The sequence below is a fragment of the Nostoc sp. DedQUE04 genome, from assembly GCF_034530995.1.
In the GTDB taxonomy this organism is placed as follows: domain Bacteria; phylum Cyanobacteriota; class Cyanobacteriia; order Cyanobacteriales; family Nostocaceae; genus Nostoc.
Window position 1 is genome coordinate 57672 of record NZ_JAVRCA010000013.1, and the last position, 115343, is coordinate 173014.

The following is a 115343-nucleotide window of genomic DNA, read 5'->3' on the forward strand; positions in this document are numbered from 1 at the left end:
GCTCAAACCAAAGAACGCAGGTCTTATACTCGGCTGGTATCTCCGATCGCTGGCGTAGTCACAGAAAAGGTGACAGAACCAGGCAACCTGCTGCAAGCAGGCAACGAAGTCTTGAAAATTGGAGACTTTAGCCGTGTCAAAGTCGTCGTCCAAGTTTCGGAATTAGAACTAGCACAAATTCAGGTTGGACAGTCTGTACAAGTGCGCTTAGATGCCTTCCCCAAAGAAGTATTAATTGGCAGAGTTACGCGCATTTCCCCTGCTGCCGATGCCACAGCTCGCTTGATACCTATAGAAGTAGTGATTCCCAACACTCAAGGTAAGATTGGCAGCGGACTACTGGCGCGAGTCAACTTTCAAAACCAGACTCAACAACGGGTAGTAGTGCCGCAAACAGCTATTCAAAAACAAGCAGGGGCAGCAAAGGCAGCACAGAAAGAGCAAGAAAACTCATCGGCAACACTATTTGTAGTGAAAGACACAGATGGTAAGACGAAAGTAGCGACGCGTGCTGTCACCTTAGGACAAAAAGCTGATGGCAAAGTGGAAATTTTATCCGGCTTACAAGCAGGAGAGCGCTATGTTGTTCGTAGTGGTAAGCCGTTAAAAGAAGGTGACACTGTGAGTCTTTCAATTCTTTCAGAAAAGCAATAGTAGGGTGAGCAATAACCACCATCCCAAAGAAAAAAGTACTCAGTAGTCAGCACTTATCACTTATCACTTAGGATCATGCAGCAGGCAAATAATAATAATGGCAATGGCGGATTTAGCCTTAGTGCGATCGCTATCCGCCAACACATTGGCACACTCATGCTCACCGTGGCAGTAATTGTCATTGGGGTATTTTTTCTCACAACGATCCAAGTCGATCTCCTACCGTCAATTACCTATCCACGAATTGGTGTGCGGCTAGAAGCCCCCGGTATTTCACCAGAAGTAGCAGTAGATGAAATCACCAGACCCTTAGAAGAAGCTTTACGGGCAACTGAGAATGTAGTGCAAGTTTTTTCCCGCACCCGTGAAGGACAAGTCAGCCTCGATTTATACTTCCAACCAGGGGGCGATATTGACCAAGCCCTAAACGATGCTACTGCTGCTTTTAACCGAAATCGAGGACAACTACCAGATACGATAGAGGAGCCGCGCTTATTCAAAGTCGATCCTTCTCAATTGCCGGTTTATGAATTGGCGCTGACATCTGCCTCATTACCAGGGAAAGATTTACGCGTATTTGCTGATGAAGAGTTAACGCGTGAACTCAGTGTAGTACCAGGAGTCGCTTCTGTTGACGTATCCGGCGGTGCAGAAGAAGAAGTACGAGTGCTGGTTGACTTAAAGCGATTGCAAGCTTTGGGTGTCGGGTTAAATGATGTCTTAAACGAATTAACAGCCCGTAACCAAGACACTTCTGGAGGCCGGATTCTGGGGCAAAATTCCGAGCCATTGACTCGGACTGTCGGACGCTTTCAAAATGCTAAGGAAATTGAAAACCTTTCCTTGGAAGTTTTTTCCCCTGCTTCCCCTGCTTCCCCTGCCTCCCCTACCTCCCCTGCTTCCACTACTTCCCCTGCACCTTCCCGCCGCGTCTACTTGCGAGACTTTGCAGAGGTAATTGATGATACAGAAGAACAGCGAGTATTTGTTTATCTGAATCGTCAGCCTGCGGTGAAATTTTCAGTCCAAAAGCAGCCAGAGGCCAACACGATCGCAGTTGTAGATGCTGTTAAGCGGCGAATCGAACAATTACGGCAATCAGGTTTAATTCCAGCAGACATGACTTTGAGTCCCACCACAGATGAATCTGTCTTCATCCGCAATTCTTTAAATGATGTGATCTTTTCGGGGATTTCGGGGGCATTGCTAGCAGCAGCAGCAGTATTGTTATTTTTGGGATCGTTCAGGCAAACATTTATTATCAGTTTGACGATTCCGCTGTGTACTCTAGCAGCGATCGCTTTAATGAAAATCTTTGGCCTGACTTTGAATGTTTTTAGTTTGGCAGGTCTAACACTAGGAGTCGGTCAAGCAATTGATACATCGGTTGTGATTTTGGAGAACATCTCCGAAAAAACAGGGATGACTCCCAATCAAAGAGAGATGGAGGCAGGGGAGCAGAGGAGCAGAGGAGCAGAGGAGAACGGGAGAAATTCCAAATTCTTTATAGACAGTGCGACTACTGCTTCCCAAGAAGTAGAATCTGCTTTAGTTGCTGCTACGGGTGCCAACTTAGTTTCTGTAGTGCCATTCCTTTTAATTGGCGGCTTTATTGCACTGCTATTTAATGAACTGATTCTGACAATTAGCTTCGCAGTCGCAGCATCTCTTGTGGTTGCGATTACAGTAGTGCCGATGCTGTCTTCTCGACTTTTGGGAATCCGCTGGTCTAGTCGGATTAGTGAATTTTGGCTGCTTAGACAGTTTAATCACCGATTTGAAGATGCGACGCGGGGATACAGTAACTTCTTAACCAAGGTTTTACGCTATCGGCTCCTCGTAGTAACTGCTGCTTTGGTAATTTTAGGTGGCAGTAGCTTCTTCATGTTTGGTCAAATTCCCCAAGAAATTTTACCCCGCATCAGTACCGGACAAGCTACCTTGAGAGCGCAGTTTCCTCCCGGTACACCTTTAGCAACTTCTGAAAAAGTTATGCAAATTGTCGATGACATTTTGCTCAAACAACCAGAAACAGAGTCTGCTTTCACAACTGTGGGTGGTAATTTATTTGGCAGCAGTACTACAGAAAATCCCTTACGTGCCAGCAGTACGATCAATCTGAAACCAGGCACAGATGTAGAAGCTTTCGTCAAAAAAGTAACTCAGGAATTTAACAAACTCAACTTAGCAGGAATTCTGCTGCGCCTCAATCCTGGTCAGGTGCGGGGTTTAATTTTGAGTAATTCTCCAGTGCAAGGGTCAGAGGTTGACGTGATTCTGCAAGGTGAGAATGAAGAAAACTTAACGCAAGCCGGGGCACAAGTGCTGCAAGCATTACAAGAAAGAGCAAAATTAGCGACATTCCGGCCAGATGCCGACCCCCGACAACCGGAAATCCAAATTCGCCCCGACTGGGAAAGGGTTTCAGCTTTAGGGTTGAGCGCCGAGCAAATTGGTGCAACAGTTCAAACAGCAATTGAAGGTTCAGTTCCTACGCAAATTCAACGCGGTAATCGTTTAGTTGATGTGCGGGTGCAGCTAAATAAGGAAGCAATTGGGCGTCCTTCCCAGCTAGAGCAATTACCGCTATTTACAGAAAACAATCAATTAATCCGCCTTTTTGATGTTGCGAACATTCAAGAAGGTCAAGCGCCTGGTGAAGTGCAACGGATTAATCAGCGCCAAGCTTTTATTGTCGCCGGAAATCTCAGCGAGGGAGCAAGTCTTGGTGAAGCGATCGCAGAAGTCAATCAGGTACTTAAGGATGTAGACTTACCTGATGGTGTTTCAATTGTGCCTAGTTCTGCCCAAGAAACTAATCAGCAACTTCAGAATGCTTTAAAAACTTTGGGGGCGTTGGCAACGTTCTTAATCTTTGTAGTCATGGCGGTACAATACAATTCGCTAATTGACCCATTGGTAATTATGTTCACCGTACCACTAGCGTTAGCTGGGGGAATTTTTGGACTTTACATTACCCAAACTGCAATTGGCGCAACTGTAATTGTTGGTGTCGTCCTGCTGGTGGGAATTGTGGTGAATGCAGGGATTCTGATGGTGGAACTGGCGAATCAAATTCGAGAAGAAGTTGGTTGTACTCGCCAAATTGCGATCATGAAAGCTGCTCCTCAACGTTTGCGCCCAATTATCATGACTACAGTCACTACTATCTTGGGACTGTTTCCTTTGGCATTGGGCATTGGTGAAGGTTCTGAATTTTTGCAGCCTTTAGGAATTGTAGTTTTCTTTGGGATGGCGATCGCAACGATGCTGACACTATTTATCATCCCTTGTTTTTATATTCTGCTGCACGATTTGCTTGGTGGAAATTGGGCAAAGCCAGTGTTAATCCGATTGCGTGGAGTTACGAAAAAACTTATCAGCTAATGAGCATTTAAGTTGCACATAGCGTAATACCGATTTTACTGGCGATCGCGATCGTTGTTTGTTTCTGGGGTGGTTATAAATAGAGAACTGTTTGCCATAGTTTCTCAACCTTATAACCATTTCAGACAGCCACATAGACATCGCCCTTGTTCAAACCATGCCCAGCCCTTCTCCCATCCTAAAAACAAAGTTTTCCAAAGTTTATGACGCTCAGGCTCAACAAAACGATAATCTTGGCTGAGTAAGTGAATAAAAACTAATACCTCACTGAAAGGCATTCTTTCTTGTTTGTGCTTTTTGTGCTTGAAAGCTTATGCTGATCCGCCCCGCCACAATAACTGACGTACCCACAGTTTTACCAATGGTTGCCAAAATTTGTGCTTTGCATGAGTCTTGGGATTCCGCCAAATATGGTTTTCTACCGCATCCAGAACAGCGTTATGAGCAATGGTTGATGCGTTTGGCAAATAGCGGCGATGGACGCAGTATATTTCTAGTATCCGAAAATGAAGGGCAAATTGTAGGGTTTCTGGTAGCAACAGTTGAGCGAGAAATACCAATTTATCGGTTACAGGAATTTGCTTTTATTCATGATATCTGGGTCGAGCCGGAATATCGCCAAAACGGAATTGCGCGGCAGATGGTGATGCTAAGTATTGAACGCTTTCATCAGATGGGCGTCAAGCAAATTCGGCTAGATACAGCAATTGCTAACGAGGCTTCACGGCGGTTATTTGCATCTTGCGGTTTTCGATTCAGCATTATTGAAATGCTAAAAGAGTTATGAGTTATGAGTTAGGAGTTAGGAGTTAGGAGTTAGAAGTTTTAAATTTTTAACTCCTCACTTTTCACTCCTCACTTTTGCAGTTTTCACTCCTCACTTTTGTAAGTGTTAGCTAGCTAACAGAGTTTTTTCTAGAGAAGTCCAACGGAAAGCGCGATCGCCACCCCTCTCAATGATTACTCTCACTCGTGGTTCTAGTTGAGGCAAATTCGTCAAATACTCAAGTTCCTCATTAGAAAGAATATGCCCTTCAATAATCCACAAGACCAGCCCCTTAGACTTTGGTGGTAGCTGTTCTAGATGAGAATTGAGAATTGGGGGTAAATAGTACACATGACCTACTGCGGCACCGCTACCAGTGCTTTTTTTTCCAAGATGAGGAGGTCTGACTCCATGAATTCTTGTGAGATACGCAGCTAAATCACCCAGTCCTTTAGCAGTAATGTGGAGGGTAGTATAGCCAGCTGCCCGTAGTCGGCGCTGATATCGACCTTCATAACCTCCTTCTAGAGGTACATACACTCCCAGAGCGCCAAACTTTTCCAGATCGCGGATTAAACCGTTGCCAGTGGTAATTAGTGCCATAGATTTTCGTCTTATCCCACTTAGATATTTCTATTATTTACCCTGAACCGATAGATTAAAAGCATTTTTTTTCGGTATTGAGAAGAGGCAGAGGGGCAGGGAGCAGGAAGCAGAGGGGAAAGAGGATGCAGAAGGCAGGAGGCAGAGTTCTAAAATGTTTGAATTTTGAATTGATTTCTCCCCCTTGCCCCCTGCGCCCTGCTCCCTTGCTTCTTTCCTACTCCCTAAAAATAGCTCTATAAATTACTGGACAAACATAAATAAATAATTTATATTATTAGATTGTGACCAAAAACGCAAATTAGGTTAACTTTTTACTGTCATTCTGAGGTAGTGTTAGCATCAAAAGCTGATGACTTAAATCCAAATTGGATAATCTAGCTCAGAGCGATCGTAGACTGGTAAACTAAGAAAGCTTTCAGGTCAATATTAGAGCTTATGGAAAAATAACTAAAGTTAATCCTAAGCTCCAAGGTACGTTTACTCCTGTGCCTCTAAAAAAGCAGGCAAAAGCTTAAACAATAGTTTAAAGTGTTTAAGGAAGTAAAGACTGAGCAGCAATGTTGGTTTCATGGCATTACGTCAGTCTCAGTTAACGGATACTGGGCGGTAGTAACCGCTTAAGTCCAACTGCAACACGGCAAGTAGCCAATCTCCAAGAAGCCGCTATATCAGGCGTGTACAAATCGGAAAACCTGCCGACAGCGCTGCCTCCAGAAAGTGCCAGAGCAATTGCTTGGACAAAAGCATTGCTGCACACAGCTTAAAGCTGTAGCGCCTTGCATTGATTCCAGAAGTTACTCCTTCCCAACGAGAAGAGACTTGTGGCTGTTCTAGCGATCTAATGAGTGAAGCTAAACAGATTTACCAAGCAGTAAGGACACGGTTTGTTGTGTCCAAAAGCATTTGGAGCGGTTTACTAAAGCCATTCCAAATTTCGCAGGCTAACCCAGCCTAAACTGATGCGTACAAAGCGTGTCCTCTAGAGTCCAATTCCAAGGTCAGCAAGTAGAAGGAGAACCAGTTACTGTGTCTGTAGGTATTCTCGGCACCAAGCTGGGCATGACCCAAATATTTGACGAAGCAGGAGTGTCTATTCCTGTAACTGTCATTCAAGCAGGGCCATGCACCGTTACACAAGTTAAAACGAAAGAAACCGATGGTTACTTTGCCATTCAAGTTGGTTATGGCGAAGTCAAACCCAAGGCACTAAACAGACCATTATTGGGCCATTTGGCTAAATCATCTGCCCCAGCATTGCGTCACTTAAATGAATATCACACCGATAGCTCTAGTGATTATGCTTTAGGTCAAGAGATTAAAGCAGATATTTTTAGCGCTGGTCAAATTGTCGATGTCGTCGGTACAAGCATCGGTCGCGGTTTTGCGGGAAACCAGAAGCGCAACAACTTTGGTCGCGGGCCAATGTCACACGGTTCCAAAAACCACAGAGCACCCGGTTCTATTGGTGCTGGTACAACACCCGGTCGTGTCTATCCAGGTAAGCGGATGGCAGGTCGTTTAGGTGGAAAACGTATTACAATCCGCAAACTGACCATAGTGCGAGTTGACCCAGAACGCAACTTATTGCTAATTAAAGGAGCCATTCCTGGTAAACCAGGCGCTCTAGTAAGTGTTGTGCCTGCAAAAATAGTGGGATAGTCAAAAGTCAGTAGTCATTAGTCAGTAGTCATTGGCTAAAGACAAAAGACAATTGACAAATGACAAAGGACAAATAACAAAAATGGTTGAAAGCGTAGTTAAAAATTGGCAAGGAGAACAGGTCGGCGAGACGACCTTCGAGTTGCGCACTGCCAAAGAAGAAACAGCGTCTCATATTGTGCACCGCGCCTTAGTACGGCAATTGACCAATGCTCGTCAAGGAAATGCCAGCACAAAAACTCGTGCGGAAGTCAGGGGTGGCGGTCGTAAACCTTGGCGGCAAAAAGGCACAGGTCGCGCTCGTGCAGGGTCTATTCGTTCGCCATTGTGGCGTGGTGGTGGTGTAATATTTGGGCCAAAACCCAGAGACTTCAACCTCAAATTGAACCGCAAAGAGCGGCGTTTAGCACTGCGGACAGCATTTGTCAGCCGCATTGACGACTTGATCGTAGTAGAAGAATTTAGCACCGAGCTATCTCGCCCCAAAACTAAAGAATTAGTAGCAGCGCTTGCCCGTTGGGGAGTAGTACCAGAAAGCAAGGCACTGTTAATTTTGTCTGAAATTGCGGATACAGATAACGTTTATTTATCAGCCCGCAACATTGAAAATTTAAAACTAATTGCAGCTGACCAGCTAAATGTTTTTGATTTACTGCACGCTGACAAAATTGTAGTTACGGCATCAGCCCTAGAAAAAATTCAGGAGGTCTACAGTGCCTAGCTTTGACCCCCGCGACCTTGCCGACTTAGTACGTCGCCCAATCGTCACCGAGAAAGCGACAATCTTGATGGAGCAAAATAAGTACACCTTTGAAGTAATTCCAAAGGCATCTAAGCCAGAAATCAAGGCTGCGATCGAAGACTTGTTTCAGGTCAAGGTTGTAAAAGTCAACACCACTCTACCACCGCGCAAAAAGCGGCGCGTTGGTAAATTTATTGGTTATAAACCCCAATATAAGCGAGCCATTGTTACAGTCGCACCTGGGGATGAAGACAAGATTAGACAAGTTCTATTCCCAGAAGTCTAAAAATTTTAGATTTTAGATTTTAGATTTTAGATTGAGGAGTTGACTGAATAAGTACCGAAAATGGTGGCAATTAGTTAAACACTCATTAAATTCAAAATCAAAAGTTCAAAATCCAAAATTAAGTAAATCCAAAATCCAAAATCCAAAATAGATTATGGGTACTCGTTCTTATCGCCCTTATACCCCCAGCACTCGCCAAGTTACAATCTCTGACTTTGCGGAAATTACCAGAAGCGAACCAGAAAAATCCTTAACTACCTCGAAGCATCGCGCCAAAGGTCGGAATAATCACGGGCGGATTACTAGTCGTCGCCGGGGTGGCGGACACAAACAGCTTTATCGGATAATCGACTTTAAAAGGGATAAACATAATATTCCGGCAAAAGTCGCAGCAATTGAATACGATCCTAACCGTAACGCCAGAATTGCCCTTTTGTATTACCAAGACGGCGAAAAACGGTACATCCTTCACCCCAACGGGTTGAAAGTTGGAACAATAATTATTTCTGGACCGGAAGCTCCCTTTGAAGATGGTAATGCGTTACCGCTCTCGAAGATTCCCTTGGGTACTAGTGTTCACAACGTAGAACTGACCCCTGGTAAAGGTGGTCAAATTGTCCGTGCTGCTGGTGCTAGCGCTCAAGTTGTGGCAAAAGAAGGTAATTATGTAACTCTCAAGTTGCCTTCAGGAGAAGTCCGCTTGATTCGACGCGAGTCCTACGCCACCATTGGGCAAGTAGGCAACACCGATGCGAGAAACCTGAGTGCAGGTAAAGCCGGACGAAATCGCTGGAAAGGTCGTCGTCCTAAAGTTAGAGGAAGCGTCATGAACCCAGTGGATCACCCACATGGTGGTGGTGAAGGTAGAGCGCCTATCGGAAGATCGGGGCCTGTTACACCTTGGGGTAAACCCACATTGGGTGCGAAAACACGCAATCGCAAGAAACTTAGCAGCAAGTTGATTGTGCGTCGTCGTCGTAAGTCTTCTAAACGCGGTCGCGGTGGTCGTGAGTCTTAAAGAGTTAGGAGTTAAGAGTTAAGAGTTATAAGTTGAGAGTAAAATCTAACTCCTAATTACTAACTCCTCACTCCTCACTTGTAATTCCTAAATCCTAAATCCAAAATTGAACTATGGGTCGTTCTCTAAAAAAAGGTCCTTTTGTTGCGGATCATCTCCTAAAGAAAATTGAAAAGCTCAACGATAACAACAGAAAAGAAGTTATTAAAACTTGGTCACGAGCTTCGACAATTTTGCCCCTAATGGTAGGTCACACTATAGCTGTTCATAACGGACGCCAACACGTTCCTGTTTTTGTAAATGAACAGATGGTAGGACATAAGTTGGGTGAATTTGCCCCGACACGCACCTACAGGGGTCATGGAAAAAGCGACAAGAAAGCAGGTAGGTAGTTATTAGTCATTGGTCATTTGTCATTTGTTATTGGTCATTAGTTATTAACTTTCGACAAAGGACAAAGGATAAAGGACGAAAGACGAAGGACAAAATTGGAGAAAATTATGGCTACTAATACTACTGAAGTAAAAGCGATCGCTCGTTTTATCCGCATCTCGGCTTACAAGGTGCGTCGGGTACTCGATCAAATCCGCGGGCGATCTTACCGAGAAGCGTTAATCATCCTGGAATTCATGCCCTATCGCGCTACTGAACCCATATTGAAGGTTCTTAGAAGCGCTGCTGCCAATGCCGAACACAATGCTGGGTTAGATCGGACTCAACTAGTGATTACTCAGGCTTATGCCGATCAAGGGCCGCCGTTAAAGCGCTTCCAACCAAGAGCGCAAGGTCGAGCTTACCAAATTCGCAAACCGACGTGTCATATTACCGTAGCTGTTGCAGCTGCTCCAGAAAAATAAGCACGTTAACCAATAAATTGCGTAAAGTAAGAAATTTTAGAGGAAGCATTTGTGGGACAAAAGATTCATCCAGTTGGTTTTCGCCTGGGTATTACACATGAACATCAATCCCGTTGGTTTGCTGTTCCCGATCGCTATCCAGAACTTCTCCAAGAAGACCACAAACTCCGTCAATACATAGAACAAAAGCTGGGTAGACAAGCTCAAAACAACGCCGGAATTTCCGAAGTACGGATTGAGCGCAAAGCCGACCAAATCGACTTAGAAGTACGCACAGCTAGACCTGGCGTAGTAGTGGGTCGCGGTGGACAAGGTATTGAATCCTTACGTACCGGACTCCAAGGACTGTTGGGTAGTAATCGTCAAATCCGCATTAACGTAGTTGAAGTTCAACGGGTTGATGCTGATGCCTACCTAATTGCTGAATACATTGCTCAACAATTGGAACGCCGCGTTTCCTTTCGGCGGGTAGTAAGACAGTCAATTCAACGTGCCCAACGCGCTGGCGTCCAAGGTATTAAAATCCAAGTTAGCGGTCGCCTCAACGGTGCGGAAATTGCCCGGACAGAGTGGACTCGTGAAGGTAGAGTACCTTTACATACCTTACGGGCTGACATTGACTACTCTTATTGCACAGCAAAAACTGTTTACGGCATTTTGGGTATCAAAGTATGGGTGTTTAAGGGAGAAATTATTCCTGGACAGGAACCAGATCCGTTACCACCAGCAAACCGCGATCGCGAACGTGACCCCCGCGATCGCGATCGTGAACCCCGTCGCCGTCAACAACAACGTCGTCGCCAGCAATTTGAAGACCGCTCAAATGAAGGATAAATCGTCATTAGTCATTAGTCATTAGTAAATGGCAGATGGCAAATGACAAATGACAAATGACAAATGACAAATGACAAACCATGTTAAGCCCTAGAAGAACTAAATTCCGCAAACAACAGCGGGGACGGATGGAAGGACTAGCCACCCGTGGTAGTACCCTCAACTTCGGTGATTTTGCACTCCAAGCTCAAGAACCTGCTTGGATTACCTCGCGTCAAATCGAGGCTTCCCGTCGGGCAATGACTCGTTATATTCGTCGGGGTGGACAAATCTGGATTCGGATTTTCCCTGATAAACCTGTAACCATGCGTCCTGCTGAAACCCGGATGGGTTCTGGTAAAGGTAATCCAGAGTTTTGGGTAGCTGTAGTCAAGCCAGGACGAATTTTGTTTGAAATCGGTGGGGTTTCTGAAGAAATCGCTCGTGAAGCGATGCGTTTGGCTTCATTTAAACTGCCCATCAAAACTAAGTTTATTGTGCGCTCTCAACCACAGGAGCAGGAGTAGCTTATGCCTCTTCCCAAAATTTCAGAAGCTAGAGAATTAAGCGACGAGAAGCTCTCTGATGAAATTGTCGCGATCAAAAGACAACTATTTCAATTGCGCTTGCAAAAAGCCACCAGACAATTAGAAAAACCCCACCAGTTTCGACAATTGCGCCACCGCCTAGCCCAATTGCTGACGCTAGAAACAGAACGCAAACGGGCAGCAAGTCAATCGGCTAAAGAAGCAAAGTAGGAGATTATGGCAGTTAAAGAACGAGTTGGCTTGGTAGTGAGCGATAAAATGCAAAAAACTGTGGTAGTTGCCATAGAAAACCGCGCTCCTCACCCCAAGTACGGCAAGATTGTGGTTAACACCCAACGATATAAAGTTCACGACGAAGAAAATCAGTGTAAAGTAGGCGATCGCGTTCGCATTCAGGAAACTAGACCCCTGAGTAAAACCAAGCGCTGGAAAATCACAGAAGTCCTGAACGTCAAGCCTACTTAAACCTCATCGTTGTTAGAAACTAACAACATTACAAGGGAGAATAATTGTGATTCAACCCCAGACTTACCTGAATGTCGCAGATAATAGCGGCGCCCGCAAACTGATGTGCATCCGCATCTTAGGCGGAGGCAACCGTCGTTATGGTTTTATTGGCGATAAAATTATCGCAGTTGTCAAAGATGCTACACCCAACATGGCTGTAAAAAAGTCTGATGTGGTAGAAGCAGTAATTGTTCGGACTCGGAAAGCTGTAAATCGTGACAGCGGCATGAGTATTCGCTTTGATGATAACGCTGCTGTAATCATCAACAAAGACGGTAATCCCAGAGGCACACGGGTTTTTGGCCCAGTTGCACGGGAACTGCGCGATAAAAACTTCACTAAAATTGTTTCTCTGGCTCCGGAGGTGCTTTAATGGCAACCAAACAGGGTACGCCCAAAGTATTCCACAAAATGCACGTCAAAACTGGCGACACCGTACAAGTGATTGCTGGTAAAGACAAAGGAAAAGTTGGCGAAATTACTCAGGCACTTCCCCAACTGAGTAAAGTTATCGTCAAAGGTGTCAACATTAAAACCAAGCACGTTAAACCCCAGCAAGAAGGGGAATCAGGGCGAATTATTACCCAAGAATTCCCGATTCATAGCTCCAATGTGATGCTTTATTCCACCAAGCAAAACGTTGCCAGTCGTGTTGGTTACACCTTTACCTCAGAAGGCAAAAAGGTTAGAAAACTCAAGAAAACTGGCGAAATTCTCGATAAATAAGAATTAGTCAACTTGAGATTTTAGATTTTAAATTTAATCAAAAATCTAAAATCAAAAATTAAAGCTTCCCTGACCAAGCCCAGGGATATCAGGACAAAAAACTATGGCAACAACAAGACTCAAAACCTTATATCAAGAGACGATCGTCCCCAAACTGATTAATCAGTTTCAATATACCAACGTTCATCAAGTACCGAAGTTAGTAAAGGTTACGATTAACCGAGGTTTGGGTGAAGCAGCTCAAAATGCGAAGTCACTAGAGGCATCTATCAACGAGATTGCCGTGGTAACAGGTCAAAAACCAGTGGTGACACGGGCGAAAAAGGCGATCGCTGGCTTTAAGATTCGTCAAGGGATGCCTGTGGGGATCATGGTTACTCTCAGAGCCGAACGGATGTATTCCTTTTTCGATCGGTTAGTTAGCCTGTCACTACCTAGAATTCGAGATTTTCGCGGCGTTAGCCCCAAAAGCTTTGACGGACGCGGTAACTACACTCTAGGTGTGAGAGAACAGCTAATTTTTCCAGAAGTCGAATACGACAGCATCGATCAAGTACGTGGGATGGATATTTCCATCATCACCACAGCAACAAACGACGAAGAGGGACGCGCCTTACTTAAAGAATTAGGAATGCCCTTTCGCGATCAATAAGTTCATCTATAGAGGGAACGATGGCGGCTAACGACACAATTGCAGATATGCTGACGCGCATCCGCAATGCCAACCTGGCGCGGCATCAAACTACACAAGTGCCAGCGACAAAATTGACCCGGAGCATTGCCAAAGTGCTACGGGAGGAAGGCTTTATTGCTGAAATCGAAGAAGCAGAAGAAGGGGTAAAACGCAATCTGGTGATTTCCCTGAAATACAAGGGAAAAAACCGTCAGCCTCTGATCACCGCTTTAAAGCGAGTGAGTAAGCCTGGCTTGCGTGTTTATTCAAATCGAAAAGAATTACCAAGAGTACTAGGCGGCATTGGCATTGCCATTATTTCTACATCCAGTGGCATTATGACTGACCGCGAAGCGCGGCGTCAGAACTTGGGTGGCGAAGTACTTTGTTACGTTTGGTAGTCATTGGTCATTAGTCATTGGTCATTAGTCATTGGTCATTAGTCTGTTATTAGTGAAAGACAAAGGACAAAGGACAAAGGACAAAGGACAAATAACAAAGGACAAAAAGTCATGTCACGTATTGGTAAACGTCCAATTACTATTCCCGCCAAAGTTCAAGTGGCGATCGATGGTACGAATATTGTGGTGAAAGGCCCGAAAGGAGAACTTTCTCGCACTCTCAGAGATAATGTCTCACTCTCTCAAGAGGGGGAAATATTACACGTAAATCGTCGGGATGAAACTCGGATATCGAAGCAATTGCACGGCTTGAGCCGCACTTTAGTTGCCAACATGGTCGAGGGAGTTTCTCAAGGTTTTCAGCGCCGTTTGGAAATTCAAGGTGTGGGTTATAGGGCACAAATTCAAGGGCGTAACCTAATTTTAAATATGGGTTATAGCCATCAAGTGCAAATTGAACCACCAGATGGAATTCAGTTTGCCGTAGAAGGTACCACTAACGTCATTGTTAGCGGCTATGACAAAGAAATCGTCGGTAACACAGCCGCCAAAATTCGTGCTGTTCGTCCACCAGAACCTTACAAAGGTAAAGGCATCCGCTATGCCGGTGAAGTAGTCAGACGGAAAGCTGGTAAGACTGGTAAGGGTGGTAAGAAGTAGAAATGAAACTTACTCGTAGAGAATCAAAAAACCGTCGTCATCGACGCGTTCGTGGCAAAGTTGTTGGCTCCCCAGAACGTCCCCGTTTAGCGGTATTTCGTTCTAATGAGCATATTTATGCCCAGGTAATTGATGATACTCAACATCAAACCATCGTGGCCGCATCGACTGTAGAACCAGAGTTGAAATCTAGTTTAGCGTCATGTGCAAACCGCGATGCATCGGTACAAGTTGGTAAGTTGATTGCAGTGCGATCGCTAGAAAAAGGCATCACCAAAGTAGTCTTTGATCGTGGTGGTAACTTATATCATGGTCGTGTCAAAGCACTAGCTGATGCAGCACGCGAAGCTGGTTTAGATTTCTAAAGTCATTGGTCATTAGTCATTAGTTATTGGACAAATGACAAAGGACAAATGACAAATGACAACTGACAAATGACGTTCACCAGAGCATAGATTATGGCAACAGAGCGTAAAAGTAGAACAAAGCGTGCCAAAAAAGAAGAAACCACTTGGCAAGAGCGGGTTATCCAAATCCGCCGCGTAAGTAAAGTGGTCAAAGGTGGTAAAAAACTCAGCTTCCGAGCGATCGTTGTCGTTGGTAACGAACGCGGTCAAGTTGGAGTCGGAGTAGGCAAAGCTTCAGATGTAATTGGCGCAGTTAAAAAAGGCGTAGCTGACGGCAAAAAACACCTCATTGATATCCCAATTACTAAATCCAACTCCATCCCCCATCCCATTAATGGTGTCGGTGGCGGTGCAAAAGTGATTATGCGTCCAGCCGCACCTGGTACTGGGGTAATTGCTGGTGGTGCTGTGCGGACTGTGTTGGAATTGGCAGGAGTTCGTAACATCTTAGCCAAGCAACTTGGTTCCAACAATCCGCTCAATAATGCTAGAGCAGCAGTCAATGCTTTATCTACATTGCGGACTCTTTCTGAAGTCGCGGAAGATCGCGGTATTCCTATTGAAAGTCTCTACATTTAATTAGTCATTTGTCCTTAGTCAGTTGTCCTTTGTTCTGAACAAATGACCAACTACAAATGACAAATGACAAATGAGAAACGACAAATGAGAACTTGATAACTTATGAGACTCCATGATGTTAAGCCGCAAAAAGGCTCAAAGAAACGTAAGCGCCGTGTAGCTAGAGGTATTTCTGCTGGTCAAGGTGCTAGTGCAGGTCTAGGTATGCGTGGTCAAAAATCTCGTTCTGGTAGCGGGACTCGACCAGGTTTTGAAGGTGGTCAACAGCCATTGTACCGCCGCCTACCTAAACTGAAGGGCTTTCCGATTGTTAATCAGAGGATTTACACTACGATTAATGTAGAGAAGCTAGCCTCTCTTCCCGCGAATACGGAAGTAACTTTGACCTCATTGAAAGCCGCAGGTATCCTGACTGCTGTCAAAGGGCCATTGAAAATTTTAGGTGACGGGGAATTGAGCATTCCGCTCAAGGTACAAGCGGCAGCTTTCACAGGTTCAGCTCGTAGCAAAATTGAGGCAGCTGGTGGTAGTTGTGAAGTCTTATGAGTGAGCCGGAACAGCGCACTTAAATGCAAGCCAACTCGCTGCCAGTGCTTGGTTCACTATAAAGGTAGCACTCTATGATCAGTCGAGATAAAGCCCCAACGGCTCAAGAAACTTTTATGCAGATGGCGCAGGCAGCTGGTCTCAGAGGTAGGCTGCTTGTCACCGTCGGTATTTTAATTTTGGTTCGCCTGGGTATTTTCTTACCCGTTCCAGGGATTGATAGACCAAGATTTGCCGAAGCCATATCGGGCAGTAATTCCATATTTGGCTTATTGGATATATTTTCCGGGCGAGGACTTTCGACTTTGGGAGTCTTTGCTTTAGGAATTTTGCCCTTCATTAATGCGTCTATTATCATCCAATTGCTTACTGCGGCGATTCCATCTTTAGAAAATTTACAGAAAAATGAAGGCGAAGCAGGTCGGCGAAAAATATCGCAAATTACCCGCTATGTCACTGTAGGTTGGGCAATTCTTCAAAGTACAGCTTTTTCGGCATTATTCCTCCAGCAATTCGCCTTAAAGCCAGGGCCAATCTTTGTCGCTGAAACTGCGATCGCTCTGACTGCTGGTTCTATGTTCGTCATGTGGGCATCAGAACTAATTACAGAACGGGGTATTGGAAACGGGGCATCTTTGTTGATTTTTGTCAACATTGTTGCGTCATTACCAAAAGCTTTAGGAGATACCATCGACTTGGTGCAAGTCGGCGGTCGGGAAGCAGTGGGTCGCGTAATCGTCCTGATCTTAGTTTTCCTCGCAACAATTGTTGGTATTGTGATTGTTCAGGAAGGAATGCGCCGCATCCCAATTATTTCGGCTCGTCGCCAAGTAGGTCGGAGAGTTTTAGCCGAGCAGCGTAGCTATTTGCCACTGCGGCTAAATCAAGGCGGTGTGATGCCAATTATTTTTGCTGCTGCCATCCTCAGTTTGCCACTGCTGATCGCCAATTTTACTAAAAATGCCGATTTGGCGAATATAGTTAACACTTATTTGAGTCCAAGCGGTTCTAGCTCTTGGGTCTATGCCTTGGTCTACATGATTTCCATTGTTTTCTTCAGCTACTTCTATTCTTCGTTGATTCTCAACCCAGTAGATGTAGCACAGAACTTGAAGAAAATGGGTTCTAGTATTCCTGGAATTCGTCCCGGCAAGGCAACTAGCGAGTATATCGAACGCGTGTCCAACCGACTAACTTTTTTGGGTGCGATCTTTTTGGGCTTCGTCGCTATTATCCCCACAGCCGTGGAAAGCGCTTTGAATGTAAAAACTTTCCGGGGCATCGGTGCGACATCTTTGTTGATTTTAGTTGGTGTGGCAATTGAGACAGCCAAACAAGTCCAAACTTATGTCATCTCTCAGCGCTATGAAGGAATGGTGAAATAATAGTGACGCGATTAATCTTCTTGGGACCACCTGGAGCGGGTAAAGGAACACAAGCTCAAACTTTGGCTGAACACTTGAATATCCCCCATATTTCTACTGGTGAAATATTAAGACAAGCCATGAAAGAGCAGACTCCTTTAGGAATAAAAGCTCAAAGCTATGTTGATAGCGGCGAGTTAGTACCTGACCAGCTAGTGCAGGACTTGGTACAGGAACGCCTCGATCGACCAGATGCCAAAAATGGTTGGATTCTTGATGGCTTTCCCCGAAAAGTGACCCAAGCAGCTTTTTTGGAGAAGTTACTCGAAGCAATATATCAAGGTGGCGAAAAGGTAGTCAATTTAGATGCACCAGATGAAATTGTCATCGCGCGTTTGCTAGCTAGAGGACGAAAAGATGATACTGAAGAAGTGATTCGTCGTCGTTTAGAAGTGTACCGCGCGGAAACTGCACCTTTAATTGATTATTATGGCGATCGCAAAAAACTCCTAACAGTCAATGGCAATCAGTCCCAAGAAGATGTCACTAATGAACTACAAAAGGTAATCGCTTCCTGAAAAAGAAAGGGCGAGGGCATGAGGGAGACAAGGAAGTATGGGAGGAGCTACCTACAGTAATTCTTTCCCAATGCCCAATGCACCATGCCCCATGCCCTTCTACAAAAAAAAGATCAATTTTAGCTAAGATATATTAATAAACTGTTGATATATTTCTTAAAATGTGTTTCTTTGCAGATGAAGCGCTGCAACTGAACACGAAATTGTTGAGTTGAGGAAAAAACAAATTGTCTAAGCAAGATTTGATTGAAATGGAAGGCACGGTTACAGAGTCCTTGCCCAATGCGATGTTTCGCGTTGACTTGGACAATGGTTTTAATGTGCTAGCACACATTTCCGGCAAGATTCGCCGAAATTATATCAAGATTTTGCCCGGCGATCGCGTCAAGGTAGAGTTAACCCCCTACGACTTGACCAAAGGCAGAATCACCTATCGACTACGAAAGAAGTAACTATATGTAGAGAATTATACCATAAAACCATTTTTTTGACTGTTTCTTAGTCATTTAACTGGATTAATTTTCCTAAAAATGCTATAATTTTATATTTGGAGTCAAAAAATAAAAGGCATGAAAGTTAGAGCCTCTGTCAAGAAAATTTGTGAAAAATGTAACGTGATCAAACGTCGTGGTCGCGTTATGGTGATTTGCGTGAACCCCAAGCACAAACAACGTCAAGGATAACGCTCTTACCAATAGAGCTAGTTGCAGGACGCATATCATCATTAAAACGAAAAGACGCGATTAATCACGTTTTTCCAACCAACAGTAATTGCGAGAACAATAGGGAGAGTTCATTGTGGCACGTATTGCCGGAGTAGACCTTCCACGCGATAAGCGCGTCGAGATCGGTCTGACTTACATCTATGGAATTGGTTTATCACGTTCTCAAGAAATTATAGCGGCTACTGGTGTGAACCCAGACACTCGCGTTAAGGACTTAAGTGATGCCGATGTGACAGCCCTACGAGGGGAAATAGAAACCAACTATCAAGTTGAAGGCGACTTGCGGCGCTTGGAGTCTTTGAACATCAAGCGCTTAGTTGACATTGGTACCTACAGAGGTCGTCGTCATCGTATGGGCTTACCAGTCAGAGGACAAAGAACTCGCACCAATGCCAGAACCCGTAGAGGCAGAAGGCAGACAGTGGCCGGGAAGAAGAAGGCTCCAGGGAAATAATTTTGCAACGCTTGCTAATCCGAGCAAGTTTTACCTTAAATCAACTAAACAAGTATGGCGAGACAACCAACTAAAAAAACCGGGAGCAAGAAGCAGAAACGGAATGTACCCAGTGGAATGGCATACATCCAGTCTACTTTCAACAATAGCATTGTCACCATTACCGATCAAAATGGAGATGTCATATCCTGGGCTAGCGCTGGTTCTAGCGGTTTTAAGGGAGCAAAAAAGGGAACTCCCTTTGCAGCGCAAACCGCAGCTGAAAGTGCAGCTCGCCGAGCTATCGATCAAGGAATGCGCCAAATTGAGGTAATGGTCAGTGGTCCAGGAGCAGGTAGAGAAACCGCTATCCGAGCACTCCAAGGAGCAGGACTGGAAATTACACTGATTCGGGATATTACCCCGATTCCTCACAATGGTTGTCGTCCACCCAAGCGCCGTCGAGTTTAAATACCAAGACTTGGGCTGGGCAGTGAGGACGAAAAGTTACAGCCAGCAATGACCACTTGAGCGTCTAACGTTCAAACTGTCATTGAGTTAAAGGTTGGGCGACCAGAAGCACGTCAGATTTTCCCGTCGGGAAAGCTGCTAAACTTCGGGCTACCCAAAATATTATTAATCAATTTTGGATTTTAGGTTTGCGATTTTAGATTGAACCCGACTATAAGGGTGCTGGGCCTCGTGGATTTTAAGTTGATGATTTAAGATTTGTTCCGCCAATAATTAAGAGGTGGAGCATGAACGAAAGAAGCACAATCCAAAATCCAAAGTCCAAAATCGAAAATTGGCAGTCAATTCTGGAGGCAATTGATTTGTCTGCTAGCAGCACCTTAGAAAAAGGGAGGCTCATCCGTGGCGCAGTTTCAAATTGAATGTGTAGAGTCGAATACCGAAGAAAGTCGGAACCATTACAGCAAATTTGTATTGGAACCTCTAGAACGCGGTCAAGGAACAACTGTTGGCAACGCACTGCGGCGGGTTTTACTGTCTAATTTAGAAGGTACAGCAGTTACAGCAGTGCGGATTGCGGGCGTTTCACATGAATTCGCTACAGTTCCGGGCGTGCGGGAAGATGTGCTGGAAATCCTCATGAGAATGAAGGAAGTTATCCTGAAAAACTATTCTTCGCAGCCTCAGATTGGGAGATTACTCGTTACCGGTCCAACAACAATCACTGCGGCGCATTTTGATTTGCCCAGTGAAGTAGAAATCATCGACCCGACCCAGTATGTAGCCACCATCGCTGAGGGTGGAAAGCTGGAAATGGAATTTCGGATCGAGAAAGGCAAAGGCTATCGCACTGTAGAGCGAGGACGTGAAGAAGCCACATCGTTGGATTTTCTTCAAATCGACTCGATATTTATGCCAGTGCGAAAAGTCAACTACAGTGTTGAAGAATCTCGTGGGGAAGGCTTGATTCCAAAAGACCGACTACTGTTGGAAGTTTGGACAAATGGCAGTGTTTCTCCTCAAGAAGCACTATCTTCTGCTGCTGCGATCTTGGTAGATTTATTCAACCCGTTGAAGGACATCTCCCTAGAACCAACAGACACAGGTTCGGATATTCCAGACGACCCAACTGCCCAGATACCCATCGAAGAGTTGCAACTTTCTGTGCGGGCATATAACTGTCTCAAACGGGCACAAGTTAACTCTGTGGCAGATTTGTTGGATTATACCCAAGAAGACCTCTTAGAAATTAAGAACTTTGGGCAGAAGTCAGCAGAAGAAGTCGTGGAAGCTTTGCAGCGACGCTTGGGCATCACCCTGCCAATGGAAAGAGGCTCGAAACACCCTTAAGAAAAACCTTCATAATTCATAGTGCATAATTATGCGTCACCGTTGTCGCGTCAAAAAACTCAGTAAACCAGCCGATCAACGTCGTGCTTTACTACGATCGCTCGCCACCGAGTTGATCCGTCATGGTAAGATTACCACCACTTTAATTAGAGCGAAAGTTCTCCGCAGTGAAGTGGAAAAAATGATTACCCTAGCTAAAAATGGCTCCTTGGCGGCACGCCGCGAAGCTCTTGGCTATATCTTCGACAAACAACTGGTTCACGCTCTATTTGAGCAAGCTCCTACTCGATATGGCGATCGCCAGGGCGGTTATACTCGCATCCTGCATACCGTACCGCGTCGGGGTGATAATGCAAAAATGGCAATAATTGAATTGGTTTAAGTCATTTAGTCATTGGTTATTGGTCATTAGTTATTAGTCATTGGTCATTAGTGAATAACAAAGGACAACTGATAAAAGACAAATGACAAAAAACAAATGACAAAGGACAAAATCTGTATGTTAGAAAGCCCCCAGCCGACACAAACTCATCGAGTAGCCTTGGTAATCCAATACCTGGGCACTCATTTTCATGGCTGGCAACGGCAAAAACAACACCGGACAGTCCAAGAAGAGATCGAAATTGCGATCGCGACTATTCTTGGGTATCATGTAACACTACATGGTGCTGGGCGAACCGATTCTGGAGTTCATGCTGCTGCTCAAGTAGCCCATTTTGAAGCAACAGGTTTTATTCCGCCTCACAAGTGGGCAACAATCCTCAACAGCTACCTGCCGCCAGATATATTAATCAGGGCTTCAGCTAGTGTCGATAACCGTTGGCACGCTCGCTTTAGTGCAGCCTATCGACGGTATCGCTACACAATATATACTGAAGATCGGCTTAACTTGTTTGTAAGACCCTTCAGTTGGCATTATTATTATGCACCCCTGGATGAATCTTTAATCCAAGCTGCCTTGAAACCTCTCTTGGGAAAGCATCACTTAGCTGCTTTTCACCGTGCAGGCTCAAAGCGATCGCATTCCTGGGTAGAGGTGCAAGCAGCAGAGTGTCGTCGCAGTGGGCCATTTATCCATATTGAAATACAGGCAGATGGATTTTTGTATGGCATGGTACGGCTGTTGGTAGGGATGCTGGTACAAGTAGGTTCTGGAGAACGAACACTTTCTAGCTTCACCGAACTCTGGAAACAAGAACGTCGGGAAGAAGTGAAATATGCCGCACCACCTCAAGGCTTGTGCTTGTTGCGAGTCGGCTATCCCGATTTTCCCTTTCCAAAAGAGATTTGGTACGACACCTTGCCAAAGTTCGTCACTAGTCAAGAGTCATTAGTCATTGGTCATTAGTCATTGGTCATTAGTCATTGGTCATTAGTGAATAACTAAGGACAACTGACAAAGGACAAAGGACAAATAACAAATGACAAAGGACAAATGACTAATGACAAATTAAAAATGACAAAGGACAAATGACAAATGACAATAGTTAAAACATACCTTCCTTCTCAAGCAACCCTTGAGCGTGAGTGGTACATAGTAGATGCCACCGATAAACGCCTCGGTCGCCTCGCCAGCGAAATCGCTCAGGTATTAAGAGGCAAAAAGAAACCCGAATATACGCCTCATTTAGATACAGGTGACTTCGTAATCGTCATCAATGCCGAGAAAGTAGCAGTTACAGGCAAAAAGCGCACTCAAAAGCTTTACCGCCGCCATTCTGGTCGCCCTGGTGGGATGAAAACCGAAACTTTCGCTAAACTGCAAGAGCGCATACCAGAGCGGATTTTAGAACAAGCTGTTAAAGGTATGCTACCTAAAAATAGCCTCGGTAAGCAGTTGTTCACCAAGCTGAAAGTTTACGCTGGGCCTACGCATCCTCATGATGCTCAAAAACCTAAAGAACTAAAAGTTAGTACAATTCCTGGAGAAGAAAATTAATGGTAGTAGCAGATGCTAATAGCGGTCGCGCCGTATACTGGGGTACTGGCCGTCGTAAGAACGCAGTAGCACGGGTACGCTTGGTTCCAGGCACCGGTCAACTGATTGTGAACGGTAAAGATGGAACCTTGTATTTCCAATTCAACCCCAACTACCTGGGAGTGATTAAAGCACCCCTGGAAACTCTAGGATTAGAAAACGAATATGACATTTTGGTAAAAGCAGAAGGCGGCGGCTTGACCGGACAGGCTGATTCTGTTCGCTTGGGAGTTGCTCGTGCTTTGTGCCAACTCGACCCAGACAACCGCCCACCTTTGAAAACCGAAGGTTATTTGACTCGCGATCCCAGAGCAAAAGAGCGGAAGAAATATGGTTTACATAAAGCTCGGAAAGCACCTCAGTACTCTAAGCGATAAGCGATTGGGGACTAGGTACTGGATACTGGGTAGAGTAAATTAGGTATTAAGGATTGAGTATTAGGAAAAGTCGGTTTTTTATCTCTTTCCCAGTCCCCAATCCCTAGTCCCCAGTCCCTAATCCCTAGCTCCAATTGAAACCTGAAAGTTATAATTGATAAAGATAGATTCATCACAAAAGGAACAATGGCTAAAGCTGATATTCACCCCAAGTGGTATCCAGATGCTAAAGTTTACTGCAACGGTCAAGTTGTTATGACCATTGGCTCTACAAAGCCAGAATTGCATGTAGATGTTTGGTCTGGAAATCACCCATTTTACACCGGCACTCAGAAGATTATTGACACTGAAGGTCGAGTAGAGCGCTTCCTCCGTAAGTACGGCATGAGCAGCACTCAAACATCTAGCGACGATCAAAACAAAAAGTAGCGGGTTGGCTCTGCTGTTAACGACGGCCCTGCATCAGCTGGGTCGATTTTCATTTATATGCTCGAGCCAATTTGTTATTTTTTAAGGAGCGATCGCAATCGTTATGGCTGAATCATACTTACTGGACAAACTAAAATCCGTTGAACAAACTTTTAATGAATTAACACGTCGTCTTGGCGACCCCGATACCGCTAGCAATCCTGATGAGTATCAAGAAATTGCTAAGTCTCGTTCTTCTTTGGAAGAGGTCGTTAATACTTATGAAATTTGGAAAACAGCCCAAGAAGACTTGAGTGGAGCGCGTCAGGTTTACAAAGAATCTGCGAGTGACCCAGAGTTGCAAGAAATGGCAGCACTGGAAGTAAAAGAACTTGAAGAAAAAATAGAACATTTAGAGTCTCGCTTGAAAGTCTTACTCTTACCACGCGATCCCAATGATGAAAAGAATATCATGTTGGAAATTCGCGCTGGTACTGGTGGCGATGAAGCAAGTATTTGGGCTGGCGATTTGATGCAGATGTACACCCGCTATGCCCAGACTCAAGGTTGGAAAGTTTCTCTAGTGAGCGAGTCTCGCGGAGAAATGGGTGGCTGGAAAGAGGTCATTCTCGAAATTAAAGGTAATGATGTTTACAGCCAGTTAAAGTTTGAAGCTGGAGTGCATCGCGTGCAGCGCGTGCCGGCAACTGAATCTGGGGGACGGGTTCATACTTCCACAGCTACCGTGGCGATTATGCCAGAGGTGGATGATGTGGAAATTCACATTGACCCGAAAGATATTGAAATGACTACAGCTCGTTCTGGCGGTGCTGGTGGACAAAACGTCAACAAGGTGGAAACAGCCGTTGATTTGATGCACAAACCAACGGGAATACGCATTTTCTGTACAGAAGAACGCAGCCAGTTGCAAAACAAAGAACGGGCGATGCAAATTCTGCGGGCGAAGTTGTATGAAATCAAGTTAAGCGAACAACAAGAAGCTGTTACTTCCATGCGGCGATCGCAGGTTGGTACTGGATCGCGATCGGAAAAAATTCGCACCTATAATTATAAAGATAACCGCGCTACCGATCACCGCTTAGGTCAGAATTATTCTCTTAACCCTGTTTTGGATGGTGATTTAGAAACGCTTATCCAATCTTGTATATCTCTAGACCAACAAGAACGTCTCGCGGAGTTAGCGACTTCTGCCGCTAACTAATTTTTGCTATTAAGATTCCTGTAAAACCACTTGTTGTACTGTTGCTTTTAACACACACAGGTGGTTTTCTAGTATCCTGTGGAGTGCATCTTCCATTTCACAGGGATAATGGTAATAGGCAAATTCGTACTTCATGACGTAATTTAGCTTTGCCCATTCCTTCAGGGTTTGACAGGTATAAATTAACTTTTGGGCTTCTTCTTGCCAACGCGCAAAAATCCGATAGCTAAAAAAGCTGCTGCATATATTGCCTTTTGCATCCCAGTAAGAAATACACACTTGATGCTTCAGAAGGTGGATTTTTTTGATTTGCTTAACATCGTAGCCTTTAACTTTTAAAGCTTCTTTGGTTTCTGCATCAGAAATGTTCCACTGTTCTGGTTTAATTTTATTAGTAGCTATAAGATTTTTACCTTTGCGGCGATATTGGTTAATTTTGCGTGGCTTGCGAAACATGATGCACCTTCGATATTATTTTTTCGCAGCAAAGTTGAGCTACTAGCACAAGCGCCGTAGCAAACTAAGTTTTTTGGGTTGGTTAAAGATAGATGGGTTAGTCTACTAGCTTGATGCCTATAGTTGCCGATTTACAACCAGAGATATAGTTTAGTACTAAAACACAAGGCTGTCAATATAAAAGTAAACTTGTATTATTGAAAGTAAACTTGTAAATACAGTTGGCTAGCTATATAAGCAGTGAAGATCGAAAGCAAACAAAAACTGATTGAAATCATTAAACTAGCTCGCGGTTCAATGAGTCAGCGAGCATTTGGTAAGCTTTTGGGGGTATCTGCTACTGCTGTTCAGATGTGGGAAAAAGGTGTGAAGGTTCCAGATACAGAAAATTTGGCTCGAATCGCATCGAAAGCAGGCTACACAATGGAAGAGTTAATCAGCTGTATAGATGGCAAGCCAATTCCAGAAACCTCAGATTTGAGTCTGATTCTTAGACAAATCCAGCACATGCCTTTGGCCCAAGTGGCTCAAATTGTCCAAGCTGCGGCGGAGAGATTGGCGGCTGTGGCTGAAGCATCCGGGGATGAGGCGAAGGCTAGTTGAATATTTGTTCAGAATTGAATTTAAATCATTAAAATATAACGTTTCTTGTTTGTATGCAATACACTCTGACCTCTCTCCAAACCTCTCTCCTAAAAGGAGAGAGGCTTTGAATTTTACTCCCCTTCCCTTGTAGGGAAGGGGCTGGGGGTTAGGTCTGTATTGGACTGAACCCAGAAGCGCTATAGCTCTCGTTTCTTAACTCTATGGACAAACCTTTTTTGTATGACCAAGACTTCTATGGCTGGACACAGCAGCAGGCTAAAGCGTTAGAGCAGAGGCTAGTTATGGAACTGGACTGGCAACACCTGCAAGAGGAAATTCAAGCTTTAGGGAGACAGGAGTATCGGGAACTCGTGAGCCGTCTGAGTGTATTACTCGGTCATCTCTTGAAGTGGGAGTATCAACCCGAACAACGCTCTCGCAGTTGGTTTTTAACAATTCGAGAACAGCGCCGCGCCATCCATAGGCATTTACGACAGAACCCCAGTTTAAAGTCTCGAACAGAAGAAGCCTTGTTAGATGGCTTTGAAGCGGGAGTGGATTTGGCGTTACGAGAAACTAATTTACCATTACGAACTTTTCCAGAGCATTGCCCGTATTTATTTGATGATGCGATCGCAGACAATTTTCTGTGCGATACTCGTCAAGAATGGGAAGGATAATTCCTACTATTTTTATGACGCTCATTTGTTATTTAGAGACACGTTATCCCTTGATCTAACAGATGATGCCCAATATTTGTAAGTAAGTAGGTGGGCTGAATTAAAGCTGAATTAAATATATAAATAGATTGACATGAAAACGTTGTACTGATTGAAAAGCTACTAAAAGTTAATTGCACACACCTACTTAGTCAAACTTCCTCAATTTGGAAAAGGAACATTGCGAAACTCAATATTGTTCCCCCGATTATTATTGGACTTTGGACAAAAAATAAGTGTTAGCGTAAATTTTGGGAGAATAAAAAATTAGGCATCATAAATTACCGCAGTTATTTTACAAACTGAGTTAAATTCTTAAAGCCTAAGAAAATTTACGCTGCTTTTTGTTTATTGGTGTTGATTTTGACAGTTTCTTGACAACGGGATGCTTAGTTCGTTGGGTTTGAGCCTGACCTTTGACGACAAGACAGAGTAAATAACTTTAGGGAAAACAAATTGAATCAACTTTACCGTGATGAGCGTATAAACCGAAACCATCAGCAAACTGAATTGCAGTTTCTCCATCAGCATGGGTTTGCCGTAATTATCAAGCAGTAATTTTGTAGGTCTATCACAAATTATGTAATGTATAGGCATTGGTATAAACCACCAACCACACTCAGTACATAAATCTTTGTAAACCTGCCATTGCTCCTGGTTATGCTGGCAATCTAGTTCATTGATGCAATAGTCGAATAGTCCAGCATAGCTTGCCCATTCCTAATCAGGATAAATAAAGTTATCGTAAAAACGACCAAAAGCGTCAGGACAATCTTTCAACTCACTACTTAACCTTTCGCAAAGCCAATCCCATAAAACATTCCATAATTGCGTATGAATTCTACTACCTACTTTATCCGTAAGATTTTCATCTAAAACTTTCCAAATTTCTAGACTGATTTGAGGATTCAGTCCGCTTGGATATAATTCCGTATTTAAATCCCACCATAAATCAGTTCTTGGTTGACCTTCGCCACAAATAGTTTGTAAGCTAGCTACCTGATTAATAATTTCATCATCACTAAGACCGTTGAAGTTAGCTGTTGCAAGTCTTAACTCAGCACTAAAAGCAGCATACGGACTCTCAAAAAAAGTGATTTCAGGCATTGTAAAACTTTCAGCATAAAAATTGTATACATCTTCTAGTACAGCCAATACTCTATTGCGATTTATACGCTCTATAGATAAATTAATCGCTCTCCATTTTTGCTGATAAGATGCGATGGATTCTTCTTGTTGAGATGTCAGTTTTGTAATCATCGATAATTATTTTGTAGAACACAATCGCTTGGAACCTTGGTAATGAGCGAGGCGATCGCATCGCTAATTTTGGCTGAGTTAAAGGTTCTGGTAGAAATACGTAATGGCTGTACAAACTAAGTCCGTCTGCATGGGTTCCAGCAAGTTGGAACCCACAGAGGTGTGTTTTGTCTGTATAGCTGCGATTTCTAATCGCCAAAGCTAGAGTATTTTACTGGCAGTTAAGGAATAAATGGTTTTAAAATGGTGCAATCTTAAAATATTTAGGGGTGCAGCTATGTCACTACGCAACGAACCATTAGATTGGCATTTTGAATCAAATGAGCCTTATATCCCAGTTTACCATAAAGGTGATTTAGTGGGATTTTTTAAACCAGAATATGCTGGCGAAATTATTAAGTTTTTAAATGAAGAAGAAGTTTTAAAAAAAGCACTAAAAATGGCTTGTACTGATTTAATTAAAAAACTGGGAGGCGATACCAGGAAAGTATATTATTTAATGGAAAAATATGTGAAAATTAGTGAACGTCCAAAGTATGGAACTAGAGCGATAGCAGTTTTACTTCAAGATAGGCAAAAAGAGCTTGATTTGAGTAACCAGGAGTTTGTAAAATTCTGCGATACCTTTAAATTATCTCCTACGGAACTGAATAATATTTATGCTGGAGAAGCATTTGATGATAGTTTGTTAGCGCCCCTTTCACGTATATTAGGGATGGCAAAAGAGCAATTGCTGAAAGTGCGAGATGGTTCTGAAGAAGGAAGTAACACATGAACAGCAAATCAAAATTTTCAAATGATATAAAATTGTGAAAACAGACATCATCTTTTATCGACTGTTTCAAGAATTTCCTGATATCTTCTTTGAACTTATTGGTAATCCTCCAGAATCAGCTAGCCTTTATCAATTTTCATCAGTTGAAATCAAACAAACAGCCTTCAGAATCGATGGCGTATTTCTGCCTACACAAGGAAGCGAGAACCCGATTTACTTTGTTGAAGTGCAATTTCAAGCTGATGGGGAAATTTATTCACGGCTAATTGCAGAAATATGTTTATACCTCCGTCAGAATCAACCATTAAATGACTGGGGTGCTGTGGTTTTATACCCAAATAGGAACGTAGATACAGGCAATATAAAACATTACCGTGAGTTTTTCACAAGTGAGCGCGTCAGGCGCATTTATTTGGATGAATTAGGTGAAGGTGCATCGCTTCCAATTGGCATTGCAACTGCTAAATTAGTAATTGCAGCTGACGATATCGCAATTGTCCAAGCAAGAGAGTTGATAGACAGAACTAAGTCAGAGATAAATTCACCACCAAAACAGCAGCAATTATTACAATTTATAGAGACTATATTGGCTTACAAATTTCCCACAATGAGTAGGGAGGAGATCGAGCAAATGTTTAGCTTAAGCGAGTTAAAGCAAACCAGATTTTATCAGGAAGCTTTTCAGGAAGGTGTTGAACAAGGCATTGAACAAGGCATTGAACAAGGCATTGAACAAGGGAAACTTAAAGCAGTACCAGCAATGTTGGCAGCAGGGTTGACTGTAGAACAAGTAGCACAGGCGTTAGATTTGAATGTCGAAGAAGTCAGACAAGTAGCACAAAGTCAGCCTTAAGATAGATGTGGTAAATTTTATCCGTGGCTCAAGCCAAATTTGGTTTGCTGCTTCCAGACTTTCTCACGACGAATTTATAGTTAATTTTTGTTAATATTAGAGGCGGTGTTAGTACTTCGTCCTCAACCACCCACTCCCTACCTGAGAGAAACTTAATGCTGCGACTAGAACATATAAGTAAAATTTATCCCACAGGCGAAGTTCTCAAAGATATCAACTGGGAAGTTAAACCAGGCGATCGCATTGGCTTAGTCGGTGTCAACGGTGCTGGAAAATCTACCCAACTCAAAATCATCTCTGGGGAAATTGAACCCACCGCAGGCGAAATTATCCGTCCTAATAGCTTACATATAGCCTACCTCAACCAAGAGTTTGAAGTAGACCCTACCCGCACCGTTAGAGAAGAATTTTGGACTGTCTTCAAAGAAGCCAACGAAGTACAGTTAGCTCTGGCACACATACCACAGGAGATGGAAACGGCTAGCCCAGACGAACTGGATCGACTGATCGACAAGTTGGATCGCTTGCAGCGCAAATTTGAAGCCTTGGATGGTTACAACTTAGATGCACGCATCGGGAAAATTTTACCAGAGATGGGGTTTGGGCTAGAAGATGGCGATCGCCTCGTCAGTGCCTTCAGTGGTGGTTGGCAAATGCGGATGAGTTTAGGTAAAATTCTGCTGCAAAAACCTGACTTGTTGCTGCTGGATGAACCGACTAACCACCTGGATTTAGAAACCATTGAGTGGTTGGAAAATTACCTCAGAGGGCTGGTTACGCCGATGGTAATAGTCTCCCATGACCGGGAGTTCCTTGACCGCCTCTGCACTCAAATTGTGGAAACTGAACGTGGCGTTTCCAGTACTTACCTTGGTAACTACTCAGCATATTTGGAACAAAAAGCCGAAAGTCAATTAGCACAACTTAGTGCTTACGAACGTCAACAAAAAGAATTAGAGAAACAGCAAACATTTGTTGATAGATTCCGCGCCAGTGCTACCCGCAGTACTCAGGCAAAAAGCCGGGAAAAGCAACTCGAAAAAATCGAGCGTATTGAAGCACCCATTGCTGGAGTAAGAACTCTACATTTCCGTTTTCCACCTGCACCTCGCAGTGGACGCGAAGTAGTGGAAATTCAAGATTTAACTCATCTTTATGGTGATAAAATCCTGTTCTTGGCAGCAAACCTCCTGATTGAAAGAGGCGATCGCATTGCATTCCTTGGCCCCAATGGTGCTGGAAAATCTACCCTTCTGCGCGTAATTATGGGTATGGAACCACCCACAGAAGGTAGCGTTAAATTAGGGGATCATAATGTTATTCCCGGTTACTTTGAGCAAAATCAAGCTGAAGCCTTGGACTTAAAGAAAACTGTCATGGAAACTATCCATGATGAAGTTCCCGATTGGGATAATCAAGAAGTCCGCACGCTTTTGGGACGCTTCTTATTTACTGGAGACACAGTATTTAAGGCAGTTGGGGCATTAAGTGGAGGAGAAAAAGCTCGTTTGGCGTTGGCAAAAATGCTCTTACGTCCTGCTAACCTACTAATTTTAGATGAGCCGACAAACCACCTAGATATTCCAGCTAAAGAAATGCTGGAAGAGGCGCTCCAAAACTATGATGGTACGGCAATTGTAGTCTCTCATGACCGCTACTTTATTTCTCAAGTAGCAAATAAAATCGTCGAAATTCGTGATGGCGAATTCCGCGTCTATTTAGGAGATTATCATTACTATCTCCAGAAAATTGCCGAAGAAAAAGAACAGGCAAAATTAGCTGCAATAGAAGCCGAAAAAGCAGCGAAAAAAGCGGCTAAAGCAGCTAAAGCTTCCACGAAAAGGAAATGAGAAACTAAAAAATGGCTTAGTAGTAGCAGCGTTTTAGCGCTATTACTAAGTAATCACTCCTTATACTCCTTATGAGAGTTCCAAAACATCACAGGAAAATTCCTAAAATTTAAAAAATATTTCCAAAAACCGCAAGTCCTTCGTAAAAGAAGTTAATAAGCAAAAATTCACTTGCGGCGTGGATTAGCAGTGGTATCATTCGGGTATTACAAAAAGTAAAGGGCAATTTTACTATGACCAAAGCACCTGTTGCTCCTGTGGTGCTAGTCATTTTAGACGGATGGGGCTACTGCGACCAAACGCGAGGAAACGCCATTATTGCGGCTAAAACTCCCATTGTGGACAGTCTATGGGCAGCTTACCCGCATACCCTCATCCACACATCAGGAAAAGCCGTAGGGTTGCCAGAAGGTCAAATGGGCAACTCGGAAGTTGGTCATTTGAACATTGGTGCTGGACGAGTGGTACCGCAAGAACTTGTACGCATCTCCGATGCAGTCGAAGACGGTTCTATTGCCTTAAAACCAGCACTTGTCAAAATTTGCCAGGAAGTTCGTTCTCGGAATAGCAAGCTGCATCTAGTCGGGCTTTGTTCTGAAGGAGGGGTACATTCGCATATCACCCATCTATTCGGACTACTTGACCTAGCCAAAGATCAGCAAATTCCAGAAATTTGTATTCACGCTATCACCGATGGTCGTGACACCGCCCCAACTGACGGTGTAAGAGCGATCGCGCTACTGCAAAATTATATAGACCGCACAGGAATTGGGCGCATAGTCACCCTCAGCGGTCGCTACTACGCGATGGATCGTGATCGCCGCTGGGATCGAGTCAAACGCGCCTACGACGTGATGACCCAAGATGGTGCAGGTGATAATCGCACGGCTGTAGAAATCTTGCAAGCATCCTATGCCGAAGGGGTAAAAGATGAATTTATCAACCCAATCCGAATTGCACCAGGCGCAATAGAACCAGGGGATGGGGTGATATTTTTCAACTTCCGCCCCGATCGCTCCAGACAACTGACTCAAGCTTTAGTCAGTCCCACGTTTAATGGTTTTGAAAGGCAGCAAATCACACCACTGTCTTTTGTCACTTTTACGCAGTACGATCCAGACTTACCCGTGGCTGTAGCCTTTGAGCCTCAGAATCTCAGTAACATTCTGGGAGAAGTTATAGCCAATCATAGTTTGAATCAGTTCCGCACCTCCGAAACAGAGAAATACGCCCACGTCACCTATTTCTTTAATGGGGGTCTGGAGGAACCTTTTCCTGGAGAAGATCGGGAACTAGTAAGTAGCCCGATGGTAGCAACTTACGACCACGCCCCAGCAATGTCAGCAGCAGCAGTTACAGATGTTGCGATCGCTGCGATTCAAAAGGGTATATATTCCCTAGTTGTGATTAACTATGCTAACCCAGACATGGTAGGGCATACGGGTCAAATAGACGCTACCATTACAGCAATTGAAACAGTCGATCGCTGTTTGGGACGTTTGTTAGAGAGCGTTATCAAAGCTGGTGGTACAACAATTATTACTGCCGATCACGGCAACGCTGAGTATATGCTAGATGAAGGGGGTAATCCCTGGACAGCTCATACCACTAACCCAGTTCCCTTTATCTTGGTGGAAGGAGAGAAAGTCAAAATCCCTGGATATGGTACAAATGTCGAATTGCGAAGCGATGGCAAGCTATCCGACATCGCTCCCACGATTCTAGAGATTTTACAGCTGCCTCAGCCACCAGAAATGACCGGGCGATCGCTGCTGAAAACAGCAGAATACGAGCTGCAACGTACTCGCACTCCCGTGCAAGTAGGGCTGTAAAAGATTACTGAGTAGAGATGCGATTAATCGCGTCTGTACAAGAGTTAGGAGTTTACTAAAAACTCCTAACTTCTGAATTCTGTTTTTTAAAACTTGTTATAAATGAGATTCCTACCATGACAGTTAGTAATATCGTGCAAGGCATTTGGGCATTTTCCGCCACTGGTTTGATTATCTTGGTTTTACTGCATAGTCCCAAAGGTGATGGCATTGGTGCCATTGGTGGACAAGCCCAATTATTTAGCAGCACCAAAAGTGCAGAAAACACCTTAAACCGAATTACTTGGGCATTGACAGTAATTTTTCTCGGTTTAACAGTAGTTTTAAGTGCTGGTTGGCTGCCTAAATAAGGATAGGTAAATGGGGAAAAGAACCCAACACCCGATACTTAACACCCTAATAAATTTAATTTCACGACGGTTAATTACAGCTCTTGCCTTGTTGATTGGCACAGGGCTGTTAATCATTTTTACTAATATCCAGTTGAGTAATGGGTTTGCAATAGTACCAGAATATATACATTCAGATTTAATAATTTCTCTCCCCACTTCCTCAAAACCCCATCTCTTACCGCCCACACTGGCGCAGTGGCAAGATAACACTAACAGTGGTGACTACTTTTCCCAAATCACAACAACCCAAGTTGGTTATTTAGTCTGGTCACAATTTCCTATTCGAGTTTACGTAGAACCACCAAAATCTGTCAGCGAAAAACAAGCTCAAGCATGGGTTAATGGTGTCTTGCAGGGTGTACAGGAGTGGAGTACTTATTTACCTTTAACAGTAGTCGAACAGCCAGAAGTTGCTGATATTACGATTGTCCGAAAAGCGCCACCTCTACAAACTTCGCCTGGTAGTAATATACCCCGTGCGCGATCGGCACAAACGACTTACGAGTTATACACCAGCAACAAAATTTTATCCCACCGCTTCACCATCTTGTTAAGCCCTAGTCAAACAGGTGAGTATCTCATTGCAGCTACCCGCCACGAATTCGGTCATGCATTGGGAATTTGGGGTCATAGTCCGCTACAAACTGATGCTTTATACTTTTCTCAAGTTCGTAACCCGTCACCTATTTCTGCCAGAGATGTAAATACTCTAAAGCGGGTTTATGAACAGCCAACCAGTTTAGGATGGTCTTTAGTGGATAATTCAAAGATTAATTGATTGATAAGTAATACCCTAACGTCTGTCAGTAATCCAAGCCTCTCGCTGTTGTCCCTGAATCGACTGTACCATTCCAAACCTTTCCTCAATTTTGCGTGGCAGAGTGTATATCCCAAAGATGTAAACGCAATCTTCTTCTGGTTGATGTGTCAAAACACGAACTCTGGCTTCGTTATTTTGTAAACGATCCATGAAAATAGATGCACAAATTTCAACATCTTCAGGAATCTCATATACTTCTTTTGAAAAGGTGAATCTCTTCTCCAAACTATTTGCAATTTGATCGATAACGTTTTGCTCCGGCAACGGAGTTGTGAAGGAATAGACGTATGTTCGGCAGCACTTTCCATCTTCTAGCTGCTCTAAGTCAGGGATATTTATCAACTTTATCTGACTTGCATCATACTTCATTTCGTTAACTTTCTTTAGTCAGGTATCTGTATTCATAAATCACAAATAATTGTATGATTAGAATACTAGCCAATGCTGGCTAAGATTGTTGCTCGATCGCACTCATTAGCATCTTAGAATTTCCAGTGCGATCGCCCTTTTTCCTTTTCTTTACGCTCTACGACTTAGTGGTAGAGGTCGCTGTGCTAAAACTCCTTTATATAGTTCTTCCAGCAGACTAATATTTTTACTAAGGGTATAGCGGTCTAATACACGCACTCTAGCTTTTTGCCCCAGTAGGGTTGTTAACTCTGGATGGTCTTGCAGCACTGGCAAGAGGGTTCTCAATTGCGATCGCGCTGTTTTGGTACTAATAACTACACCTGCACCCTTTTCTAATACTTCTCCATCTGCACCCACATCTGTTGCTAAACAAGCCAACCCACATGACATTCCTTCTAACAGAGATAAGGACAAACCCTCTACCAATGAAGGCAAAACAAATACATCTGCGCCCCGCAAAATTTCAATGCGTCGGTCTTCATCAGCGACAAATCCCAACCAGATAATGCCGTATTCTGAACCATAAAAAGGCTCTAAGGAAGACTTTAAAGGGCCGTCGCCAACAATTAGCAACTTCGTACCAGGACTCATTGCCGACTGCTTCCAAGCGCGGAGGAGAGCCTCGACATTTTTCTCTGGTGCTATGCGACCCTGATAGACAAATAAACGTTCGGCTTTAAATTCTGCTTTGATTTGAGAAAATCCTGGAGAATACTTGGCAGTATCAACACCATTGGGAATTACGGCAATATTTTCTTCTCTTACACCCATCCCTGCCAATAATTCTCGCTGAATTTGGGAAAATACAATCACGCGATCGTAGTTAACTAAAAAAGGCGCGTAGAGCTGATAAGCCAAAAGTTGTGTTCCTGATACCAGTTTTGCACCCTTGCCAGCAAATGGCGTGTGAAAAGTGGCAACTAGGGGCAACCTCAGTTCCTCACAGATTTCCGGTAGAAAAAAGTCTAGAGGAGATAAGGTCAAGGAAGCATGGACTACATCTGGTTTGATTTCCCGCAGTGAATCGGTTAAAACTTTGGTGGCTTTAAAAGTAGGAATTGTGTAAACCTGGGACTTGTAAATGAAAGGTAAAGAGACCTCTCGAAGATTTGGCCAATTATCAGGTTCAGACTCTTCCTGGGCGAAGTGAAGAAAGCTAACTTGATGTCCCCTATCTAGCAAGGCATTTGTAATTTCTCGACTGTAGGTGACATTGCCGCAAAAGGGTGATTTTTTTCCAATCCAGGCTATACGCATTCTTTATTTAGCTGTAAGAAAAGCGGGTTTAATCTATTAATTATGTGTCCTTTGTGATTTTTATTTTATCTAGCTATACTTGCTGGTTTTTTTATTTATTAAAAATTTCCACAACTTTCTACTAGTTTAAAAGCTTATTGTCAGCTAATTAAACCAGTTGATTGATGGCTTTATTTATTTTAGTTATAAGTTGTTAATTTCTGATATTTAAACAACTTATTCTGACTAATGTCAGATTCATATCCGGCAAGTATGTGATAAATTTTCACTGGCAACAGTTTACCACGAACACAAAAGCTTTAAGTAAATTATTAATTACGTCAAGGTAATGAATAATAACTACTGTTAGCTGATAACTACTTGTGTGAGTTATACCAGGTTAATATACCTCCTGAAAAGACGATCGCAGCTAATCCCAAAAAAACTATCTGTAATCCCAGAAAGGTTTCTGCGACACCAGCTAATGCTAAAGGTAAGGAGAGGGCAATATTAATGACATTGTTCTGCAAGCCAAAAACTTTACCACGCATTTCTGGAGGTGTTTCTGTTTGGATTGCAGTTTGCATGGGAATTCCTACTAGTGCCCCAAAAATACCCACGAGCATCACCAGTAACAAGACAAGCCACAGTTGAGTTGTAAATACTGACAGACCAATTAGGGATGCTGCCATACCTATACAACCACACAGACTTAGCTGAGTATAGGAGAAGCGTTGACCAAATTGACCGAGAATTGTTGCTCCACCAGCGATACCAACACCGCCAGCTGCTAGTAAAAAGCCGAACTGGGAAGCTTTCATGTTGGGAATTATTTCCGCCATCCGAACGGCTAGAACAGTTAATGCTGCAAAAACAGAAAACAAGATAATCAGTTGCAGCAAAGCATTGCGGACGCGATGATTTGCTTTGAGATAGGCAAAACCGTCTCGCAAGTCAGAGAATACGTGAGGGAATTCTGTATCGGGGTGGTGGTGTTTTTCCTTAGTTGCCAGGAGGAACAAAATTAGTCCAGCGATCGCATAACTGCCACCAACTAAAAGTTCCTTACCCAAATTACCACTACCACCAATTTGCAGCCAAAGTCCATCGGCGATCGCTAACAATGGTTCTCCAACAGCAAACCCAACAATCACCGATGCCATCATCGTTGTCGTATAAAGCGAATTTGCTGAGAGTAAATCCTGTTCTTCTACGATTAAAGGAATTGCCGCCTGTTCCGCCGGTGCAAAAAACTGCGTCAAAGTCGAAACTAAAAAAGTCACACCCAGAATGATCAAAAAACCCACTGGCAGCACTCCTATGGGTTTCCAATCATGAGTCAACCACAACAGCAAGGGAATTGACAAAACCAGGATGCCACGCCAAATATTTGTTGCCACCAGCACAGCCTTTTTCGACCAGCGATCGACAAACACACCAGCAACAGAACCAAACAATACGGCTGGAATAGTAAAAGCCATCATCAAGACTGATACCCAACCACTAATACTCTGATTGCTTCCTTGAAACTGAGTATTAATCAAAGCAATCATCAACACCAAATAAACTTTATCTGCTAGTTGGGAAAAAACTTGACCGCCCCAAAGAGCCAAGAAATTAGGATTTTTTAAGACAGGTAAAAATCCTAGCTGTTTTACATTCCCTGCAATAGCTTCTCCATCTGAACTAGAGGCATCTAATGTCGGTAATTCTTTTTCTGGAATAGTAGCTATTGGCAAATTTTGCCCATTACGAACGCCATTGCTATCTACCTCAGCAGTGGTTAATTTGTCCTCAGATTGTGTTTCTGATTGGCTTGAAAGATCGGTTTTTGGACAATTTTGATCGTTTTTAGAAATATCTTTTGGGGACATTTCTTGGCCATTTATTTGACTAGGTGTACACTTGGGAACAGCACTCAAGTGATTCCTGAGTGTAGAATCTGATACCCTATTCTGTTTTTTGGCGAGGCTTGGTGACAAAGGTAGGATTTTTTTATCCAAATCAGAAGGTTGCATCATGGTTGGCAGCAAAATAAGAGTCGATCAAGGTAGCAGAGCGAATAGGACGACCTAATTGATACTGAGCATACTGGCGCAAAATCTGCTCAACAGATAACCAGTCATAATCTCTAGCACTATCAATTTGCATTATCTCTGGTTGTGACAGCTGTTGAAGCAAAGCTAGTTCCATAGCACCCAAACGACTAGAAATCACAGGTATTTCTTGCCGATGCACAACAACTGTTTGGGCATTGAGCATTGCGGATGGAGCATTGGGCATTGGGTATTGGTTATTAATTCCCTCCTCCCCTGCTCCCCTGCTCCTTTGTTGCGCCCTTATCTCCTTTTCCCCTTCTTTTCGTAAACGTTCCCTAGCTTCTAAGGAAACCGTTCCACCCGCAGGGATGCTAAATCCTACCTGCCAGTTGGGGTCTGTGAAGTCTGGCTTAAGGGAACGTTGAGATAGGCAGCAGATTTGCACTTGTGGCGTCAGTCCTGCTAAGGCTAAAAGGTGAAATACAGCATGAGCCAGATGAGCTAAAACACCAAATGAATTTGTACTAGACACCGCCTCTAAGCGATGGAGATGTTCATTGAACAAATCATAAAGTTCTTCTTGGGGTTGTTCGCTCAAAGCTTCACACAGAACTATTTCTGCTAAATATTGACTGGCAGCCAGTTTTCCTAAATCTTTAGCTAAACCAGGATAAGTTTTTAACGTCTGTGCTTGAGTAATTTTATCAAGCGATCGCCCTTTAGCAATCAATAGTTCATTCACAACAAACATTCCACTCCTACCACCCAGGCTGGAGTTGTGCTTACGCGACCCTGGAGCCACGGCTCGAATTAGACCGAATTCTCGTGTCAAAATCGTCACTATTTTATCCGATTCTCCTAGCGCCTGGGTTTTAAGATTAATACCAGTTGCTTTGTAGGTTCTACTCATTAGTCATTAGTCACTAGTCATTAGTAGTTATTAATCATTGCTCAAGGGTCATTAGCTTAGGACAAATGACAAATGACAAAGGACAAATGACTATTCACCCTTTCCCAAGTTATCGCGCTGGCGGATCAAATCCATACCGCGAGATGTGCCTAATCTAGTAGCACCCGCTACGATTAAGTCTAGGGCTTGATTGATAGTGTGAATACCACCTGAAGCTTTAATTCCTACCCTTTCTTTTGCCAATTCTTGCAAAAATCGCACATCTGCCACAGTTGCACCACCATTCCAACCTGTACTAGTTTTTAAGAATGCTGCTCCTGCCTCCATAGCTATTTCAGCAGCTATTTTTTTCTCCGCATCTGTCAACAGGTTAGTTTCCAAAATTACCTTGACCGTTTGCCCAGTCTCTTCACAAATTTCGGCAATCTCTCGGTGGACTTTTTCAGTTTTGCCAGCTTTTAACCAGCCTAAGTTCATCACCATATCCAACTCAGTGGCCCCACTATCCACCGCTTCTTGAGCTTCATACAGTTTCACTGCTGAAGTCGTTGCACCAGAAGGAAAGCCTATCACTGTACAAACTTTCGGGTTTTTACCGTGGAGGAGTTCGACTGCTTGCTTGACATTAGCGGGGAACAGACAAACCGCCGCAAAGTTGAATCTATATGCTTCTTCACACCATTGCTCAACCTGCTCTGGAGTAGCCGTTGGCATTAACAGGGAGTGATCGATAAATGGCGCAATATCAATGTCTGGATAGTCTGCTGCCATCGTGTCTTCTGCCAGTGATTGATTATTAAACTTTATAAAAAATTAAAACATTTCTTATATATATATATTAAACCACATTTATTACGAGTTTATCCTGAAAACAAGTTGCTGAATTGTCTTTAATATTGGCTTTACAGATATCCCAGGATTACTATAAGTGTTTAAGTTAACGCTAAGTAGTAGTAATACTAGGAATATCAAGAGGTTTTTTTGCACTATTTCCTAAGAAGTTAATAATACTTTGAGCCAATGCCTGCGATGCCAAATATGGGACACCATTACCAATAGTTTTAAACATATTAGTGAGTGACATATTTTCTGGAAGTACAAAATTTCCAGGCAAAGATTGGATAGCTAAAGCTTCTGCTACAGAAATCCGCCGGACTTTGTAAGGATGTAAATGTACTTCATTATTTCCATAGCAAGCTGTCGGAGAGTAACGCCATCTATGCAGACGTTTGAAAGACTTTTTAGAATCATCTCCTTCATTAATAGCAGCAAATTTTGTGATACCTGCCCTTGGTTGAAAACAGTTTTTAGTATTGGGATGTTTCAGAACATTATTTTTTCTAAACCAGTATTCAACTGTTAATTCTTCAGGTATGCCATCAGGACAAGGTATTAGAGAATTTTCTTGGAATGGTTCACTCTTACACCAGTGGTAAGCAAAAACTTTTTCTTGAGGATATAAAATATAATTATTCCAAGGAAAATATGCCTCATTTAGTAGCTTTTCACTACCGATTTTGATTCCTATATCTTGAAGAAAATTATTTTTGAAACCAATTAGAATAATTCTTTCTCTATCCTGGGGTACGCCATATTCGATAGCATTAATTAACCGCTCTGTTAATATATATCCTGATTCCTGCAATTTTTGCTTGAGGGATTCAAAAAATAAACGGTGTTTTGTCGTTTTCCACAAACCTTTAACATTCTCAAATAAAAAGAAGTCGGGAATATTTCGGCAAATTAATTCAATATATGAAGCAGAAAGCTTGCCATTATCTCCTAAACTTCCTCTATTTTTTCCACCCGTAGAAAAATCAGGGCAGGGAGGCCCACCGATGAAACCAATTATATTATGAGATTTGCGGCAGTCCTTGACTAATTCTTGAAGGTGTTGTGCTTCTTTTCCGATAATAAATTTTGTTACATCTGCTGCTTCACCGTGATGATATCCATATTCAGGCGATCGCATTTTTAGAACTTCCCGTGAATGGCGATAGGCGGCGATAAATGGGGCGAAGATTTCATTGACATAAACAATATTAAAACCGCTGGTTTCAAAACCTAAATCGAGGAAACCTGAGCCAGCAAAAAAAGAGAAAATACAGGGGCGATCGCTCATTGAATTACTAGTACGATCAAAAAGTATTATTAATATTCAGATTCTCGGAAAATGGTTTATGTACGTAACTTATACTAACTATCCCAAATTTGATTTAAGGGTTGGCAAAAACTAATATACTTAGGGTTTCTACGTAAGTACCAATCAAAAAATAACAATTGAAAAACTGCTTAAATAGTCAAAAAAATTTACAGTTTCCCTAAGTATTACATCTTAAAGTTTACTCAATCTTTAAGGAAAATACCTGACAGAAAAAGAGTCTGGAGTCACAATTAAATATAGGGGTTTCCAAGCCCAAATGATATTTCAGACAAATATTTGTCATTAAATAAAAAGCCGGGGTACTTCGGACTAAATTTTATGCGGATTTTAATTTACTCCTACAACTACTATCCAGAACCGATTGGTATTGCCCCACTAATGACTGAATTAGCAGAGGGACTAGTGAAACGTGGGCATGAAGTGCGTGTAGTTACCGCTATGCCCAATTACCCTGAGCGGCAAATTTACCAGGAATATCGGGGTAAATGGTATGTCAACGAATACAAAAATGGCGTTCAAATTCAACGCAGTTACGTTTGGATTCGTCCACAACCCAACTTATTAGATAGGGTGTTATTAGATGCTAGTTTCGTCGTCACTAGCTTTGTACCCGCCCTCATCGGTTGGCGCCCAGATGTGATTCTCTCAACATCGCCATCCTTGCCAAGCTGTGTACCAGTTGCTCTTTTAGGATGGTTACGTGCTTGTCCTGTAATTTTAAATCTACAAGATATCTTACCAGAAGCAGCCGTCCATGTCGGTCTATTGAAAAATAAATTACTTATCCGGTTGTTTACATTATTGGAAAAATTTGCTTACCGCACTGCCACTAAAATTAGCGTCATTGCCGATGGGTTTGTGGAAAATTTGCGATCTAAAGGCGTAGAAGCGGATAAAATTGTGCAAATTCCCAACTGGGTTGATGTAAATTTTATCCGCCCTTTACCTAAAGAGGATAACCCTTTCCGTACAGCACATAATCTAAACGGCAAATTTGTAGTACTGTATTCTGGTAACATTGCCCTAACCCAAGGCTTAGAAAGCGTCGTCAAAGCTGCTTCTGCCTTGCGCCATATCCCAGATATTGTCTTTGTCATTGTTGGAGAGGCAAAAGGTCTACAGCGATTGCAACAGGAATGTCTAGACTGCGGCGCAGATAATGTGATGTTACTGCCATTTCAACCCCGCAAAGATTTACCACAGATGTTAGCAGCTGCGGATGTTGGTTTAGTGGTACAAAAGAAAAATGTTGTATCCTTCAATATGCCGTCAAAAATTCAAGTGTTACTTGCTAGTGGAGGGGCCTTAGTTGCTTCTGTACCCGACAATGGTACGGCAGCAAGAGCCATTAGGCAAAGTGGCGGCGGAGTTATCGTTCCTCCAGAAGATCCCCAAGCTTTAGCGATGGCAATTTTAGATTTGTATCAAAACCCCGAAAAAGTCAAAACTCTGGGTTATAAAAGTCGCCAATATGCCGTTGAACAATATGCTTTTGAGCAAGCTTTAAATCAGTATGAGTCCTTGTGTTACTCATTGACAGCAGAACGCAGAGCAATTCAATCTACAGGCATAGTTACGAAACAAGAAGTTTAATCTTTGCTGCAAAGTTATGTTACATCTGTAGAAATTACGATTATACCCTCATGCCTAAATATTAGGAATTTTTAAGGTAGCGAATTTTACTAATAAAAATATAACAATAGACAAGCAGGTTGTCAGGTGGATTGTTGAACTAAAAATCTCGTGGCTCACTTCATTCAATAGACCTCTTGCAAAAGTCCCTAACACCCCACCCCCAACCCCTCCCCAAAGCATCGGAAAGAGGAGCATTTGCTTTACTCAAATGCGGGGTGGGGTTCTTTATTTTTGATTTATGCAAGAAGTTTAACCCGTGATTACCCGATTATAAAGTATATATAAATACTTAAATTTATGCGTGTATAATAAATCAGACTTTTGCTAGACCAGTAATTAGTATGCTGTGTTGTATCGTAATTTTTAGCAGACAGTATAAAGCGTAGATGTGTAGTTACTTGCAAATTACTAGCTTTAGATTACATATTATGCTGTTTGATTAATCTGCAATTATTTTCGCTGTCAATTCCTGCTGCAAAGCTATTGGTTGATTGATCGCTGCACAATAACCATCAGCTTTTCAGCTGTTGCGGATATCGAAATCTAAACAGCCAATTATCAAACTAATCCCATAGACACCTGTTTTTTTGTTAGTATTCAAAAAAACCTATTGGCATATTTGTCAGATCAATTGTTCGTTGTTTGTAAGTAAATGTCAACAATTGTTTCAAAAGGAAGAAAGCACCTGAGGTTTAATGACTGATTATTTCCAAGGAAATTTCCCATTGCAATCTGTCCCACTGACGAAGAGTGCGGTAATAAGCCACGGCCAAACCGAAGAGGCGAGCGAAAAATTAGCTGCAACGATCGCTGTTGCGGCATCAGATCGCAAAGCAGGTGAGATTCTATTGCTCAAAGTAGCAGAGGTATCTTACTTGGCGGATTACTTTGTGATGATGACTGGCTATTCTAAGGTACAGGTAAGGGCGATCGCTCAAGCAATTGAAGGAAAAGTCGAAACTGAGTTGCAACGCCGTCCCTTAAGGACAGAAGGAAAAGTCGAGGGCAGTTGGGTACTACAAGATTACGGTGATGTGATCGTTCATATCATGATGCCCAAGGAACGGGAGTTTTATAATTTAGAAGCGTTCTGGATTCATGCAGAACGTATTTCCCTTCCAGAATCTGATGAAGGTGAGGGTAAGCCAACATGATTAGGTCTTCGGTTTCTAATTGCCCAGTTCCTACAGACCAACAACCACTCAATGAATACGAAGAGTTAAAAACTTCCTGGCTGTTTCGTGATACCACTTTACATTGGCGCGAGTATATCACGAAACTTGTTTGGATTTGGGGTTTATCTTGGCTCTTTGCAGGGCCTATAGCTGCGGCAAGTTTTCCTCCTCACAAGTATATTGCACATTTTATTCTCTGTGGTGCAGCAGGAGCCAGTGTCGGGTTAGTGCTGATACTGGTAAGGTTATACTTAGGCTGGTACTACGTGTGCGATCGCCTTTGTAGTCCCACAGTATTTTATGAAGAGTCCGGCTGGTACGACGGTCAAACTTGGACTAAACCACAGGAGGTCCTTAACCGCGATCGCTTAATTGTTGCATACGAGATCAAACCCATTCTGCGACGGTTACAATTTACCTTCGCTGGGTTGGCGGGAATGTACGTTATTGGTACTATAGGTTGGCATTTGTTTTAAAGAGTCATTAGTCATTAGTCATTGGTCATTAGTAAATAAACAAAGGACATAGACGCGCCAGCGGCTTCCCGCAGGGTAGGACAAAGGACAAAGGACTAATAACCAATGACTAATTTAATTAAAAAAGGTGATAAATATAAACCCATGACAATGGGAAAACGAACTCAAGCCACAGCACTGGAAGTCCGGTTGCTGCGGGAAGGTATTATTGAATCCAGGCATATAGTCCAAGCTGTTGTCTGCGACGAACGAGGACGGGTTCTAACCGTTGCCGGAAATTCTGAAACTGCTGCATTTATCCGTTCAGCCCTCAAACCGTTTCAGGCATTTGCTGTCACCACCACAGGTACACTGGAACGCTATCAACTCAGCGATCGCGACTTAGCAATTATCACAAGTTCTCATAAAGGAAAAGTAGATCAAGTCCGACAGGTATTTAACATCCTTTGGCGAGCCGATCTCGACCCGACTACACTCCAGTGTCCAATTCCTGAAGGCAAACGGAGTCCTCTGGAATACAATTGCTCTGGAAAACATGCCGGAATGTTAGCCGTTTGTCAGCAACGCCATTGGCCCTTGAATAACTACTTGGATCGCAAGCACCCAATACAGCAGTTGATTTTGGGCAAAGTAGCAGAGTTGCTGCGAATGCCAGCCGCAGAATTTATCAGCGCTCATGATGACTGTGGCGCACCAACTTATCTAATGCAACTCGGTCACATGGCATCTTTATATGCACTGCTAGCCTCTAGTACCAACTTGGATATGGAGCGGATTGTCCGTGCTATGACTCATCACCCCGCGATGGTCGCAGGAGATGGAGAATTTGATACAGAACTGATGCGCTTAACTCCAGGAGAACTAGTCAGTAAAACTGGTGCCGAAGGAGTGCAGTGCATTGGTAGACTCGGTGAAGGCTTGGGATTGGCAATCAAAGTCATGGATGGGGCAAAACGAGCAAAATATGCCGTTGCTATTCATTTACTTCAGCAAATGGGGTGGATTAGTCCCAGCGCCGCCGAAAGCCTCTCAGAAAAGTTTGTCACCTTGGGAAAATACAAGCGTTTAGAAGTAATTGGAGAATTATCATTTTTGTAGTTGCCAAACTCTTGACTATAGGTTATGCTATAAAAGTTAAGAGCGACGCGGGATAGAGCAGCCTGGTAGCTCGTCGGGCTCATAACCCGAAGGTCAGTGGTTCAAATCCACTTCCCGCCACCACATAAAAAATAAAACAAAACCCTACAATCAGTAAAGATTGCAGGGTTTTGTTTTATTTTGATCTATTCTGGAAGAAATAGCCATCCAAAAAGCGCGGAGAATCATGGTTGTGAAGTTGCAGCGACCAATTTTAGTGGGAGGATTGGGACTTTCCTTTTCCCTGTGGATGTTGGACAGTTGGCACGATTCTATAGTGCAGGTGGGTGAGTTCGGTTTGTTGAGTGCCTTAGCTGTCGGTGGTGGTTTGTGGTTATTCCAGCAAAAGCGCCCCAAAGACAGTTTAAAGCAGCTAGATGGTATGGTGGTTGACCGAGCGACTGTGGAAAGTGCGATCGCTAAAACTGAAACTGTAATTAACCAACTAGCACAAGAAACAGAAAACCATCCAGCCTTAGAGACACTCAGAGAACAAGTTGCCCAATTGTTGCTGGAATTAGATAGGCAAAAAATTAAAGTAGCTGTGACTGGCGGGAAATCCGTGGGTAAAAGCACTTTAATTCAAGTGCTACAAAATCTAGAGACACAAAATTCCGTGTCTTTACAAGAGACAGCACCTTTGTTTAGAGAAACAGGTGAAAATTCAGATGCAGCTATTTTGGCAGAAGTAGCAAAATCTGATTTTGTGCTATTTCTGACAAACGGTGATTTGACAGATTCAGAATTTCAAACCTTACAGCAGCTAAAGGCAGCAAATCAGCCTAATATGCTGGTTTTCAACAAACAAGACCAGTATTTAACTGATGAAAGCGCCAACATCTTTAGTCAATTGAAACAGCGGATGCAGGGAAATGTAGTTGCAACTGCGGCCTCTCCCATTGCCATCAAAGTCCGAAAGCATGAGGCTGATGGTTCTGTGCAAGAGTGGATGGAGCAACCAGCAGCAGATATTCAGCAATTAACGCACCAGTTGGGTGAAGTTTTGGCACAGCAAGGACAACGGCTAGTTTGGGTGACAACCATGAGGAAAGCTGGGTTGTTGAAAGCTGAGGCGAAAAATTGGCTGAATGGAACCAGACGCGATCGCGCCACCCCAATTATTGAACAATATCAGTGGATAGCTGCTGCTGCTGCCTTTGCTAACCCAGTACCAGCCTTTGATATTCTGGCAACTGCGGCAATTAATGCTCAAATGGTAATGGATTTAGGTAATATCTATCAGCAAAAATTTTCCCTAGAACAGGCACAAACCATAGCTGGAACAATGGGAAGTTTAATGCTGAAATTGGGTTTAGTTGAACTTTCTACAAAGGCTATTAGTACTGTTCTGAAAAGTAATGCCGTTACCTTTGTTGCTGCTGGCGTAGTGCAAGGAGTAAGTGCAGCTTATCTGACTAGAGTCGCAGGGTTAAGTCTAGTTGAGTATTTCCAACAGCAGGAAATAGCGATAGATTCTGGAACTGGTTTGAATTTGGAGAATTTGCGGCAAACCTTGCAAAAGGTATTTCAGCAAAATCAGCAGATTGGTTTTTTGCAGGGGTTTGTTAAGCAAGGCATGAAGCGTTTGTTACCAGAAGTGCAGCCTGTTGAAGTAGTTAATGTTCAGAAGGTAATGGGATAATCTTATACACAGGATCGCTAAATTTTAGATTTTGGATTTTGGATTTAATGATTCAAAATCCAAAATTTTTTTCAACCCATAATTTTAATAGAGGATAAAAATACATAAACATCTTTCTTTTAATAAATCAGTCTAAAATCTCAAAACCAAAATTGGCTGACACTTGTGTGCTGCTGTTAGTAAACCTAAAATTTACCCAAGCCTATTTTAGGCTTGGGTGTATTTAAGTATATCGTGAGAGTTGCGAGTTATCAAAAAATTGTGAATAAGGATAATTAACTAAACAGCACCACTGTTTCTATTAAACAGAATAGCTATAGTTTTGAAAATTAGCTTTAAATCGTAAACTAAACTCCAATTTTTTTGATACTGCAAATCCAGACGAATTACATCTTCAAAACTACGGACTGTAGAACGTCCATTTACTTGCCATTCGCCAGTCATACCGGGTTTTACATCTAAACGTTGCCACTCAGGTACTTCATAACGTTCGACTTCATCGGGTGTAGGTGGTCGGGTGCCTACTAAACTCATCTCTCCTTTGAGGACGTTCCAAAATTGGGGTAATTCATCAAGACTAGTTCGCCGTAAAAAGCGCCCTACCTTAGTAATTCTGGGGTCATTCTCATTTTTGAAAAAAGCACCTTGCACTTGGTTCTTGACTTCGGATTTCTTCGCTTCCGCATCCACACACATAGAGCGGAATTTCCAAATCTTAAACCGTTTCCCCATCCAACCACAACGAATTTGACTAAAGAAAATGGGCCCGGGATCGTTAATTTGAATAGCGATCGCAATTGGAATAAACAAAATTCCTGTAATTAATAAACCAATCACTGACCCGATAATATCTAAGAACCGTTTCATCCAAGACGCCATAGAAGGGTGAGTAGTGGGTAACTGCTCTACTTTACGGGAAGTTGTCTTCCGATTATCTACTACGTCATCTTGTTCTATTAACGACCCATCCCCCACAAGCTCCAGAGGAAAAACTTGATCCAACCCTGTGAGTTTTAGGACTGCCATGACTTGAGGTGTTACATTCCGCAGTGTTAATGTAATACCTTTGGTCTGAGCGTATTTAAAATTACTGACTAGGGCACCTAAACCACTACTATCGATAAAAGTAGTTTGATGAAAGTCAATGATAATTTGCTTGGGATGTGAATTGGGCCCAATTAAGCCTTGGCAGGTTTGCTTAAAGCCTAAAGCCTCTAGCACGCTCAACCGCGTCGGCACCTGCACTATAGCCATGTCGTTTAGGGAATTAATGGGAAAATCGACCTCTGTCGGTTGGCTAGTCATGAAGCTCTGCACTTTCGTTGCCATGTATAATGTAATCTGCCAAACATTACTTTGTCCTACAAAATTACTGAACCTAATATCGGAATTAGTTGTAATCAGGACTAACTGCTATTTTCCAGGGCTGAGATTGGAGATCGCTAGCGACGATTCACAATAGAACAAGAAGCCAAAAAACATCCTTGCTGTTGTGCCGACGCAGCGCGATCGCGTTGCTCTGATCAAATGATTGCTAAAAATACGGTTACACCTACCGCACGCCTGATTGAGGTCTTTTCTGCCATTCAAGGGGAAGGACTGAATGTCGGGACACGTCAGATATTTATTCGTTTTGCTTTGTGTGATTTACGCTGTCACTTTTGTGATAGCGCCCACACTTGGAGTGCACCTACAACTTGTCGGATAGAGCGATCGCCTGGATTGCGCGACTTTGAAATTCACTCTAACCCCGTCCCATTACCCATATTACTCGAATGGGTGGAACAGCAAAATCTACCTTGTTTACACGATAGCATTAGCTTAACTGGCGGCGAACCACTTCTTCATGCTTCATTTTTAACGCAGTTTCTACCCCAAGTGCGAGCCATAACTGGTCTACCTATATACTTAGAAACTGGCGGACATCGCCCAGAACAACTAGCAATGATTATCCCATACTTAGACTCTGTAGGTATGGATTTAAAACTGCCCAGTGTTAGCGGCGAAAGTCATTGGCAAGAACATAGTAAATTTCTCCAGTTCTGTTATGACTCATATTTAAATGTTTTTGTCAAGATAATTGTGTCTCAAGACACAGATCCCGCCGAGTTGGAACGTTCAGCTTTGTTGGTGGCAGAGGTTAGTCCAGATATCCCAGTATTTTTACAACCTGTCACGCCTTTGGCAGTATCAGAACAATTTTCTCCAGTGCCTGTACTTGCGCCTTCCAGCGATCGAGTTTTGATGTGGCAAGCTTTGATGAAGGGGTTTCTCAAGCACGTGCGCGTGATCCCCCAGACCCATAAAATGCTGAACCAGTTGTAAAATTTTAGTTTGATAAAGATGTAGTCAAGAAAAAAGTAAGATTTTATGAAATGGTGATTGGGCTGTTGCCTCTCATGAATTAGGAAGGCAGCAGCCCAATTACTAGCAGCAGGGCTGATTTATTCCATTTCAAATAGAATTTGCTATAGTGCGCCCTCATCTGGAGCTTTGGATTTAGCTTTTGCCTTATTGGCACTGCGTTTTAGGGCAGAGAGTCTTGCTTCGTATCTCGATCGTTGGCGCTTACTAGGAGTATTATCAATCAGGGTTTTCAAGGCGCTACCAAGACTCTTGTAGGCATTGGGGAGGCTATAACCAAAACGAGTTGCTAAAGCGATCGCTTTCTCATCAGCATTGAGCAATTCTCTTAGTTGCTTTTCCCCATTATTCTTTTGGTAGAGTCGCCAGCCTGACACGCCACAAAGCGACAAAGCTAACACCAGCAGCAATCCATCTTGTACCCACAATTCCCCTACAGCACCACCTAAACCGATGGCTAGAGCTGCCATTTCCCAACCATCTTTAGGAATTGTGTCATTTTGAACGCGAGCAACCTCATGCCAGAACAGCAGATTACGCTGATCCATTGCGAGGGCATCCCATTTCACTAAATCAATTTGAATTTCTACCTGGTCTTTCCCAATTTCTTCGCAGCGAACCAGGGGTGGATTGACCTCAGTTGTGCCTTCTACCGTAACCCAGCTTTGCAGTTCTGGTGGTAGTAAGGTTTTCAACCGCCGGAGTTCGCTCATTTCCGCTTTGGCAGAGGAGGTTGCATAGGATGTCATAATATCCAGCCCCAGAAAATTTCAGTATATAGTGAGGGTATCACTTTGGAGTATAGCTATTTAAGTGATGATCCGTCTCACTCACTAGGAAAACTTCCTCGCTTTTTTCGTGCTTCCATTGCTTTTTCTAGTAAATCTAACAATCCTGGGGCTTCTTCTTGAATACTGAGTAACAGTCTTTCCCCAAGTTCTATATTCCCCGGATCGAGACCTGTTGCCATCACTTCTGTCAAGCGAGGTATTGCTATGCCATCCACAATCTGAATTAATCCACTCAGACAACGGTGAAATTGTTTTTCTGTAAGAATCGAGTCTTCTAAAGGAAACTCAATAATGGCACGAATTTCACCATCGGATGGGTCATACTCCCATTGCAACATTTTGGTTTCCCAGGAAATGGCAAGCATTGTCTGGAGGATAGCTGCCTTGTGAGGATGGTCTTGGATTCCTCCCAGAACTTGAGGGGCAAATACCCGGAAAAATTTTCCTTCTTCATCCAGTTGGACAACTATTAGGAAATCTTCTAGATTATCAGCCTCTACACCTGTTATAATCCGGTCTTCTTCATCATCAAAACGGTAGTCCCAACCAAGGTTGTCTAAATAGTTGGCAATCTGTTTGAGGTTAGCTCCCATAAAAGCCTCATAAGGAACGTGGAGCAGTTGTTACCAGACCTAGTTTAACCTGCTAGGGGCAGTTGTTTAGGTTGGTGTGGATACTTCCGATCGCATAGAAGTATGCAATTAAGGTATTAAGGATGGGTTATGGGGTATGGGGCATTGAAGATAAGAAAAATAGACGTTCGGTCGTCCCTATGAATGATATTTTTTGGATGACTTTTGCTGATTCTTAAAGAAGTAATCATTACTGTTTTTCAAATTTTAGCTAATAAAGCATATAGTCCTAACTCCCTTAAATTTTAATTTTTTTATAATTTGAATGAATGTCTTGCTAGAGCAAGCATGGTGGCAGGATTTGTAATCAAATTGAAATATAAAGCAAAGTTTAAATAATTTATACATAGCATCTAAATTTTTTGAAAATATACGTAAAAGCCTCAAATACTACTTTTAAAGTTGAATAATATAGCATGATAATTAATACATTTTTATATTAAAATTAACATTTTTTTTCACATAATGATTGTAGCTAGCAACACTTTTTGGATTATGAATATCAAGAAATATTATGCATAAATCAGCATTAATGATAGCGATCGCACCTCTAGTTTTTGTTATAAATTTTCTAAAACCTCTGCGCTACTTTGTGCCTCTTTGCGTTTATATATCTTCTATAGAAAATTAAAACTTATAAAATATCACAAAAATGGAATTGCGACACCTGCGCTACTTTATTGCTGTAGCTGAAGAACTGCACTTCAGTAGAGCCGCCGAGCGATTGCACATTGCTCAACCGCCCTTAAGCCAGCAAATTCAGCAATTAGAGACGCAATTGGGAGTAGAACTATTTCACCGTAAAACCAAACGACAAGTACAACTAACAGAAGCAGGGGAAGTTTTTTTGCAAGAGTCTTATCAACTTTTAGCTCAACTCCAAAAAGCAATTGAGCTAACCCAAAAAACGGGAAGAGGTGAGAAGGGGCAATTACGAATTGGGTTTACCAGTTTGGTAACTTACGATTTGCTTCCTGTGATTTTGCGGCGGTTTAGAGAACAGTTTCCAGAAGTAGAGTTGGTATTGCAAGAATTAACCACAACTCAGCAAGAGCAAGCGCTACAGGATCGGCGCATCCATGTAGGTTTTGCCCATCCACCCTTAGAAGACAACACACTCAATCAAGAGTGCATTCAGCAAGAAGCGTTAATTGTCGCTATGTTGGAAACTCATTCTTTAGCTGAACAAGAAAAGATTTCAGTGCGATCGCTAGTAAACGAAAACTTTATCATGTTCCCTCGCCATTTGGGCCCCGGACTTTACGACCAAATCGTAAGTCTTTGTCAGCAAGGAGACTTCAGCCCAAAAGTGACTCAAGAAGCGATTCAGATGCAGACGATTATCGGATTGGTTTCAGCAGGAATGGGGATTGCGATCGCACCGTCTTCATTGCAAAATCTTCAGAGAACTGGTGTAGTTTATCGTACTCTAGAGGAGAAAACACCATTAGTAGAAACGGCTATAGTGTGGCGGGAAGAAGATATGACACCTATATTAAGGGAATTTCTACAAGTTGTCAGGAGTATCTACGGTTACAAGAGCGATCGCTTTTCATCAGATTTGGAGAGGGTTAACTAGCACCATAGTGATTTATATCTAAGTTTACAAGGGAGGGTGCGATCGTAGTCCTCATCTCTCCACAAGGATTGCCTGCCTATTTTGCTTAATTAGTCAACAATATGTACCCTTTATCCACCCAAAGCTACAAAATTTGATGAATACTCTCTACAACCTGCTCAATAAAATCTACTGTATCACCAACCATTGATTCATCGATATACCAGCGATCGCCTATGTTGAGGGTGGGATCTATATCTGCTTCATGAGCAATTTTATTTCTGCGATCCACAATTAAAGCAAGTTGTTGCTTAATATTTTTAGAAGGTTGACTCATTTTAGTAGCAACTTCATCCCACAATTTTTTATCCGAAATTTGTCTAATTGCATCAGCTATTTTATCGGGCTGCTGAAAGCTTTGATAACTTAGACGTTCTCGAATTTCGTCTTCTAACCATGAAGTATTATTTAATCTGTTCAAAATACTATTTGATATAGCTGGAATTAAACCAGAAATAGTATGAGACTGCTGTAAAAAATTAGCTCCATAAACCTGCTGTATATTACTCTCTATCCAAGAGGCAATATCTATGGCTATTCTTCTATCCTCACGAGCGCTTCCCAAGGAAACTTGAAAACGCGAAAAGGATGATTGGATGGTATTAGCTGAAGATGCTGGTTCAGCACGTTGTCCTCGATGAATTTCTAGCATACCCAATGTGACAACCTCATGGATATAATAATCCAAGGCACTAACAGTTAAAACTAAGGCAGCTCGTAAAATGTCTGAAAGATCCAGAGCAGAAGTAGCTTGAGCTTTAACGGAAGAATGAAGAGCAATCAGATCCCGAACACGCTGGATATTAATGCGAAATTGATCAAGCGCTGACTGCATAACTGGATGATAATGCAATAATTTTATTTGCTAAGTCAGAAAAAGTTGTTTTAAATTCCTTTTGCTTTCTTTGATTATTTTCGCGTACTATACCTGTTTGTCCTAATTGTTCGGTTGTAAGTGCATAAACTGGTGTACTATGTTGCTGTGACAGAGCAATTAAACTATTAAAATTAGAAATTTTTGTCAGAGTACAACTACCATTAATACCCTGTTCAGTATAGACTGCTTTAGGTAATAACAGATCATTTTTATCTAGAATTGGTACTAGTTTATCAATTACTGTATCCTCGATTTTTTCTATCCATGTTTGAAATGCTGCTGTTTCTTTACCCCTAATAATTCTATAGTTCTGAACTATAGTTCCTAAAAATTTCAAGGTAAATTCTGGAAATGGATAAGCAGCTTCCTTTAATATAGGGTTTACGCTTGCCATTCTAGCCCAACCACACCACTTAGATAAAATTCTAGACAGAGAATCAATTGCCATTACAGAGAAAAAATCAGCCGTTGTGGGCACTAAGAAAAAGTCACTTGTCATCAGTAAATTCTGGTTGATTGCTCCTAAGCTTGGACTCATATCAATCAGAATATAGTCAGCATTAAATTTCTTAGCAGTTTTTTCCAAGAGATCAGAAATAGCACCTGGCAAGTTTTTGAGTGTCTGAATTGAGCCACTGAGTTCCTGCGCAATCCCTAATGTTACTTCGTATTCAGCAAAACCTACATGACCAGGTAATAAAAACAAACCTTCTTGTCCTTGTATCGGAATACAATCTACAGCTTCAATAGCCCGTGGCTGTGACTCAAAAGCAGGAGCCAAGCCAGTTTTTATATTTGAATGTGTGTTGTAAATGTTTTCTATCCTTGCTTCGTCATCTTCAGTTTCTTCTTTTAGAGCTATTCCTGTTAGATTACATTGAGGATCAGTATCTACAAGGATAACTCTCTTACCCTTGGAAGCAAGCATCCAACCTAAGTTAAAAGTCGTTGTGGTCTTACTTACACCACCTTTGTGATTGAACAAGGCAATCTTGTGAACCATCTTATTTTACTTTTGATACTTCTGAAATTTTTTGAGTACAGGTATTATTTTAGAACCTGTATGATTTAAATATAGCTTTTAAAAAGCTTACAGAACAGCAAATTATTTAACGCACCTTACCCCAATCCCTCAACATCAGCACTTTCGCCTTCCGACTCAACAGGCTCAAATTTCACCTTGTTGTATAAATCTTGTAGAGAAATCTCAAATGGTACGGTTACAAGTGCGATCGCTTCATCTTCTTCATCATATTCACGAAGCGTCCATTGCTTTTTCCCGGTTTTGGAAAATTGATCTACATGAATCTGAGTTTGGTCAATTAATAGGTATTCTTGGAAAGTGGAAATAGTTCGGTAAGCTTGAAATTTATCTTCGCGATCGTAGCCTTTGGTAGATTTTGATAAAACCTCAACAATAATCTGTGGATTCAGAATTATATCCTTTCGGTTGTTAAAAAACTCTGGTTCACCCGCCAGAATCATCACATCTGGATAGGTATAGGTACGCTTTTGGAGTATCCATAGACGGATATCACCCATAAAAACCCGGTAGTTCTGCTTTTTAAAAGCGAAATTTAACTCAGTACTTAAGTTGAGTGCTATTTGATTATGATTTACTGTTCCACCTGCCATAGGAATTATTTGCCCATCAATGTATTCACTTTTGTAGTCAGCAGCTTCTTCTAACTCTAAATATTCCTCTGGGGTATAGTATCGCTGTTTTGTTATTTGCATAATTTTATCAGGTAGCAATGTTTAACGATATGGAGTGTGTAGTGACCCATATTTACTGAACAGTTTAACGTGGTTAGATAAAGATGTTATGTGCTTTGTACAAAGTGAGCGTAGGCGCAGCCCAACCTAGGCATTGCTATCTCAATTCACACAGTCTGATAGCTTCTTTTCCTATTGATAACCAGCGGCTTGTAAGAGAAACAACTTGGCATAACGTCCTCCTAGCTGTAACAATTCTTCGTGAGTTCCTTGTTCTATAACTTCGCCGTTTTCTATAACTAGAATTTTGTCAGCCATTCGTACCGTTGAGAAGCGATGGGAAATCAAAAGTACCATCTGATTTTGAGTAATCGTGCGAAAATGATTGAAAATCTCAAATTCAGCTTGGGCATCTATTGCCGATGTTGGTTCATCTAACACCAAGATATCTGCTTGCGATCGCATAAAAGCACGAGAAAGAGCAATTTTTTGCCACTGTCCCCCAGAAAGTTCTTGTCCTCCTTTAAACCAACGACCAAGTTGAGTCTGAAAGCTTTGAGGTAATTGCTCAATAAAAGATTGGGCCATGCCTTTTTCAGCAGCAGTTTTCCACTGTATTTTGTTTTCAAGATGTTCTACATCGCCCACGCCAATATTCTCTCCCACAGTGAACTGGTAGCGGACAAAGTTTTGAAAAATCACACCAATGCGACGCCGCAACACATCCACATCCCATTCCTGCAAGTCCAAACCATCTAAGAAAATTCTCCCAGAGTCCGGGGTGTAGAGTCGGGTAAGTAATTTGATTAAGGTAGTTTTTCCGGAACCGTTTTCACCCACAATTGCCAGTTTCTCTCTGGGTTTGAGATGCAGCGAAATGTTTCTCAATGCTGGCTTGGAACTTCCCGGATAAGTAAATGAGACATTCTCAAAACGGATACCATCTTGGGAATTTAAACCAATGGTTGCTTTACCCCAAGATTTTGGTACTTCTTCTTCCAGAAAATCGTAGAGATTTGATAGATATAGGTTGTCTTCATACATCCCTCCAATAGAAGTGAGGGCATTGGAAAAAGTAGATTGTCCTTGGCGAAACACAGTGAGATACATTGTCATATCTCCCAAGGAAATCTTACCTAACACTGTTTCCAGCACAATCCAAGCATAAGCTAGGTAAAAAGCACCAGTACTGACTAAACTCAGCAGATATCCCCACAATCCTCGCCGCAGAGTTAAATCGCGGTCTTCGCCATATAGTTGATCGAACAGGCTGCGGTAACGTCCTAGCAGCATCTCTCCCAACTGGTAGAGTTTGACTTCTGTGACAAAATCTTCTCTTGCTAATAGATTTTCTAAGTAGTGCTGTTGACGGGTTTCTGCCGCACGCCAACTAAATAAGCGAAAGGCTTCTCCAGCAAATTTTGTTTCGGCAATAAATACAGGCATAGCTGCCAAAATCAGTACCACCACTGCCCAAACTGAGAAATTTACTAGCAAAATACCGTAAGTAATTAGGGAAAGGGCATTTTGCACCAACCCAAAGGTGCGGTTTACTAAAGAAAGGGGACGAACCGATGCTTCTCGTCGGGCATTGGTCAATTTGTCATAAAATTCTGAGTCTTCAAACTGCCTAAGATCGAGTGTCAGCGCCTTTTCTAAGATGAGTACATTTACTCGCTGACCCATTAGCGCCCGCAATAACGACTGACAAATAGTGATTCCCCGTTGACTACCTGCTAGTAAAATTACAGCGATCGCTTCTAATCCTACATAAAATAGTGAAGGATAAATATTGACAGAACCATTGCTTTGTGAGTTCACTTGAGATGCAAATACCACTGCATCAACAATTAACTTACTAATGTAGGATATCGCCGCCGGTAAAAGACCAGCCATTAAAGTTAAACTAGCCAGAAAAATAGTAAGCGATCGGCTAGTAGTCCATACCAAGCTTACAGCCCGTCCACTGTAACGGAAAACCGTCAGTGATTGACGTAGGATATTTCTTTTTTTTTAATTTTCATTTTTTTTGGTGAGACACCCCAGCTTGGGCGGATCTTCCTGACTCTATTAATCTTTATATAATTTTAACAATAAAGAACTCAGAACTCAGGAGCTAGAATGACGAGTATGCGACTGGGTGGTGAATACCATGCTGAAGTTAACGGATATTCTGACTCCTGTTTACATTTTTATCCCCACAATCTCCTACCTGCTTTCCCATTTAATTTTTGGTGAGTATCTTTTAATAAAGCTGGAATATTTAACTTTTCTGGACAGCGAGGCAAACAGTCACCACATTCTGTACAACGGTTGCCTTTCATTCCAGGGAACCAGTGACCTGCATTTTCAAACATTCCGTAACGATATTGGCCATAGTCTTTCATCTCGTATGCTACGGCAAGATTACGTAACCGCAATATCTCTGGAATATTGATATTTTCTGGACAAGGCAAACAAGCATAACACTGGCTACAATTATCAGTTTCCAAAGCAATTTTTTGATGATTTTCTAACCGCCAGAAAGTGGAAATTTCTGCTGATGTTAACTCTCCATCATGGTCAGCAATTTGCAAAGGTTCTCTTAATTCCTTTGGGTTAGCTGGCCCTATACTCAAAGTAGTAATACGGCGATCCGCAAGTAAAAATCGATAATTCAATTCTAAGGGTGAATACGGATAACACAGGTCTTTTAGAGTTTGTGGTGGTGTGTAGAGTCGTCCTCCCTTATCAGCAGGGGAAATAATGAAAACGCCCATGTCCTTTTCGGCAGCTAGTTGAATTGCTGGTGCGTGCCTTTGAAAAAAATAGTAATAATGCAGATTGACAAATTCAAATAAATCTGTGTTGATTGCTGCCTGAATTACCTCTAATGACCCGTGAGTGGAAAAACCAACGTGTCGTACTCGGCCATCAGCAACAGCTTCCTCTACTGCTTGCATACAGCTATTTTTGGCTTGCACCCATTCCAAATGTTGCCAAGTGTTCAAACCATGAACTCCTAAGCAATCTAAATAATCTAGCTGTAATCGTTCTAGAGATTCGTCGATGTACCGACGCATGGTGTCAGCATCTGCTGTGGCTGAGATTTTGGTAGTGACATAAAGCCTAGTTCGGGGTACTGACAACCCAGCTTTTAACGCCCTACCAAGATACTCCTCACTTTTGCCATAACCTCTGGCGGTTTCTAGATGATTAATTCCTAGCGCTAAGGCTTGTTCGATGGTCTGGTGAGCATTTTCAAAATCAGCCAGGTAGCGCATCGTTCCCAAGGAAAAAACCGAGAGGCGCAGATTCGTTTTTCCAAAGCGTCGGTATTGCATTTTTAATAAAGAGTTAGGAGTTAGGAGTTATAAGTTAGGAGTTGAAAGAAGTAAATCATAACTCTTAACGGGAGGCGGAGCGTCTCCGGCTCTGCTCCTAACTTTTTTTGCTTACGAGTTAAGAGTTGAAGCAAAATAACTCATAACTCCTAACTCATAACTCATAACTCATAACTTTAATTTAGCTGTCGTCATTACCAAAGCGCTTGATCAAATCTTCAGGACGGAGATTAGAAATAAATTCACGAAAGGCTTGCTGTTCGGCTTCATCTGCATCGCGATCTACAGGGATAGAAGCATCAGCAATGACTTCTTCCATTACCCAAATGGGAGTATTTGTACGGAGGGCAATAGCGATCGCATCGCTAGGACGCGCATCAATTTCTTTTTTGATTTCGCCTTGCTGGACAATTAAAGCTGCATAAAATGTATCCTTTTGCAGGGAATGAATGATCACCTTTTCTAGAGTCATATTCCAAGTCTCTAGAAGATTCACAATCAGGTCGTGGGTTAAGGGTCTGGGAGGCTTCTGATTCTCCAGTGCGCCCATAATTGCCCTAGCCTGTTCCTGACCAATGTAAATTGGCAAAGCCCGCCGATCTGAAGAATCTTTCAAAAGGACGATCGGGCTGCGGGTTATGGCATCTAATGCTATGCCAGCGACTTTCATTTCAATCATTGCCTAAGCCTCTACAATGCTTTGAGAGTCTTGGATGCCGTGTAATAAATAGCACCCATTTTTAGGCGGTTTGGTGACAGTAATAAACATAAGCATTCGTTCTCTATAATTGCTTCTATTAAACTCCGAACTTGTGGTGAAAACCAGAGTAAGTCAAATTGGTCTTCTTAGAGAATAACCTTCTTACCCAAGTATGCCCTGTGAAGGATGCTAATGTGTTAATATTCCTATGCGAAAAAAAGTCAGAAAATATACTTGGATGTTCAAGATTTCTGTGATAATTACCAATTGATTTCAGGCAAAATTAGGCAATAAATAGAGTTAGTTTAACAAAAAAGCCGTGTTTACAGGATTAATCCAGGCATTAGGAACGATGGAACCCTTGGGGGGCGATTCTTGGCAAATTACTTGTGTAAGCCAGTCGGGTGAAGTAATTATGCAAGATTTGGCTTATGGTGACAGTGTTGCTGTAGATGGTGTTTGCCTGACAGTGGAACAAGTTTTAAAAGACGGGTTTATTGCCACGGCTTCACCGGAAACTCTACGCCGGACAACGTTGGGAGGTGAGCAAACCCAAAGGAGATATGTCAATTTAGAAGCGTCGCTAAAGGTAGGCAGCAAAGTTGGGGGTCATTTTGTGATGGGTCATGTAGACGGCATCGGTCGATTGCTAGTGGCAGAACAAACGGCTAGTTCTTGGGAAATGACCTTTATTGCTTCCGTTGCGATCGCACGGTACATTGTCCCTAAAGGTAGCATTGCCGTCAATGGCATCAGTCTCACAGTCGCCGATTATGAGCCAGAACTCTCCCAATTCAAAGTAGCGGTAATTCCTCTGACATACAGCGAGACAAATCTTCGCTATTTGGTTTCTGGCAGTTTGGTGAATCTAGAAGGGGATATTCTTGGCAAATACGTCGAAAAATTCCTTTATTCTGGCAACCCCCACACCAGAGCTAGTGATGACAATAGTATAGATGGCATTACACCCGCATTCTTAGCAGAACACGGGTATTTATAATTGGGCATTGGGCATTGGGCATGGGGCATGGGGCATTAGTTATTCTTCCCCTGCTCCCCCTGCTCCCCCTGCCTCTCAGTTTCTTCTAGCTACCTGGTTCTTGACTAACCTGAGCGGTTTGCAAACCCCGCACTAACTGACTGAGGGCACTTTGTAATTCCACGCCTGGGTCAGAAGCAACCCACCCATCTTGTGTCAGGTGACGAACTTCAAAGTGCAAGTGAGGGCCTGTGGAATTTCCGGTGCTGCCAACTCGCCCGATGACAGTTCCAGGCTGTACCCATTGACCGGGTTGAACAAGGATTTCTGACATATGACCGTAGAGAGTTTGTTCAGCAGATTTGTGATTTAAGATAACAGTTAAACCATAACCACCTACCCAATTAGCAGTTTCCACTTGACCCGCAGCAGCTGCCAAAACTGGTGTTCCTGTAGGCGCACCCAAGTCTGTACCAGCATGGAAGCGTTGATTACCTGTGATTGGATGAATTCGCCAACCAAACAAAGAAGTAATAGGAGCGGGAATAGATAGTGGATACATCATTCCCGTACCACTATAGGCGACTCTCCCCATATAGGGGATTTGTGGCAATACTGATGCCAGTGAGAAGTCGTAAGCCACCTTGCTGGGGCGGGGTGCAATGTTGCCATCTGCCATTGGTGGCGGTAAAGTCCCACCACTCGGTGCAATGGGAGATGCACTCACTCTCGTGGGGCTGAATTCAGCAGGAGTCGGGATAAACCGATTCGGGTTAAATGCGCTCTTAGTGACACCGCTAGAACCACTTTGAGTTGGAGTAGCACGCCATCTGCTGGTGTTGCCAGTAGAAGATGCAATCTGCCGCACGGGTGGAACTACTGGTAATTGTGCATTTTGACTTCTTCTGAGCCAAGTAGGTGCTGGTTTACTATTAGAATCAGCTACACTCCTTTGAGGTACTTTGGCGCAAGCGCCGCCTAATACACTTTGCCCTGACGGCAAAATGGCTCGACAACCACTGGAGCGTTCTGTAAGAATTACAGAGTTTGGTGCTTGATAAGTACCTGTTGCACCACTGTCATAACTATTAGGATCGATATAAGCGTTATTATAATCCTTGGTTTTCTCCGCCGTTGCACTGACAGGGCTGTTAGAGTTATTTGATGGTTGAGCAACTACTGGAAGTTTTTCAGGTGCATAGCGGGCAGGGGTATTGGGTTTTTCTTGTCTCACCCTGACAGGAGTAACCTGGGAGGCTTCTACTTTGGGCTTTGACTGTCTGATAATCACAACAGGTTCAGCTGCTTCGATTTTGGGTGTAGACTGCCTAACTGGCTCTTTTGATTGAGCAACTTCTGGCTTGGCTAATCTTTGTCTGAGTCTGGTTCGCCGTTGGGAAAATTCCGGTTGTGCTTGAGCGGCTTCCGGCGACGCAACAGCCTGTTTTTTAACACTTCGACTTCGCTCAGTGTTAACTGGATTTGTAACTGCTGTTGGTTGAGAACTTTCAACAGTGGGAACGATGTTGTCTATTTGTGTTTCCGTTTGGGCAAACACGAAGCCACCGCTAAGGAGGCTAACGCTACTCAGCCAACAGAGGCTCTGAGCTGGTAGCGTTAAGGCAAAACGTTTTTTTGTCAGACTTTGCTGCCATAAGTAATGCAAACGATGATCGGCAGAATGTTTGCGCTGCGTCATTTGTTCTCTCAGTTGTGTGTAATTAGCCTAAAGAGATGATGCTAGTGGTTTGTCTTGCCCAAAGAGCGAAATTTTGAACAAACCTCAAATTTAAACGGAAGATTTATGGTACCCCAAACTGATTGTACCGGGTTCAATATAAATTTCCGGTGTAATTAATTCCTTTGTATCATGTGTTTCTAAATCAATTCGTAAATTTCCTTGAGATGTCACCCCAACTACAGTACCTAAAAGATTATTGACGTACACCCGATCGCCCATGTTTGTAAGCAAGTCTAGATAGCCAGACAAGAGTATATTTACTCCTTCTTGAAAAAGGCACTCTATACCGGATTCTATTCCCAGCAAGACTTTAGAGGTGAGCATTTCCAGACACGAAATTGGTCTGAAATCTTGGGAAGCTTGCCACGATTCCAGATTGATTCCAGTTTCTGGTACTGGGTTCGTCCAGTTAATACCAACACCAATTACTGCTTGGGTAATTTGTCCTTTGTTTACTTTGGTTTCTGTCAAAATGCCGCCTAGTTTGCGACCATTTAAAACTAAATCGTTAGGCCATTTTATCCCAACATCTATACCGCATTGGCGCAATTGCAACACAATTCCCCAAGCAGTAGCGAAAGTTAGCTGATAGCTGTCAGTAGCTTCTATTTTGTGGTCGAAAGAAATCGCCACGGAAATATATAATCCCCCAGCCGGAGAAATCCACTGGCGGCCCCATTGTCCCCGCCCAGCAGATTGCTCAGTTGCGATTACTACTGTCCCTGAAATAGCCCCTTGGTTGAGTAAGTTCCAGAGGGTTTCGTTAGTTGAGGAGACGCTTTCAAAAAAGTGAAGAGAAAATGGTAAATATGTATGCTTACGCCCTGTTTGCAAGGCTGCTTCCAAGTTTTGCAGATTAAATCCCACAGCAGTTAACCCAAATTCCGTTGTTCAAGTTAGCATTGATTGGCTGATGAGTGATTTTCCGTTTAGGTTTGGTTGAAGATGCACACTTGGCACTGGCACAATTGGGAAGGACTCCCCTATCTAACTTGTAGTATTCTGGAACGTTGGCACCACGGCTTCTTTACCCAGCAGTTTTGGCCGCGATCGCCACAAGTTATCACAGAAGTATTGCAACCAGAGGCATTAGTCTATCGCTTAAAGCAGGTTCATGGCAATACTGTTCTCACCCCCCAAGAAGTTGAAAGCTTCTTAAACTCTGCACAGGAAGATTTCGCATCGGCAGATGGTTTAATCAGCGAACAACCTCTACAAGCGGTTTGGGTAGCTAGCGCAGATTGTACACCCGTGTTGATTGGGGATGTGCAAACTGGACGGGTGGCGGCATTACACGCAGGCTGGCGGGGGACTGCTAAAAAGATTGTTCCCTTGGCGATCGCTCGATTACAATCTCAAGGCAGCAAACTTGATGATTTGAGGATTGCGATGGGCCCAGCGATCGCTGGTGAGGTTTACCAAGTCTCGATTGAAGTGGCTGCCGAAATTGGGGCTAGCATTATATCACAGAATGACGAAGAAAAAATTGTAACTGCATTACATGAGTTACCAAATTCACCTTTGCTAGAAGATCCTAATCCTGGCAAGGTACGGTTAGATGTGCGGCGAGTCAATACCTTACAACTGGAAAATATAGGAATTGGTGCAGAACAAATTGCGATCGCACCTTATTGTACTTTCCAAACTCCAGAGCATTTCTTTTCTTATCGTCGAGAGAAAGAGAAAAAAGTTCAATGGTCAGGGATTGTTAGCAAGAAAACGAGTGACTAGCCTATATTCTCATTACAGGATAGTTAGGATGTTCAGGATTCGGGATAAGTCGTTGATTTCTACAGTCCACCAGTAAATCCAGCGTTTCTAAAACCGTCTGTCCAAGCAGAACTATATTCCCTGTAACTAATGTGGCTTCGGTAGTTTCCCGTCCTGCCAATTCAATAATTACGGGTTCAGTTACTCCTATAGATTCTTCACTACCATTGGCGTATTGAGCAATCTGCTGTCCTCGAATTCTCAAACCAAGTTGCTGGACAATAGACATGGGTAGCACAGTACGTACTGCCCCTGTGTCCACTAATGCTTCTGTTTCATACACCCGCAGCATATTTGGATTTAGCATTCCTCGGTTGACAAGGGCTTCATCAATGGCATTGGTGAGCTTGACTTGGACTCGAACTGCACCCATAGGTTGATTGCTGGCAGAATTGGCACGATTGACTTTTACCATAATCTGTGTAATTTTGAGAAATTCTTTAACTCAAAGCTTCACTCAACAACTCGCAGTGCAGTAAAGCACCATCCACCAAAGATTGGATTTTTTCTGATGATAAAGGATCGCCATTGGCGTAATGCTCCATCCAAGTCAGACCAATAAAATTGGGGTTATCTGGTAAACTTGCTAAATCCCACCCAGGCATTTCTAAGTCTTCCATGAGACGATTTACTTTAGGGTCATAACTGAGAGCAAAGCAGCGACAACCAACAGATGCAGCCATAATTAAACTGTGCAAACGCATCCCAATCGCCATTTCAACGCCGCGAAACACACCTTTTAAAAGTTGCGGATCTTCCAGACATAAAATCTGACTGACATCTTTAAGGTGTGGTTGAATAGCTTCGGCAATACTTAAATCTTCACTTTTTTGAAACGGCAGTAATAAAATAAAAGCCTGCGTAGCTTTTTGAAAGTCAACCAAAGCACGAGTTAAGTTTGCTAAACGTATTTCTGTAAGTTCGGGATGCGATCGCAACGTTACCGCAACTCTCGGTGCAGGTAAATCCCAAAGTCCTGGAACTGGTTGAGATTCCAACGCCCAAACCGGGTCAGGAGCTATAATACAAGGAATTTGCCAGTCAGATAATAAAGCGGCACTGGCGCGATCGCGTACACTAACTTTGGTACAATTACTAAAGGTTTGCCGTGCCAACCAACGAGTTTGCGGACGCACTAACGGGCCAATACCCTGCGCCCAAGCAACAGTTTTCAAACCCATTTTCTGCGCCAATGCCATCAGTCCCCCATAATAAAATGGGCTGATGGTACTGGTAACATCTTGAATCAGACTCCCGCCGCCCCAAATTAAGGCATCACTTGAGCGTAAAGCTTGCAGTACATCTAAGGGAGCCATGCGATCGTAGGTTTCTACATTGTAGCGATCGCGGGTTTCTTTTGGATTACCAGAAAGCACCACAGGCGTTACGTGAGATGGCAACATTTGCAAAAGCGTTGCCAATAAAGCTTCGTCACCACCATTACCTTTACCGTAATATCCAGACAATAATGCCCGTATGTTGACCATTTTAGATTTTGGATTTTGGATTTTGGATTAATTAATAGCTATTGTTAAATGAATCTCTGCCCCTCATATAGATGGTAAACTCATTCCCAAGTTCTATAGCAGTGGTTAAACAACTTAGGACATTCATTGGCAAATCATCAGAGAATTACTGTCACAGCTATCCATAGCAGACTTGTCTGAAGCAGGATAAGCCGCTATGATTACTTACATTTTTTCGATTCCGAAGTGTTCATTTCCGGTTTCATCGACAAAAGTCTTTCTACCTTGCAGTTTCTCGATCTGTGCTTAGATACTTTTATACTTGAATAAAGGTTATGATCGCTTCTCTTTAAAACTAGCTAATACAATAGACATCTAGTAAAAAATCCTTGTAGAAACTCTAAATTTCGCCTCTATACAAGGATTTAAATTTTCAAAAGATGGTTTTGTTATACAAAAAGTAGGAGTAAAGTTCTAATGTGGAACTTGAAAACTGGTATTTTGCTACTCACGCTGAGTTGCATAATTGCAACTGGTATAACCGTATATCTTCTTGGCGGCATTGAACCAGTACAAATTCAAGCTTTGCTGAAATCTTCTGGTATCTGGGCACCTATTATTTATATTGCTTTGTACGTTGTGGCAACCATGTTAGTTTTGCCCTCAACGGTACTAAATTTGACTGGAGGTGCCATTTTTGGCCCTTGGCTGGGTACTGTCTGGACTAGTGTTGGAGCAGTCATTGCGGCAATAATTGCCTTTGTTTTTACTCGAACTATTGGACGCAAAGCAGTTGCAAAACGACTAGCAGGACGCTGGCAAGCTATGGATGCTGAGGTGCGTCGTGGAGGGCTTTTTTATATGTTTGCCATCCGATTAGTACCAATCATGCCCTATGGCTTGGTCAACTTTGCCGCAGGACTGACTTCAATCGGTTTTAAAGATTATGTTCTAGGTACAACACTTGGTACTGTTCCTAGTGTTTTACCTTTTGTACTACTAGGTAGTTCTGGTCTGAAGGCAGTGAATACAGGCGATTTTTTGCCGTTAATACTTGCATTAGGCTTAACTGGAACCCTGGTAGCAGGGTCTACTTGGTATCGCCATCGTCGAACTTTTCCCAAAAAAGCTGTAGAAAGGCTGAAAAAATCAGACTCTTCAGATAACATAAATCCGAAGAATAAATAAATAAAGTATAAGAATGAAACTTAAGTGTTACTAGGTATACTGTGAACCACACCTTTTCGATCGCAGGCAGCCTGTTATCTTGGCTGTAAAAAAAAATAAACAATATTTTTAGATGTTACCAAAGTATTCATTCATTGTTCCAATTTATAACGAAGAAGAAATTATTCCAGAACTATACCGCAGACTGAATGCAGTAATGAATCGGATGGATGGGCTTGTCGAATTAATTTTAATCAATGATGGTAGCCGCGATCGCTCCCTACAATTATTACGAGACCTCCATCAAAAAGACCCACGCATTTGCTATCTGAGCTTTGCTCGTAACTTTGGTCATCAAATTGCCGTAACTGCTGGTCTTAATTTTGTCCGCGGTCAAGTTATTGTCATCCTTGATGCAGACTTACAAGACCCACCAGAACTAATCCCCGACATGGTTGAAAAATGGCGACAGGGCTATCAAGTCGTCTACGCTCAACGCACTCAACGCCTTAAAGAAAGATGGTTTAAGCGTTTTACTGCCTATTTCTTTTATCGTATCCTTAAGAAGCTTGCAGATGTAGAGATTCCTACTGATACTGGTGATTTTTGTCTAATGGATCGGCAGATTGTAGATATTCTCAATTCTATGCCAGAACGTAACCGCTATATTCGTGGTTTGCGTTCTTGGGTTGGCTTTCAGCAAACAGCAATTCAGTTCGAGCGCAACCCCCGCTTTGCTGGGAAAGTTAAATACACTTTTAGCAAATCCTTAGCCCTTGCTATCAATGGTCTAGTGTCTTTTTCAATAGTGCCACTGCGGTTATCAACCTACTTAGGCTTAGTAGCAGCAGCGGCGGCCATCTTCATGGCTTTATTAGTCTTGTATTGGCGTCTTTTTGTCCCCCATTCGCCTTTAACTGGGTTTACGATTATTTTAATGGCAATTTTCTTTCTCGGCTCTGTGCAGTTAGTCAGTGTTGGCATCTTAGGTGAATATATAGGGCGCATCTACGAAGAAGTTAAAGCCAGACCCCTATACACTTTGTCAGAAGTAGGTGGTTTTGAGCGCAAATCCTTCAACTCAACGAGCAATTCTGACAAACTAGATAATTTAGAAGACGTTTATAAATAAGAATCTTTATTTGGCGTTGCATAATCAAGGTTTGTTTAAACAAATATAAAATTCAATATATATCACCTTGACAGTGCTACTCTCCACTTCAAATCCCTAACTCCCAACTCCTAACTTTCTTATGCACGCCCTTTCGATTCCTACCTGGATTATTCATGTTTCTAGCGTTATTGAGTGGATTGTCGCCATTTGGTTAATCTGGACTTACGGCGAACTGACTAATAACCGCAGCTGGTGGGGATTATCCCTGGCGATGTTACCAGCTTTAGTCAGCGCTATGTGTGCTTGTACCTGGCATTATTTCGACAACGCCGAATCTCTGGAATGGCTGGTAACGCTTCAAGCTACCATGACTTTAGTTGGTAATTTTACACTTTGGGCGGCAGCGTATTTGATTTGGCGTTCTACCAAATCTGTTAACACTGTTGAATCAAACCCTATCAAATCAGAGCAATGATTTCTAAAGAAACCCTGTTTGCACTTTCACTGTTTCCCTATTTGGGTTTCTTGTGGTTTATCAGCCGCAGTCCGCAAATGCCGCGTTTGGCGCTGTATGGATTTTACGGCACTCTCGTCTTTGTTGCCATTACCATCCCGGCGGGGATTTATGCTGTATTGCATTATGGCGAGTCTTTAGCCAATGTAGATTGGTTGCACGGTGGTGCAGAACTATTTTTGACGCTTTCTAACATCTTGCTTGTGCTGGGTTTTGGGCAAGCTGTAAGGCAATTACAAATGAAAAGTCATTAGTCATTAGTCATTAGTCCTTTGTAAATACAAATGACCAAGGACTAAGGACAAAGGACGACTTAGTGTTTGATTGCAATAAGTTATGAGGAAGAAGTAAATGGACGTAATTCCAGCGATTGATTTACTAGAAGGTCACTGTGTGCGACTGTATCAGGGAGACTACGATCGCTCGCAAGTTTTTAGCGAAAATCCCGCTGATGTTGCCAAACAGTGGGTAGATGAAGGTGCTACTAGATTGCATATAGTTGATTTAGACGGTGCCAAAGCAGGTAAAGTAGTAAACCTGGGGGCAATTGAAGCGATCGCTCAAGCAGTGTCAGTACCCATTGAAATTGGTGGAGGATTGCGCGATCGCACCAGTGTACAACAAGTATTTAATCTAGGCATACAGTGGGCAATTCTCGGAACCATTGCCGTAGAACAACCCCAGTTAGTCCAAGAACTCTGCCAAGAATTTCCCGAACAGATTATTATCGGTATTGATGCCCGTAATGGTCGAGTAGCAACTCGCGGCTGGTTAGAAACCTCAGAAGTTTTAGCCACTCAACTGGCTGTACAAATGCAAGAATTGGGCGCAGCCGCCATAATTTACACAGATATCCACCGGGATGGTACACTTACAGGGCCAAATTTAGAAGCTTTGCGAGAACTTGCAGCAGCAATTTCCATCCCGATAATTGCTTCTGGCGGGGTAAGTTCTGTCACCGACTTGTTGAGTTTGTTGGCGTTAGAACCTCAAGGCGTGACTGGCGTAATTGTCGGACGTGCCTTGTATACTGGGGATATTTTACTCAAAGAAGCATTACGAGCGATCGGGCCGGGGCGAATTCAGGATATTCCACCCAATCTCGGTTTTTCTACCTTTGCTTGACATTTTCTTGGCAAGTTCGCTATCAAAATCTAGAATTACCCTGGTTGCGCTCGTGGGATAGATAATCAAGGATGCGACAAATAGACCATCTTGTAGAGACGCGATGAATCGCGTCTTTAACCAAGAATGTATTGCAATCATTAATTGAATTGATATTAGTTTAATTATTTTGACAACTATCTTTAGATAGATAAGGTAAACCCTACATTATTTATGATTACAAATCCCTTGTTAATTGGAAAAAATCTAAATTCATATTTGATCGATTTTGTCAAGATGTAATCCCTTGTATGATTTAAAAAATCAGTAAGGCCTTCTCTAGACTGAATTTATATTAATGCTTTCAGTAGATGCAGTTATAACTTTGCAAATGCAATAATGAATGTGTTCTCAAACAATATAGTTGCTGTGATTCGAGATAAAAATTTAAATTTTATCAGACTCTAGTAACTTTGGTTTTTAAAAAATTGTTTGATGTTTTGAGAAGGTAACACAATGAATAAAATCCTAAAACGCGCACTTTTACCCAGCCTCATGGCTGCAAGTTTAGCTGGTGTAACCTTAGTTCCCGCCAAACCCGCTGCTGCTGATGACCAAGTATTAAGAGATGCAGGTATTGGGGCTGTTACCAACGTCGTAACCGGAGCTGTTAGGGGAAATGGCAGTGTATTAGGGAATGCTGTTAAAGGTGGTGTCACTGGTGCAGCCGTCAATGGCGCAAATGGTTTGAGAAATACTCGCAATCGCCGTCACCGGAACGCTGCTCAAGATGTCGGAGTCGGTGCAGGGGCTAGTGCATTGACTGGTGTAATTACTGGCGATAAAAGAGATACTCTTGGCAATGCTATTGATGGTGCAGCTGTTGGTGGAGCAATCCATCTATTAACCAACGGTAAATAATTGGTAAATTTATCAGCTGAAATATTTTCCAACGGTTAACGAACTTATCCCTCCCTAATTGCTCTCTTTCGTAAAAGGAGCAAACCTAACCTCGCTTCCCTAGTAGGGGAGCGAGGTTGTAGGTTAGATTTATTTGAGATATATACCACCGTCAGGATTGGATGACGTTAGGTTTAATAGTAATCCCTAGCCCTTCAACGCCTTTCTAAAGTTTCGACGATAAGACTGATTTGTAATAAACAAAGCTGGCCATAGCAAAGATAAACCAATCCGATTAGTCAAAGTTGGATTAAAATTAGTCCGTCCAAACCCATTCCAAAATTTCCAAGCGCCGCCTCCGTAAACTCCTATCAAGCCAATAAAAATTAAGGTACTCATTCCCATCAACTCCGTTAGTAACTGACAGAATTTAAGTTAAGTTTTAACACACGAGGTAATCACCTCATAAGGAACACCGAGAAGGTATGACAAAACTCCCCAGTTTTGGATATATAAGCCAGTTAAACACACATTCTCTTATTCCAGTGTAGATTAGCCTCACGCATCCCAGCTAGTTATCAGCGGTGGCAAGCTAGTCAAAGGATGCAAAAGCGTTATTTTTGAGGTGTTTTGGCGACACATTCAAATGTAAATGCCGATCCTTTAGTACAAAAAAGTCTATACCATATTAAACTACAAAGTTCTGTGGTGCATTATTTTTATACTTCATCTACCCAATAAAGATAATATCTTTCATTATCCACCCAGCCTCTCTGAAAATCTTTAATCGGAACAATTTTCAAATCATTGCGGTTGACATTCAGTTTTTTATTTAAAATCAGCAAAAGTTTCTTTCGCTCATCTTGATTTTGAAGTAGAGAATTAACCTGGCTTAATATCTCTGCTTGTTCCACTTCTTGACGACCTTTTTTAAATAAAGTAAAGCTTCCCATTTTTGCAATTTCTGGATAGTAAAACTTTCGATTCAGATAACCCGATAAAGGAGCCATGTTCGCATCTCGACTGGCAACAATAAACTCATTATTTAATCCAGATTTGTGAATATATTGGGCTGTTTCGCGACTAGCAGAAAATGGTATAACTAAATCTCTTGAAAAACTATAAATTCCTCCCCCAAACTGGACATAAAGAATGAGCATCAAAACCAGATAATGCCATTTGTGAATAAATGTAATTGAACGTGCAGAAATAGAGATTTTATTAAGTAAAAATATAGACTTTTGATAATAACTTCCCAGCCATAAAGCTGCTATCAAAACTAAATAAAAATGTCCAAAATGCCGTGGCATACCTATAAATCTCAAGTATGTAAAGGCAAATAATATACAATTTCCTATCATGTAGAAAAAGAAAATAACTGGCTTTTCAGATAATTTTATTAAAGTTAAAACTACAATAAATAAAGCAATTGTCGCACAAACAATTAAATCCAGCCATCTTTTATGTGTAGGAATAATTAATAAATAACTACCAAATATTCTGCCAACACTTCTTAACAAATGACGGATATCTAATTCTGTTAGCCAACCATTATTTAACCCACCGTGAAGATAACTATCTATTGGAGGAGTAATAATATAAATGGATAAAATGAAAGATAATATGATAATTAAAATACTTAAAAATAAGTCGTACTTTTTGGTTTGACTAAAATAGTGCTGTCGATGTTCGCTATCAAAACAAAATTCAACCAGCAAAGTTAATAATAAAGAAAATGATACTAGTAAACCATAAGCACTACTATTTGCTAGTAAACCCAATAGAATTGCCAAATAAGCATAAGTTATTTTTCTAGATGCAAAAACTGTACAAAATGCAAAAACAAATAACATACTAAAGGCATAGTTTCGAGAAATTAAAAGATATTCGTAAAAAGGAAAGAAGCCAAAAGAAAATAAAAATTTTTGTTGATAGTTAAAAGGGCTATATAGGCAAAAAAGTGTAACGGAAACAACAGTAATTGTCAAATGGAAAATTTGCATAATAATAGGAGAATCGACTATTTTTCTCAGAATTGCCAGAGAAAAATACCATAGAACAGGATGACCTTCATAATGAATATTTGCAATTAAATCCCCGAACGATTCACTATCTCTGACAATCAGCCAGGGATTTAGTTCATCTCGCCACATGGAATGATTAAGAATACCTATTAAACCAAGAAAAGAAAAAAGAAGAATAATAAACCAAGGAGAATTAAAAGGTAATTTTGAAGTATATTTGCTAATTTTATTGTTTAACATTGTTAGTTCAGAATCCAATTTGTTTGGATCGGCAAGATTGCTATAAATGCGATTATTATCAGATATTCTTCTGATTCTGTAACTATTCAGACAGATGGATTCTGAATTTTGATTATTACTTATTTTTACTTATAACTTTCTGGTATACCCACTGGTGATAAACCTGCGATCGCTCGTAAGTTTTGGCAACGAATCAACTCAGTAAAATTCAAACCGGAACGCCCTTCAATTTTGGCTACGGCTTCAATTGCTGATAACAGATGCTGGGCTGCTTCAACTTCTGAATAACCACGCCGCTGCGCTATTTTAATTGCGGCTGCATCGGCATTTAACTCTGACTCTTGAGATTTATTAGTGCGCCAAATCCGAAAAGCAGCGATCGCACTTAATCCCCCAGCGACAGCAACGCCTACTACATCTGATTGTGTTGCTTCTAAGAATCCGCCTAACAGCCCAGCCAACACCACGCCTTGATAAATGTCGGGTTTAAACCACTTTACCCCCGTCAACCAGCTAACCATCTGCAACAGCAACAAGTCTCGTTGCGCCTTTGTCAGGCGACGCCACAAATCAAAATTAATATATATCGGTCGCGCTTGGTTCCAGGGTTGGGGAAAGGAAGCGTCAATTACTTTTGCTTGCTCTGGCTTACTGACGATTTTTGTCGTCATCCGACCAGAAGCAGGCATCACATCTAACAAACGGCGAATTTCAACATTTGGCTCCATAAATTTAATTATTAGCCATAATGTGCATAGTAACTAGGTGTGTAAAAAATAAAGTTTTCATGTTAACCTTTGATTTATAAGATTTCACAGTCTTGAATAAATTCAGATCGATCTATAAGAATATTTATTCAGCAGTTTGATAGTATGGCGGGATTTTATAGTATTCCTTTGCCGCCAAATTCCAAACCTCAAAGTTTTGGCTTGCCATTAAGACTACATTTGTAACTACATGGACGCTTTTGCTACCCTCCCACCTGAATGGACGAATAAGGCAATACATGCATACAATTTTTGCTGTCCTAACTGCCACTCAAGTAGCCTAGAAGCTGAGAAAGTTTGGCTAAATCGGCGATCGCCTGTACTTACAGAAGACCGTCGTCGTAAATGGCAAGAGTTCTATTACTGTCACTGTGGTTCTGTGTGGTGGGCTTGGAGTAGCGATCGCCCCCCAAAAGATATATCCAATCAGCCAGATTACCATCCTACATAGCCAATTTTCTTCCTAAACAAAACCCCACCTAAAAGTGGGGTTTTGTTTATCTAATTCTGAGCTTTGCCAATTTTAAAAGGTGAAGGTAGTACGTAGAGTACCTACATATTCAGTGTCGTTAGCATCGTTGTGCTCTGGATTGAAAATTACTAACAAGCCAGGTGTTACTTGAATATTATCGGAAACCTTGTACTTGTAAAGACCCTCTAAGTGATAAGAAGTACTGTCGTCGAAGGTAGTATTGCCAGCGACATTTTTGATACTACCACCAGTAACTCTGGGTGGTTGACCAAAGATCACACCTAAAACACTGCCTTCGCCACCAAAGTCTTTCAAAGCAAGCGATCCAGCCCAGTACCAAACATCTGCGTCTGTACCCGCATTCGCACCAGTAAGAGCATCAGCAGTTGTATAACCCCCCCAACCACTAATAGTCAAGGTAGAGCCAAGTTGCAAGGAAGCTTCGATACCGTAGTTATTGGATTCAGTGCGAGTACCAGCCCCAAAGGGGTTATTGGCAAAAGCGCTACCTGTTCCTTGGAAGAGACTGTTGGCAGCATTTCCAGCGAAGTAACTATGGGCATAGGTTAGACCAATATTGAAGGCTTTGCTGGGTTTGAAAGTTAATTGACCGAAGATGGTGTTATCACCATCGAACAGCCCATTATTAAGACCGGGATTATTAGCACCAAAAATACCATTAGTACCACTTGAAGGTGCTAAATAAGCACCAGTCAAACTGATAGCTTTGTTAGGATTCAAAGTAACAGTCAAAGCAGCAGAATTTTGACCTTGACGGTAAATGGGGCTAAAACGTCCATAGCGAGAGAGCGCACCTCTAGCAGAGCTTGTAAAGTCAGGGTTGAAGGTGTTTACGTTTTCGTATAATTCACCACCACTAGCGTCAACTTTGACACGCACCGCGTCAGAAAAGTTAAAAGCATAGTTGATTTTATCAATCACAACCGCGTTGCCGTTATCTCCATCAAAAGCCAAGCGGGTCATGTTAGTACCAGTACCGGTTGCAACACCACCAACAACGCTACCAGCATTAGAAATGGTATTGTTAGCATTCAAACGGATTTGCAACTGGTCTGTACCAGTGAAACTGCTGAACAAGTTCAAACGAACGCGATCGCTAAAAGTGGTGTTATAATTCAAGTCTTGAGTAGGAGCACCACCAGGAACTGCTCTACTGTCACCAAAAACATCAGACACGGCAAAAATTGCTTCTCCAACCAACTTGGTGGTAGTGGAGAACTGATTAGCTTCCAACTCTGAAGTGCGGGCTTCTAATCCATCTACACGACCGCGCAGAGTTGCTAGTTCCGCAGAATATTCTTCTTGTAAGCGCTGTAAAGTAGCTAAATCTTGTTTGCTGACCAAATCGGCAGTAGCTGTAGCAATCAGTTCGTTAACCCGATCTAAACAGGCGTTCAAACCTGCGGCAAATTCATAACGGGTTAAAGCACGATTTCCACGATAGGTACTGTTAGGATAACCTGCAATACAGCCGTAGCGCTCAACTAGAGATTGTAAAGCTTGGAACGCCCAATCTGTAGGCTGCACATCCGAAAACTGAGAAACTGATGTTACCTGACTCATGTCGTTAGACTCTTGAGTTTCAGATAACTCGCCAACATTTGTTACCTGTTCGTTAACTTCAGCAGCTAAGGCACTATTAGCAACGAAAAATGTAGCGGCTAATACAATTGGACTAACCTTAAAAAGATTCCAGAATCGTTTTGTCATGTTTTTACTTTCACTCACACCTACAATAATCCAGTCATGATAAAATGCTTTAAACACTTTTCTTTCGTGGATTTCACACACAATCACAGCAACGATTATACCTTTACCCTGTGATTATTACAAGCAATTCATTTAACACGCTGCTGAACTATAGTTTTTCATTAATTTATTTGGTAATCGCAAGATAATGCGGCGTTTGTGACGTAAAACTGTTCCTTCTTCTTCTAACTGCTGTAATAGCCGAGTAACAGTTACTCGCGTAGTATTTAAAACTTCAGCAATATCCTGATGGGTAATATTTAAATCAATTAGCTTGCCCTTATCTATGTCACGTCCAAATTTTTCACTTAACCAAACTAAAAACTGCCATAAGCGTAGCGAAATTGGTTTTTGATGCACAATGCTTAGTAGATCCTCTGTTTGTTGAATATGAGACAACAAAGCATTAATATCCTGATGCCACAAATGAGGTGGCACAATGCTTACTTCCACGCCCGTAAGACATTCAATCTGGTAGGGCTTCACCTTAGACAAAGGATAGCCAATCAGATCCCCTAGTCCCCAATAACCAAGAGTAATGAATGTTCCATCTTCACTCCACGTTAAAGTACGAACTGCACCATATTCAATTCGCCAAATTATGTCATTGTAAGGTGGAATTACTTCCCGACGGATAAATATCTGTTGGGGTAATTGTTCGCCCAAAGCAGAACCATTTAACACAATAGAAGAGTTTGAAGTAGGACTTGGGGAATACATCATTAACCGTAACTACATAATTATTAGGGAATCTCGCTATTTACAATGATTAAGAAACTCTAACAATTTGTCTCAAAATTTACCTGTCTTAACTGAAAGTCTATTCTTCTCAATTCAGAGCTAGGAACTAACTCAAAATCTTCTGATGGTAACAACTTTTACTTAAGGGATTTATCAGTAAGATATAGCCAAAATTTTAAGTTGTTTATCTGCTACTTTAATTGTGTAAGTTTAAGAATAGGTAAGCTTTTAGTAAAATATTTAGTTAACTTATTTTTTATTATTTGGTATTTTCTGAAGACTAAGTAAGTATGTAGGCGCAAAAATTATGAAGATATTAGGGTGGAATGGCACTTATAACTTATAGTAAAGTGCTGAGTGCTGTTAGCGTCAGCGGGGCGTTTAGCCCGTGCTGAGTAAAAACCCAGTTTTGTCAAGGCTTTGAGGTATCAACACTGTCCTAACCTAACGTGAGTTCGACAAGCCTTTTTTTGACCTCTCCCCCAACCCCTCTTGGACACCCAGAGGGGAGCCAAAACCCTAATTTCTCGTTGCTCCTCCCTTTCCCCGTGGGAGAGGGAGATTGTCCGGGAGAGGTTCATCGAACTCACGTTAACCTATGTGACTACGGCTATACTAAATCGCTGGATTTAGATCCCCAACTTCTTACAGATATCTGGAGGGTAGAAGTCGGGGATCTTTGCAGCATATCAATTAGGAGCGTTGACCGGTGACAATATATGCTACCCTTTGACCGATATTCGTAGCGTGATCTGCCATACGTTCCAGACAACGAATTGCCAGTGCCAGCAGTATAATTGGCTCGACTACACCAGACACATCTCGTTGTTGGGCTAAAGTCTGATAAACGCGATCGTAGGCATCATCTACAGTATCATCCAGATGCTTTAAACGGCGTCCACTCGCTTCATCGAAATCTCCTAAAGCCTTTAAGCTAGTTGCTAGCATCGCCTGCGCGTGAAGAGACATAGCTTCAATGTCGGGCATCGACGTATGAGGCGCGTAAGGAAAAATTTTAATCGCAATTTCAGCTAAATCCTCAGCATAATCGCCAATGCGCTCTAAATCTCGCACCAGCTGCATAAAGGCACTCAAGCAGCGCAAATCGGGAGCTGTAGGCGCTTGTAGCGTCATAATTGCCGTACAGTCTGATTCGATTTGACGATAAAAGCGATCGATCTTTTTATCTAATCGGGGGAGTTCCTCAGCTGCTGTTAAGTTACGAGCAAATAACGCTTGGTGGCTGAGGCGAAATGATTGTTCTACCAAGGCACCCATGCGTAATACATCCCGTTCTAAGCGCCTAATGGCGCGTGCGAGTTGTGGTCTTTGAGGATTGGGAGTATTATCGACGGCTTTCACACTTGTTGTCTCAAAGGTGAAGATATTACTAACTATAGTCTTGGCTTAGGGAGTTTGCCATAACTTCAGGAAATTGGAGTTGCATCCACGCACCACCAGTTTCTGGATGGTTCATCGCTTTGATTGAACCACCGTGGGCAATTAGAATTTGCTCAACGATCGCTAATCCTAATCCATTGCCAACGATCGCTCCTATAGAATTACTATCTTGGGGGGAATGAGTTCGCGCTTTATCTCCTCGATAAAATCGCTCAAAAACGTGGGGTAAATCTGCTTCAGAAAAGCCGACTCCAGAATCAATAAGATTTATTTCCAAGATTGAGGAAGCAGGATCGTTATCCTTTGTTGATAAGATTTTCGCTTCAACATGAATACTTGTGCAAGGAGGGCTGTACTTAATGCTATTGTCTAGCAAGTTGAGAAAAACCTGGTAAATCCGGGGTTTATCTGCCTTAATCCACAGATTTTCGGGGCCAGAATAAGAAAAAGACAAATGTTGGCGTTGTGCCAAAGGTTCTAGCGTTTCCCAAACAGATGCAATCAGCGATCGCAATTCTACAGCTTTGGCTTGCAATTGCATATTTGGGTTTGCTTCCATTTGGGTAAGGTCTAACCAGCTTTGCACTAAGTTGATCAATCGGTCAACTTCTTGCATCAGGCGGTTAACCCAGCGATTTAAAGGTGGTTCTAAACGGTTTTGTAAAGTTTCTACAACTAAGCGAATCGAAGTCAAGGGCGTTCTGAGTTCGTGTGCTAGATCGGAAAAAGAGCGATCGCGTGCTTGATTTATATCTAATAGGGGTTGACGATTTTCTAAAAAGACTCCCACTTGTCCATTAGGTAAAGGCAAGCTAGAGGCCCGCAAAGCCAGAGATTTAATTGTTGCCATCTCTGCTGCATCATCACAAGATGGATGAAATACCCATTCTCCCGTCTGGGGTTTTTGGCGATCGCGAGTTTGCTCAATTAAATGGTCGAGTTCATAAGACCTGACCAACTCCAATAACAAGCGCACCTGTTCTGGTTGCCACCTTTGCAGATACAAAATTTCCTGCGCCTGTCGATTGCACCACAGCAGTTGATTTTCCTCATCCACCTGCAAGTATCCCACTGGAGCCAAATTTAGCAGGTCTTGATAAGTTTGCAACGACTGCTGCAAATCTTGCCGCTGCTGTTTCACCATCGCTATTTCTTGCCGCAACCCAGGAATCAGCAGCAGTCCCATCTTGTCAGAATGCGAGGTTAACGGTCGGAGTAAGCGCCTCAGGTAGCGGTTAAGTTGAACCTGTTGCCAAACCCAAAACCCAATGCCTACCGCTAAACCCAGAAAAAATCCCAATAAAAGCATTTGAGTTGTTAGTTTCTTGGTGACTACTAAAAACTAACAACTATCCCAGCTAATTATCCAAACCTATAGCCAAAACCTCTTACAGTCACAATATATTCGGGATGGCTGGGGTCTTGCTCTAATTTTTCGCGCAACCACCGAATGTGAACGTCTACGGTTTTACTATCGCCAACAAAATCCGGCCCCCAAACCTGATCGAGCAATTGTTCTCGTGACCATACCCGGCGGGCATAACTCATAAACAGTTCCAGCAAACGGAACTCTTTAGGAGAAAGACTCACTTCTTGACCGCGAACTAGCACGCGACATTCTTGGGGATTTAAGGAGACATCCTTAAATTTTAATACTGGTATTGGTGGTAAATTGCTTAGGCGTTGGCGGCGGAGTAAAGCGCGACAACGAGCAACTAACTCGCGCATACTAAAGGGTTTGGTCAGGTAGTCATCTGCACCCACCTCTAACCCCAAAACACGGTCAGTTTCACTACCCTTAGCACTGAGCATTAAAATAGGTACTGGGTTGCCTTGATGACGCAGCAAACGGCAAATATCTAGCCCATTGATTTGCGGTAGCATCAAATCAAGAATGACCAGATCGAAGGGAAGTTCCCCTGAATTGGTTTCAAAACTTTTAAGATACTCTATAGCAGACCGCCCATCAGGAGCAGTTATCACCCCATAACCTTCTTCTTCCAGAGCTACAGCTAGCATTTCCTGGATTAATTCTTCATCTTCTACTACTAGAATACGGCTGGTTTGTCCAATGTCCGTTCTGGCAGAGTACTTGGTCGATTCACTGGTATACATTGATATCACAAAAGTCTAGGACTGTGCTTGTATCAATTAGGATGATTAAGTCTATTATCTCGCCTTACTGCAACTGCGCTTCTACTAGAGTTAATTCTTTTAGATTTTATTTACATAAAGTAACATACACCACAGCAGTCTCCTAAATCATAAATCACTGTGCCAGCAAGCTTCTAAATAGTTTTTAATTAAAGACTTTGAATTTTCGATTCTGTCTTCACAAGATGGAAAGACATTATTGGATGAAGGATTATCTTGACAGAGGAGATTAGTTTAGGTATATCTATTTTAGTACAAATGTACTATTAAGCCCCAAAGGGAAAACTATACCTAAAAAACAGAAAGACATATATGTGGAAAATTCCTACCCACTAAGTGTTAGATGTGGATCATTTCAGTATTTCCACGGCGTTAAAAATGTTGATTAAAAAGCTACTCTGATGTCTGCATAGGGTAGTCATTGGTATGGCTTGCTACCCAATAAATCATTTGCCTATTGAAGGGAGTTGGAAGATGACTACAGTTGGAGTCAAAGACAGCAAACAACAACTAATGCAAGCATTTCAACAAATTATTATCCACAGAAAAAAACTTGAATCTAAAATAGCAACCAAACAAGAGGAAGCAGAGAAGGCAAAAAGTCAAGAAATTCTGCAAGCAGCTTCTGCATATACAGTTGATAGTATTGTCAAAGGTTTAGCTGATTTACAATTGGAGTTTGGCAGTATTCTCAACGGATTATCTGAAAAACTAGCTCAGGAAAACTCCAAGTTAGATGAATTGAACCGAGCTATAGAAATTGAAACCCAACGTCTACAAGAACTGCAACAAATTAGAGTTGTAGCGGATACTCTAGATGTTTTAAGTCAAGAACATCAAGAAAAATTAAAAATTCTCGAACAAGATACTATTAGCAAAAGGGAAGCACTAGAGAAAGAAATTACAATCAGGCGAAAAGAATGGCAAAAAGAACAAGCAGAGTATGAAGAAAAACTCAAAGCATACAATGATTTATTAGCCAAAGATCGCCAGAAAGAACAAGAAGAATTTCAGTATAAATTAGAAACTACTCGTAAACTCAATACAGACAGCTACGAAGGGATAAAGCGCCAACAACAAAGGGAAATACAAGAAAACTCTCAGAAGAAAGAGAAAGATTGGGCAGAACGAGAAAAAATCTTCGCTGAACGCCAACCACTCTTTGCAGATTATCAACAAAAGGTAACTACATTTCCTAGCGAACTGGAAGAAGCAGTTAAGAAGGCTAGAGAAGAAGCAATTAAAGAAACAAGCCAAAAAGCTAAAATTGATGCTGATTTATTTGAAAGAGAATGGGAATCTAATAAGCAGAGTTATGAACAAAAAATTCAATCTCTGGAAGAAACAATTAAGAAGCAATCTGAGCAAATAGAAGGCATTTCTGCTCAATTGCAAACTGCATTAAAACAAGCACAAGACTTAGCTATGAGGGCTTTTGGTAGTTCTAACTCTAAATAGTTGTGAGTTCGTAGCATCTTAATAATTTTGAATTCCTGAAGAGGAGGTTTGTTGTGGTGGGGAAAAAACCGACTGATAAGAATACTAAAGTAGAAATTCTTCAGGCGTATGAAGAGTTGGCAAAAGAAAAAGCAGCATTGAAATCAGAACTTGATAAAGTTGGCAACGAAAGCCAGTCTGGAACTAAAGAACAGCCTAAATTAGAACAAAAAATAGCTATGAATCAGCTTTCTAGTGTCCAACAGAAGATGAACAATACAATCGAAAGCTTGGCAAAGATTCAATTAGGTTTTGGCAGTGCTGCTAATGAATTATCGGAACAGCTAACCACAAAAGCCTCTAAGTTGGAAGAAATTAGGCGAACTTTAGAAGAAGAAATCCAACAATTAACACAGCTGCATAATTTAGAAATTTCTGATGATATCTTGGATACTCTCATCCAAGCCTATGAAGATAATACTAAAGCTTATCAGGAAGAATATAGCCAACGTTCTGAAGTTTTATTCCAAGAAATACTAGAGCAAAGAAATACTTGGGGAAAAGAACAAGAAGAACAGCAACGGGCGATAAAAGAACGGAATGAAAACTTAAATAAAACTCGGCAACGCGATGCAGCAGAGTATAAATATAATTTAGAACTCCAACGACAACTGCAAAATGACGAATACGAGCAACAGCAAAAAGCGCTATATAAGCAATTAGAAGAATTATTACAAGAAACAGAAAAGCAGTGGGCTGAACGGGAGAAAGCAATTTCTGAGAGAGAGAAACAATTTGAAGAGTTAAAAGCTAAAGTAGAGGCTTTTCCGAAAGATAAAGAAGCAGCCATCAAAAAAGCTACAGAAGAAGGTAAAGGCATCGCCCACTACCAAGCTAAAGTCAAATCAGATTTATATTCTAAGGAAGTAGAAGGGCAAAAGCGTTTCTATGAACAAAGACTGCAATCTCTAGAACAAACTATTACTAATCAAGAGACGCGAATTCAAAATCTTTCTAAACAACTGGAATCCGCTCTCAAACAAGTTCAGGATTTGGCAGTTAAAGCTATTGAAGGTACTTCAAATGTTAATTCATATCAGGCAATCAAAGAAATAGCTTTAGAACAGGCAAAGACTCAAGCGAAAAATAAATAAGCTGATTTCGGAAGAATTCAGAAGTCAGAATTCAGGAGTCAGAATAGTTAAAGAATCAGGAGAACATTTGATAAATCAATATATCAAGTGTGCTTCATTCCTTCTAAATTCTGAATTCTGATTCCTGGGTGCTGAATTCTTCCCTGATTTATTTTTAATGAAAATTGTAGAGACTTAATTTAATTTAAGCCCCTGCAAGTAACTCTAATGCTTTTTATTCAGTTTTCTTTGGCTTTTTGAGGTCTGGCGGAGGTTGTACTTTCTTCTTTGTTGTGCTTGCCTGCGTTTGCTTCAAGGCTTTGTTGGAATTTTGTTCTTGACTAGACATAATACTAACTTTTAATATTTACTACAATATTATTTAGATTATAAGTATTATTAATTACATCAATCCTACTCATATAAATTAGAAATTAATTTGTTGTTATTAACCCAAAACTTTTTTCGCTGTTGCTAACACACTGGGTATTTCACAAAATCATATATCGCTGTATTTTCAAATAGATTGATTGAACCATTGCCAGACACGCTTCAAAAACGATTGTTCTTGAGAGTATGAGAATTCTGCACGTAACCGATCGTTATAAACTTGCATATTCTCACCCGTTTCCGTCCAAACAAGTTCAAGGCACGGTACATGAGTTTTACAACCTGTACAAAAGCTCATATCTGCTGAATATAAATATGGGTTCTTTAAATAGCTGCGAATAATCTCTTCTGGCATTCCAGTGTAACTATCGCATTTAGCATGATAATAAATACATGGAATACCTTCTAGAGAAGCTTGTTCGCACTCGTCCGGGGGTAAGGTGACATACTCATTTTGTTGACCATCTGGACGTAACTTTAAATGTTCTTGGTGATGCCTTAGGTAATCTTCTTCATCCAACCATTCATGGCAAAACTCACATCGGTACTTTTTCATTGTCTACCCTAATCGATTTAAATATAATGCTTGATTATTCAAATCCAACATGACAAAAATTTTATTGAGAATACAATCTACAGACATAGTTAGGTTTGATTCTCTACATTTTCATTATTCCCAAAATAAATATAAAAATTAAAGCTTACATAAATAAAAAAGCTTCCTAAAAAAAAGGCGGGCCTTTCAGCCCACCCCACATAAATTTGAGAATATTCTGTTGCTATTAACCCAACAATTGTTTAGCCTTAGCTAACACATTATCAACGCTAAAACCAAACTTCTCTAAACAAACACTGCCTGGAGCCGAAGCACCAAAGCGATCGATACTAACAGTATCGCCTTCAGTACCTATGTACTTATGCCAACCGAAACTAGCGGCAGCTTCTACAGACAAACGCTTGGTGACAGCTTTCGGCAGAATGGACTCTTTATAAGCCGCATCCTGTGCTTCAAACAGTTCCCATGAAGGTAGCGAGACAACACGGACTTTCTTGCCTTCAGCCTTGAGTTTTTCGGCTGCGCCGACGGCGAGGCTCAGTTCTGAACCAGTTCCAATCAGGATGAGATCGGGTGTACCTTCGCTATCCACCACGGTGTATCCACCCTTTGCCACGCCCTCAACCGATGTACCAGCCAAGTTAGGAACGTTTTGACGGGTAAACGCCAAAAGAGACGGAGCGTTTTGCTTCGCTTTCTCGATCGCTATTTTATAAGCACCAGAGGTTTCGTTCCCGTCTGCGGGACGAAACACGGTTAAATTAGGAATAGCTCGCAAGGAAGCCAGAGTTTCAATGGGTTGGTGGGTGGGGCCATCTTCACCTTGCCCAATGGAATCGTGAGTCATCACCCAAATCACGCCAGCTTGAGAAAGTGCGGATAAGCGGATGGCAGCACGCATATAGTCTGTAAAGATTAAGAAGGTAGCACCGTAGGGAATTAATCCCGAACTGTGCAATGCTATACCATTACAGATTGCGCCCATACCATGTTCCCGTACCCCAAAGTGGATGTTGGGGTTTTCGTAGTGCCCTTTTTGAAAGTCGCCCTTGCCTTTGATTTCAGTCAAGTTGGAGTGGGTTAAGTCAGCCGAACCACCAATCAATTCAGGTAAAACCGCCGCCAGTTTGTTGAGGCAAGTTTCTGAGTGTTTGCGGGTGGGCAGTCCTTTGTCTTCGGGGGTGTAGGTGGGTAGTACTTTATCCCAGCCGTCGGGTAGTTTGCTGCTTAGGTAACGTTCAAATTCAGCTGCTTCTTCGGCATACTTAGCTTTGTAGTCGGCAAATATTTTGTTCCATTCGTCTTCGTAGCCTGCGCCGCGCTCAACTGCTTTGCGTGTGTGGTTGAGGGCTTCTTCGGGTATTACGAAAGGTTCGTATTCCCAACCCAAATTTTTCCGAGTCAAGGCAATTTCGTCTCCACCAAGGGCAGCGCCGTGAACGCCAGCAGTGTTTGCTTTATTGGGGGAACCGTAACCAATAATGGTTGTTACTTTTATGAAAGAAGGCTTATCGGTGACAGCTTTAGCTGCTTCAATTGCTTTAGCGATCGCTTCTAAATCGGTGTTGCCGTCCTCAACGTGTTGGACGTGCCAACCGTAAGCTTCAAAGCGCTTGGAAACATCTTCGGTGAATGCCACATCTGTGGAACCGTCGATGGAAATGTGGTTGTCGTCGTACAGAGCGATGAGTTTGCCTAATCCCAAGTGTCCTGCGTAAGAAGCAGCTTCACCCGAAATTCCTTCCATGTTACAACCGTCACCCACAATTACGTAGGTGTAATGGTCAACAATCTTGGTATCGGGTTTGTTAAATTTAGCGGCAAGGTGAGCTTCGGCGATCGCTAAACCAACTCCATTGGCAATTCCTTGACCTAAAGGGCCAGTGGTGACTTCTACGCCTGGGGTCATGAAGTTTTCGGGGTGTCCAGGGGTTTTGGATTCCCATTGACGGAATTGTTTGATATCTTCGATGGTGACGCTATCGTAGCCTGTCAGGTACAGTAGGGCGTACTGCAACATCGAGCCATGACCGGCAGATAAGACAAAGCGATCGCGGTTAAACCATTTGGGATTCTTGGGATTAAACTTCATAAAGCGATCCCAAAGGACAAAAGCCATTGGAGCCGCACCCATTGGTAGTCCTGGGTGTCCCGATTTTGCTTTTTCTACGGCATCAACAGCCAAGAAGCGGATCGAGTTAATAGCCAGTTCTTCGACGGACAATTCTTTGGCGGATTGGGTTGCAACAGTCATAATCTCTTGTTTTTAACGACGGGTTAGCACTCTTCGTAGCTTCTCTTGCTGGGGTTATTTTAGATTCCCCACAGTATCCTCATCATCCCACTCCCGCTTGTCGATGGACAAGCGGGATCTCCTGAGTTTCTGGTGATAAATCAAGCTGATAATTGGGTCATGCTGAACGCTTAAATTATATCGGAATGATATTTCTGATACTTTGGGCATTGGGCATTGGGCATGGGGCATTGGGCAAACGAGCAGAGCTGGATTAAACTATTGAATTCTGACTCCTGACTCCTGCCTTCTGCCTCCTGCCTCCTGCCTCCTGCCTCTTTTAAACGTATTTCTTAAAGGCCAGTGTGACATTATGACCGCCAAACCCAAAAGAATTGGATATTGCTATCTCGACTTTTTGAGCGCGGCTAGAGTGAGGCACGTAATCTAAGTCACACTCTGGATCGGGATTTTCCAGATTGATTGTCGGTGGAATTTGGTCATTAGCGGTCGCTAGTACTGTTGCAACTGCTTCAATACCTCCAGAACCGCCCAATAAATGACCTGTCATCGATTTGGTGGAGCTAATTGCCACCTTATAAGCATGTTCTCCCAAAGCTTTTTTGATTGCTGAGGTTTCAGTTGAATCATTAGCTGGGGTACTAGTGCCGTGGGCATTAATATAGCTAATTTGTTCGGGAGTTATGCCAGCATCTTTGAGCGCTAGTTCGATCGCTCTAGCGGCTCCAAGTCCACCAGGTACGGGGGAAGTGATATGGTAGGCATCACAGGTCATACCATAGCCGATCATTTCGGCATAAATGTGAGCGCCGCGACTTAGGGCGTGTTGCAGTTCTTCGAGAATTAAAATTCCCGCACCTTCACCCAAAACAAATCCGTTGCGATCGCGGTCAAAAGGACGGCTAGCATGAGTCGGGTCATCATTGTTAAAAGACAGTGCCTTGCAGGCGGCGAACCCAGCTATCGACAATGGTGTGACAGCTGACTCCGTTCCCCCACAAATCATCGCTTGGGCATATCCCCCTTGAATTAAGCGAAAAGCATCTCCAATGGCATTAGAACCAGCAGCACAGGCAGTTACAGGACAAGAGTTTGGCCCTTTAGCACCCGTGTGAATTGCCGTTAATCCTGCGGCCATATTGGCGATCATCATTGGGATCATGAATGGACTACAGCGATCGGGCCCACGGTTGAGGTAGATAGTTTGCTGGTCTTCTAATACCTTAATCCCACCAACGCCAGAACCGATCATCACACCTACCTGTTCTGCATTCAGGTCATTAATCGCTAACTCCGAGTTAGCTAGAGCCTGTTTTGCTGCCGCAACCCCAAATTGGGAAAACCGATCCATACGCTTGGCCTCTTTGCGTTCCAAGTAATCATGCGGATCGAAGTTTTTCACCTCACCAGCAATTCGGCAATCATGGCTAGACGCATCAAATAATGTGATGTAGTCAATGCCATTACGTCCACTCAATAATCCATCCCAATATTCTGTTGCTGTGTTACCTATAGGTGTAATCGCGCCAACACCAGTTACAACAACGCGTTTACGTGTATGATCTGTCATGATTCAGTTAAAAATGGCGAAAAAGCAGCAGGCAAAAAATTTGAGGTTAGCGACTAGGTACTGGTGAGCCAGCGCGGTCTTAAAGGTTTCCTTTACGAGCGACTGGCATCGGATTTGCTGACTTCAAGTGAGTGTCGTTAACGTCAGCATTAGTGACATTAGCAGCGTCACGCGAAGAGTGGCTAGATATTAGAGAAAAATCTCCCCAATCCCAATCCCCAATTCCAATCCCCAGTTAAGCTGAGGCGGTTACTTTGTTATTGATGTAATCTACTGCCTCTTGAACCGATGTAATCTGCTCGGCAGCTTCGTCGGGAATTTCGATATCAAATTCTTCTTCCAAAGCCATCACTAACTCAACGGTATCGAGGGAATCTGCTCCCAGGTCTTCCATGAACTTGGCTTGTGGTGTAACTTTGGCATCGTCGTCAACACTCAGTTGTTCGGTGACGATTTTCTTGACCTTTTCAAAAATTTCCGTTTGGCTCATAAATAAAAGTCCTTAACCACTTGCTACGATCTGCTCTTTAGAGGAGACATTGTTTTGAGCATATACATCTTATCGTCAAGCGCGATCGCCCGCATACTTCCAAGGGTTTTTCTGCTAGAAAACCTCTCCCATTCCTAAAATAAATCGGATAAGTTTTCTCTTAACACTTGAACTGTGGAGCGCGTTACGCCATCGCCGATTCCGTGTAAATGCTTTGCTTTTCCAATTATTGCTAAAATTTTTGACAATGTCTCATCGGTATTTACAGCCTTGCTAGCAATTAAGAATATGTAGATGCTGCGACCTTTTAACCTAGACGCTTAAAAGGTAGCTAAACGTCAAACATCAGAATGATGCTAACAAGGAATGATAAAACAGTTATTGTTTAGAGCGATCGCTCTAACCCAAACATACTTCTATGCTACCTCAGACACTGAAATACGCTTACTTCCCTGGTTGTGTTGCTCAAGGGGCCTGTCGGGAACTTTACCAATCAACTCAAGCGCTCACCCAAGCACTGGGCATTGAACTAGTTGAACTCAAAAAAGCTGCTTGCTGCGGTTCCGGCACATTTAAAGAAGATTCGCAACTGCTAGAAGATACAGTCAACGCCAGAAATATTGCTTTAGCAGAAGAATTAAATCTGCCCTTGCTTACCCATTGCAGTACTTGTCAAGGTGTTATCGGTCACGTCAATGAACACCTGAAAGAATGTCAGACTTCTAATCCTATTTACATTGAACAGGTTAATAGCTTGCTAAATAAAGAAGGTTGTTCGCCTTATCGCGGCAGTACTGACGTTAAACATCTTCTTTATGCCTTGGTGACAGATTACGGTTTAGAGGAAATTACCAAACGCGTCACCCGGAAGTTAACTGGATTAAAATGTGCGGCTTTTTATGGCTGTTATCTCCTACGCGCCCAAAAATCTATGCCTTATGACGACCCTTTCCAACCGGAAGGGATGGAAAATATGTTTCGGGCGGTGGGTGCAACACCAATTTATTACCGAGGGCGGACACAATGTTGTGGTTGGCCTCTTGCTAGTTATGCCACTACCCAATCTTTTAAGATGGCAGGGATGCATATTCAGGACGCTTTAGCGTCTGGTGCTGACTGTATGATTACACCTTGTCCTCTGTGCCACTTAAATTTAGATTCCCGTCAGCCAGAGGTAGAAAAAGTGATTGAACAAAAGCTAGGTTTACCAGTGTTGCATTTACCCCAATTGATTGCTTTAGCACTTGGCGTTAGTCCAAAAGAACTGGGTTTAGACCGTCACATTGTTTCCACAAAGCCAGTGTTGGAAAAATTAGGATTTTAGTTTTAGGACTAGCCTTTTTAATCTGACTGGTAAAATCTCTTTTTTTCTCTCTGTGTCCTTTGCGTCTGTGCGGTTCAAAAGTCTTTTATTTAACGTGAGTTCGATGAACCTCTCCCGGACAACCTCCCTCTCCCACAGGGAAAGGGAGGAGCAACGAGAAATTAGGGTTTTGGCTCCCCTCTCCGTGTCGGAGAGGGGTTGGGGGAGAGGTCAAAAAAGGGCTTGTCGAACTCACGTTTATTTAACCACAGAGGCGCAGAGAACTTGATGTTTACCGCAAGCAAAAGGTCATTTGACTTACTCATTAAAGTTGAGCTAAGGCTTTTAATAAAGACTTTCAAAAATTGCCGAAGAATTCAGGAGCAAAGCAAGAACAACTGCGCCAAGGCGTTAGTCGTATAGAATACAACAAGGTTATTCTATACAACTAACGCCAATATTGCTGTTTTGATAAAAAAATTTCCAAAATTAACCAACTTACAATATATAAGACTGGTAATTTTGGATAACTTTAATTAAACTTTAATTTTGAGAATCGCTTTGGTATTAGCTTCGTAAAGTCAACGCTTCTTTTTCGATGTTTTCATCCATCCAAGAAAACATATCGCCAATTGATTTAACCATATCTTCAACTCCTTCACGGAAGAGTTCTACATCTTTTTCAGACTTGGTATAAATTTGAGCCACTTGAATCAATTCGTCTGTATGTTCTGGATCTAAGTGGCAGTGGAGATGAAAATATTCGATGGTATGGTCATCAATACCTTTAAATATCTTACGAAGTCCTTCGATGTATTTGATGAAAATTCCAGGTAAGACTTGCTCAATTGCTGCAAATCTTCCTAAAGAACGTACTATAGGTTCATCATCACAAAATTCAAATTTCTTAAAGCGTAATGCTGGAATGAGAAACGCTCCATCCTCGGCATTGATATCAATTTGAGGACAATCAATACCTTTCATAAAACGCATAAATAATGCTACATGAGCAAGGTCTGAGTTGAGTTCTCCATGCTCAGTAAATGCATTTTCTAGCATAATCGTTCTAGCATGGTAACTATCCATTTTAGACGCGACTTTCAGAAAAGCCATATTGAATCTGTTTGAGCCAGGTAGCATTTTCATTGCAAACTGGCGGATTGCATCTTGTGAAAATTCTCCTTTGGCAAAGCGTTGAACAAAGGGATGTAGAGACAAATCTTGCGCAGTTGTGATTTCTAATAAAACTTGCTGTAATTGGTTGGATATCTTAGCATCCAAAGAAAGAGTTGCAGTCATTATTTTAGCAGATAAGTGGGTTGTTGTTGATGCTTGATTGTCTAATTGGGCGTGAATATCTAGACAATTATTCACGCAGCTTGCATAGCAAAAAATGCATACTCTTTGCAACTATGTTTTAGAGTATGTTTGCAAATGCTGATTAACAAATACTTGATTGACTGATTTGATGTGAATAATGAACAATTACTCAAGCAGTTCACATAGTAAAATGTGCAAACCTTTTGTAACCATATTTCACAAGTTTGCAAATCCTTATTTAGGTTAGGATAAGCTGGAAAATTGAGATTATCTTCAATAATTAAGGCCAAATTTTAACTATAATGCGTTCCAAAAATTTTTGTTTTTGGTTAGCTGAAATGTACGTACAGTCATTATGAATAATTTATTACCTCTTTTGCAAATATTCCGTACAAGTTCGTACTTTGTCTTAATAAAAATTCTAGTGTCTTATTTTTTTGTAAGCAAATAAAAAAACATCATTAACTAAATCTTTATTTTTTTCGACAAATTTCTAAAGTTGGTATAAAATTATGACCAACTTTTTCTGTCATCTGTCAATAGGAATAAAAATAAAATCCTCTTGAAGAAGAATACAGAATGGGACGTGCAAGATTCACGCCCCACAAGAATTAATTTGAATTTGGTTATGTAATTTAGATAACTTTCAGCTTATTCATTGCTATTTTGGAATTTACGTTGCAATTGTTTTAGCGATTGATACATATCTGGCAGGCGACCATAGACAGCACATACCTTGAGATACAGTTTGTAAGGAAGGGCTGGAGTTCCACAGACAACTTCTCCTGGTGCAACATCGCTGTGAATTCCAGTTTGAGCAGATGTCATCGATCCATCTCCCATCTTCACTTGATTGACTATTCCTGTTTGTCCAGCTAAAATAACGCGATTTCCCAGTTGAACCCCTCCTGCCATGCCAACCTGACCTGCGATCGCACAGCCAGAACCGATTTTGCAACCGTGACCTATTTGCACTAAGCTATCAATTACTGTATTGCGACCTACCCGTGTTTCTCCGACTGCTGGGCGGTCAATACCAGTGTTGCAACCAACTTCCACGCCATCTTCTAAGACTGTATAGCCTGATTGTTCCATTTTGAACCAACCAGTCCGGGTAGGAACAAAACCAAAGCCTTCTGCACCAATGACAGCACCACTGTGAATGACGCAATCTGCACCGATGTGGGTGCGTTCGTGGATGGTGCAATTGGCGTGTAAAGTGGTGCGATCGCCTATTTTGGCATCTGGATAAATCACTACATTGGGATGAATAATTGCGCCATCACCAATTTCTACCCCTTGTTGAATCACAGCATGGGGGCCAATATAAACATCACTACCAACTTTTGCGGTGGAGTGAATCACAGCGGTGGGATGAATTTCTGGGGTAGGGCGATATGGTTGATAAAAAAGTGCGATCGCTTTGGCAAACAATAATCGTGGGTCTGAGGTTGCTAGCCAGACAATACCCCTTTCTTGTGCAAGCGCTTGTAATTTTTCGTCCTGGGGCAAAATTAAAGCACTAGCATTGGTATTGCCAACAAAAGACCCAAATTTTGCACCTTCTACGTAACTGAGAGTACCGTTGGTAGCTTCATCAATGGCTGCTACCCCTGTAATTTCTGGGTCTTGGTCTGGGTTGCTAGTCAGGCTATGATTGGTAGCCGCGTCACCAAATTGACGGAGGATTTCGCTGAATTTCATTGTTGGGTGTGTTCAAAATTGATCTACAATCGCAAGATAATTTTCCCTCTTTATGCTCCAATACAATAATTTTGTAGACGCGTAGTGGTGAAGCAATCAGACTGTTCCTAGTTTCGCTTCAAGTTGGATAACTTTAGTGACATTCTTCTGTTGATGGCTCTCGTGAGCTTACTTTCACTGCATCTTGTCTCAATAGCGTCTTGAGGCGTTGATTATCTTCGGTAGCGATCGTTTCACCATAGTGATGAAGTTGAAAAAGCTGGCAATACCGATTTTGTTTAGCGCAAATCAAGCAGCCATAAGCATGATTGCCGTTACTACCGCATAACCGATGTCCCATCACCGGGCCGAGAGAAATATTTTGCTCGCTAGCTACAGTACTGAGAATTGAGCGCAGTTTGGACTCGAACTCTAATGATAAGTATTGCTTACGTCCTGGTTGTGTGCGATCCCATTCTGGAACGATTAATTCCTGTTTTAACAGACTCGTTTCAATCTCTTCAGACATCACAAGCCCAGATAGAATAACGTGACGGGAAACATGAGGTAATAATGTACGTGCTAATTGCCACATTAAGGCTTCATCAAACCACTCTTCAACTAGTGGACGCAGATACCAACAACAGGGAATGCCAAGGTTTACTAAATCTTGCAGCAACTGTACCCGACTCTGAATTGAGGCTTGCTCATAGCCTGGTTTCAAGGGTGGTAGACTAACAAAGACAGTGACTCGAAGTGAATGAGGTCGCTCTAGAGTTTTTTTGAGGCGTTCTAGAAAAGATTGACCAGGATGGACTTTGGTAGTTATGTAGACTATATTGGCGGCTTTGCGGTCAATCAGTGCATCCAGAATTGATAGTACGCGTTCTCGATGGGCTGGAATAAAAGGATCAGAGTAATCGCACAGTGAAATCGGAAAGCCCTTTTGTCCCTCTGGGGTAGCAAAAATGTAGTCTAGCAAAAGATCGAGCAGGTCAACCGGAGCTGAGACATCCTGAAAGTTTTGTGGATAATGATGCCAATCACGGTCTTGATGACAGACACAATAGGCACATTCAACCGGACAACGATTCTGAACATTTGGTAGAAATGGATTGAGGCTGAAGTATTTAACAGCACGCTCCTCATCAGGAATACCAAGCACTGGAAAGCCATGCAGCATATACTGGCTTTCTTGCAACGTAATTTCAGACGTAGGATTTTTATCAGTATCCATATATCTTTTATGAAAAAAGTAATACACCCAGAAAAATTTGTCTTCTCTAGAGTGGCTGGTGTGAATATAGAGTGGCAAGGTGGGAAATGCTGGAGGATTAATAAGAATTTTGATAAGTAAATATAATTAAGTAGCGATCGCTGTTCCTAAAGAACTGGTAAATGGGTTGAGGTTAACACGGAGAAGCTCTTGGTAACAAGTTTTAAGAGTAGACTTTTGCCATTTTGTACTAGTCAGATAATTAATAATTAAGATAGAGATTATTTATCCTCTAAACAATTCAAATTTTAAAATGATTAATAATATACAAGAATTAAGAGAGCGCTTGTTTGCTAGTGAAATAGTAAAAAATGAGCAAGACCTACAAGGATGTACCTCAGAGGGAATTGCATACATTGAAAGTAAATATGGAGTTTTACCAAGGACTTACAGGGAAATCTTAGGCTTACTTGGGCATAGTGGCGGAAAGCTTGTTAGCAGATCGGAATTTGAGTTTTACTTCGACCAAATTATCAAAATGAATGAGTGGCGGCGAGAGAGTCTCCTTGAGTCAATTGCTGAAGGAGACGAATGTACAACCTTGCCTGATAATGCTTTTTGTATCTGTGCTAGAAATGGAGATCCGTGGTTTATTATTGCCGATGGACAAGATGACTGTTCTGTTTATTTTCTGCATGACGATTGCATAACAATTAAAGAGGCCAGTAAATCTGTGATGGATTGGATAAAGGGATTTGTAGAAGACGCTGAATATTGGATAAGGAAAGGACTGAGATAATCAACCTGGTAAAAAGGGTCAATATTAAGCGCTCATCTAAGCACTAAAGTACTTACTACAAACTCTCTTCATCTGTCATAATCCCTATGGTGGTACTAGTCGCTATTCGCCATTGCTACCCCTGCTAAATACCCTGTTGTCCAAGCACTTTGGAAGTTAAACCCACCGGTAACGCCATCAATATCTAAGATTTCTCCGGCAAAATAAAGACCAGGAACTAACCTACTTTCCATCGTCTTGAAGTTGACTTCTTTAAGCTTGACGCCGCCACAGGTAACAAATTCTTCTTTAAAGGCTCCTTTGCCGTTGATTAAGTATTGTCCCTGAGTCAATTCTTGCAGCAGCCGATTTAAGGTTTTACTAGATATTTCTGCCCAACGGTCTTCTGTAGTAATGCCTACACGAGCAATAATATATTGCCAGAGACGATGGGGAAGGTCAACGCCACGATGCAATGCGATCGCTTTTTTTCCCCATTCATCCTTAACGGCTAAAACTTTTTCTCGCACTTGTTCATGGTGCAAATTAGGCAACCAATTAATCAATAATGTGGCTTCATAGCGGCTTTCGTGCAGAACTCTCGCACCCCAAGCAGAAAGCTTCAAAACAGCCGGGCCACTCAAACCCCAGTGGGTAATTAGTAATGGCCCAGTTTGTTGTAATTGGGATTTTCCGCCCGCAGATAAACGCAATTGAGCGGGGTTAACGCTAACTCCAGCCAATTCCCGCAACTTTTGATCGACAATGTTGAAGGTAAATAACGAGGGTACTGGCGGTTCAATTTGATGACCTAACTCTCGGACAATTTTATAACCCGCAAGGCTGCTACCGGTTGCCAAAAGTAAGCGATCGCATTTAATTGTCTCTCCCGATTTGAGAAGGATATCAAAACCCCCATCTGCTGCGGTTCTCACGGAAGTTACATGCGTACCGATGCGGAGTTTTACCCCAGATTTCGCCACCGATTTAATTAGACATTCCACAATGGTTTCTGAAGTATTGGTGACAGGAAACATCCGGCCATCAGCTTCCGTTTTCAGATAGACTCCACCAGCAGCAAACCAAGCTACTGTATCTTGAGGCCCAAACCGAGTCAAAGCACCCCGCAAAGCTTTTGCACCTCTGGGGTAATTTTGCACTAACTCCTCCGGTTCAAAGCACGCGTGAGTAACGTTGCAGCGTCCGCCACCAGAAATTAGCACTTTCGCTAGGGGTTGGCGACTGGCTTCGAGTAAAGTAACTTGGGCATCAGGATTGGCTTTAGCACAAGCGATCGCGCCAAAAAATCCTGCTGCCCCACCCCCAATAACTACAATTTGTAACGGTAACAATTTCAAAAATGTCTCTTTTACAGCACCTACTTTCTAGGCTAGCTGTTATTTTCACTCTTCATCAGGTTCAAAGTCGGCTTTTGTCGCACCACAAGTTGGACATGACCAATCTTCTGGGATATCTTCAAAGGCTGTTCCCGGCGCTATGTCGCTATCTGGATCGCCTTCTGCTGGGTCATATATATAGCTACAAACAGTACATTTATACTTTGCCATGTTCGTCGTTCACCCTCGGAAATTATTGGCATTGCTTCAGTATTAAATACTTTTGGCAGTTAGTCAAAAAGGCTTAGTCATTTAATGACAAATGACTAAAAACGCCACCATGTCCTTTGGGCATAACTGATAATCCCGATCGCGATCGCCCCAAGTAGCAGTAGCCAAATAATTCCACCTGGGATAAAAGTGAGAATACCAATACCTCTCAGTACCCAGACGGCAACGCTAATGCCGAGAAGTATACCAAAAATCTGGATTAATCTACGATTTAAAGAAGATTGATTCACCTAATTTTCCTCTCAATTCAACAGAAATTACACTTGATATTGATAATTAAAATATGAAGTTACGATGAAGTTATAGTTTCATCAGAAATAACACGTAAAACCGAGAGATACTGTCTAAATGTTAGGGTAAGGGACTTGATGTTAAATCGTGTTTGTGCCATTCTAGCTGTTAACAACGCAGTTTTTCATCTACAAGTATTACTTTGACAAAACTCACTGGAGTATTAATTATGTTAATTGTGATAAGAAACACAGTTTTTTCAGTAAAGTAACTGAAATGATGGGCAAAAAATTATCCTTTCCGGAAAAGATAAGTATTAAACTGGAACTAATTTAATAATGGGTTGGATCTAAATCAAGTTTTATGGCTTGTAATTTCAACTCTATTTAGGTGGATGAGTTGAGGAGTAACTTAATCATTATGTCTGCGTCTTATATATCAGATTCAATTATTGCAGGTTCAGATATGGCTTGGAGTCAAGACAAGCAAAAGTTGCTGGTACAGGGTGAAATTTTGGTAGAAACGCGATCGCACAAGATGTCGGGTGGCGCGGTGACAGCCTGGATGTATTTGCCGATGGTGCGATCGCACGTTTGGCAGCAATTAACTGATTATCCCCGCTGGGTGCAATATTTTCCCGATATCACCAAGAGTGAGGTAGTACATAAAGGTGAAGTCAAACGTCTGTATCAAGCAGCACAAAAAGCCTTCTTCTTTTTCACGGCTCAAGTGGAAATTTACCTCAATGTTGTAGAAGTGCTGGGGCAGCAAATCCAATTTCGCATGGTAAATGGGACTTTTGAGGACTTTAACGCCAATTTAGAACTACAAGATTGTGGTAATGGCACAATACTTGCTTATACTGTGCAAGCGACACCTCTAATTCCGATTCCATCTATTTTTATTCAACAAGCGATGAATTTAGAGTTGCCTGCAAATATGCGTAAAATGCGACAAGTTATGTGTAAGAGTCATTAACAATTCAAAAATCACGCATTCAAAATTCAAACATTTTAGACATTTTCAGATAGGGATTTAAACCCCGACTGTAGCAAGATCCCGCAGGGTAACTAACCATTCATCCAGTCCCCAGTCCCCAGTCCCCAGTCCCTTGCTATACCTCTCGATAATTCAAAAACCCGCTTTCTGTGAGAAAACGGGTTTTTGTGTGTGATTTATCAGGTGTAATTATCCGGTAAAGACTTCAACTGGTAAACGGCTAAAAGACAACCTTTCATTTTGCACATCTACAAAGATAGTGTTGCCGTCGTTGAATTCGCCGCGCAAGATGGATTTAGCAATTTGAGTTTCTAACTCTCGCTGAATCGCCCGCTTCAATGGACGCGCCCCATACACTGGGTCATACCCTACTTCTGCTAAAAAGTCAAGCGCAGCATCCGATAGTTTGAGAGATATTTTGCGATCGCTCAATCTTTGCCGCAATCTTTCCACTTGCAACAGCACAATTTGCCGCAATTCCTTCTTATCTAAACCGTGGAAGATGATGATTTCATCAATCCGGTTCAGGAACTCTGGACGGAAGCTATTTCGCATTGCTTCCATGACTCGACGGCGCATTTCATCGTAGTGGGTGTTATCCCCAGCGATATCAAGAATGTACTGCGAACCGATGTTGCTAGTCATGATGATAATAGCGTTCTTGAAGTCCACCTTATGACCTTGGGCATCAGTGACGCGACCATCATCGAGAATTTGCAAGAAGATATTAAAGACATCGGGGTGTGCTTTCTCGATTTCGTCGAAGAGAATCACTGAGTAAGGACGGCGACGAATCGCTTCTGTAAGTTGTCCGCCTTCTTCATAACCCACGTATCCCGGAGGCGCACCGATTAAACGAGAGACGGCGTGTTTCTCCATGTACTCTGACATATCGATTCGCACCAGCGCATCTTCGCTATCGAACATATACGCCGCCAGCGCTTTGGCCAATTCGGTTTTACCTACACCCGTAGGCCCAAGGAAAATAAAGCTAGCGATGGGACGATTGGGATCGGCCAATCCAGCGCGCGATCGCTGAATTGAATCCGCTACAGCTGTGACTGCTTCTTCTTGTCCAACCACGCGGCGGTGGAGTTCATCTTCTAAATGCAGCAGTTTTTCTTTCTCAGATTCCACTAACTTGCTGATCGGAATTCCTGTCCATTTAGAAATAATTTCAGCAATATCACCTTCTGTGACTTCTTCTCTTAATAGTGATTTACCACTTCTTTGAGTGTTTGCCAATTCAGCTTCTATTGCTTCCAATTGACGATGCAAACTGGTTAAAGTGCCGTATTTCAACTCCGCAGCGCGGTTAAGGTCGTAGTCGCGTTCTGCTTGCTGAATCTCTAAATTGACCTGTTCAATCTCTTTTTTAACAGACTGAATTTTGTCAATGATATCTTTTTCAGACTGCCATTGAGTATTCAGAGTTTTTTGTTCTTCTTTGAGATCGGCAATTTCTTTTTCCAATCTTCCTAAACGTTCGCGAGAAGCGGCATCGCTTTCTTTTTGCAGCGATAGCTTCTCCATTTCCAATTGCAGAATTTTACGATCGATTTCGTCGAGTTCTTCTGGTTTGGAGGTAATCTCCATTTTCAGTCTAGCGGCGGCTTCGTCTACCAAGTCAATTGCCTTATCTGGTAGGAAGCGATCGCTAATATATCGACTCGATAATACGGCGGCGGCAACTAAAGCACTATCAGAAATCTTCACCCCGTGGTGGTTTTCATAACGTTCTCTCAACCCGCGCAAAATCGAAATACTATCTTCTACACTAGGCTGATCGACATAAACCTGCTGGAAACGTCTTTCGAGTGCAGCATCTTTTTCGATGTATTTGCGGTATTCATCCAACGTTGTTGCCCCAATACAACGCAATTCGCCCCGCGCCAACATTGGTTTCAATAAATTACCCGCATCCATCGCGCCTTGGGTTGCACCAGCGCCGACAACGGTGTGAATTTCATCAATAAATAAAACAATATTGCCGCCAGATTCGGTAACTTCCTTTAATACTGCTTTCAGGCGTTCTTCAAATTCACCCCGGAATTTTGCCCCTGCAATCAAAGCACCCATATCTAAAGCGATTAGCTTGCGGTCTTTGAGGGATTGAGGTACATCACCTGCGATAATACGTTGTGCTAATCCTTCAGCGATCGCAGTTTTACCAACACCTGGTTCGCCAATTAGCACAGGATTATTTTTGGTGCGGCGAGAAAGAATTTGCACAGTGCGACGAATCTCATCATCTCGTCCAATTACTGGATCGAGTTGACCTTTACGCGCGGCTTCTGTAAGGTCACGCCCGTATTTTTCCAGTGCTTCGTATTTGCCTTCTGGATTTTGATCGGTCACTTTTTGACTCCCACGAACTTGTTTAATAATATTTTTGAGTTTGCCTTCGTCTAAACCAAACTCTTGGAATAAAGCTTTGCCAAAGCGGTCATCTTTAGCGTAAGCCAACAATAAGTGTTCAATTGAAATATATTCGTCTTGAAACTCTTTGCGATATCCGTCTGCTCGATCTAGAAGTGTATCTAAGCTGCGTCCTAAGTATACTGAAGTACTATTACCAGATACTTTCGGCTGACGTTGAAAAAATTGTTCAGTGCGATCGCGCAGTTTTTGCAGGTCAACACCCGCTTTTGTGAGAATCCCTATTGCTAGACCATCTTGTTCTAGCAGCGCTTTCATTAGGTGTTCGCTTTCAATTTGTTGTTGTTGATATTGTTTAACAATATCTGGGGTATGGGCGATCGCTTCCCAGGCTTTTTCTGTAAATTGGTTAGGATTAGTAGGTTGCATAGGCTTTTTCAGGAACGTAAAGGTGCAGTAGCTTGTCAGAGGCTACCACCAGAACACCAAGTAAAGATAATTTCTGCTCTCAATAGATATTGTATGAAGAGGGGAGCGATCGCCTAGATCGGTGTTCACGTCTTGTAAAAGTGGTATTTTCCCCTAGTTCCGATTTTCCTATGTGGGTTTCAATTACCTGTCTGCGGAATGTCAGCAGATGCGTTCTTGTATGCAATGGCGCAAGGGCCCACGTAGGCGATCGCATTAGGTGGGTTTATTCCAGTGAGCGCTTAGGAGTCGGTACAGAGGTTTTTGGAGTCGCCCTAGAAGCCGAATAGTGCTTACTTGACAGCGCTGGAGGAGAAAGTGTTGCGTGTGCTGAGTTGGAGACTAGCAGTTAATGTAACAATGCTGGAAATCAGTGTTCGTGCCAGTCATCCGAAAACTTTTGCGGTGCTTTGGCGATGTCTACACCCGTAGAAAAATCTAATTTTGAAAATCAAATTGCATATTTGCATATTTAATCAAAAAATTACTGAATATTCCTTTAGCTAGAGGTTTTTTCAACATCTACTTACTTAAGGAGGAAAAATAATGAATCGATTCAAATATTCCAAAAAGATTTTTGGAGTTCTTGCTGTTTTACTCGTAATTTGTGCAACTTTCTTTCCTAGAATGGCAATTGCAGATTCACAGACTGCGCCTTTCAAGTCAGATTGTACCGTCGTAGGTGATGTAAGAATAATACCAGATCCAAATGACCCCAATGAAATCGATGTTATACCACCAACTGTGATAGTTAACAATGCCGATGGATGTAGCTTCAGTGCTAACGCGATGAAGTTATCACAAGCTCTGAGGGTTGAAAGAGCTATTATAGAGTTGCCTGAGGGTGTAACTGGGGTTGTTAAAAGCCTTCAGATCAGCAAAGTCGATAATGAAGGCAATAAAGCAGTCATTTATGGCTGTTCTAATTTAAAAGTTCAAGATGGTACGGATTTAAATGTATCTTGCGGGGGGCCATCTTACTTACCAGCGAACCAGTCCTTGGAATATAATGCAACTATTGCAGACTTTGAGCCAGGGACTAAGTTTGCCATTACGCTGGTAGCATCACAGTCTAAACAACTAGGTTTGCAGTAAGTATACGCCTGTTATACTAAAAAACCTATTTGGTGTAACAGGTAAAACTGCTTAGTACAAAAAGCTTAGTACAAAAATGTTTGCTCCTTCCTAGCTGTAACTAAAAAAGACGGGCGTACCCCCTTAATTTTAAGCAAAGCCAATTGTATGGCATACACTGCCCGTAATTAGCTCTAATATCCCTTGGTTGAACAACTGAAGCATTCCAGTCGTGGGTAGAAAACAATTTAGTTCTATGTTTTATCAAGAATCGTATACTTAATTTGGTATACGATTCTTTATTAAGTCAATACGATGAAATGACTAGCTCGCTTACTTAATTTTGATATAACTTTTATTTATTTCTGGCTAAGATTGTGGTTTTACCCGGAACTCAGTTCTAATAAATTTGGTGTAGCAATAAAGCCAAAGTAAATGGCGATCGCAGCAGTAATACCATGAAGCCAAATCTCATTGAATTCAGCAGCCATCAAAGAAACGCTCAAAGCTTTTTCGATTAATATTGATAACATTCTATAGGACTCATATTTGATTGCGTGAAAAAAACTCAGTACACCTTTATTCCTTCTTCCCAGTCCCCAGTCCCTAGTCCCTACGATTAATTCAGAAATCAAATCGGATTGCTATAGAGATGCTTATTTATTAAATCTACCTTGCCCCCATACAGAGTTACCACGATCCCAGGTCGCCTAGTGGATGCTAAAAATGATTGACCCCTACGACTTTGAAGATAATGACTTTGACTTAGAGGATGAGGATTTGTTGAAAATAAAACCCATCAGCCAAATGACTGAAGGGGAAAAGCTACAGCGATTTAAGCGGTTCTTCGACAGTAGCAGCCGTGCGATGTTGCAAGACTGTCTATTTCGCATCGTCAATGACGAAGATGGTACGGGTACGTTAGAAATTCTTTGTCCTAATGAAGTCGTAAGACAACGCCTTTCTAAGAAAAAGCGCAAAATTACCAACAACATCAACACCTGTTGGAGCCATATCAGATGGTTTTCGCTATGCGTTCAGCAAGATAATGAGTTGGATTGCCAGAAGTTTACCCGTAACGGTGATTTGGTGACATCTTAATTTGGGAATGGGGAATAAAGAAAGTGTTTTCCCAATGACGAATGACGAATGACAAATGACAAATGACTAAAAAACAAAAATTTCCTTACCTAGTTGGTTCTAAGTGGACAGCACAGCAAAAAGTTGATGGCTGGCGGCATTTCCAAGTTGTCAATCGGAAAAATCAGGGGAAGTGGGTTTACGCCGAAATGGTTGCTGCTTGCGATCCTAAAGTCCGTTTTTGGATAAATGCCAAATTATTACAAGATAACTCCCAGTGGCAAGCTGGTTGGCAAACATTACAAGAAATCCAGGAAATTAAAACTGAGGTGTCCTAATTGCCTTAAGCCGCACAGCCAAAAGATTTTAACCTCACTTCCATTGCTCTCTCTTTTAGGAAGGAGGCTTTGAATCTTACTCCCCAACGCTAGTAGGGAAGGGGGGTTAAGTCGGTTAAGTCTGTCATAGGACTCAACCCAGAAACGCTATATCTTGCAAATTAATAATATTTTACAAAATCACACTAACTCACTCTCAAGCAGCAATTAAATGGTTTGCTCTACCGATTGAAAACTGCCAGATTATCTGCGATACCTTTGGTGAGCTACGCTAACGCAAATTGCAGTAGTATTTCCAGCATCAGGCTGTATATACCTCTGTTTCCCCTTAACCCTGCACCCCAATGCCTTGAAAACAGGTTCTAAAAACATTAGCTAATTCTATGAAAAGCATTCAAAAAAAACGATTTCAGCTTTTGCTTTTTGTAACTCTTTTTATAAAAATAGGTAATAAAAACTTTTTATTACCTATTTTTAAATCTTTTAAGGTCTTTAAAATTCATAAAAACCTAAATAAATTTAATTAAGCTTGAATTCATCGTCTAAGACTGTTTTACAGATTAGGAGCCACTTTCTTTTCTAGGTAATTTGCCCAATAATGACATCAACAGACCTCACGCATCGCCATCTCAGGAAAGGTGAAGGCAAATGTTTGAGCCACAAGTTTGACAAGAAGCTATAAGAGGGAAACAACAGTGAAACTAGCAGTCTACGGAAAAGGTGGTATCGGTAAATCCACAACTAGCTGTAATATATCCGTCGCCCTAGCTAAACGTGGCAAGAAAGTGCTGCAAATTGGCTGCGACCCCAAACATGACAGCACCTTCACCCTGACTGGGTTTTTGATTCCGACAATTATCGACACCCTCCAAGAAAAGGACTATCACTACGAAGATGTCTGGCCGGAAGATGTAATTTATAAAGGCTACGGCGGTGTTGATTGCGTAGAAGCTGGTGGCCCACCTGCGGGTGCTGGATGTGGCGGGTACGTAGTCGGTGAAACCGTAAAATTACTTAAAGAACTCAACGCCTTTGATGAGTACGATGTAATTCTTTTTGACGTTCTGGGTGACGTTGTTTGCGGTGGTTTTGCAGCACCACTCAACTATGCAGATTACTGCCTGATCGTTACAGACAACGGCTTTGATGCGTTGTTTGCGGCTAATCGGATTGCTGCTTCAGTCCGCGAAAAAGCAAGAACTCACCCACTGCGTTTAGCTGGGTTAATTGGCAATCGCACATCCAAGCGCGACTTGATTGAAAAATATATAGAAGCAGTGCCCATGCCAGTTTTAGAAGTTCTACCTTTAATTGAAGATATCCGCGTTTCCCGTGTGAAAGGTAAGACATTGTTTGAGATGGCAGAGCAAGATCCTTCCCTAGACTACGTTTGCGACTACTATCTCAACATCGCCGACCAAATTCTAGCGCGTCCCGAAGGTGTTGTACCTAATGATTCACCAGATCGGGAGTTGTTCTCTTTGTTGTCCGATTTTTATCTAAATCCGGGTAAACCCCAGGTTCCTAATTCAGAAGAGGAACTAGACTTGATGATTGTATAAATCACCAAGTTCTCAGGATGGGGGACAATAACATGGCATTCTTTCACAGCTTTACAGATTCAATAAAGCAAAAGTGGTTGCAATTTTTCCAGAATAATCGAGACTGGATTACCCTTCACATGGAAGTGGAATCGGTGTACACCCCTGATGGCGGGAAGCGACCACCTTCCTACCTCATCCTGGGAGTTCTTAACGCCCTAGAGCCAAAACTAGCGCAGTTAATGCTGCCATTTGCCAAACTCAATCCTGACGCCGATACCCTGATTGAAGTCCTGGATTTGCATTTTGACCCAGATTTAGCTCTCGGTAATCGCTTCGTCGTCAACCAAGATGTAGAAAAATACGTAGAAGAAGCAGCATCTGTCATTGATGAAAAGCCTGAAGATGAAACATTGACACACGCTCATACAAATGGCTTTGCGGCGGTGGCGGTAGTTGAAGAGTTCGCAATCGTGGATTCTGAGGATGAAAGCCTGGGAATCAGCGAGTTGGAAGAAACGGAAAATGGCTTTGGCGATATTTCCTTAACCAACGGACACAACTCAAAAGATGAATCTCTCCAAAGCTCTAGTTTAGAAGCAGATGAGTTTGGGGAAATTGCCTTCGATACAACAGCTGCAACGGAAGTAAAGCTGGATGAAGAAGAAGCACTTGGAGATAGTCCACTAGATGAGAATGCGTTTAAAGACGTGTTATCAGATGTCTGGGGTGATGAAACAGCTTTACAAAAGCCTGAAGAAAATAACGATTTTTTAGGGGAAGAACTGCCAGCAGGCGTTTTTGATGAATCAGAAATTGCCCGCCTCTTCCCCAATGCTTAATTATTGCCGTTCTTCGCAATTTTAAATTTTAGATTTGGGGTTTTGGATGAGGAATTAGGGAAATTGTCGTTAGACAGAGGATACTTTTGTTGTCCCAGCCTTCAATCCAAAATTATCAATCTAAAATCTGAAATTGGTTGAACTGCCATTAAATATCAAGGGGAGAAAAAACCAAAATGACTGTCGCTCAACAACCAGAAGCTTTAAACTTTGAATGTGAAACCGGGAATTACCATACTTTTTGCCCAATTAGCTGCGTGGCGTGGTTATACCAAAAAATTGAAGATAGCTTCTTTTTGGTGATTGGGACAAAAACTTGTGGCTACTTCCTGCAAAATGCGATGGGGGTAATGATTTTTGCTGAACCCCGCTATGCAATGGCAGAGTTGGAAGAGGGCGATATTTCGGCACAGCTGAATGATTATGAAGAGTTAAAGCGGTTGTGCTTGCAAATTAAACGCGATCGCAATCCTAGTGTAATTGTCTGGATTGGCACTTGCACTACCGAAATTATCAAAACCGATTTGGAAGGCTTGGCACCGAAGCTAGAATCTGAAATCGGGATTCCCATCGTTGTAGCGCGGGCAAATGGTCTAGATTACGCCTTTACCCAAGGGGAAGATACGGTATTAGCCGCAATGGCTAACCGTTGCCCTGATAAGGCTCCTGTGGCGGAAACAGAGAAAAGTGAACGGAATGCGATCGCTAAATTGCTCAACTTCGGTAAAAAGAAAGAAGATGTCGCCCAAGATGAATCTGAGTACGTAGATCATCCACCCTTAGTTCTTTTTGGCTCCCTGCCCGACCCCGTAGTGACTCAGTTAACCTTGGAACTGAAGAAACAAGGCATCAAAGTTTCCGGCTGGCTACCCGCAAAGCGCTTCACAGAATTGCCAGTACTAGAAGAAGGGTATTATGTCGCTGGTGTCAACCCCTTCCTTAGCCGCACAGCTACTACGTTGATGCGCCGCCGCAAGTGTAAACTCATTGGCGCACCCTTCCCCATTGGCCCCGATGGAACCCGTGCTTGGATTGAGAAAATTTGCTCGGTGTTCGGTATTACTCCCAAGGGTTTGGATGAACGGGAAGCCCAAATTTGGGCAGGCTTGGAAGATTACGTGAAACTGATTCGTGGTAAGTCTGTATTCTTCATGGGTGATAACTTGCTGGAGATTTCCCAAGCAAGATTCTTAATCCGTTGTGGGATGACTGTTCACGAAATCGGTATTCCTTACATGGATAAGCGCTATCAAGCTGCTGAGTTGGCATTGTTGGAGAAAACTTGCCAGGAAATGAATTCACCTCTGCCAAGGATTGTAGAGAAGCCGGATAATTACAATCAACTTCAACGGATTTATGAGTTGAAACCAGATTTGGTAATTACTGGTATGGCTCACGCTAACCCATTGGAAGCACGGGGTATTAATACTAAGTGGTCTGTAGAGTTCACTTTTGCTCAAATTCACGGCTTTACGAATGCGCGTGACATATTAGAGTTGGTGACTCGTCCGCTACGTCGGAATAATAATTTGAAAGATTTGGGTTGGGATAAGTTGGTGAGAGAAGAAGCGAAGATTTAGATTTGGGTTTGGATTGAGCAACAGCATATAATTAAGGCGAACCCAAAAAGTTCGCCTTTTTTGTCTCACAAAGGCGCAAAGGAAAATCGCCTAACAATAGTTACAATCAGGTGGATATCGCTAAATCATAAATTGGAGAAAATTCAACCATTAGAGTTAATTATGCTTAAGCTCAATCTACAAAAGCTACCATTTCTAGAGTCTATTGGTTGGCAGCTAAAAAATGTATATCAAATGAGTGAGAAAGAAATTGTTCAATTGTATCAACGCAATTGGCATCATCAAACTACCTTCAATAATTTAAAACAAGAAGAGAAAGATTTTGTTCATTATTTAGCAAAAAAATATAACTCCTGGATACTACCGGATTTTGAAATGTTTCATCTCGATCATCATAATAATATACTTAAAATCCTTAATACTTTCAATCCAGAAGTTTTCAAAAAAGCTTATGCATACTTTGGTGGTGGTACACTCTTGGCTTTAGAATATGATGAATACAGGCTTAGTAAAGATATTGATTTCCTCTTCCCTTATGGAACGGAAAATTACAGATATTTAAGAAATTTAATTTACGATGAAGGAATTGTGGCATTATTTCAAAGTACAACAGATATCGAATTAGGCGACAGTACAATAAATCAATATGGTATTCGTTTCCTTGTTGTAGTCAATGAAACAACTATTAAAATAGAAATTGTAGCCAATGGGATTTTTACTTTAGACCCTCCTGTTTATCCAGAATGGACAAAAATACCTTGTCTGAGTATAAGCGATAGATTTACATCAAAACTAATGGCTAATGCTGACCGATGGAACGATTCGAGTACACAATCTAGAGATTTGATTGACTTAGCAATATTGCGTGTAAATAACGAAATCCCCGCACGTGCAATTGCTAAAGCCGAAGAAAGCTACGAAGTAAAAAAGCCATTAGTTAAAGCCATCACTAACTTTACCAAAAAAGAAAAATATAGAGATAAATGTTTTCATGAATTAAATATACCTGAAGAAAAATTTCCAATAATAATGGATGGGATAAATTTGCTTCTTGTTGAATTTGAATCTATGAATTAAAGTAATTTAAAATGCAATCATGACTACAAAACGAGCCAAATTTTATTATTATTGATATAGGTGATGGAATTCTTTTAAAGCCTAAGAAACTTTTTCCAGAAACTAAATTAGATGATGTAGCAGATTGCTTAAAATATCAAGGTAAACCCAAAATTGAGGATATGGATAATGCAATTTGCCAAGGGATAGAGAAATTGTGATTTAAAAGTAGAAAACTGGCTCAAACCTGATTAAAAAAGCTAACAGATTTCTATTCCCTAACTCTAGAACTCCCCATGACTCAAAAAACCTATCAACTCCCCCTAACCTTCGAGCAAATTCTTAATCTTGTCCTACAACTTCCCGCACAAGAACAAGAACAACTTATTCAAGAAATAAAGAAAACCTCTTCAAATAATAAAGATGAAGATTTACTTAGTGTTTTTGACAAAATCGGCAGAAATGCTCAAGCCGAAGGATTAACCGAAGAAACTCTAGAAGAATTACTCGCCGATGAATCATAAACTAATTGTCATTGACAGAAATGTTTTACTTAGTGCTGCTTTAAGTCCTAATGGAACAGCCTGTAAAGCCCTAGATAAAGTCTATAAATAATTTAAAATTGCTCAAAGCGATGAAACTTATCAAGAATTAAACACACGAATTTATAAACCTAAGTTCGATAAATATATCTCAGACGAAGACCGACAAGATTTTTTGGACATAGTTAAAAAGTATAGTCAATTTATAGAAATAAAATCTTAAATAAACACCTATAGAGATCCGGAGGACAACAAATTTTTAGAACTTGCTAAAGATGCCAATGCAAAATTTTTAATCACAGGATATCAAGACTTTTTATCACTCAAAACCCTAGCCGAATATCAAAATCAGATTATTACTCCCAGAGACTTTCTTGACCTTGATTAATTCATCTTTAATCCTGTACTTCTTTCACATGGGAAGCTGTAACTATAAAGGTTTAGATGGAATAATATACATTAATTCTGCACCGTCTGGTTTAATTTCTGTAGACGGAGTTAATTTAAGCCAATCATGAAAGCTGATTCCTAATTGGGATATTGCTTGCAATTCTGTTTGGTAAGATTCAAAGCGGCGATTGGTTTCAATCATAGATTCCATTACTTCAAATACTTGGGGAAGACGTTTGTAAGCTTCTTTTTCAAATCTCTTTGTGAATGGTGTAGGATTTCCTCCGAATATGCCCCATTGAATTTCACTACGATCTACAATTGCTGATGGAAGGGAAGATAGCCATTCATCATGACTTTGAGTTAGTTTAAACATATTCTCGCGTTGCATCTCGAAAACTTTATTCTCATTAAAACTCGGATCAATCCATTGGTAAATTTGGGTTAGTTTATACAAATCAATCTGACCTTTAAACTGAGGATGTAAGTATGCTGCTGGATTAGAAGTAAGCATGAGTTCAATATATTTTTGAAGCAGCAACCTGAGAAATTTTCCCCCTTCTTTAAAACGACGAAGCGCTGTTTCATGTTCTTCTAGTTCTAAATGACAACGTGCTTCCGCAATATAGGCTAGAGATAATGTCAGTATATATTTGTCAATAATTGGGCTTTTCTGGGAAAGTTCATTAACTGTGTAATCTTTGTAAATATGTTCTGCTTCTAAGAAGCGATTGATAGCTTGTAAGGCACTGCTTCTACGGTTTTCAGGTTTAGTCATCGTGAAGGCATTAAGTGCTAATTCTATTCCAGCATGGAAGTTAGCATAGAAACTCAGGTCAATTTTGCGATTAATTTTATTTAACAATTCTCCTGCTTGTTTTAATAGGTTTTCTATCTCATTGAGACGCTGTGCTATTACAGCAAAGCCCATTACTGAAACACCTAGATTAAGTACGCTAGCAGCAGTAGTTACTTGCAAAAAACCTTGAGTTAATTGCATATTCTGCCCAATTTCCCCTAACTGATTTTCAATCCCACCTAAATGTCCATTGACATCGGCGAAGCCTTTCCCAGAAATAGCCGCATTAGCGACTGTTCCAATCAGATTTACCCCTGAAACAGCTATGTTACCTAAACTTGTTTGTTCAACTCCATTTAAGCGTCCACTGACATCAGCTAACCCTTGTCTTGTAGCAGCAGTATTTGCCCCAGAAGCAACAAGATTTGCACTGGAGAAAGCAAGGTGAAGTAAATTGTTAGAAGAACTAGTTGGCGTAGGCGCTAAATCTCTTAACCAAGCAACAACTTGTTTCGTTACAGCATACTGAATTACACCACCATTGCGTACATATATACCACTAGCTAACCCCCTAACAATGTGAGGAGCAAGTGCAAAAGTTAATGTAAGTGCGTCCATAATCTTCTCCTATTTGGTAAAGCATCAGCAGTCTGATGTTTTATAGCAAGCCACTTATACGCAGCAAATACCTGCGCTTCACTTAATATTCCCAATTTGAGTTGTAGTTTATGCAATAGCGATCGCTCTTTTTAACGAACCGTCCACGCTAATAAAGAAAAACGATCGCTCTTTTTAACCAGAAGATGCAGAGCGATCGCAGATACAATCATAAGTAAAAGCAAGTAGGTAGAAAATGGCTGAAATTGTCACCCTTCAACTCCCTGAAACACTGGCACAAAAAGCAAAGGAAATCGCTGCTTTTACACATCGGCGACTTGAAGATGTATTACTAGAATGCATTGACCGCGCCATTACCGAACTACCTCTGGAGTCTCTACCGGACGATCGGATTTTGGCTATGTGCGATATGCAGATGGAAACTGAGCAGCAAGAGGTTTTCAGTGACTTGCAAGCGCGTCATCGAGAGGGACAGTTGAATGATGCAGAAGTTCGTCAACTAGATGAACTCATGCAGGTCTATCGACATGGCTTAGTAAGTAAAGCAAGAGCTTTAAAAGTAGCTGTTGAACGCGGTTTGAAACCCGCCCTCAATTAATAACAATGGCCCGTTTTTACATTTCTGTAGAAATAGAACGTCGTGTCCGCAGTGCTGCTAGAAACCGATGTGGTTATTGTTTGAGTCCTCAGCGTTTAGTAATGGCACGTTTGGAAATCGAACATATTATTCCCATATCTAAAAATGGTAGCAATGATGAATCAAACTTGTGGTTAGCTTGTCCCCTATGTAATCGCTACAAAAGTGATAAAACTACAGGGTTTGATCCAGAGACGAGCGAAACGGTAAAGCTATTTAACCCTCGTACTCAAGTCTGGTTTAAGCATTTTGGCTGGAGTGAAGATGGTGTACGTATTGTTGGCAAAACGCCGACTGGTAGAGCAACTGTTGCAGTTCTACATTTGAGTGATGATGCAGATGCACTAGAAGTTCATAGTTATTGGGTACTTGCGGGTTGGCATCCTCCAGAAGATTGAATGAACCGCAGATGAAAGAGCGATCGCTCCATCCCCCAATAACTTCGATAAAATCACTATGGTGCTAGTTAAACCTCCCTAAATCTAATGAAAAGCGATCGCTCCCCTTCCCAACCTTCCCTTCAACGTCCTGAACTACTTGCGCCAGCAGGTAATTGGGAATGTGCTAAAGCTGCTGTGGAAAATGGGGCAGATGCGATTTACTTCGGTTTGGATCGGTTTAACGCCAGAATGCGGGCACAAAACTTTACTGAGGCGGACTTACCTCAATTGATGACATTCCTGCACCGTCGGGGCGTAAAGGGTTATGTCACTGTCAACACACTCATATTTCCCAAAGAACTAGCAGAAGCACAGCAATATCTCCGCACAATTATTGCAGCTGGTGTGGATGCAGCGATCGTTCAAGATATTGGTATATGCCGTCTCATCCGTCAACTTTCCCCCGATTTTCCCATCCATGCTTCCACGCAAATGACAATTACCAGTGCGGCTGGAGTCGAATTTGCCAAATCTCTTGGCTGTCAATTGGTGGTGCTGGCACGTGAATGTTCTCTCAAAGAAATCAATAAAATTCAGCAGCAGATTGCCCAACAAGAAACTTCGCTGCCCTTAGAAGTTTTTGTTCACGGTGCTTTGTGCGTAGCGTATTCCGGTCAGTGTTTGACTAGCGAAGCTTTAGGCGGACGTTCTGCTAACCGAGGTGAATGTGCCCAAGCTTGCCGGATGCCCTACGATTTAATCGCCGATGGGGAAGTTGTGAATTTAAAAGATCGCAAATATTTACTCAGTCCTCAAGACTTAGCAGGGTTAGACGTTCTGCCCGATTTGGTGAAATCAGGAGTAACTTGTCTCAAAATTGAAGGTCGTCTGAAAGCTCCAGAGTATGTTGCTAATGTTACCCGTGTTTATCGGCAAGCTTTGGATAGTGTAATGACGGAATTGGAAAGACCTAACCCCCTAACCCCCTTCCCTACTAGGGAAGGGGGAATAAAAGCTCCCATCTTTGCTATGCCTAACGGCAGGCTTACGCCAACAGAGAGAGACTGGGAGAGAGGTCAATCAGACCAAGAACATTACAACCTAGAAATGGCATTTTCTCGCGGACTCTACACGGGCTGGTTTGGCGGGATTAATAATCAGGAATTAGTTCACGCCCGCTTTGGCAAAAAACGTGGGGTTTATTTAGGTGAAGTCAGCCGCATTCACAACGAACAGGTAACAGTCAAACTGGAAGCGCCTGTAAAACCGGGAGATGGAATTGTGTTTGACTGCGGTCATCCAGAGGCGAAGGAAGAAGGCGGCCGGGTTTATGCTGTGGTATCCAAAGGTAAAGAAACCATGCTGACATTTGGGCGAAATGACTTGAACCTGCGCCGAGTGCATATAGGCGATCGCATTTGGAAAACCAGCGATCCAGAACTCGATAAGCAATTGCGGCAGAGTTTTGCTGGCGAGAATCCTCAATTTCAACGTCCGATTGATGTAGAGGTTTATGGAGAAGTTGGTCAGGCATTGATTGCGATCGCCCGCGATCAACTCGGTAATATTGTACAGGTAGAATCTGCAACTTCTCTAGTTGAAGCGCACACCAAACCACTAGATACAGACCGTTTAAAAGAACAATTCGGTCGTCTCGGTAACACCCCTTTCTGTTTAGGAACACTAACCAACCGCCTCAGCGGCGCTATTATGCTACCCGTAAGTGAGTTGAACCGGATGCGGCGGGAAATCGTAGCACAGTTGGAAGAATTGCGAAGTCAACCCAAACGCTGGCAATTAGCTTCTGATGTCTCTTTCCAAAACTTACTCCCCTCATCTCCCACCCTGCGGGAAGCTAAAGCTACATTTCCTTCACTCATCGTCCTAGTACGAAATCTCAAGCAACTCCAAGCCGCCCTCAAAGCTGGTATTGAAACACTGTATTGTGAATTTGAAGACCCCCGTGCCTACCAAGAAGCAGTGCAAATGGTGCGCCAGCAACAGCAAAAAAACAAAGCAGAAAATTCTTCACTTTTAACTGATAACTCAGCACTCCTAACTCCTAATTCCCAACTCCCCACAATTTGGGTTGCACCACCCCGAATTACCAAACCGGGAGAAAATTGGATTTTGCAGCAAGTACGCGCCTCGGAAGCGGATGGCTATCTGATACGAAATTATGACCAATTGCAATTCTTTGCAGCAGACCGTTGTATCGGAGATTTTTCGCTCAACGTTGCTAATCCCTTAACAGCAGACTACTTTCAGCAACACTTTGGTTTAGAACGGCTGACGGCATCTTATGACCTGAATATTACCCAACTACAAGACCTGCTCACTAGTTGTCCACCCCAGTGGTTTGAGGTAACAATCCATCAGCATATACCGATGTTTCACATGGAGCATTGTGTTTTTTGCGCCTTTCTCTCAACGGGTACAGACTATACTAACTGTGGACGACCTTGTGAAAAACAGGAAGTGAAATTAAAAGACCGTGTAGGTAGCGAACACGTTATTAAAGCAGATGTAGGTTGCCGAAATACTGTATTTAACGGCACTGCTCAAACGGGAGCCGAGTACGTACAGCGCCTCATAGAACTGGGATTACGTCAGTTTCGCATCGAATTTGTGAATGAAACACCAGAACAAGTGAGTAAAACAATACATTTTTATAGTCAATTATTGCAAGGTGAGATTACAGGTTCCCAACTCTGGCGCGAGTTGAAGTTGCAAAATCAACTGGGTGTGACTCGTGGCCCTATGGGAGTATCAGCACTGCGCTCATAATTGATTTTCTGAACGCCCAGCTTGAAAAATCTGTTCGGCGGTCAAATTAAATTCTGGGAAAGTGGGCGATACAATCCGGTCATTACCCCGAAATAGGTTAACTTGATACTCACCGTCCACTAAATAATAGATGGAAATAGTAGGTTGTTTGGGATTACCTATGTACCTTCTACCGCCCAAAGCTAAATAATCAATAATCCAGTATTCAGGAACGCCAAAAGTTTCGTAGTCAACCAGCTTGGATGCATAATCATCCCTCCAATTACTACTGACGACTTCAATAACTAGTGGAACCGACGCAGCTTGAGTAACCGTTGAAGACTTTTTCCACATCGGTTCTGCTGAAAGATTCTTTTGATTGATCGCTATCACATCAGGCGAATAACCTGATTCTTTGTCAGGAACCTTAACCAGCGCTTGCTTGGGTATGAGGTATGGAAGTTTTAATCGTTTGAACTCTAAAGTGATTTCACCCGCTAAAAAACCATTAATCTCTTCATGATCTCCTACTGGCTGCATTTCAACAATTACCCCATCGTGTAGTTCATAACATCCGCCGTCTGGCTTCCAATTGAGGAATTCTTCAAAAGCGATCGTTTTTGGTAAGGCTTGAAACATCACACTTACTCCTGACTCTGGTTTAGAGTTTAACAAAATTACTTCGTATCACATCAGTTGACCCTCAGATATGCGGCTTCTTCAAGAAATCGGGGATCTAAATCCAGATAAAATCTCGGTAGAGAACGCCAAAACAAGGAATCCGAAAGATTTGGCAAAATTTTGTTTCTATTTTGGAAACAATGTCAATTCAGGTCAATGAACGTTATAAACTCAACGTTGGAATCAGAAAGAGATTTATTAAACCAGCAAACAATTATCAGGCGTATGGTGAGGGATTTAAACCTGTCACCAAAGCGTTCCACTTTGTTTATGAGAGACTTAAACCTCAAGAACAAAATTGATAATTGATATCTGTAAAATAATTCAACCATAAATATCTAAACTCAAGTAACTCATAGGTTATTGAGGCTTCAGCATGAACAAAATCGCTAAGTTTAAGCGCAATTTTTGCTGCTCATTTTCTCGTGTTTATCGTTATAGTTTAACTGCGTTGCTGGGTGTGGTTTTGTTATCTGATACGGTGGATGCAAAGTTTGGTGATTTACAGAACTATTCACCAAAGCGATCGCCAGAAAATTTATTAAATAAATATCGAGATAATTTCCCGTCTTTAGAAGCTGGAGATAAGCAAGTATTACTGAGAAGCTATCAGAATCACCAGAAAATATATATTGCACAGCAGCCAGCCTCTACCCCGTCAATTCCTTTGAATCCAGAGCAGCAAAAGTTATATCAACAGGGAGTCAAGCTATTTCAAGAAGCACAGGAGTTAAAGAAAAAAGGTAATAGAGAAGGATACGAGCAAGCTATAGGACTAGTATTTGATTTCTGAAAAAGCTCCGTACTTCAGCTAAAAGGAGTAAGGGATCGATGTGGTGGAGATGATTGACTGCTAGAATTGCAGGTTTTTGAGGTATCCTGTCGAGGTGTTCGACGGTTACTTTGAAAAAGGAATGGATGAGCGATCGCATTACAAAGCGACGCAGCCCGGAGTTGGCTCTAGGTTCGGAATACCCTTGACTTATAGCTTTGAGGCGATTAAGAGTTTTTTCGATAATTTGGCGAACAGCGCCATTGCTAGCCGCAGCTACACCCTCTTTTACCCGCTTGATTGCGGCGGTACTCAAGGCTGGCAAAGTTTCTGATTGTGTTCTATTTTCTTGCTGATGGCTAGATTTTGAGTCGCTATGAACTTCGGAAGTTGCCCCATCAGCTAAGTCTTCTTGAACTGACTCGTTAGAAGAACTTTTGATAACACCCTCTTTGAATTCATAAAATAATCGTAATTCTTGAGGTTATATGATTAACCAACCCGCGGTTAGAAGTTGGGGAATTATTTTCAAGATACTTTAAATAGATGAGGGTAACTCAATTAACTGTAATTACTATAAATGTTGACTTTTTAGTAGCTTGTTGGGAAAATACGTAAAAAATTAACCTTATGATTGACCATAGCGATCGCCTAGCTTCTCGTAAAGAAGGCAGATTTACAGGTGTTGGAGGACTTGAACTGTATTACCAAAGCTGGCATCCAGAGGGTAAAGTCCGGGCAATATTAGCCATTGTGCATGGACTTGGAGCGCACAGCGATCGCTACAGTAATATAATTGAGCAGTTGATACCCAAGCAATACGCTGTCTATGCCTTAGACTTGCGCGGTCATGGACGCTCACCGGGTCAGCAAGGCTATATCAACGCTTGGAGTGAGTTTCGTGAAGACTTGGGAGCCTTTTTACAGTTAATCCAGACTCAGAATTCTGGATGTCCAGT

Annotated in this window: 127 protein-coding genes, 1 tRNA gene and 1 pseudogene (2 of these 129 cut by a window edge); 81 read left to right on the forward strand and 48 right to left on the reverse strand. The window is 42.1% G+C overall.

What is annotated here, in order from left to right:
• The 3 genes from RM049_RS11660 to RM049_RS11670 form a co-directional block, all read left to right on the forward strand.
• On the forward strand, nt 1–654 hold the final stretch of the coding sequence (locus tag RM049_RS11660) for an efflux RND transporter periplasmic adaptor subunit (protein ID WP_322704294.1). Its footprint begins 795 nt before the window's first position; 654 of the gene's 1449 nt are visible here — the last part of the coding sequence; its start codon lies beyond the left edge, outside the window; its stop codon occupies nt 652–654.
• A gap of 75 nt (nt 655–729) precedes the next feature.
• Nucleotides 730–4041, forward strand: a complete 3312-nt coding sequence (locus tag RM049_RS11665) for an efflux RND transporter permease subunit (RefSeq protein WP_322704295.1) — start codon at nt 730–732, stop codon at nt 4039–4041.
• A gap of 313 nt (nt 4042–4354) precedes the next feature.
• The gene (locus tag RM049_RS11670; RefSeq protein ID WP_322672222.1) at nt 4355–4828 is read left to right on the forward strand and encodes a GNAT family N-acetyltransferase; all 474 of its coding nucleotides are present in this window, start codon (nt 4355–4357) and stop codon (nt 4826–4828) included.
• 105 nt (nt 4829–4933) lie between these two features.
• On the opposite strand, the gene RM049_RS11675 is transcribed toward RM049_RS11670, so the two are convergent.
• Both RM049_RS11675 and RM049_RS11680 read right to left on the reverse strand, forming a co-directional pair.
• The gene (locus tag RM049_RS11675) at nt 4934–5410 is read right to left on the reverse strand and encodes an NAD(P)H-quinone oxidoreductase subunit N (RefSeq protein WP_322672223.1); all 477 of its coding nucleotides are present in this window, start codon (nt 5408–5410) and stop codon (nt 4934–4936) included.
• A gap of 592 nt (nt 5411–6002) precedes the next feature.
• Nucleotides 6003–6170 (reverse strand): hypothetical protein, encoded by a 168-nt coding sequence (locus tag RM049_RS11680; protein ID WP_322701269.1) that lies wholly within the window; start codon nt 6168–6170, stop codon nt 6003–6005.
• 269 nt (nt 6171–6439) lie between these two features.
• Here RM049_RS11680 and rplC point away from each other — a divergent pair, with 269 nt between their 5' ends.
• The 32 genes from rplC to prfA all read left to right on the forward strand — a co-directional run bounded on the left by rplC (nt 6440) and on the right by prfA (nt 24741).
• Complete coding sequence (gene rplC / locus RM049_RS11685; RefSeq protein WP_289799260.1) at nt 6440–7072, forward strand: 50S ribosomal protein L3; 633 nt, start codon at nt 6440–6442, stop codon at nt 7070–7072.
• An 82-nt stretch (nt 7073–7154) separates the two neighbouring features.
• Nucleotides 7155–7793, forward strand: coding sequence for a 50S ribosomal protein L4 (rplD, locus tag RM049_RS11690; protein ID WP_322672225.1), 639 nt, complete (start codon nt 7155–7157; stop codon nt 7791–7793).
• On the forward strand, nt 7786–8100 hold the full coding sequence (locus tag RM049_RS11695) for a 50S ribosomal protein L23 (RefSeq protein ID WP_069070779.1): 315 nt from the start codon (nt 7786–7788) through the stop codon (nt 8098–8100). The genes rplD and RM049_RS11695 overlap by 8 nt, the downstream gene beginning before the upstream one ends.
• A gap of 154 nt (nt 8101–8254) precedes the next feature.
• A complete protein-coding gene (gene rplB / locus RM049_RS11700; protein ID WP_322672226.1) occupies nt 8255–9118 on the forward strand; it encodes a 50S ribosomal protein L2 in 864 nt (287 codons plus the stop codon).
• Nucleotides 9119–9231: 113 nt separating this feature from the next.
• On the forward strand, nt 9232–9510 hold the full coding sequence (gene rpsS, locus RM049_RS11705) for a 30S ribosomal protein S19 (protein ID WP_012410721.1): 279 nt from the start codon (nt 9232–9234) through the stop codon (nt 9508–9510).
• A 108-nt stretch (nt 9511–9618) separates the two neighbouring features.
• Nucleotides 9619–9975, forward strand: coding sequence for a 50S ribosomal protein L22 (rplV, locus tag RM049_RS11710; RefSeq protein WP_069070777.1), 357 nt, complete (start codon nt 9619–9621; stop codon nt 9973–9975).
• Between the two features lie 51 nt (nt 9976–10026).
• On the forward strand, nt 10027–10809 hold the full coding sequence (gene rpsC / locus RM049_RS11715) for a 30S ribosomal protein S3 (protein WP_322690978.1): 783 nt from the start codon (nt 10027–10029) through the stop codon (nt 10807–10809).
• 80 nt (nt 10810–10889) lie between these two features.
• Complete coding sequence (gene rplP / locus RM049_RS11720; protein ID WP_012410718.1) at nt 10890–11315, forward strand: 50S ribosomal protein L16; 426 nt, start codon at nt 10890–10892, stop codon at nt 11313–11315.
• A 3-nt stretch (nt 11316–11318) separates the two neighbouring features.
• Entirely contained in the window at nt 11319–11546 is a 228-nt protein-coding gene (rpmC, locus tag RM049_RS11725; protein WP_289799262.1) for a 50S ribosomal protein L29, read from the forward strand.
• A gap of 6 nt (nt 11547–11552) precedes the next feature.
• Complete coding sequence (rpsQ, locus tag RM049_RS11730) at nt 11553–11801, forward strand: 30S ribosomal protein S17 (RefSeq protein ID WP_094349093.1); 249 nt, start codon at nt 11553–11555, stop codon at nt 11799–11801.
• Nucleotides 11802–11847: 46 nt separating this feature from the next.
• Entirely contained in the window at nt 11848–12216 is a 369-nt protein-coding gene (rplN, locus tag RM049_RS11735) for a 50S ribosomal protein L14 (protein ID WP_099101129.1), read from the forward strand.
• Nucleotides 12216–12569 carry a 50S ribosomal protein L24 gene (gene rplX / locus RM049_RS11740; protein ID WP_069070771.1) on the forward strand — a complete coding sequence of 118 codons (354 nt, stop codon included), beginning with the start codon at nt 12216–12218 and terminating at the stop codon, nt 12567–12569. The genes rplN and rplX overlap by 1 nt, the downstream gene beginning before the upstream one ends.
• Nucleotides 12570–12672: 103 nt before the next feature.
• A complete protein-coding gene (rplE, locus tag RM049_RS11745) occupies nt 12673–13221 on the forward strand; it encodes a 50S ribosomal protein L5 (RefSeq protein WP_322704296.1) in 549 nt (182 codons plus the stop codon).
• A gap of 20 nt (nt 13222–13241) precedes the next feature.
• Nucleotides 13242–13643 (forward strand): 30S ribosomal protein S8, encoded by a 402-nt coding sequence (gene rpsH / locus RM049_RS11750; protein ID WP_094349096.1) that lies wholly within the window; start codon nt 13242–13244, stop codon nt 13641–13643.
• A gap of 111 nt (nt 13644–13754) precedes the next feature.
• Nucleotides 13755–14303: a 50S ribosomal protein L6 gene (gene rplF, locus RM049_RS11755; RefSeq protein WP_322704297.1), complete on the forward strand. Its 549-nt coding sequence runs from the start codon at nt 13755–13757 to the stop codon at nt 14301–14303.
• 2 nt (nt 14304–14305) lie between these two features.
• On the forward strand, nt 14306–14668 hold the full coding sequence (rplR, locus tag RM049_RS11760; protein WP_322665909.1) for a 50S ribosomal protein L18: 363 nt from the start codon (nt 14306–14308) through the stop codon (nt 14666–14668).
• A 93-nt stretch (nt 14669–14761) separates the two neighbouring features.
• Nucleotides 14762–15289 carry a 30S ribosomal protein S5 gene (rpsE, locus tag RM049_RS11765; RefSeq protein ID WP_322672230.1) on the forward strand — a complete coding sequence of 176 codons (528 nt, stop codon included), beginning with the start codon at nt 14762–14764 and terminating at the stop codon, nt 15287–15289.
• A 102-nt stretch (nt 15290–15391) separates the two neighbouring features.
• On the forward strand, nt 15392–15835 hold the full coding sequence (rplO, locus tag RM049_RS11770; RefSeq protein ID WP_322704298.1) for a 50S ribosomal protein L15: 444 nt from the start codon (nt 15392–15394) through the stop codon (nt 15833–15835).
• A 74-nt stretch (nt 15836–15909) separates the two neighbouring features.
• The gene (gene secY, locus RM049_RS11775; protein ID WP_104906409.1) at nt 15910–17220 is read left to right on the forward strand and encodes a preprotein translocase subunit SecY; all 1311 of its coding nucleotides are present in this window, start codon (nt 15910–15912) and stop codon (nt 17218–17220) included.
• 2 nt (nt 17221–17222) lie between these two features.
• Nucleotides 17223–17777, forward strand: coding sequence for an adenylate kinase (locus tag RM049_RS11780; RefSeq protein ID WP_322684761.1), 555 nt, complete (start codon nt 17223–17225; stop codon nt 17775–17777).
• A 227-nt stretch (nt 17778–18004) separates the two neighbouring features.
• Nucleotides 18005–18229, forward strand: a complete 225-nt coding sequence (gene infA / locus RM049_RS11785) for a translation initiation factor IF-1 (RefSeq protein ID WP_006276978.1) — start codon at nt 18005–18007, stop codon at nt 18227–18229.
• Between the two features lie 117 nt (nt 18230–18346).
• Complete coding sequence (rpmJ, locus tag RM049_RS11790) at nt 18347–18460, forward strand: 50S ribosomal protein L36 (RefSeq protein ID WP_015129703.1); 114 nt, start codon at nt 18347–18349, stop codon at nt 18458–18460.
• Between the two features lie 115 nt (nt 18461–18575).
• Nucleotides 18576–18956 (forward strand): 30S ribosomal protein S13, encoded by a 381-nt coding sequence (rpsM, locus tag RM049_RS11795; RefSeq protein WP_104906411.1) that lies wholly within the window; start codon nt 18576–18578, stop codon nt 18954–18956.
• A 54-nt stretch (nt 18957–19010) separates the two neighbouring features.
• A complete protein-coding gene (rpsK, locus tag RM049_RS11800; RefSeq protein WP_069070761.1) occupies nt 19011–19406 on the forward strand; it encodes a 30S ribosomal protein S11 in 396 nt (131 codons plus the stop codon).
• Between the two features lie 287 nt (nt 19407–19693).
• Nucleotides 19694–19828 (forward strand): hypothetical protein, encoded by a 135-nt coding sequence (locus tag RM049_RS11805; protein WP_292725304.1) that lies wholly within the window; start codon nt 19694–19696, stop codon nt 19826–19828.
• A complete protein-coding gene (locus RM049_RS11810; protein WP_322672233.1) occupies nt 19809–20756 on the forward strand; it encodes a DNA-directed RNA polymerase subunit alpha in 948 nt (315 codons plus the stop codon). The genes RM049_RS11805 and RM049_RS11810 overlap by 20 nt, the downstream gene beginning before the upstream one ends.
• 31 nt (nt 20757–20787) lie before the next feature.
• Nucleotides 20788–21138, forward strand: coding sequence for a 50S ribosomal protein L17 (rplQ, locus tag RM049_RS11815; RefSeq protein ID WP_100901254.1), 351 nt, complete (start codon nt 20788–20790; stop codon nt 21136–21138).
• Nucleotides 21139–21255: 117 nt separating this feature from the next.
• The gene (truA, locus tag RM049_RS11820; RefSeq protein WP_322704354.1) at nt 21256–22104 is read left to right on the forward strand and encodes a tRNA pseudouridine(38-40) synthase TruA; all 849 of its coding nucleotides are present in this window, start codon (nt 21256–21258) and stop codon (nt 22102–22104) included.
• A 135-nt stretch (nt 22105–22239) separates the two neighbouring features.
• The gene (rplM, locus tag RM049_RS11825) at nt 22240–22695 is read left to right on the forward strand and encodes a 50S ribosomal protein L13 (protein ID WP_322672303.1); all 456 of its coding nucleotides are present in this window, start codon (nt 22240–22242) and stop codon (nt 22693–22695) included.
• Complete coding sequence (gene rpsI, locus RM049_RS11830) at nt 22695–23111, forward strand: 30S ribosomal protein S9 (protein ID WP_104906415.1); 417 nt, start codon at nt 22695–22697, stop codon at nt 23109–23111. The genes rplM and rpsI overlap by 1 nt, the downstream gene beginning before the upstream one ends.
• A gap of 186 nt (nt 23112–23297) precedes the next feature.
• Nucleotides 23298–23540 carry a 50S ribosomal protein L31 gene (gene rpmE / locus RM049_RS11835; RefSeq protein ID WP_322704299.1) on the forward strand — a complete coding sequence of 81 codons (243 nt, stop codon included), beginning with the start codon at nt 23298–23300 and terminating at the stop codon, nt 23538–23540.
• A 103-nt stretch (nt 23541–23643) separates the two neighbouring features.
• A complete protein-coding gene (prfA, locus tag RM049_RS11840; protein WP_322704300.1) occupies nt 23644–24741 on the forward strand; it encodes a peptide chain release factor 1 in 1098 nt (365 codons plus the stop codon).
• Between the two features lie 9 nt (nt 24742–24750).
• Here the strand turns inward: prfA and RM049_RS11845 are convergent, their stop codons facing one another.
• Entirely contained in the window at nt 24751–25197 is a 447-nt protein-coding gene (locus RM049_RS11845; RefSeq protein ID WP_322690980.1) for a hypothetical protein, read from the reverse strand.
• A 240-nt stretch (nt 25198–25437) separates the two neighbouring features.
• On the opposite strand from RM049_RS11845, the gene RM049_RS11850 reads away from it, so the two are divergent.
• Both RM049_RS11850 and RM049_RS11855 read left to right on the forward strand, forming a co-directional pair.
• Nucleotides 25438–25800, forward strand: a complete 363-nt coding sequence (locus RM049_RS11850; RefSeq protein ID WP_094328443.1) for a helix-turn-helix domain-containing protein — start codon at nt 25438–25440, stop codon at nt 25798–25800.
• A 203-nt stretch (nt 25801–26003) separates the two neighbouring features.
• The gene (locus RM049_RS11855) at nt 26004–26462 is read left to right on the forward strand and encodes a DUF29 domain-containing protein (protein ID WP_322672236.1); all 459 of its coding nucleotides are present in this window, start codon (nt 26004–26006) and stop codon (nt 26460–26462) included.
• Nucleotides 26463–27221: 759 nt separating this feature from the next.
• Here RM049_RS11855 and RM049_RS11860 read toward each other — a convergent pair.
• On the reverse strand, nt 27222–27761 hold the full coding sequence (locus RM049_RS11860) for a hypothetical protein (protein WP_322684800.1): 540 nt from the start codon (nt 27759–27761) through the stop codon (nt 27222–27224).
• Nucleotides 27691–27960, reverse strand: coding sequence for a hypothetical protein (locus RM049_RS11865; protein WP_322672238.1), 270 nt, complete (start codon nt 27958–27960; stop codon nt 27691–27693). The genes RM049_RS11860 and RM049_RS11865 overlap by 71 nt, the downstream gene beginning before the upstream one ends.
• Before the next feature lie 78 nt (nt 27961–28038).
• Between RM049_RS11865 and RM049_RS11870 the strand changes: the two genes are divergently transcribed.
• The 6 genes from RM049_RS11870 to RM049_RS11895 all read left to right on the forward strand — a co-directional run bounded on the left by RM049_RS11870 (nt 28039) and on the right by RM049_RS11895 (nt 34241).
• On the forward strand, nt 28039–28536 hold the full coding sequence (locus tag RM049_RS11870; protein ID WP_322704301.1) for a hypothetical protein: 498 nt from the start codon (nt 28039–28041) through the stop codon (nt 28534–28536).
• Between the two features lie 34 nt (nt 28537–28570).
• Complete coding sequence (locus RM049_RS11875) at nt 28571–29389, forward strand: Rpn family recombination-promoting nuclease/putative transposase (RefSeq protein ID WP_322704302.1); 819 nt, start codon at nt 28571–28573, stop codon at nt 29387–29389.
• Nucleotides 29390–29544: 155 nt separating this feature from the next.
• A complete protein-coding gene (locus tag RM049_RS11880; RefSeq protein WP_322704303.1) occupies nt 29545–31239 on the forward strand; it encodes an ABC-F family ATP-binding cassette domain-containing protein in 1695 nt (564 codons plus the stop codon).
• 233 nt (nt 31240–31472) lie between these two features.
• Nucleotides 31473–33071, forward strand: a complete 1599-nt coding sequence (gene gpmI / locus RM049_RS11885; RefSeq protein ID WP_322704304.1) for a 2,3-bisphosphoglycerate-independent phosphoglycerate mutase — start codon at nt 31473–31475, stop codon at nt 33069–33071.
• A 116-nt stretch (nt 33072–33187) separates the two neighbouring features.
• Complete coding sequence (secG, locus tag RM049_RS11890; protein WP_118167599.1) at nt 33188–33421, forward strand: preprotein translocase subunit SecG; 234 nt, start codon at nt 33188–33190, stop codon at nt 33419–33421.
• A gap of 10 nt (nt 33422–33431) precedes the next feature.
• Nucleotides 33432–34241 carry a peptidase gene (locus tag RM049_RS11895; protein ID WP_322704305.1) on the forward strand — a complete coding sequence of 270 codons (810 nt, stop codon included), beginning with the start codon at nt 33432–33434 and terminating at the stop codon, nt 34239–34241.
• A 15-nt stretch (nt 34242–34256) separates the two neighbouring features.
• On the opposite strand, the gene RM049_RS11900 is transcribed toward RM049_RS11895, so the two are convergent.
• The 6 genes from RM049_RS11900 to RM049_RS11925 form a co-directional block, all read right to left on the reverse strand.
• Complete coding sequence (locus RM049_RS11900; RefSeq protein WP_322684803.1) at nt 34257–34652, reverse strand: hypothetical protein; 396 nt, start codon at nt 34650–34652, stop codon at nt 34257–34259.
• A 150-nt stretch (nt 34653–34802) separates the two neighbouring features.
• Nucleotides 34803–35951, reverse strand: coding sequence for a glycosyltransferase family 4 protein (locus RM049_RS11905; RefSeq protein WP_322672245.1), 1149 nt, complete (start codon nt 35949–35951; stop codon nt 34803–34805).
• 356 nt (nt 35952–36307) lie between these two features.
• The gene (locus RM049_RS11910) at nt 36308–37948 is read right to left on the reverse strand and encodes an MFS transporter (protein ID WP_322704355.1); all 1641 of its coding nucleotides are present in this window, start codon (nt 37946–37948) and stop codon (nt 36308–36310) included.
• Nucleotides 37935–38879: a DNA repair protein RecO gene (gene recO, locus RM049_RS11915; RefSeq protein WP_322684804.1), complete on the reverse strand. Its 945-nt coding sequence runs from the start codon at nt 38877–38879 to the stop codon at nt 37935–37937. Before recO ends, RM049_RS11910 begins: the two co-directional genes overlap by 14 nt.
• A gap of 90 nt (nt 38880–38969) precedes the next feature.
• On the reverse strand, nt 38970–39650 hold the full coding sequence (gene deoC / locus RM049_RS11920) for a deoxyribose-phosphate aldolase (protein ID WP_322672247.1): 681 nt from the start codon (nt 39648–39650) through the stop codon (nt 38970–38972).
• Nucleotides 39651–39822: 172 nt separating this feature from the next.
• Complete coding sequence (locus RM049_RS11925; protein WP_322704306.1) at nt 39823–41001, reverse strand: DNA cytosine methyltransferase; 1179 nt, start codon at nt 40999–41001, stop codon at nt 39823–39825.
• A 360-nt stretch (nt 41002–41361) separates the two neighbouring features.
• On the opposite strand from RM049_RS11925, the gene RM049_RS11930 reads away from it, so the two are divergent.
• From RM049_RS11930 to RM049_RS11955, 6 genes are all read left to right on the forward strand, one after another.
• Nucleotides 41362–42636 (forward strand): glycosyltransferase family 4 protein, encoded by a 1275-nt coding sequence (locus RM049_RS11930; RefSeq protein ID WP_322704307.1) that lies wholly within the window; start codon nt 41362–41364, stop codon nt 42634–42636.
• A 737-nt stretch (nt 42637–43373) separates the two neighbouring features.
• Entirely contained in the window at nt 43374–43832 is a 459-nt protein-coding gene (gene rsfS, locus RM049_RS11935; protein WP_181928677.1) for a ribosome silencing factor, read from the forward strand.
• The gene (locus RM049_RS11940; protein WP_322672250.1) at nt 43829–44329 is read left to right on the forward strand and encodes a CGLD27 family protein; all 501 of its coding nucleotides are present in this window, start codon (nt 43829–43831) and stop codon (nt 44327–44329) included. Before rsfS ends, RM049_RS11940 begins: the two co-directional genes overlap by 4 nt.
• Before the next feature lie 144 nt (nt 44330–44473).
• A complete protein-coding gene (locus RM049_RS11945) occupies nt 44474–45427 on the forward strand; it encodes an asparaginase (protein WP_322704356.1) in 954 nt (317 codons plus the stop codon).
• 46 nt (nt 45428–45473) lie between these two features.
• Nucleotides 45474–45550: transfer RNA gene (locus RM049_RS11950), tRNA-Met, on the forward strand.
• Nucleotides 45551–45653: 103 nt separating this feature from the next.
• On the forward strand, nt 45654–47108 hold the full coding sequence (locus tag RM049_RS11955; protein WP_322704308.1) for a YcjF family protein: 1455 nt from the start codon (nt 45654–45656) through the stop codon (nt 47106–47108).
• Nucleotides 47109–47387: 279 nt separating this feature from the next.
• Here RM049_RS11955 and RM049_RS11960 read toward each other — a convergent pair whose 3' ends face one another.
• Nucleotides 47388–48437 carry a sugar transferase gene (locus RM049_RS11960; RefSeq protein ID WP_322667287.1) on the reverse strand — a complete coding sequence of 350 codons (1050 nt, stop codon included), beginning with the start codon at nt 48435–48437 and terminating at the stop codon, nt 47388–47390.
• Between the two features lie 198 nt (nt 48438–48635).
• Between RM049_RS11960 and RM049_RS11965 the strand changes: the two genes are divergently transcribed.
• The gene (locus RM049_RS11965; RefSeq protein ID WP_322704309.1) at nt 48636–49433 is read left to right on the forward strand and encodes a 7-carboxy-7-deazaguanine synthase QueE; all 798 of its coding nucleotides are present in this window, start codon (nt 48636–48638) and stop codon (nt 49431–49433) included.
• 143 nt (nt 49434–49576) lie between these two features.
• Here the strand turns inward: RM049_RS11965 and RM049_RS11970 are convergent, their stop codons facing one another.
• Together RM049_RS11970 and RM049_RS11975 are read right to left on the reverse strand one after the other, a co-directional pair.
• The gene (locus RM049_RS11970; RefSeq protein WP_322704310.1) at nt 49577–50221 is read right to left on the reverse strand and encodes a DUF3318 domain-containing protein; all 645 of its coding nucleotides are present in this window, start codon (nt 50219–50221) and stop codon (nt 49577–49579) included.
• 77 nt (nt 50222–50298) lie between these two features.
• Nucleotides 50299–50856 carry a hypothetical protein gene (locus tag RM049_RS11975; RefSeq protein ID WP_292774879.1) on the reverse strand — a complete coding sequence of 186 codons (558 nt, stop codon included), beginning with the start codon at nt 50854–50856 and terminating at the stop codon, nt 50299–50301.
• Between the two features lie 691 nt (nt 50857–51547).
• Between RM049_RS11975 and RM049_RS11980 the strand changes: the two genes are divergently transcribed.
• Nucleotides 51548–52474 carry a LysR family transcriptional regulator gene (locus RM049_RS11980; protein ID WP_322704311.1) on the forward strand — a complete coding sequence of 309 codons (927 nt, stop codon included), beginning with the start codon at nt 51548–51550 and terminating at the stop codon, nt 52472–52474.
• A gap of 124 nt (nt 52475–52598) precedes the next feature.
• Here the strand turns inward: RM049_RS11980 and RM049_RS11985 are convergent, their stop codons facing one another.
• The 6 genes from RM049_RS11985 to RM049_RS12010 all read right to left on the reverse strand — a co-directional run bounded on the left by RM049_RS11985 (nt 52599) and on the right by RM049_RS12010 (nt 59108).
• On the reverse strand, nt 52599–53348 hold the full coding sequence (locus RM049_RS11985; RefSeq protein ID WP_322704312.1) for a HEPN domain-containing protein: 750 nt from the start codon (nt 53346–53348) through the stop codon (nt 52599–52601).
• Nucleotides 53332–54393 (reverse strand): ParA family protein, encoded by a 1062-nt coding sequence (locus tag RM049_RS11990; RefSeq protein WP_322704313.1) that lies wholly within the window; start codon nt 54391–54393, stop codon nt 53332–53334. Before RM049_RS11990 ends, RM049_RS11985 begins: the two co-directional genes overlap by 17 nt.
• Before the next feature lie 116 nt (nt 54394–54509).
• Nucleotides 54510–55127 carry a Uma2 family endonuclease gene (locus RM049_RS11995; RefSeq protein ID WP_322704314.1) on the reverse strand — a complete coding sequence of 206 codons (618 nt, stop codon included), beginning with the start codon at nt 55125–55127 and terminating at the stop codon, nt 54510–54512.
• Nucleotides 55128–55298: 171 nt separating this feature from the next.
• Nucleotides 55299–57056: an ABC transporter ATP-binding protein gene (locus RM049_RS12000; RefSeq protein WP_322704315.1), complete on the reverse strand. Its 1758-nt coding sequence runs from the start codon at nt 57054–57056 to the stop codon at nt 55299–55301.
• A 242-nt stretch (nt 57057–57298) separates the two neighbouring features.
• Nucleotides 57299–58429, reverse strand: a complete 1131-nt coding sequence (locus tag RM049_RS12005; RefSeq protein ID WP_322704316.1) for an aldo/keto reductase — start codon at nt 58427–58429, stop codon at nt 57299–57301.
• 181 nt (nt 58430–58610) lie between these two features.
• Nucleotides 58611–59108: a bifunctional nuclease family protein gene (locus RM049_RS12010; protein WP_322672260.1), complete on the reverse strand. Its 498-nt coding sequence runs from the start codon at nt 59106–59108 to the stop codon at nt 58611–58613.
• Nucleotides 59109–59448: 340 nt separating this feature from the next.
• On the opposite strand from RM049_RS12010, the gene RM049_RS12015 reads away from it, so the two are divergent.
• A complete protein-coding gene (locus tag RM049_RS12015; protein WP_322704317.1) occupies nt 59449–60129 on the forward strand; it encodes a riboflavin synthase in 681 nt (226 codons plus the stop codon).
• Between the two features lie 85 nt (nt 60130–60214).
• On the opposite strand, the gene RM049_RS12020 is transcribed toward RM049_RS12015, so the two are convergent.
• Both RM049_RS12020 and RM049_RS12025 read right to left on the reverse strand, forming a co-directional pair.
• On the reverse strand, nt 60215–61807 hold the full coding sequence (locus tag RM049_RS12020; RefSeq protein ID WP_322704318.1) for a peptidoglycan DD-metalloendopeptidase family protein: 1593 nt from the start codon (nt 61805–61807) through the stop codon (nt 60215–60217).
• 90 nt (nt 61808–61897) lie between these two features.
• Entirely contained in the window at nt 61898–62716 is an 819-nt protein-coding gene (locus RM049_RS12025) for a biotin--[acetyl-CoA-carboxylase] ligase (RefSeq protein ID WP_322704319.1), read from the reverse strand.
• 78 nt (nt 62717–62794) lie between these two features.
• On the opposite strand from RM049_RS12025, the gene pgeF reads away from it, so the two are divergent.
• Nucleotides 62795–63580 carry a peptidoglycan editing factor PgeF gene (gene pgeF / locus RM049_RS12030; RefSeq protein ID WP_322704320.1) on the forward strand — a complete coding sequence of 262 codons (786 nt, stop codon included), beginning with the start codon at nt 62795–62797 and terminating at the stop codon, nt 63578–63580.
• A 1-nt stretch (nt 63581) separates the two neighbouring features.
• Here pgeF and RM049_RS12035 read toward each other — a convergent pair whose 3' ends face one another.
• Together RM049_RS12035 and csaB are read right to left on the reverse strand one after the other, a co-directional pair.
• Nucleotides 63582–64034: a retroviral-like aspartic protease family protein gene (locus tag RM049_RS12035; RefSeq protein ID WP_322704321.1), complete on the reverse strand. Its 453-nt coding sequence runs from the start codon at nt 64032–64034 to the stop codon at nt 63582–63584.
• A gap of 25 nt (nt 64035–64059) precedes the next feature.
• A complete protein-coding gene (gene csaB / locus RM049_RS12040; RefSeq protein ID WP_322704322.1) occupies nt 64060–65106 on the reverse strand; it encodes a polysaccharide pyruvyl transferase CsaB in 1047 nt (348 codons plus the stop codon).
• A 456-nt stretch (nt 65107–65562) separates the two neighbouring features.
• Between csaB and RM049_RS12045 the strand changes: the two genes are divergently transcribed.
• The 6 genes from RM049_RS12045 (at nt 65563) to RM049_RS12070 (ending at nt 69905) form a co-directional block, all read left to right on the forward strand.
• Nucleotides 65563–66273, forward strand: a complete 711-nt coding sequence (locus RM049_RS12045) for a TVP38/TMEM64 family protein (protein ID WP_322704323.1) — start codon at nt 65563–65565, stop codon at nt 66271–66273.
• A 112-nt stretch (nt 66274–66385) separates the two neighbouring features.
• Nucleotides 66386–67384, forward strand: coding sequence for a glycosyltransferase family 2 protein (locus RM049_RS12050; RefSeq protein WP_322704324.1), 999 nt, complete (start codon nt 66386–66388; stop codon nt 67382–67384).
• A 121-nt stretch (nt 67385–67505) separates the two neighbouring features.
• Complete coding sequence (locus RM049_RS12055; protein WP_322704325.1) at nt 67506–67841, forward strand: DUF2499 domain-containing protein; 336 nt, start codon at nt 67506–67508, stop codon at nt 67839–67841.
• Entirely contained in the window at nt 67838–68134 is a 297-nt protein-coding gene (locus RM049_RS12060; RefSeq protein ID WP_322704326.1) for a DUF3593 domain-containing protein, read from the forward strand. Before RM049_RS12055 ends, RM049_RS12060 begins: the two co-directional genes overlap by 4 nt.
• 97 nt (nt 68135–68231) lie before the next feature.
• The gene (gene hisA / locus RM049_RS12065) at nt 68232–69005 is read left to right on the forward strand and encodes a 1-(5-phosphoribosyl)-5-[(5-phosphoribosylamino)methylideneamino]imidazole-4-carboxamide isomerase (protein WP_322699883.1); all 774 of its coding nucleotides are present in this window, start codon (nt 68232–68234) and stop codon (nt 69003–69005) included.
• 495 nt (nt 69006–69500) lie between these two features.
• Nucleotides 69501–69905, forward strand: coding sequence for a hypothetical protein (locus RM049_RS12070; RefSeq protein WP_322672272.1), 405 nt, complete (start codon nt 69501–69503; stop codon nt 69903–69905).
• 186 nt (nt 69906–70091) lie between these two features.
• On the opposite strand, the gene RM049_RS12075 is transcribed toward RM049_RS12070, so the two are convergent.
• From RM049_RS12075 to RM049_RS12085, 3 genes are all read right to left on the reverse strand, one after another.
• Nucleotides 70092–70283, reverse strand: coding sequence for a hypothetical protein (locus tag RM049_RS12075; RefSeq protein ID WP_292774856.1), 192 nt, complete (start codon nt 70281–70283; stop codon nt 70092–70094).
• 320 nt (nt 70284–70603) lie between these two features.
• Nucleotides 70604–72148 (reverse strand): hypothetical protein, encoded by a 1545-nt coding sequence (locus tag RM049_RS12080; protein WP_322704327.1) that lies wholly within the window; start codon nt 72146–72148, stop codon nt 70604–70606.
• Between the two features lie 125 nt (nt 72149–72273).
• Nucleotides 72274–72876: a DUF3318 domain-containing protein gene (locus RM049_RS12085; protein ID WP_322704328.1), complete on the reverse strand. Its 603-nt coding sequence runs from the start codon at nt 72874–72876 to the stop codon at nt 72274–72276.
• Between the two features lie 229 nt (nt 72877–73105).
• On the opposite strand from RM049_RS12085, the gene RM049_RS12090 reads away from it, so the two are divergent.
• Nucleotides 73106–73366: a hypothetical protein gene (locus tag RM049_RS12090; RefSeq protein WP_322672275.1), complete on the forward strand. Its 261-nt coding sequence runs from the start codon at nt 73106–73108 to the stop codon at nt 73364–73366.
• Between the two features lie 72 nt (nt 73367–73438).
• On the opposite strand, the gene RM049_RS12095 is transcribed toward RM049_RS12090, so the two are convergent.
• The 5 genes from RM049_RS12095 to RM049_RS12115 all read right to left on the reverse strand — a co-directional run bounded on the left by RM049_RS12095 (nt 73439) and on the right by RM049_RS12115 (nt 79414).
• Nucleotides 73439–75118: an iron uptake porin gene (locus tag RM049_RS12095; protein ID WP_322704329.1), complete on the reverse strand. Its 1680-nt coding sequence runs from the start codon at nt 75116–75118 to the stop codon at nt 73439–73441.
• 132 nt (nt 75119–75250) lie between these two features.
• The gene (locus RM049_RS12100; protein WP_322691036.1) at nt 75251–75880 is read right to left on the reverse strand and encodes a Crp/Fnr family transcriptional regulator; all 630 of its coding nucleotides are present in this window, start codon (nt 75878–75880) and stop codon (nt 75251–75253) included.
• A 711-nt stretch (nt 75881–76591) separates the two neighbouring features.
• Nucleotides 76592–77260 (reverse strand): phosphate signaling complex protein PhoU, encoded by a 669-nt coding sequence (gene phoU, locus RM049_RS12105; protein WP_322672278.1) that lies wholly within the window; start codon nt 77258–77260, stop codon nt 76592–76594.
• 28 nt (nt 77261–77288) lie between these two features.
• Complete coding sequence (locus tag RM049_RS12110) at nt 77289–78608, reverse strand: sensor histidine kinase (RefSeq protein WP_322704330.1); 1320 nt, start codon at nt 78606–78608, stop codon at nt 77289–77291.
• Between the two features lie 53 nt (nt 78609–78661).
• Complete coding sequence (locus RM049_RS12115; protein ID WP_094349166.1) at nt 78662–79414, reverse strand: winged helix-turn-helix domain-containing protein; 753 nt, start codon at nt 79412–79414, stop codon at nt 78662–78664.
• Between the two features lie 513 nt (nt 79415–79927).
• On the opposite strand from RM049_RS12115, the gene RM049_RS12120 reads away from it, so the two are divergent.
• Together RM049_RS12120 and RM049_RS12125 are read left to right on the forward strand one after the other, a co-directional pair.
• Nucleotides 79928–80911, forward strand: coding sequence for a hypothetical protein (locus RM049_RS12120; RefSeq protein WP_322683887.1), 984 nt, complete (start codon nt 79928–79930; stop codon nt 80909–80911).
• A gap of 53 nt (nt 80912–80964) precedes the next feature.
• Nucleotides 80965–82044, forward strand: coding sequence for a hypothetical protein (locus tag RM049_RS12125; RefSeq protein WP_322704331.1), 1080 nt, complete (start codon nt 80965–80967; stop codon nt 82042–82044).
• 496 nt (nt 82045–82540) lie between these two features.
• Here the strand turns inward: RM049_RS12125 and RM049_RS12130 are convergent, their stop codons facing one another.
• The 5 genes from RM049_RS12130 to acpP form a co-directional block, all read right to left on the reverse strand.
• Complete coding sequence (locus tag RM049_RS12130) at nt 82541–82969, reverse strand: hypothetical protein (protein ID WP_322672282.1); 429 nt, start codon at nt 82967–82969, stop codon at nt 82541–82543.
• Nucleotides 82970–83195: 226 nt separating this feature from the next.
• On the reverse strand, nt 83196–85223 hold the full coding sequence (gene tkt / locus RM049_RS12135) for a transketolase (RefSeq protein ID WP_322704332.1): 2028 nt from the start codon (nt 85221–85223) through the stop codon (nt 83196–83198).
• Nucleotides 85224–85277: 54 nt separating this feature from the next.
• The gene (locus tag RM049_RS12140) at nt 85278–85433 is read right to left on the reverse strand and encodes a hypothetical protein (protein ID WP_157816647.1); all 156 of its coding nucleotides are present in this window, start codon (nt 85431–85433) and stop codon (nt 85278–85280) included.
• Between the two features lie 109 nt (nt 85434–85542).
• Nucleotides 85543–86793, reverse strand: coding sequence for a beta-ketoacyl-ACP synthase II (fabF, locus tag RM049_RS12145; RefSeq protein WP_322672284.1), 1251 nt, complete (start codon nt 86791–86793; stop codon nt 85543–85545).
• A gap of 235 nt (nt 86794–87028) precedes the next feature.
• Nucleotides 87029–87283 carry an acyl carrier protein gene (gene acpP, locus RM049_RS12150; protein WP_322672285.1) on the reverse strand — a complete coding sequence of 85 codons (255 nt, stop codon included), beginning with the start codon at nt 87281–87283 and terminating at the stop codon, nt 87029–87031.
• 418 nt (nt 87284–87701) lie between these two features.
• Between acpP and RM049_RS12155 the strand changes: the two genes are divergently transcribed.
• Nucleotides 87702–88607 (forward strand): CoB--CoM heterodisulfide reductase iron-sulfur subunit B family protein, encoded by a 906-nt coding sequence (locus RM049_RS12155; protein WP_322704333.1) that lies wholly within the window; start codon nt 87702–87704, stop codon nt 88605–88607.
• 546 nt (nt 88608–89153) lie between these two features.
• Here the strand turns inward: RM049_RS12155 and RM049_RS12160 are convergent.
• From RM049_RS12160 to RM049_RS12170, 3 genes are all read right to left on the reverse strand, one after another.
• On the reverse strand, nt 89154–89885 hold the full coding sequence (locus RM049_RS12160; RefSeq protein WP_322704334.1) for an iron-containing redox enzyme family protein: 732 nt from the start codon (nt 89883–89885) through the stop codon (nt 89154–89156).
• A gap of 672 nt (nt 89886–90557) precedes the next feature.
• Nucleotides 90558–91610, reverse strand: a complete 1053-nt coding sequence (gene lpxD, locus RM049_RS12165) for a UDP-3-O-(3-hydroxymyristoyl)glucosamine N-acyltransferase (RefSeq protein WP_322704335.1) — start codon at nt 91608–91610, stop codon at nt 90558–90560.
• A 133-nt stretch (nt 91611–91743) separates the two neighbouring features.
• Nucleotides 91744–92826: a hypothetical protein gene (locus RM049_RS12170; RefSeq protein WP_322704336.1), complete on the reverse strand. Its 1083-nt coding sequence runs from the start codon at nt 92824–92826 to the stop codon at nt 91744–91746.
• 292 nt (nt 92827–93118) lie between these two features.
• Between RM049_RS12170 and RM049_RS12175 the strand changes: the two genes are divergently transcribed.
• Nucleotides 93119–93604 carry an SMI1/KNR4 family protein gene (locus RM049_RS12175; RefSeq protein ID WP_322704337.1) on the forward strand — a complete coding sequence of 162 codons (486 nt, stop codon included), beginning with the start codon at nt 93119–93121 and terminating at the stop codon, nt 93602–93604.
• Nucleotides 93605–93699: 95 nt separating this feature from the next.
• On the opposite strand, the gene RM049_RS12180 is transcribed toward RM049_RS12175, so the two are convergent.
• The 3 genes from RM049_RS12180 to RM049_RS12190 form a co-directional block, all read right to left on the reverse strand.
• Entirely contained in the window at nt 93700–94935 is a 1236-nt protein-coding gene (locus RM049_RS12180) for an NAD(P)/FAD-dependent oxidoreductase (RefSeq protein WP_322704357.1), read from the reverse strand.
• A 51-nt stretch (nt 94936–94986) separates the two neighbouring features.
• On the reverse strand, nt 94987–95151 hold the full coding sequence (rd, locus tag RM049_RS12185; protein ID WP_322667342.1) for a rubredoxin: 165 nt from the start codon (nt 95149–95151) through the stop codon (nt 94987–94989).
• A 95-nt stretch (nt 95152–95246) separates the two neighbouring features.
• Nucleotides 95247–95441, reverse strand: coding sequence for a hypothetical protein (locus tag RM049_RS12190; RefSeq protein ID WP_322683898.1), 195 nt, complete (start codon nt 95439–95441; stop codon nt 95247–95249).
• 421 nt (nt 95442–95862) lie between these two features.
• Here RM049_RS12190 and RM049_RS12195 point away from each other — a divergent pair, with 421 nt between their 5' ends.
• Entirely contained in the window at nt 95863–96420 is a 558-nt protein-coding gene (locus RM049_RS12195) for an SRPBCC family protein (RefSeq protein WP_322672291.1), read from the forward strand.
• A 210-nt stretch (nt 96421–96630) separates the two neighbouring features.
• Here RM049_RS12195 and clpB read toward each other — a convergent pair whose 3' ends face one another.
• A complete protein-coding gene (clpB, locus tag RM049_RS12200) occupies nt 96631–99249 on the reverse strand; it encodes an ATP-dependent chaperone ClpB (protein WP_322704338.1) in 2619 nt (872 codons plus the stop codon).
• Nucleotides 99250–99338: 89 nt separating this feature from the next.
• Between clpB and RM049_RS12205 the strand changes: the two genes are divergently transcribed.
• Both RM049_RS12205 and RM049_RS12210 read left to right on the forward strand, forming a co-directional pair.
• Nucleotides 99339–99578 carry a hypothetical protein gene (locus RM049_RS12205; protein ID WP_322704339.1) on the forward strand — a complete coding sequence of 80 codons (240 nt, stop codon included), beginning with the start codon at nt 99339–99341 and terminating at the stop codon, nt 99576–99578.
• A gap of 256 nt (nt 99579–99834) precedes the next feature.
• A complete protein-coding gene (locus RM049_RS12210; protein WP_322704340.1) occupies nt 99835–100383 on the forward strand; it encodes a hypothetical protein in 549 nt (182 codons plus the stop codon).
• 362 nt (nt 100384–100745) lie between these two features.
• Here the strand turns inward: RM049_RS12210 and RM049_RS12215 are convergent, their stop codons facing one another.
• Nucleotides 100746–100895 (reverse strand): hypothetical protein, encoded by a 150-nt coding sequence (locus RM049_RS12215; protein WP_322704341.1) that lies wholly within the window; start codon nt 100893–100895, stop codon nt 100746–100748.
• Nucleotides 100896–101088: 193 nt separating this feature from the next.
• Between RM049_RS12215 and RM049_RS12220 the strand changes: the two genes are divergently transcribed.
• The 9 genes and pseudogenes from RM049_RS12220 to RM049_RS39275 all read left to right on the forward strand — a co-directional run bounded on the left by RM049_RS12220 (nt 101089) and on the right by RM049_RS39275 (nt 107729).
• The gene (locus RM049_RS12220; protein WP_322704342.1) at nt 101089–101463 is read left to right on the forward strand and encodes a hypothetical protein; all 375 of its coding nucleotides are present in this window, start codon (nt 101089–101091) and stop codon (nt 101461–101463) included.
• A gap of 62 nt (nt 101464–101525) precedes the next feature.
• Nucleotides 101526–101780 carry a TIGR02450 family Trp-rich protein gene (locus tag RM049_RS12225; RefSeq protein ID WP_322672297.1) on the forward strand — a complete coding sequence of 85 codons (255 nt, stop codon included), beginning with the start codon at nt 101526–101528 and terminating at the stop codon, nt 101778–101780.
• A 695-nt stretch (nt 101781–102475) separates the two neighbouring features.
• Complete coding sequence (bchL, locus tag RM049_RS12230) at nt 102476–103342, forward strand: ferredoxin:protochlorophyllide reductase (ATP-dependent) iron-sulfur ATP-binding protein (RefSeq protein WP_292774821.1); 867 nt, start codon at nt 102476–102478, stop codon at nt 103340–103342.
• A gap of 32 nt (nt 103343–103374) precedes the next feature.
• Nucleotides 103375–104163 carry a DUF5331 domain-containing protein gene (locus RM049_RS12235; protein ID WP_322704343.1) on the forward strand — a complete coding sequence of 263 codons (789 nt, stop codon included), beginning with the start codon at nt 103375–103377 and terminating at the stop codon, nt 104161–104163.
• 176 nt (nt 104164–104339) lie between these two features.
• Nucleotides 104340–105743 (forward strand): ferredoxin:protochlorophyllide reductase (ATP-dependent) subunit N, encoded by a 1404-nt coding sequence (locus tag RM049_RS12240; protein WP_322672299.1) that lies wholly within the window; start codon nt 104340–104342, stop codon nt 105741–105743.
• A 162-nt stretch (nt 105744–105905) separates the two neighbouring features.
• Nucleotides 105906–106820: a nucleotidyl transferase AbiEii/AbiGii toxin family protein gene (locus RM049_RS12245; RefSeq protein ID WP_322704344.1), complete on the forward strand. Its 915-nt coding sequence runs from the start codon at nt 105906–105908 to the stop codon at nt 106818–106820.
• Nucleotides 106821–106864: 44 nt separating this feature from the next.
• Nucleotides 106865–107020 (forward strand): annotated as a pseudogene (locus RM049_RS12250) (AbrB family transcriptional regulator); the annotation flags it as partial.
• Between the two features lie 75 nt (nt 107021–107095).
• Entirely contained in the window at nt 107096–107323 is a 228-nt protein-coding gene (locus tag RM049_RS12255) for a hypothetical protein (RefSeq protein WP_322704345.1), read from the forward strand.
• 241 nt (nt 107324–107564) lie between these two features.
• Complete coding sequence (locus RM049_RS39275; RefSeq protein WP_416212635.1) at nt 107565–107729, forward strand: putative toxin-antitoxin system toxin component, PIN family; 165 nt, start codon at nt 107565–107567, stop codon at nt 107727–107729.
• Between the two features lie 42 nt (nt 107730–107771).
• On the opposite strand, the gene RM049_RS12260 is transcribed toward RM049_RS39275, so the two are convergent.
• Nucleotides 107772–109148, reverse strand: coding sequence for a hypothetical protein (locus tag RM049_RS12260; protein WP_322704346.1), 1377 nt, complete (start codon nt 109146–109148; stop codon nt 107772–107774).
• 235 nt (nt 109149–109383) lie between these two features.
• Between RM049_RS12260 and RM049_RS12265 the strand changes: the two genes are divergently transcribed.
• The 3 genes from RM049_RS12265 (at nt 109384) to RM049_RS12275 (ending at nt 112952) form a co-directional block, all read left to right on the forward strand.
• Nucleotides 109384–109746 carry a hypothetical protein gene (locus tag RM049_RS12265; RefSeq protein ID WP_322704347.1) on the forward strand — a complete coding sequence of 121 codons (363 nt, stop codon included), beginning with the start codon at nt 109384–109386 and terminating at the stop codon, nt 109744–109746.
• A gap of 5 nt (nt 109747–109751) precedes the next feature.
• Complete coding sequence (locus RM049_RS12270) at nt 109752–110183, forward strand: HNH endonuclease signature motif containing protein (protein ID WP_322704348.1); 432 nt, start codon at nt 109752–109754, stop codon at nt 110181–110183.
• An 87-nt stretch (nt 110184–110270) separates the two neighbouring features.
• The gene (locus RM049_RS12275; protein WP_322704349.1) at nt 110271–112952 is read left to right on the forward strand and encodes a U32 family peptidase; all 2682 of its coding nucleotides are present in this window, start codon (nt 110271–110273) and stop codon (nt 112950–112952) included.
• Here the strand turns inward: RM049_RS12275 and RM049_RS12280 are convergent.
• Entirely contained in the window at nt 112947–113570 is a 624-nt protein-coding gene (locus tag RM049_RS12280) for a Uma2 family endonuclease (protein WP_322704350.1), read from the reverse strand. The genes RM049_RS12275 and RM049_RS12280 overlap by 6 nt on opposite strands.
• Before the next feature lie 418 nt (nt 113571–113988).
• Between RM049_RS12280 and RM049_RS12285 the strand changes: the two genes are divergently transcribed.
• Nucleotides 113989–114405 (forward strand): hypothetical protein, encoded by a 417-nt coding sequence (locus RM049_RS12285; protein WP_322704351.1) that lies wholly within the window; start codon nt 113989–113991, stop codon nt 114403–114405.
• Here RM049_RS12285 and RM049_RS12290 read toward each other — a convergent pair.
• Nucleotides 114380–114700, reverse strand: a complete 321-nt coding sequence (locus RM049_RS12290; RefSeq protein WP_322704352.1) for a hypothetical protein — start codon at nt 114698–114700, stop codon at nt 114380–114382. The two genes, RM049_RS12285 and RM049_RS12290, sit on opposite strands and share 26 nt — an antisense overlap.
• Before the next feature lie 314 nt (nt 114701–115014).
• Here RM049_RS12290 and RM049_RS12295 point away from each other — a divergent pair, with 314 nt between their 5' ends.
• Nucleotides 115015–115343, forward strand: the beginning of a protein-coding gene (locus tag RM049_RS12295; RefSeq protein WP_322704353.1) for an alpha/beta hydrolase. Its footprint extends 592 nt past the window's final position; only the first 329 of its 921 coding nucleotides appear in the window; the start codon lies at nt 115015–115017; the stop codon falls past the right edge of the window.

Coding starts and splice junctions, on each gene's coding strand:
- RM049_RS11665 (WP_322704295.1), top strand. CDS start 730: ATGCAGCAGGCAAATAATAATAATGGCAATGGCGGATTTAGCCTTAGT.
- RM049_RS11670 (WP_322672222.1), top strand. CDS start 4,355: ATGCTGATCCGCCCCGCCACAATAACTGACGTACCCACAGTTTTACCA.
- RM049_RS11675 (WP_322672223.1), bottom strand. CDS start 5,410: ATGGCACTAATTACCACTGGCAACGGTTTAATCCGCGATCTGGAAAAG.
- rplD (WP_322672225.1), top strand. CDS start 7,155: ATGGTTGAAAGCGTAGTTAAAAATTGGCAAGGAGAACAGGTCGGCGAG.
- rplB (WP_322672226.1), top strand. CDS start 8,255: ATGGGTACTCGTTCTTATCGCCCTTATACCCCCAGCACTCGCCAAGTT.
- rpsS (WP_012410721.1), top strand. CDS start 9,232: ATGGGTCGTTCTCTAAAAAAAGGTCCTTTTGTTGCGGATCATCTCCTA.
- rplV (WP_069070777.1), top strand. CDS start 9,619: ATGGCTACTAATACTACTGAAGTAAAAGCGATCGCTCGTTTTATCCGC.
- rplP (WP_012410718.1), top strand. CDS start 10,890: ATGTTAAGCCCTAGAAGAACTAAATTCCGCAAACAACAGCGGGGACGG.
- rpmC (WP_289799262.1), top strand. CDS start 11,319: ATGCCTCTTCCCAAAATTTCAGAAGCTAGAGAATTAAGCGACGAGAAG.
- rpsQ (WP_094349093.1), top strand. CDS start 11,553: ATGGCAGTTAAAGAACGAGTTGGCTTGGTAGTGAGCGATAAAATGCAA.
- rplX (WP_069070771.1), top strand. CDS start 12,216: ATGGCAACCAAACAGGGTACGCCCAAAGTATTCCACAAAATGCACGTC.
- rplE (WP_322704296.1), top strand. CDS start 12,673: ATGGCAACAACAAGACTCAAAACCTTATATCAAGAGACGATCGTCCCC.
- rpsH (WP_094349096.1), top strand. CDS start 13,242: ATGGCGGCTAACGACACAATTGCAGATATGCTGACGCGCATCCGCAAT.
- rplF (WP_322704297.1), top strand. CDS start 13,755: ATGTCACGTATTGGTAAACGTCCAATTACTATTCCCGCCAAAGTTCAA.
- rplR (WP_322665909.1), top strand. CDS start 14,306: ATGAAACTTACTCGTAGAGAATCAAAAAACCGTCGTCATCGACGCGTT.
- rpsE (WP_322672230.1), top strand. CDS start 14,762: ATGGCAACAGAGCGTAAAAGTAGAACAAAGCGTGCCAAAAAAGAAGAA.
- rplO (WP_322704298.1), top strand. CDS start 15,392: ATGAGACTCCATGATGTTAAGCCGCAAAAAGGCTCAAAGAAACGTAAG.
- secY (WP_104906409.1), top strand. CDS start 15,910: ATGATCAGTCGAGATAAAGCCCCAACGGCTCAAGAAACTTTTATGCAG.
- rpmJ (WP_015129703.1), top strand. CDS start 18,347: ATGAAAGTTAGAGCCTCTGTCAAGAAAATTTGTGAAAAATGTAACGTG.
- rpsK (WP_069070761.1), top strand. CDS start 19,011: ATGGCGAGACAACCAACTAAAAAAACCGGGAGCAAGAAGCAGAAACGG.
- RM049_RS11805 (WP_292725304.1), top strand. CDS start 19,694: ATGAACGAAAGAAGCACAATCCAAAATCCAAAGTCCAAAATCGAAAAT.
- rplQ (WP_100901254.1), top strand. CDS start 20,788: ATGCGTCACCGTTGTCGCGTCAAAAAACTCAGTAAACCAGCCGATCAA.
- truA (WP_322704354.1), top strand. CDS start 21,256: ATGTTAGAAAGCCCCCAGCCGACACAAACTCATCGAGTAGCCTTGGTA.
- rpsI (WP_104906415.1), top strand. CDS start 22,695: ATGGTAGTAGCAGATGCTAATAGCGGTCGCGCCGTATACTGGGGTACT.
- rpmE (WP_322704299.1), top strand. CDS start 23,298: ATGGCTAAAGCTGATATTCACCCCAAGTGGTATCCAGATGCTAAAGTT.
- prfA (WP_322704300.1), top strand. CDS start 23,644: ATGGCTGAATCATACTTACTGGACAAACTAAAATCCGTTGAACAAACT.
- RM049_RS11845 (WP_322690980.1), bottom strand. CDS start 25,197: ATGTTTCGCAAGCCACGCAAAATTAACCAATATCGCCGCAAAGGTAAA.
- RM049_RS11855 (WP_322672236.1), top strand. CDS start 26,004: ATGGACAAACCTTTTTTGTATGACCAAGACTTCTATGGCTGGACACAG.
- RM049_RS11860 (WP_322684800.1), bottom strand. CDS start 27,761: ATGATTACAAAACTGACATCTCAACAAGAAGAATCCATCGCATCTTAT.
- RM049_RS11870 (WP_322704301.1), top strand. CDS start 28,039: ATGTCACTACGCAACGAACCATTAGATTGGCATTTTGAATCAAATGAG.
- RM049_RS11880 (WP_322704303.1), top strand. CDS start 29,545: ATGCTGCGACTAGAACATATAAGTAAAATTTATCCCACAGGCGAAGTT.
- gpmI (WP_322704304.1), top strand. CDS start 31,473: ATGACCAAAGCACCTGTTGCTCCTGTGGTGCTAGTCATTTTAGACGGA.
- secG (WP_118167599.1), top strand. CDS start 33,188: ATGACAGTTAGTAATATCGTGCAAGGCATTTGGGCATTTTCCGCCACT.
- RM049_RS11895 (WP_322704305.1), top strand. CDS start 33,432: ATGGGGAAAAGAACCCAACACCCGATACTTAACACCCTAATAAATTTA.
- RM049_RS11900 (WP_322684803.1), bottom strand. CDS start 34,652: ATGAAGTATGATGCAAGTCAGATAAAGTTGATAAATATCCCTGACTTA.
- RM049_RS11905 (WP_322672245.1), bottom strand. CDS start 35,951: ATGCGTATAGCCTGGATTGGAAAAAAATCACCCTTTTGCGGCAATGTC.
- RM049_RS11910 (WP_322704355.1), bottom strand. CDS start 37,948: ATGCAACCTTCTGATTTGGATAAAAAAATCCTACCTTTGTCACCAAGC.
- recO (WP_322684804.1), bottom strand. CDS start 38,879: ATGAGTAGAACCTACAAAGCAACTGGTATTAATCTTAAAACCCAGGCG.
- deoC (WP_322672247.1), bottom strand. CDS start 39,650: ATGGCAGCAGACTATCCAGACATTGATATTGCGCCATTTATCGATCAC.
- RM049_RS11925 (WP_322704306.1), bottom strand. CDS start 41,001: ATGAGCGATCGCCCCTGTATTTTCTCTTTTTTTGCTGGCTCAGGTTTC.
- RM049_RS11930 (WP_322704307.1), top strand. CDS start 41,362: ATGCGGATTTTAATTTACTCCTACAACTACTATCCAGAACCGATTGGT.
- rsfS (WP_181928677.1), top strand. CDS start 43,374: ATGACTGATTATTTCCAAGGAAATTTCCCATTGCAATCTGTCCCACTG.
- RM049_RS11940 (WP_322672250.1), top strand. CDS start 43,829: ATGATTAGGTCTTCGGTTTCTAATTGCCCAGTTCCTACAGACCAACAA.
- RM049_RS11945 (WP_322704356.1), top strand. CDS start 44,474: ATGACAATGGGAAAACGAACTCAAGCCACAGCACTGGAAGTCCGGTTG.
- RM049_RS11955 (WP_322704308.1), top strand. CDS start 45,654: ATGGTTGTGAAGTTGCAGCGACCAATTTTAGTGGGAGGATTGGGACTT.
- RM049_RS11960 (WP_322667287.1), bottom strand. CDS start 48,437: ATGGCAACGAAAGTGCAGAGCTTCATGACTAGCCAACCGACAGAGGTC.
- RM049_RS11965 (WP_322704309.1), top strand. CDS start 48,636: ATGATTGCTAAAAATACGGTTACACCTACCGCACGCCTGATTGAGGTC.
- RM049_RS11970 (WP_322704310.1), bottom strand. CDS start 50,221: ATGACATCCTATGCAACCTCCTCTGCCAAAGCGGAAATGAGCGAACTC.
- RM049_RS11975 (WP_292774879.1), bottom strand. CDS start 50,856: ATGGGAGCTAACCTCAAACAGATTGCCAACTATTTAGACAACCTTGGT.
- RM049_RS11980 (WP_322704311.1), top strand. CDS start 51,548: ATGGAATTGCGACACCTGCGCTACTTTATTGCTGTAGCTGAAGAACTG.
- RM049_RS11985 (WP_322704312.1), bottom strand. CDS start 53,348: ATGCAGTCAGCGCTTGATCAATTTCGCATTAATATCCAGCGTGTTCGG.
- RM049_RS11990 (WP_322704313.1), bottom strand. CDS start 54,393: ATGGTTCACAAGATTGCCTTGTTCAATCACAAAGGTGGTGTAAGTAAG.
- RM049_RS11995 (WP_322704314.1), bottom strand. CDS start 55,127: ATGCAAATAACAAAACAGCGATACTATACCCCAGAGGAATATTTAGAG.
- RM049_RS12005 (WP_322704316.1), bottom strand. CDS start 58,429: ATGCAATACCGACGCTTTGGAAAAACGAATCTGCGCCTCTCGGTTTTT.
- RM049_RS12010 (WP_322672260.1), bottom strand. CDS start 59,108: ATGATTGAAATGAAAGTCGCTGGCATAGCATTAGATGCCATAACCCGC.
- RM049_RS12020 (WP_322704318.1), bottom strand. CDS start 61,807: ATGACGCAGCGCAAACATTCTGCCGATCATCGTTTGCATTACTTATGG.
- pgeF (WP_322704320.1), top strand. CDS start 62,795: ATGCACACTTGGCACTGGCACAATTGGGAAGGACTCCCCTATCTAACT.
- RM049_RS12035 (WP_322704321.1), bottom strand. CDS start 64,034: ATGGTAAAAGTCAATCGTGCCAATTCTGCCAGCAATCAACCTATGGGT.
- csaB (WP_322704322.1), bottom strand. CDS start 65,106: ATGGTCAACATACGGGCATTATTGTCTGGATATTACGGTAAAGGTAAT.
- RM049_RS12045 (WP_322704323.1), top strand. CDS start 65,563: ATGTGGAACTTGAAAACTGGTATTTTGCTACTCACGCTGAGTTGCATA.
- RM049_RS12050 (WP_322704324.1), top strand. CDS start 66,386: ATGTTACCAAAGTATTCATTCATTGTTCCAATTTATAACGAAGAAGAA.
- RM049_RS12055 (WP_322704325.1), top strand. CDS start 67,506: ATGCACGCCCTTTCGATTCCTACCTGGATTATTCATGTTTCTAGCGTT.
- RM049_RS12060 (WP_322704326.1), top strand. CDS start 67,838: ATGATTTCTAAAGAAACCCTGTTTGCACTTTCACTGTTTCCCTATTTG.
- hisA (WP_322699883.1), top strand. CDS start 68,232: ATGGACGTAATTCCAGCGATTGATTTACTAGAAGGTCACTGTGTGCGA.
- RM049_RS12070 (WP_322672272.1), top strand. CDS start 69,501: ATGAATAAAATCCTAAAACGCGCACTTTTACCCAGCCTCATGGCTGCA.
- RM049_RS12075 (WP_292774856.1), bottom strand. CDS start 70,283: ATGAGTACCTTAATTTTTATTGGCTTGATAGGAGTTTACGGAGGCGGC.
- RM049_RS12080 (WP_322704327.1), bottom strand. CDS start 72,148: ATGTTAAACAATAAAATTAGCAAATATACTTCAAAATTACCTTTTAAT.
- RM049_RS12085 (WP_322704328.1), bottom strand. CDS start 72,876: ATGGAGCCAAATGTTGAAATTCGCCGTTTGTTAGATGTGATGCCTGCT.
- RM049_RS12090 (WP_322672275.1), top strand. CDS start 73,106: ATGGACGCTTTTGCTACCCTCCCACCTGAATGGACGAATAAGGCAATA.
- RM049_RS12095 (WP_322704329.1), bottom strand. CDS start 75,118: ATGACAAAACGATTCTGGAATCTTTTTAAGGTTAGTCCAATTGTATTA.
- RM049_RS12100 (WP_322691036.1), bottom strand. CDS start 75,880: ATGATGTATTCCCCAAGTCCTACTTCAAACTCTTCTATTGTGTTAAAT.
- RM049_RS12110 (WP_322704330.1), bottom strand. CDS start 78,608: ATGCTTTTATTGGGATTTTTTCTGGGTTTAGCGGTAGGCATTGGGTTT.
- RM049_RS12115 (WP_094349166.1), bottom strand. CDS start 79,414: ATGTATACCAGTGAATCGACCAAGTACTCTGCCAGAACGGACATTGGA.
- RM049_RS12120 (WP_322683887.1), top strand. CDS start 79,928: ATGACTACAGTTGGAGTCAAAGACAGCAAACAACAACTAATGCAAGCA.
- RM049_RS12130 (WP_322672282.1), bottom strand. CDS start 82,969: ATGAAAAAGTACCGATGTGAGTTTTGCCATGAATGGTTGGATGAAGAA.
- tkt (WP_322704332.1), bottom strand. CDS start 85,223: ATGACTGTTGCAACCCAATCCGCCAAAGAATTGTCCGTCGAAGAACTG.
- RM049_RS12140 (WP_157816647.1), bottom strand. CDS start 85,433: ATGCCCAAAGTATCAGAAATATCATTCCGATATAATTTAAGCGTTCAG.
- fabF (WP_322672284.1), bottom strand. CDS start 86,793: ATGACAGATCATACACGTAAACGCGTTGTTGTAACTGGTGTTGGCGCG.
- acpP (WP_322672285.1), bottom strand. CDS start 87,283: ATGAGCCAAACGGAAATTTTTGAAAAGGTCAAGAAAATCGTCACCGAA.
- RM049_RS12155 (WP_322704333.1), top strand. CDS start 87,702: ATGCTACCTCAGACACTGAAATACGCTTACTTCCCTGGTTGTGTTGCT.
- RM049_RS12160 (WP_322704334.1), bottom strand. CDS start 89,885: ATGACTGCAACTCTTTCTTTGGATGCTAAGATATCCAACCAATTACAG.
- lpxD (WP_322704335.1), bottom strand. CDS start 91,610: ATGAAATTCAGCGAAATCCTCCGTCAATTTGGTGACGCGGCTACCAAT.
- RM049_RS12170 (WP_322704336.1), bottom strand. CDS start 92,826: ATGGATACTGATAAAAATCCTACGTCTGAAATTACGTTGCAAGAAAGC.
- RM049_RS12175 (WP_322704337.1), top strand. CDS start 93,119: ATGATTAATAATATACAAGAATTAAGAGAGCGCTTGTTTGCTAGTGAA.
- rd (WP_322667342.1), bottom strand. CDS start 95,151: ATGGCAAAGTATAAATGTACTGTTTGTAGCTATATATATGACCCAGCA.
- RM049_RS12195 (WP_322672291.1), top strand. CDS start 95,863: ATGTCTGCGTCTTATATATCAGATTCAATTATTGCAGGTTCAGATATG.
- clpB (WP_322704338.1), bottom strand. CDS start 99,249: ATGCAACCTACTAATCCTAACCAATTTACAGAAAAAGCCTGGGAAGCG.
- RM049_RS12210 (WP_322704340.1), top strand. CDS start 99,835: ATGAATCGATTCAAATATTCCAAAAAGATTTTTGGAGTTCTTGCTGTT.
- RM049_RS12215 (WP_322704341.1), bottom strand. CDS start 100,895: ATGTTATCAATATTAATCGAAAAAGCTTTGAGCGTTTCTTTGATGGCT.
- RM049_RS12220 (WP_322704342.1), top strand. CDS start 101,089: ATGATTGACCCCTACGACTTTGAAGATAATGACTTTGACTTAGAGGAT.
- RM049_RS12225 (WP_322672297.1), top strand. CDS start 101,526: ATGACTAAAAAACAAAAATTTCCTTACCTAGTTGGTTCTAAGTGGACA.
- RM049_RS12235 (WP_322704343.1), top strand. CDS start 103,375: ATGGCATTCTTTCACAGCTTTACAGATTCAATAAAGCAAAAGTGGTTG.
- RM049_RS12240 (WP_322672299.1), top strand. CDS start 104,340: ATGACTGTCGCTCAACAACCAGAAGCTTTAAACTTTGAATGTGAAACC.
- RM049_RS12245 (WP_322704344.1), top strand. CDS start 105,906: ATGCTTAAGCTCAATCTACAAAAGCTACCATTTCTAGAGTCTATTGGT.
- RM049_RS12255 (WP_322704345.1), top strand. CDS start 107,096: ATGACTCAAAAAACCTATCAACTCCCCCTAACCTTCGAGCAAATTCTT.
- RM049_RS12260 (WP_322704346.1), bottom strand. CDS start 109,148: ATGGACGCACTTACATTAACTTTTGCACTTGCTCCTCACATTGTTAGG.
- RM049_RS12265 (WP_322704347.1), top strand. CDS start 109,384: ATGGCTGAAATTGTCACCCTTCAACTCCCTGAAACACTGGCACAAAAA.
- RM049_RS12270 (WP_322704348.1), top strand. CDS start 109,752: ATGGCCCGTTTTTACATTTCTGTAGAAATAGAACGTCGTGTCCGCAGT.
- RM049_RS12275 (WP_322704349.1), top strand. CDS start 110,271: ATGAAAAGCGATCGCTCCCCTTCCCAACCTTCCCTTCAACGTCCTGAA.
- RM049_RS12280 (WP_322704350.1), bottom strand. CDS start 113,570: ATGTTTCAAGCCTTACCAAAAACGATCGCTTTTGAAGAATTCCTCAAT.
- RM049_RS12285 (WP_322704351.1), top strand. CDS start 113,989: ATGAACAAAATCGCTAAGTTTAAGCGCAATTTTTGCTGCTCATTTTCT.